Here is a 112,454-nt window from a genome sequence, read left to right on the forward strand (position 1 = left end):
CTTGATCCACCAGACCGCGTAGGTGGAAAACCGCACCCCCCGGTCGGGGTCGAATTTGTCTGCCGCCTTCATCAGCCCGACACCGGCCTCTTGGATGAGATCATTCATCGGCGCGCCGTAGCGTTTGAATTTCGCGGCCATCGAGATCGCCAGCCGCATATAGGCGTGGATCAGCCGGTGCAGTGCTTCTTCGTCACGGTCGTCGCGCCAGGCATAAGCCAGGCGCAGCTCCGTTTCAGCGTCCAGAAGCTCGGCCTTCATGGCCTGCTTTGGCAGCGGGTTTTCACTGGTCGTGTCAAGTGCCATGATACTCCCCTCCAAACTGATTAATAATGTTACGCAGTGGCGCCGGGATCGGATCACTTTGGCTGTATTTTTTCTCCGATCAGGCCCAGTTTTCAGCGCCTTACCCCGGTGCATCAGGCCGTTTAAGGCCATCGGGGGCGCCGCTTTGCTCCCCATCTTGGAACCTGTCCGCCCTTGGTCGTGTCCCTGCTGCAGATCCCGGTCCGCATCTGCGGGGCGTCATCGGACATGGCAGGTTCAGGCTTGTTTCAGGCCAGATCAGCAGATACCCAAACTTCTGCAACCATCACCGAACTCAGGGTAGAAGACGTGTCCGCAGCTGTCACATTCATTCTTGGCGGGGCCGCATCGGGAAAGTCAGCCTTTGCTGAAAGTCTATGCTTTTCCTCAGGCAAGCCAAAAGCTTACTGGGCGACTTCACAGATATTTGATGTTGAAATGCGCGAAAAAGTTGCAAAACACCTGGCCCAGCGCGGCGCGGACTGGACCACACATGAAGAACCATTCGATGCCGCAAAGGCCCTTGGCGCCCTTGGGGAAGGACAGATCTGCCTGATCGATTGCGCCACCATGTGGCTGACCAATCACCTGCTGGCGGACCATGATCTGGAGGCCGAAACCGAGACCCTGTTGCAGGCCATTGATGCCTGCCGCGCAGAAATCGTGATCGTGTCGAACGAAACCGGACTTGGCATCGTGCCCGAGAACGCCCTGGCCCGGAGGTTCCGCGAGGCGCAGGGGCGGCTCAACATCGCAATCGCCGCCCGCGCGCAGACGGTGGTGCAGGTCACCGCAGGCCTGCCGCTGGTGCTGAAAGGAAGCCTTTCATGACCCGCCTATTCCTTGTCCGCCACGGCCCGACCCACGCCAAATCCATGGTCGGCTGGTCTGATCTTCCGGCGGACCTGTCCGACAGCGCCGCAATTCGCCGCCTGTCAGCTGCCCTGCCCGAAGATGCCTTGGTGGTGTCGTCGGATCTGTCCCGCGCAGCAGATACCGCAAGCGCCATCCAAGGCGACCGTGCGCGCCTGGCCCACCTGCCCGACCTCAGAGAAATCCATTTCGGTGAATGGGAGCTGCGCACCTGGAAAGACATCGACGCCGAAGATCCCGAACGCATCCGCGCCTATTGGGAAACCCCCGGCGATGTGCGGCCCCCCGGCGGAGAAAGCTGGAATGAAGTCTGCGCCCGCGTGGACCGGGCCATCGACGATCTGATCGAAGCCCACCGAGGCCGCAATCTGATCGTGGTCGGCCATTTCGGCCAGATCCTGACCCAGGTCCAGCGCGCCGAACGGCTGACGGCGGAAGAGGCGTTTTCGCACCGGATCGACAACCTGTCGGTCACCGAAATCCACCACCTTCCTGGGGAAGGGACCGATGATTGGCGCACCGGAAAGATCAATCACCTTCCGTGATGGCACCGCGCACAAATCAGCGATTTGGCAACCCGTGAAGCTGCGCTAGCCTGCTTTCCATGACATATGATCTTTTTATCGGTGACCGCATGTATTCCAGCTGGTCCCTGCGCGGCTGGCTCATGCTTGAAAAATTCTCGCTCCCCCATGTGGTGCATATGGTGGGGCTTTATTCCGGAACCATGGCGGCGGATCTGGCAGATCTGGCGCCTGCCCGGCTGGTACCCACACTTCGCACGCCCGAAGGCACGGTGATCGGCGAAAGCCTGGCTATGGCCGAAACCCTTGCGGAACGGCACCCGGAGGCAGGCCTGTGGCCCAGCGATCCGGCGGCGCGGGCGACTGCGCGCTGGCTGGTGGCTGAAATGGCCTGCGGTTTTTCTGCCCTGCGCGGTGATTGCCCCATGCAACTGAGCCATATCTGGCAGGGATTTACCCCCTCCGAAGGGGTGCAACAGGATCTTGCCCGGATCGAGACCCTGTTTGCGCATGCCCGCAAGGTTTCTGGCGCTGCGGAGGGCTGGCTTTTTGGCGACTACTGCCTTGCCGATGTGTTCTACACACCGGTTGCAGCCCGCATCATCGGATATGACCTGCCGGTGTCACCTGAAACCCGCGCCTATTGCCGCGCGCTCCTGTCCGATCCGGCGGTGCTGCGCTGGCAGAAACAGGCGCGTGAGGTGACTTACGACCCCGAGCCTTATGCGATGGATCTGGAGCGCCGCCCCTGGAGCCTTGACTGACGTGCCGCGTCGTCGGCCCGCAAAGCCAACGACAAAAATACACGCATAACGTGCTTTAAGGGCGACTCTGGTCCACCGTTCGCTATGATTTTCTCTGGTATCTTCAGAGGGATAGCCCAGCATGATTTCACGGGCCTACACGGTGGCCTTTCAAGGGGTGGAGGCCCGCCCGGTCGAGGTGCAATGCGCCGTGGCGCCGGGCCTTCCGGCCTTTTCAATCGTCGGCCTGCCGGACAAGGCGGTGAGCGAAGCGCGCGAGAGGGTGCGCTCGGCCTTTGCCGCCATGTCGATTGCGCTGCCGTCAAAACGGATCACGGTGAACCTGTCACCCGCGGATCTGCCCAAGGAAGGCAGCCATTTCGACCTGCCCATCGCGCTGGCGCTTCTCGCTGCGATCGAGGTAATCCCAAGCGAGGCCGCAAGCGAGACCATCGCGCTGGGAGAATTGTCGCTCGACGGGACGTTGATCCCGGTGGTGGGCGCCCTGCCCGCTGCGATGACCGCGGCCAGCGAGGACCGGTTGCTGATCTGCCCCAAGGCATCGGGGGCAGAGGCCGCCTGGGTCGATGCGGCTCGGGTAATCGGCGCCGCCAGCCTGATCGACGTGGTGCGCCATTTCACCGGCAAGATGCCTCTGGCGCAGGCCATCGCGGGGGAAGTCCATGACGACATCGGCACACGCGATCTGCGCGACGTGAAGGGGCAGGAACGGGCCAAACGCGCATTGGAGATCGCTGCCGCCGGACGGCATCACATCCTGATGGTCGGCCCGCCCGGTTCCGGCAAATCCATGCTGGCGGCGCGGCTGCCGACGATCCTGCCGCCCCTGACGGCGGCTGAGGCGCTGGAGACCTCGATGATCCAGTCCCTGTGCGGCTTGATCGAGGATGGTGGCATCAACCGCAGCCGCCCCTTTCGCGAACCGCATCACACCGCATCCATGGCCGCCATCGTCGGCGGCGGGCGGCGGGCACAGCCAGGCGAGATCAGCCTCGCGCACAATGGCGTGTTGTTTCTGGACGAGCTGCCCGAATTTGCCCGCCCGGTGCTGGAAACCCTGCGCCAGCCCCTTGAAACCGGCGAGGTCATGGTCGCCCGCGCCAATGCCCATGTGAAATACCCCAGCCGCTTCATGCTGGTGGCTGCGGCCAACCCGTGCAAATGCGGCCATCTGGCGGATCCGGCCCGCGCGTGCTCCCGTGCGCCGCTCTGCGCCGAGGATTACATGGGGCGCATTTCCGGCCCGCTGATGGATCGCTTCGATCTGCGCATCGACGTGCCGCCAGTGTCTTATGACGATCTTACCCTACCCGCTGCCGCCGAAGGGTCTGCCGAAATCCTACAAAGGGTTGAGACCGCGCGGGAGCGGCAGGAACGACGGTTTTCAGACCATCCCGGTGCGCAGCAGAACGCCGATGCCGAAGGGGCGCTGCTGGAAGATATTGCCGTATTGGATGCGGAAAGCCGCGAGATGATGCAGCGCGCCGCCGATCGTTTCGCCCTGACCGCGCGCGGCTATCATCGGGTGCTGCGGGTGGCGCGCACGATTGCCGATCTGGAAGGGGAGCCGGAAATCCTGCGTCCCCATGTGGCTGAGGCGCTGGGGTTCCGGCTGGCAGGCTGAAGTGCCGCCAGCCGGAAGTGTCTTACAGTTTGGATTCGATCGCCTGCCAGACCTTTTCGGCGATATTCACGTCATCAAATCGTTCCAGTTCCTGTATGCCGGTGGGCGAGGTCACGTTTATCTCTGTCAGGTAATCACCGATCACGTCGATGCCGACAAAGATCTGTCCCTTTTCCTTCAGAAGCGGGCCAATGGCGGCGCAGATCTCACGGTCACGCTCGGTCAGGCCGATCTTTTCCGGGCGTCCGCCCACATGCATGTTAGACCGGGTTTCACCGGCGGCGGGCACGCGGTTGATGGCGCCGACGGGTTCGCCGTCCACCAGAATGACGCGTTTGTCGCCATTGCTGACATCGGGCAGGAATTTCTGCACGATCAGCGGCTCGCGGCTGAATCCGGTGAACAGCTCGTGCAGCGAGGTCAGGTTGCGATCATTGGCGTCCAGACGGAACACCCCGGCGCCGCCATTGCCGTAAAGCGGCTTCAGGATGATGTCGCCATGCTTGGCCTTGAACGCCTTGATCGTGTCCAGATCGCGGGCAATCGCAGTGGGCGGCGTCAGATCAGGGAAATCCAGCACCAGCAGTTTTTCCGGGTAGTTGCGCACCCAGAAGGGATCATTCACCACCAGCGTCTGCCCCTTGAGCCGGTCCAGCAGATGCGTCGAGGTGATGTAATGCATGTCGAACGGCGGGTCCTGCCGCAGCCAGACCACGTCGAAATCCGCAAGATCCACTTCGCGCTCTTCGCCCAGCACCGCCGGGGTTCCGGCGACGCGTTGCACGGTCATGTCATGACCGCGGGCGGTGATGCGCCCTTCCTGATAGGCAAGGTGATCGGGGCTGTAGTAAAACAGTTCGTGCCCGCGCGCCTGCGCCTCTTCAGCAAGGCGGAAGCTGCTGTCGGCATCGACGTCGACGCCCATGACCGGGTCCATCTGGAAGGCGATTTTCATGAAGTGCATCCCTCTTGTTTCGGCAAATAGATGGCCCAGCGGGCACAAAGGTTCAATAGAGCAGAGCCCGCCTAACCCTGACCAAAGGCATTTTCGAGGATCTCGACCTGCCCTTCGCCGTTCACAAACACGGCATCAAGCCGCGCCTCGGTCAATTGCCCCCCTGGTTCTCCCTCAAGGAAATGCGCCGCACTGGCCTGGATCCGCTGCATCTGTGCGGGCGTGATACGGGCCGCGGCGGATGCGAATGTGGCGCTGTGCTTGACCTCGGCAAAGACCAGCATGTCTCCCTTGCGCAGGATCAGATCGATTTCGCCGCCGGGGCCGCGCCAGCGCCGGGCTTCCACGTGGTAGCCCCGTGCCTCATAGGCGCGCGCGGCTGCGTCTTCGGCAGCCTTTCCAGCCAGATGGGCGCGCTGACCTTGGTCGTGTCGCCCCGCCATCCGCTCAGCCTGCGTCCTTGGCCAGTTGCAAGGCCAGTTGGTAGACCTTGCGGCGCGGCAATTCGTGGGTTTCCGCAACGATGGATGCGGCGTCCTTCACCGAATTGTCCTTCAGTGCAGCACGCAGGTCCTCTTCGAGGCTGGCTTCGCTCACCTCTTCGCCATGGGCGCGGTCCACCAGCATGACAATCTCGCCCTTCACCGGCTTTTCCTCCAGCCCGGCCGCCAGTTCACTCAGGCTGCCGCGCCGGATTTCTTCGAACTTCTTGGTCAGCTCCCGGCAGAGGGCAGCAGGCCGGTCTCCAAGCACCGACGCCATATCCGCCACCGAGGCCGAGATGCGTTTTGGTGATTCGTAGAAAATCAGCGTTCCGGGCACGTTTCGCAGCTCTTCCAGCCGCTTGCGTCGGGCACCGCTGGCATTCGGCAGAAACCCGGCAAAAAAGAACGCATCGGTCGGCAAGCCCGCCAGTGTCAGCGCTGCCAGCGCCGCCGAGGCACCCGGCGCTACGGTAACCTTATGCCCGGCTTCAGCTGCCGCGCGGCTCAGATCATAGCCCGGATCGGCGATCAGCGGCATGCCGGCCTCAGACGCATAGGCAACCGACTGCCCCGCCTCCATCGCCTGCATCAGCCTTGCCCGGGCGCCTGCGCCGCTGTGATCATGGTAGGCGATGATCTGGCGTCCGTTCAGCGGCACACCGTGAATTTCCATCAGCTTGCGCAGCGACCGGGTGTCCTCGGCGGCGATCACATCAGCCGACGCCAGCACATCCAGCGCCCTGAGGGTGATATCGCGCGCGGTGCCGATGGGCGTGGCCACAAAGTGCAGCCCCGGCAACAATTTGACGATCTGATGATTCACGCTGGACCCGCCTTTTTGGTCGTTTATGATCCCCTTAAACCAATACGGCCACCAACACGGCGCCTAGCGCCGGAAAAGGGGAGTTTCAGGTCCATCATGTTCGCCGTTTTCAAACAGGCCCGCAAGGCGGCATTCGCCGCGATTACCGCAATTTCCGCCTTTGCTCTGAGCGCCTGCAACCCGACCAGCATCGGAAGCGGCCCGAGCATCAACACCTCGAAACCAGTTCCCGTGGCGCTATTGGTGCCGCGCGGATCGGCCAAATCCGGCGACAGCGTTCTGGCGCAAAGCCTTGAAAACGCAGCGCGTCTGGCGATCGGCGATCTGAAGGGTGTGCAGGTGGACCTCAAGGTCTATGACACAGCAGGCGATCCGGCGACAGCAGCCAATGCGGCCACCCAGGCCATAAACGACGGCGCGCGAATTATCCTTGGTCCGGTCTATGCCGAGGCCGCAAATGCTGCAGGCGTCGCCGCGGCCAAGCGCAACGTCAACGTGCTGGCCTTTTCCAACAACACCGCAATCGCCGGCGGCAATGTCTTTATCCTGGGGGCGACCTTTGCCAATACCGCCCAGCGCCTGACCGAATACGCTGTACGCCAGGGACGCGGCAATATCGTGATCGTCAGCGGCAATGACGCCGCGGGCCGTGCAGGAAGCGCTGCCATTCAGGCCGCAGCCGGGCGCACTGGTGCAACCATTGCCGGGTCGGTCGGATATGAGCTGTCCCAGAAAGGCGTGATCGACGCCGTCGGCCCGATCCGCGACACCGCGCGTGCCAACAATGCCAACGCCGTCTTCATGACCGCGACCACCGCAGGCGCCCTGCCGCTGCTGACCCAGCTTCTGCCCGAAGCGGGCCTGGATAAGGAAAGCACCCAGTACATCGGTCTGACTCGCTGGGACATCCCCTCGCCAACCCTGTCCCTGCCCGGTGTGCAGGGCGGCTGGTTTGCCCTGCCCGACCCGAGCAAATCGCAGCAGTTCATTACCCGCTACAGCTCTGCCTACGGGGGCGCTCCGCATTCCATCGGCGGGCTTGCCTATGACGGTATCGCCGCGATCGGGGCTCTGGTCAGTGCCGGGAAATCCGACGCCCTAACCGGCGCCGCCCTGACCCAGGGCGCAGGCTTCCAGGGCACCGGCGGTATCTTCCGCCTGCGCGCCGATGGAACCAATGAACGCGGCCTTGCGGTCGCAACAATCCAAGAACAGAAGGTGGTCGTCATTGACCCAGCTCCCAGCAGCTTCTCCGGCACAGGTTTCTGATCCGGCCCATCAAGGCACCCCGCCCCTCGCCCCGGTCAAAGGCCCGCTGATCTGCGCCGCAGACAAGATTTTTGACGCTGCGGCGATACACGAGCAGATTGCTGCCGCAGCCAAGGACATGGAGGCGGCAGCGCTGCGCGCAGAAGTGGTCCGTCTGCTGCGTGAGGCCAACAAGGAAGGCCGCGCGGCGATTGCCGAAGCCTTTACCGCGGCGCCCTTTGCCGCCCGTGCGCTGACCCAGTCCTACAGCCACCTGACCGACGGGCTGGTCACCACCGCCTTTCGGGCCGCCACCCAGTTCCTGCATCCGCTGGCCAACCCGACCCAGGGCGAACGTATCGCCGTAATGGCCGTGGGCGGTTACGGCCGGGCCGAAATGGCGCCGTTTTCGGACGTAGACCTGCTGTTTCTGACCCCCTACAAGATCACCGCCTGGGCCGAGAGCGTCATTGAATCGATGCTTTATATGCTGTGGGACCTGCGGCTGAAGGTCGGCCACTCCAGCCGCACGATCAAGGATTGCATCCGCCTTGGCGCCGAGGATTACACCATCCGCACCGCCATGCTGGAACACCGTTTCCTGTCCGGTGACGCCGACCTTGCCCAAGAGCTGGACAACCGGCTGCGCAGCGATCTCTTTTCCAAGGATGCCCGCGAATTCGTCGAGGCCAAGCTGGCCGAACGGGACGAACGCCACCTGAAACAGGGTGAGCGTTACATGGTCGAACCCAATGTAAAGGAAGGCAAAGGTGGCCTTCGCGACCTGCAATCGCTGTTCTGGATCTCCAAGTATCTTTATCAGGTGCAGGACGTCGCCGAACTGGTGCCGCTGGGCCTGTTCAGCCGGGAAGAGTTCGAATTCTTCGCCGAGGCAGAGAATTTTCTCTGGGCGGTGCGCTCGCACATGCATCTGGCAACCGGGCGCGCGACCGAACAGCTGACATTCGACTTGCAGGTCGAGGTCGCCGAGCGCATGGGCTATCAGGACCGCGCCGGGCGGCGCGGCGTCGAAGTCTTCATGCAGGACTATTTCCGCAAGGCCACCCAGGTCGGGGATATCACCCGCATTTTCCTGACCAAGCTTGAGGCAAGCCAGCAAAAGGGCGAACCGCTGCTGGAACGGATTTTCCGCCGCCGCCCAAAAATCAAACCCGGCTACAAGGTGGTGCACAACCGGCTGGATATCGTCGATCCCGAAGAGTTTCTGGCGGACAAGCTGAACCTGCTCAGGATCTTCGAAGAAGGTCTGCGCACAGGCATGCTGATCCACCCTGATGCGATGCGTCTGGTCACGGCCAATCTGGACCTGATCGATGATGAAATGCGCGCCAACAAGGAAGCCTGCCGCATCTTTCTGGATCTGCTGCTGAAACACGGCAATCCCGAACGCGCGCTGCGCCGCATGAACGAGCTTGGCGTTCTCTCTGCCTTCCTGCCGGAATTCGAACCGATCGTGGCGATGATGCAGTTCAACATGTATCATTCCTACACGGTGGACGAGCATACCATTCAGGTGATCTCGAACTTTGCATCCATTGAACGTGGCGAGCTGGAAGACGAACTGCCGGTTTCCTCCGAAGTGCTGCGCAAAGGGGTCAACCGCAAGGTTCTGATGGTGGCCATGCTGCTGCACGACATCGGCAAGGGGCGCGAACAGGACCATTCGATCCTTGGCGCCCAGATCGCCCGCAAGGTGGCGCCGCGGCTGGGGCTCAACAAATCCGACAGCGAGACCGTAGAATGGCTGGTGCGCTACCACCTTCTGATGTCGGACATGGCGCAGAAACGCGATATTGCTGATCCGCGCACCGTGCGCGGATTTGCCAAGGCGGTGCAATCGGTGAAACGGCTGGATCTGCTTCTGTTGCTGACCGTCTGCGATATCCGTGGCGTCGGACCGCACACCTGGAACAACTGGAAAGCCGCCCTGCTGCGCTCGCTTTACAACCAGACCCGCCGCGCGCTGGAAGACGGCATGGAGGCGCTGAACCGCGAGCACCGAGGCACAGCCGCCAAGAAGCGCCTGCGCGCGGCGCTGCCAGACTGGACCAAATCCGATCTCAAACGCGAAACCTCGCGCCATTATCCGCCTTATTGGCAAGGCCTGCATGTGACCGCGCATGTGGATTTTGCCGAGATGCTGCGCGAGCTGGAAGAGATCGGTGATCCGGGTGAAGTCATCATCCGCATGCATCCCGATGAAGACCGCGATGCCACCCGCGCCTGTTTTGCCATGGCCGACCACCCCGGCATCTTTGCCCGTATGGTGGGCGCCCTGGCACTGGTCGGGGCCAATGTCGTCGATGCACGCTCTTATACGACCAAGGACGGCTATGTGACCGATGCCTTCTGGATTCAGGACGCCGAAGGCCACCCCTATGAGGCCTCGCGCCTGCCCCGCCTGACCCAGATGATCCTGAAAACCCTGAAGGGCGAGGTCATCGCCCGCGAGGCGCTGGTGTCGCGCGACAAGATCAAGAAGCGTGAAAAGGCCTTCAACGTGCCGACCCACATCACCTTTGATAACGAAGGGTCAGAGATCTACACCATCATCGAGGTGGATACCCGTGACCGGGCTGGCCTGCTGTATGATCTGGCGCGCACCCTTGCAGATGCCAATGTCTATATCGCCAATGCAGTGATCGCGACCTACGGCGAACAGGTGGTCGATTCCTTCTATGTCAAAGACATGTTCGGCCTGAAATACCACTCGGAATCCAAGCAGAAGACCCTTGAGCGCAAGCTGCGCGAGGCCATTTCCGCCGGGGCCAAGCGAGCCGGTTCATGAAGCCGATCAAACTGCTGTCCGGCTTTGTCACGGTTGGTTTCTGGACTCTGGCCAGCCGCATCCTCGGCTTTGTGCGTGAAATCCTGATCGCCGCCTATATCGGCCCCGGTCCGGTGCTTGATGCCTTTGTCGCCGCCTTCCGCCTGCCCAACCTGTTCCGCCGCTTCTTTGCCGAAGGTGCCTTCAACGCAGCCTTTGTGCCCCAGTTCGCCGACCGGCTGGAGGCCGATGAAGACGCAGAAGGCTTCGCCCAACAGGCGTTCAACCTACTCGCCGCTGCGGTACTGGCCCTGACCGGCCTTGGCATGGTCTTCATGCCCGCCCTTGTCTGGGCAACGGCCGAAGGTTTTGTCGGGGATGCGCGTTTTGATCTGGCTGTAGGATATGGCCATATCGTCTTTCCCTACATCCTGTTCATGTCGCTGGCGGCGCTGTTTTCCGGTGTCTTGAACGCTACGGGGCGGTTTGCTGCTGCTGCGGCGGCGCCCGTGCTGCTGAACATCTTTGCCTGCAGCGCGATGATCACTGGGGCAGCGCTTGGCCATGAGGTCATCACCTGGCTGGTCTGGACCATCCCGGTTGCTGGCGTTGCGCAACTGGCGCTGGTCTGGCGCGCGACCGAGCGTGCGGGCATCCGCCTGCGCCCCGGCCTGCCGCGCGTCACCCCCGCCATGCGCCGCCTCGTGCGGGTGGCGGTTCCGGCCGCGCTGGCCATGGGCGTCACCCAGGTCAATCTGGTGGTGGGGCAGCTGGTCGCCTCGGATATTGAGAACGCGGTCAGCTGGCTGTTCATTGCCGACCGTCTGTATCAACTGCCGCTTGGCGTGGTCGGGATTGCTGTTGGCATCGTGCTGCTGCCGGATCTGACCCGGCGCCTGCGGGCAGGTGATGATACGGGCGCGCGCGAGGGGCTTTCGCGCGCCGGGGAGTTCTCATTGCTGCTGACGCTGCCCTCGGCCGCCGCTTTCATCGCGGTGCCGCTGCCGCTGGTTTCGGTGCTCTACAAACGCGGCGCAACAGGCCCCGAGGACGTGGCGGCCATTGCCCTGGCTGTGGCGATCTACGGCGCCGGGCTGCCTGCCTTCGTGCTGCAAAAGGTCCTGCAACCGCTCTATTTTGCCCGCCAGGACACCCGCACGCCGTTCTACTACGCGCTGGTGGCGATGGTCCTCAACGCGGTGCTGGCCATCGGATTGAAGCCAATTGTGGGCTGGGTATCTCCCGCCATCGCCGCATCGACGGCGGGCTGGGCGATGGTCGCTCTGCTGTGGATGGGGGCCGGGCGCCGCATGGGGGATGTCGCCCGCTTTGATGCGCGTTTCTTCCGACGCGGCTGGCGCATTCTTGCGGTCTCGCTGCTGATGGGCGCGGTGCTTCATATCGGCACTCAGCAGCTGGCCTGGTTCTTCTACCTGCCAAGCTGGCGCTATCTGGCCCTTCTGGGACTGATCCTGACCGGGGCGGTGATCTACTTTGGCGTCGGACAGGCCGTTGGCGCCTTCCGGCTCGCAGAATTCAAAAAGGCACTCCGCCGTAACCGTGGCTGACCGCGCCGCGCCCTGGCGCGGCGCCCGGCCCAACGGGATCAGGCATGGTGTCCTGCCGCAATCCGGGCGGGAGCCCCCTGCCCGCGTTCAGTCGTGACGGATCTTGTTGCGGAACCGCGCCCAGCCGCCGGGCGCCAGGAAAAACGACAGGAAGAACCCGGTGGCAAAGCCAGTCAGATCCGCGATCCAGTCGGGTTGGCCGCCAAACAGCAGCGCAAACAGCAGCTGGATCCCCATCAGAAAGGCAATCAGCGAAAACGCCCGGCTCTGCTGCGCGCCCACCAGCGACAATTGGCGCCACAGGATATAGGTAAAGGCCCCGATCAACCCGTAAACCGCCGGAAATCCGCCGATCAGGGGCACCGGACTGCCGGAGAAGATCGCATAGCCCAGGGCGCCACCGATGGCAGAAAGGACAAAGATCAGGATCATGGCAATATCGCCAAAGACCTCTCCGACCATCTTGCCCATGGCCAGCACGAAGACGCAGACAAACAGCGCATGGGTGAAACTGCCGTGCACAAAGGCAAAGTAGACAAACCGCAGCAGATGCTGCGCGGGCCATTGCCCCGTCTCCCACATCCACCAGAAGATCTCGGCTGAAAACGCGTAAGACTGGAACGCCTCCAGCCGCCAGCCCACGGCGGACGGGCCGCCGACGATGCCGCGCGCGCCAAGCGAAAACGCCGCCTCGATCCCCATGATCACCAGCACCAGCGCCACCACCACGGGCGGCAGCGGGTTCACGGGTGATGGGTTTTCACTGCTGCTCATATCTTTCCTGCCCTTCTTGCCTGTCCCGGCCTTTTGACGCGCCCTTGTGGACCCGCCACTTGGACGGGCTGTTGACGACCGTTGCGCCCATGGTTAAGCCACCGCAGGCCCTATTTCCAGACGGGAGTTTCTCGATGACCGAGACCACTTTCACGCCGCGTGTCTTTTCCGGCATCCAGCCCTCGGGCAACCTGCACCTTGGCAACTACCTTGGCGCTCTCAAACGGTTTGTCGACTGGCAGGACAAGGACATGGAGACCATCTATTGCATGGTCGACCTGCACGCGATCACCGTCTGGCAGGATCCCAACGATCTGAAGAAAGCCACCCGCGAACTGTGCGCCGGGTTCATTGCCGCCGGGCTTGATCCGGAGAAATCCATTCTCATCAACCAGAGCCAGGTGCCTGAACATGCGCAACTGGCCTGGGTTTTCAACTGTGTCGCCCGCATGGGCTGGATGCAGCGGATGACCCAGTGGAAAGACAAGGCAGGCAAGAACCAGCAGAACGCCTCGCTGGGTCTTCTGGCCTATCCGTCGCTGATGGCGGCAGACATCCTGATCTACCACGCCACGCATGTGCCGGTGGGCGAGGACCAGAAACAGCACCTTGAACTCACGCGCGACATCGCGGCCAAGTTCAACCACGACTATGGCGTTGATTTCTTCCCGCTGACCGAGCCGGTGATCGAGGGTGCCGCCACGCGGGTGATGAGCCTGCGCGATGGGTCCAAGAAAATGTCGAAATCAGATCCTTCGGATGCAAGCCGTATCAACCTGACTGACGATGCCGACACAATCGCCAAGAAGATCCGCAAGGCCAAGACCGACCCCGAGGCCCTGCCGTCGGAAGCCAAGGGCTTGGAAGAGCGCCCCGAAGCGCGCAATCTGGTAAACATCTACGCGGCCCTCGCCGAACAGACCGTGGACCAGGTGCTGGCTGATGTTGGCGGGCGGCAGTTCTCGGAGTTCAAGCCGATGCTGGCAGATCTGGCCGTGTCCAAGATGGCGCCGATCTCGACCGAAATGGCCCGGCTGATGGGTGAGCAGGACGAAATCGACCGCATCCTGTCGCGCGGCTCTGAACGTGCCCGCGAAATCACAGCCCCGATCCTGCGCAAGACCTATGACATTATTGGCATGGTCGGACCGGTCAGCCTGTGATAGGCGTTTGAATACCTTCGCACGTTGCGGAGGAAGTCTATACTGGAGATATCGGATGGCCAATGGCACCGTAAAATGGTTCAACGCAACTAAAGGCTACGGCTTTATCGAGCCCGAAGCTGGCGGAAAAGATGTGTTCGTGCACATCTCGGCGGTTGAACGCTCGGGCCTCAACGGTTTGAACGACAACCAAAAAGTTTCCTATGAACTGGAAACCGGCCGTGACGGCAAGCAGTCCGCAGGTTCGCTGGAACTGCTCTAAGGTTGTTGGCAGAGTAACCCTCTGCGCAAACCACATTAAAAATGATGACGGTGCTTTTGCTTCCCGAATCACCAAAGGCCGCCCTTTCGGGCGGCTTTTTCGCTGTCTCGCGTAATGTTATGACCGCTGGAGACACATGCAGTACCCTACAGATCAGAAGGGTTCCGAAAAATACCAGGTGGATCTTCACAAGAAAAGCTCCTGTTTCAGAATGGCGGAAAGATCAAAAAGTATCAGAGTGACCAAATTGTTTAATCAACGACCGCGAGCCATCATCGCGCTCATTGTGCTCCTGTTGGTTGCGCTTCTGGCCACAAGATGCGTTCCGGAAAAGGAAGTCGACCTCGCCACCAAGATAACCCCCATCAATTGGCTGTCGGAAGATGAGCTTCTTGTACGGCAGGGTAATGCGTACTTCATACGCACTTCGGATGGTCAGCTGACCCCGTCAGAGTTTCAGCCCGCCTATCCGCCCAAGTACTGGGTTCCGGACATCACCATTAGCCCGACCGTTCCTGGCGCGATCTGGTCGGAAAAGGTCTATTCGGGCGATACTCATCTTCGTTCCGACAAATACATGATGATCGAAGGCGAGAAACACCGGATTACACAGGTGGATTTCCTCAGCCGACAGCGCGGCATGAACCAGGGATTTCCCCGCATGCCCTACATCAATTTCTACTATTTCAGACACCTTGGGAAGATCGGGCTCCTGACGTTCAATGACGGTGCTGTTCAGAAAATCGAGCTGCCCGTTAAAGATCCCGGAAACAAGTCACTTCCCCTGGTCATCAAGGACAGCACCGCCAAGATGTTCTTTGCCTTTCAAACGCACTGCAAATCCAAGGAGCCAAAGGGAACCTGCCTGCGAACAGCCTGGTGGCTTTCGGAAGACCTGGAGGTTCTTTCCAGTTTCCTGCTGCCGACTGACGATCCACTCTATGTGAGGGAAAAATCTGCCTGTTTCTCTTGCGGTTGCAGTTGTTACACGCAAGAGGATGCATATGCGGTCAACGGCCAAGCCTATTTCCAAATCTCTGGCTGGCCTATAGCCCCCTCAACAAGGGGTCTTTATCGCGTCGTGGAGGACAAGCAGGGCCAAAGCGACTGGATTCACGAAGTCCAGGGGCGCATAGAACCTCCCCTGGCGTTTTCCCCATCCGGCTGCAAAGTCGCTTATTTTGAGGTTTCTCGCCTTGGTGACGAACTCAAAGTGCATGATTTATGCCCTTGATCGAGCATGAATAACGACGTGGAGGCAGCGGCTTTCAAAGCCCCTTCACGCCGTTCAGCGTCAGCGTTGCCACCATATCGGCATAGTCTTCGCGGGCCTCGGACCCGGCGCCGGAATTCCACATGTAATACCAGTTCAACATGCCAAAGACCGACATGGTCGCCGCGCGCAGCTTGGCCGGGTTCCCGGCAAAGACATCCGGCGCGACGGCGCTGATCGCGTCGCTCATGAAGGTCACCAGCTCGCGCTGATAGCCACGCAGCAATGTCTGCTGTTCTTCGGGGAGGGCTGACATGGCGCTGATCTGCACCTGATGCTCGTCATCGGCCCCCTGATAGGCGAGCAATATCTCCGCCACGATGCGGCGCAGGCGGGCCTCTGCCTCAAGCCCCGTCAGGTCCAGCTCGCAGACCCGATCCCGCAAATCGCTCAGATAGGTTTCAAGGAGGCCGAAGAGAACGGCATCCTTGCTGTCATAATAATGATAGATATTGGCCTTGGAGATCCCGCACTCCCGCGCCAGCTGGGTCATCGACGCGCGGTCATAACCGGCGTCAGCGAAGACCTTGGCCGCAGATTTGAGGATCTGCGCCCGTTTCAGGTCATGGTCTTTTGCGATCGTGCGGGCCACTGCTCTGGTTATCCTTTGTCGCGGTTGTCGACGACGCGCTTGGCCTTGCCCTGGCTGCGCTCCACCTCGCCCGGCTCGCCAACGATGATCTCGGTCGAGACCCCGACCATATCCTTGATCCGTTTGGTCAGCATCCGCGCTGCAGCGGTTTTCGACATTTCGTCGGTGGCATCCGGGTTGGCTTCGACAAAGACGCGCATCGCATCCATGCGGCCGGATTTATAAAGCTCGATCTGGTAATGCGGCGCCAGACCACCGGTGGCCATCAGTTGCTCTTCGATCTGGCTGGGGAAAACGTTGACCCCACGCAGGATGATCATGTCGTCGCTGCGGCCAGTGATTTTCTCCATCCGCCGCATGGTGCGGGCGGTGCCCGGCAGCAGGCGGGTCAGATCGCGGGTGCGATAGCGCACCATCGGCAGGCCTTCCTTGGTGAGCGTGGTAAAGACCAGCTCGCCCATTTCGCCATCGGGCAGCACTTCACCAGTCACCGGATCGATGATTTCGGGCAGGAAGTGATCCTCCCAGATGACCGGGCCGTCCTTGGTTTCCACGCATTCGCTGGCCACACCCGGCCCCATGATTTCCGACAGGCCGTAGATATCCACCGCGTGCATGTCAAAGGCGTCTTCGACCTCCTTGCGCATGGCATCTGTCCAGGGCTCGGCGCCAAAGACACCCACCTGCAGCGAGCTGTCGCGCGGATCCAGTCCCACCTTGTGGAACTGCTCAAGGATATTCAGCATGTAGGAAGGCGTCACCATGATCCCATCAGGCTGGAAATCGGTGATCAGGCCCACCTGTTTCTCGGTCTGGCCGCCGGACATCGGCACCACCGTGGCGCCAAGGCGTTCGATCCCGTAATGCGCGCCCAGACCGCCGGTGAAGAGCCCATAGCCATAGGCGTTATGCACCATGTTGCCCTTGCGCAGACCGGCGGCGCGCAAGCTCCGCGCGACCAGATCGGCCCAGTTGTCGATGTCACCCTTGGTATAGCCCACGACGGTCGGCTTGCCCGTGGTGCCCGAGGACGCGTGCAGGCGGATGATTTCCTCGCGCGGCACGGCAAAGAGACCGAACGGGTAGTTGTCGCGCAGGTCATTCTTGTAGGTGAAGGGGAACTTCGAAAGATCCGAAAGCTGCTGCAGATCGTCAGGATGCACGCCCGCCTCATCGAACCGCTGCTTGTACATCGGCACGTTGTCATAGGCATGGCGCAGCGACCATTTCAGGCGCTCCAGCTGCAGGCTGCGGATTTCGTCGATGGAGGCGATTTCGATCGGGTCGAGCTCAGCCTTGTTGGGGGTCAGGTCTTTCATGGCGTCCTCCTCACCTATTCTTCGAAAAGATGGCCTTTGATCGCACGGGACAGGCCCCGGAACTCTGCGATCACCAGATCATCCTGATTTTTGACGGTCACGTCGTAGATGCCGCTGCGCCCGGTCAAGGAGACCTCTCGCGCATCGGCGGTCAGCCGGTCGCCAAGGCGTCCCGGCGCGGTATAGGTAATGCTGTTGCTTTGCGCCACGGTGGCCTGATTGCGGCTGTTGCAGGCAAAGGCAAAGGCGCTGTCGGCCAGCATAAAGGTCACGCCGCCATGGCAGATACCGTGGCCGTTGCAATGGTGCGCTTCGACCGTCAGCTGCAGTACCGCGCGCCCGGCGTCGACCTCGGCGATCTCCATTCCGGCCCATTTCGACGCATTGTCGCTGGACCACATGGCGGCGCTGGATTTTTCCGCGCGTTCTTTCGGGGTCATGGTCATTTGCCTTTGAACTCCGGGCTGCGCTTTTCCAGGAAAGAGGCAACGCCTTCGGCATAGTCGGCGCTTTCACCGCAGGTTTTCATGGCGTCCGCTTCCATCTCCAGATGGTCGGTCAGCGTGTCGACGGCGGCAGCTTGAATACATTGTTTGGTCAGCCCCAGACCCAGCGTCGGACCATTTCCGAATTTCTCGGCCATGGCGCGGGCTTCGGTCATAAGCTCTTCATCCGGCAACGCCTTCCAGATCAGCCCCCAGTCCTCGGCCTTTTTGGCGGGCAGCGGCTCGGCGGTGAAGGCCAGCCCCTTGGCGCGGGCTTCGCCCAGCAGGCGCGGCAGATGCCAGCTGCCGCCAGTATCGGGGATCAGACCGACTTTGGAGAAGGATTGGATGAACTTGGCGCTTTCGGCCGCCAGAACCACATCACAGGCGAGTGCGATATTTGCCCCAGCCCCGGCAGCAACGCCATTGACGGCGCAGATCACCGGGAAGTTCAGCGAGCGGATCAACCGTACCAGCGGCGCATAGAAGGTCCGCACGGTATTCCCAAGATCCGGCGGGCCGTCCATCTTGCGCGGATCGCGATCGCCCAGATCCTGCCCGGCGCAAAAGCCCCGGCCAGCACCGGTCAGCAGAACCGCCCGGGCGCCACCATCGCGGGCAGCCTCCAGCGCGGCGCGCAAGGCATTGTGCATCTCATCGTTGAAGCTGTTCAGCCGGTCCGGGCGATTCAGGGTAATTTCCACCCACTGCCCGTGATCCGCGACCAGAATCGAATCTGTCATTCCCCTCACCCCCAATATCACTTGATCCGCCAGAAGGCTGTTTTCTTTCCGAAATCACCAGCTCGGGCGGCGTCTGGACAATTTTCTTGCATAAACCGACCGGACGGTCAATATATATCGCAAATCAATCCTGCCCGGCATGCGGCATCTGATCCTGCCCCGTTTCCGGGGCGAACAAAGCTGGCGCGGGCAACCTAGGGAGACAGCAATGAGCCTTCTTGAGATTTCCAGCTACGCCGCCGGAGACTGGGTGAAACCCGGCGCAGGCGCCCGCAACATCGCCAGTGCGGTGACCGGCGCCACTATCGCCAGCGCCGGCAATGATGACCTTGATGTGCAGGCAATGCTGGATCATGCCCGCAAGGTGGGTGGCCCTGCCTTGCGCAAACTGACCTTCCACGACCGCGCACGCATGCTGAAGGCGCTGGCCACCGAACTCGGCAAGCACAAGGACGCGCTCTACGATCTGTCCTTCCACACTGGTGCCACGCAATCGGATCACATGATCGACATCGACGGCGGCATCGGCACCATGTTCGTCTTTGCCTCCAAGGGGCGCCGCGAAATGCCCGATGGCCATGTCTATCTGGACGGCGATGTCGAACAGCTTTCCCGCACAGGCAGCTTCCTCGGCCAGCATATCTGCACCCCACTGCAAGGGGTTGCGGTGCATATCAACGCCTTCAACTTCCCGGTCTGGGGCATGCTGGAAAAACTGGCGCCCACCCTGCTGGCGGGTGTTCCTGCCATCGTGAAACCAGCGACCGCGACCTGCTATGTCACTGAACTGGCGGTAAAGATCATGCTCGATAGCGGCATCTTGCCCGAGGGCGCGCTGCAGCTTGTCTCGGGCGGCATCGGCGACATGCTGGACCGTCTGGATTGCCAGGACGTGGTCAGCTTCACCGGCTCTGCCAACACCGCGCTGAAACTGCGCAACACCCCGGCGATTGTTGAGAACTCAGTGCGGTTCGTGGCCGAACAGGACAGCCTCAACGCCTCGATCCTGGGGCCTGACGCAGCGCCTGGCACGCCGGAATTTGACCTGTTCATCAAGGAAGTCAGTCGCGAGATGACCGCCAAGGCAGGTCAGAAATGTACCGCCGTGCGCCGCATCATCGCCCCCGAGGCGCAGGTTCAGGTGGTGATCGAGGCCCTGTCCGCACGCCTCGCGAAAGTGGTGATCGGCGATCCGCGCCTGGAAACCACCCGCATGGGCGCGCTGGTGTCTGGCAGTCAGAAACGCGACGTGCTGGAAAAAGCGGCCCTGATCGGCACCGAAGCCAAACGCGTCTTTGGTGACCCCGAAAATTTTGCCGTCGAAGGCGCCGACGCCGAACAGGGCGCCTTTGTGCCGCCGATGCTGTTCCACTGCGAAGACCCTGACACAGCTGTGCATGTGCATGACACCGAAGCCTTCGGCCCGGTCTCGACCGTCATGGGCTACCGCGATCTGGACCATGCCATCGCGCTGGCCAATCGCGGCCAGGGCTCGCTTGTTGCCTCGGTCATCACCCATGATCCGGCAGTCGCGCGCGCTGTCGCGCTTGGCTCCGGCGCCTTCCACGGGCGCCTCTATTTCAACAACCGCGACTCGATGAAGGAATCCACCGGCCACGGCTCTCCGCTGCCTCATATGGTTCACGGCGGCCCGGGTCGCGCCGGCGGCGGCGAGGAGCTGGGCGGCGTGCGCGGCGTCAAACATTACATGCAGCGCACCGCCATCCAGGGCAGCCCCGATATCCTCTCCGCCATCGGTGACAAATGGGTGCCGGGCGGCACGGAAATCGCGGCTCCGGCGCATCCCTTCACCCGGAAGTATGGTGAATTGTCAATTGGAGAGACCCTCCACACAGCCCCCCGCACCGTCACACTTGAGGATATCGAACATTTCGCTCATTTCACCGGCGATACCTTCTATGCCCATATGGATGACGCCGCAGCGAAGCGGAATCCCTTCTTCCCGGGCCGTGTCGCGCATGGCTATCTGCTCCTGTCCTTTGCCGCGGGTCTCTTTGTGCAGCCAGACGAAGGCCCGGTGCTGGCCAACACCGGCCTTGATGGTCTGCGCTTCATGAAACCGGTGTCAGCCGGCGACAGCATCAAGGTGCGCCTGACCGTCAAGAAGAAGACTCCCCGCAACGAAGAATACGGCGAGGTACGCTGGCACGTGACCCTGACCAATCAGGACGACGAACTGGTCGCGGAATACGAACTGCTGACCATGAACGCCTTCTGATAGCAGGCGGCAATCAAAGAGAAATTTTGCCCGGGCTAGCGCAAGCGGCCCGGGCATTATATTCTGTGAAAATGAGCACAGAACAAAACCAGTGGTTTGAAGCCAGCGTCGCGCAGCTGAACGATCCGCAGAACCTGCGGGTCTGGTCGATCATCGTCTCCCTTTTCGGTGATCTTGCGCAGAAGGAAGGCGCCCAGATCAGCGGCAGCGCCCTGACGCGGATTATCACGCCCATGGGCATCAAACCCGAAGCCATCCGCGTAGCGCTGCACCGCCTGCGCAAGGACGGCTGGGTCGAAAGCTCCCGTTCCGGGCGCGCTTCTGTGCATTTCCTGACGAAATTTGGCCGCAGCCAATCCGCTGCGGTGACCCCGCGCATCTACGAGCGCCACCCGCCCGCACCCACCGACTGGCACCTGCTGATCAGTGAGGAAGGCGCAGGACAGGCCACGCTGGATGACGTTCTGCTGCTCCCGCAATATGTGGCGGTTAACCGGCACACCGCCCTTGGCCATGGCAAGATACCGGGGAACCTTGATGACCTGCTGGCCATCGAGTTTTCAAAGATCTCGGTGCCCGTCTGGCTGAAAGACCGCCTCTTTCCCGAGGACCTGCAAGAGGCCTGCGATAGGCTCAACACGGCCCTGCAGGGGATCAAGACCCCGCCGACGGATCTGGATCCGGCCCAGATCGCCACGCTGCGCACCCTGATCGTGCACCGCTGGCGCCGGATCGTGCTGCGCCACCCCGGCCTGCCGCCGATATTTCATCCCGTATCCTGGAGCGGTGAAGCCTGCCGGAACCGGGTGTTTCAATTGCTGGACGCCCTCCCCTCCCCGGATCTTTCAGAGCTTGGCGCGCCGCAGGAGCGTTAACCCCACCCGGAGTTTTCAATGTCTGTTTTGAGTACCTTTTCCATTGCAGCGCTCGCCGCGCCCGCCGCGCTATTGGGGGCGGCGCATGTCAGTACACGCAAACAGGCCCGCGCGGCAGAGCGACTGGTGCCTCCGGCCGGACAGTTCCACCAGACCGCCCACGGGCGGCTGCATTACGTGGAAATGGGACCGCAGAAAGCGCAGACACTGGTGCTGATCCACGGCCTATCGGGGCAATTGCAACATTTTACTTATGCGCTGGCCGGACGTCTGGCGCAGGATTTTCATATCATTGCATTGGACCGGCCCGGTTGCGGATACTCCACCCGCAACAGCGACACACTTGCCCGCCTGCCCGCGCAAGCCGCGATGATCCAGGAGCTTCTGGATGCCAAAGGGGTGAAAAACCCGGTTCTGGTGGGGCACTCGCTAGGCGGCGCGGTATCGCTGGCAATGGCACTGGCCGCGGCGGACAGGATCCGGGGGCTGGCGCTGCTGGCGCCCCTGACCCATCCTTCGGCGGGCGGGGCAGATGCCTTCAAGGGGCTGATCGTACATTCCCCCATGGTCCGGCGCCTGATGGCCCATACGGTTGCCATCCCCGCTGCCAAACGCACCGCCGAGGCGGTTCTGACGCAGATCTTTGCTCCTGAAACCTGCCCTCCGGACTTCCTCGACCGGGCCGGGGGCATTCTGGGCCTGCGCCCGCAAAGCTTTATCGCCGCCTCGGCCGATGCCACGCTGCTCTATCCGACGATTGCAGAGCAAGCCGACCGGTACCTGCGCGAGCTGCGCACGCCCGGCGCGGTGCTGTTCGGAGCGGATGACGCAGTGCTGAATGCCGAAGAACAGGGCCGCGCGATGGAGGCCTTTGGCCTCAAATGCCGGATCGAACCGGGCTTTGGCCATATGCTGCCCATCACCCAGCCCGCGCTTTGCGAGGACTTCATCCGGGCGACGGTAGCCAGCCTGCCGACATGATCCCCGGCAGGCCGGTGTTGCTATCTGGTCAGAGCACCTGATCCAGAACCGATGTCAGGCGCTTCAGCGTGCCTTCCACGTCATACAGCTTATCAAGACCGAACAGACCCAGACGGAAGGTGCGGAAATCATCGGGCTCGTCGCATTGCAGCGGAACGCCAGCGGCGATCTGCATGCCCAGCGCCAGAAATTTCTTGCCGTTCTGAATCTCAGGATCGCTGGTATAGCTGACCACGACGCCCGGCGCACCGAACCCTTCGGCGGCGACCGAGACCACGCCCTTGCCCTTCAGATAGGCGCGCACACCGTTGCCCAGCTGCCATTGCGCGCCCCGCAGGCGCTCAAAGCCGTACTCGCGGGTTTCCAGCATGGTATCGCGGAAGGCGCGCAGCGCATCGGTGGGCATGGTGGCGTGATAGGCGTGACCGCCGTCCTCATAGGCCTTCATGATGGCGCGCCACTGCTTCAGGTTGATGGCGAAACTGTCCGATGTGGTCTCCTCCAGACGTTTCAGCGCCGCCTCGGAGAACATCACAAGCCCCGCCGAGGGAGACGCGCTCCAGCCCTTTTGCGGGGCCGAGATCAGCACATCAACGCCAGTAGCCTTCATATCGACCCAGGCACAGCCCGACGCGATGCAATCCAGCACCATCAGCGCGCCGACCTCATGCGCGGCAGCGGCCATGGCGGTCACATAATCATCCGGCAGGATCACCCCGGCCGATGTTTCCACATGCGGCGCAAAGACGATATCGGGCTTTTGTTCGCGGATCGCCTGCACCACCTCTTCGATCGGCGCGGGGGTAAAGGGCGACGGGGTGCTGTTGCCGGTCTGGCGCGCCTTCATCACCGTGCTTGAGGCGGTGAAGCCGCCGCTTTCAAAGATCTGGCTCCAGCGGTAGGAGAACCAGCCGTTGCGCACCACCAGAGCATTGGCGCCGCGGGCAAACTGGCGCGCGACAGCCTCCATCGCGAAGGTACCGCCACCGGGCACCAAGGCCACGGCCTCGGCGCAGTAAACCTCTTTCAGCATGTCGCTGATATCCAGCATCACCTGCTGGAAGGCCTTCGACATATGGTTGAGCGAGCGGTCGGTGAAGACCACCGAAAATTCATCCAGCCCCTTCGGGTCCACGGTATCAAGCAATGCCATCGGTGATCCTCCTTCTTTTGCTGTCTATCGCTAGCGCTGTCGCCCTGCTTTGGCAAAGTCTACTTTGGCATACGGGGGCGCGATGCTGGCCTTGGTATGTGCGGGGCAGGTGAAAAAGCATAGATCAAAGCGAAGCCCCGCCGCATGGAAAATGGAAATCGGGTTTCCGATCATCGACAAAGCGCAGCCTATCCCAGCGGCCCCGGCCTGCGTTCTTCGGAGAGCAGCACGTTTGCGTCCACGTTTCCGACACCAGGTAAGGTCATGATCCGGCGCCGCAGGACCCGTTCGAAATCGGCGATATCCCGGGCGGTGACGCGCAGGCGGTAGTCATACATGCCAAGGATATGCTCCACTGTTTCCACCTCAGGGATGGCAGAGACCGCGCGTTCGAAGTCCTCAAGGCTGACACGCCCCTTGGTCGCCAGCTTGATGCCCAGAAACACTGTCACGCCAAAGCCAAGCTTCTTGCGATCCAGATCCAGACGACGCCCCAGCAGGATCCCCGCCTGCTGCAGACGACGGATGCGGCGCCATGTGGCGGGCTGGCTGAGGCCAAGTTCCCGCCCCAGCGCCCCGGCAGTGCGCGTGGCATCCCGCGACAGCGCCCGCAAGATGGCAAAATCGATATCGTCGAGATCGCTGCGGCTCATAGTGGCAGGCTTTCGTTCGATTTGATCCGCGCCACATGCATCAACGCCTCGATATCGGTGATATGCGGCAGGGTCAGGATCTGGGCCCGGTAGATCTCCTGATAATGCGGCATATCGCGGGCAATCACCGAAAGGCGCACATCGACCTGCCCCAGAAAGGTCTGGATCTCCAGCACCTCGGGGATCAGCCGCGCGGCCTCCAGGAATTCGTCAAAGGCCCGCGGGTTGGTCTTGTCCAGTGTCACCCGCAAGGAGACCTCTACCGCATAACCCAGCGCGCGCCAGTCGATCACCGCGTGCTGGCCCAGAATGACGCCTGTCTCGCGCAGCTTTTCCAGCCGCCGCGACAGGCGCGATGGCGTGAGGCCCAGCCGTTCAGCAAGATCCGGAATCGATTGCTCCGGTTCGCTTTGCATGTGGCGCAGAATGCGTCGATCCAAATCATCAAGCATGATCTAGTCAATATAGCTCAAATCAACGAATGACTATTGCAAAATAAGCGGGATTTATGCGCGCAGGTCCATCGCAATCGCCCCCTCACTGTCTATGATCACCCTCAAACGTCAACCGGAGGATTTTGACATGCGCGTTTACTATGACCGCGATTGCGATGTGAACCTGATCAAGGACAAGAAAGTGGCCATCCTGGGCTACGGTTCGCAAGGCCACGCCCACGCCCTGAACCTGCGCGACAGCGGCGCAAAGAACCTTGTCGTCGCCCTGCGCGAAGGCTCTGCCTCGGCCAAGAAAGCCGAAGCCGAAGGCCTGCAGGTCATGGGCATCGCCGAAGCGGCAGCCTGGTGTGACGTGATCATGTTCACCATGCCCGATGAACTTCAGGCAGAGACCTACAAGAAATACGTCCACGACAACATCAAGCCCGGCGCAGCCATCGCATTCGCCCACGGCCTGAACGTGCACTTCGGCCTGATCGAGCCGAAAGAAGGCGTCGACGTCATCATGATGGCGCCCAAAGGCCCCGGCCACACCGTGCGCGGCGAATACACCAAAGGCGGCGGCGTGCCCTGCCTGGTGGCCGTGGACAATGACGCCACCGGCAAGGCGCTGGAAATCGGCCTGTCCTACTGCTCTGCCATCGGTGGCGGCCGCTCGGGCATCATCGAAACCAACTTCCGCGAAGAATGCGAAACCGACCTCTTTGGTGAGCAGGCCGTTCTCTGCGGTGGTCTCGTTGAACTGATCCGCATGGGCTTTGAAACCCTGGTCGAAGCCGGTTACGCGCCGGAAATGGCCTATTTCGAGTGCCTGCACGAAGTGAAGCTGATCGTGGACCTGATCTACGAAGGCGGCATCGCGAACATGAACTACTCGATCTCGAACACCGCCGAATACGGCGAGTATGTCTCGGGTCCGCGCATCCTGCCCTACGACGAAACCAAAGCCCGGATGAAAGCGGTTCTGACCGACATCCAGACCGGCAAATTCGTGCGTGACTTCATGCAGGAAAACGCCGTTGGCCAGCCGTTCTTCAAAGGCACCCGCCGCCTGAACGACGAACACCAGATCGAGCAGGTCGGTGAGAAACTGCGCGGCATGATGCCCTGGATCTCGGCCGGCAAGATGGTCGACAAAGAAAAGAACTAAGGCGCCTTTTCGGCTTGGCGGGCCTGTCCCGCCGCCTTATTCCTCTGCAGGGCGCTTCGGGCAACCGGAGCGCCTCTTTTGTTTTCGGAGTATTCCCATGCACGACGGCCCCGGCACCCTCAACTGGATCAAGCTTCTGTTTCTCGGCATGATTTGGGGCGCCTCCTTCATGGCGGTTTCGGTCGCTTTGGATGGTCTTGGGCCGGTCACGATCGCAGCCGCGCGGATCACGGTTGGCGCCCTGTGCCTGCTCGGCATCATCCGCGCCATGGGGATCTCACTGCCGCCAATAGCCAACCGCGCCGGGCGGCTGATCTGGGCCTGCGCCTTTGGTATGGGCTTCTTCAGCAACGCACTGCCCTTTACCCTGCTCAGCTGGGGGCAGACCCATGTGGCCAGCGGTTTTGCCGGGGTCTGCATGGCAGTGGTGCCGCTCTTCGTGCTGCCGCTGTCGCATTTTCTGGTACCGGGCGAGCATATGACCCTGCGGCGCAGCATCGGGTTTCTGACCGGTTTTGCAGGCGTCGTTGTGCTGATCGGGCTTGAAGCCTTCAGCAGCGCGGGCACGGATTTTGAATCGCTTGCGCGCCTTGCCTGTCTTGGCGCTGCGCTCTGTTATGCGGTCGGCTCCATCATCACCCGGCTCTGCCCCTCTGTGAACATGCTGTCGCTCTCGGCGGCGGCGCTCAGCTGTGCTGCCATGATGATTGTGCCCGCCGCGCTCTGGGCCGAGGGCGTCCCGCAGTTGCCGGAGACAACGCCGCTGGCAGCGGTTCTGTACCTTGGGCTGCTGCCCACCGCGCTGGCGCAGGTTTTGCTGGTGCAAATCGCCCGCAGCGCCGGGCCTTCCTTCCTGTCGACGGTGAATTATCAGGTGCCAGTCTGGTCGGTGCTGTTCGGCGCCACCCTGCTGAACGAGACCCTGCCACCACAGCTCTTTGCAGCTTTGGTGCTCATCCTTGGCGGGCTGCTGCTGAGCCGCACGCCCCGCCGCCGCGCCCCTGCCCATTCCTGAGACAACCGACAAGCCCTTCGCAATCCTGGACGCCCTCCTGAACCAAAGACTAATTGGTTGACCTCGGCGCAGCGCTCGGGTCTTGTCGCGCGGCTGATGCAAGAGGGGTGTCAGTCAGGTTGACTGCCCCACCTTGGGGCAATCACTTGCAGGCGAACTAGGGACAGCGAAAAGATGCCAGAGCGGATGGGAAAATACTGGGCCATGATCGCCACCCTCGGGCTGGTCTGGGGCGGTACTTTTCCCCTGATTAAAGTGGCTCTGGAAGGGATCACGCCCTTCTGGCTGGCAGCCGGACGCATTGGCTTTGCCGCCGTTTTACTCTGTGCAATCTGGGGCTTGCGAGGCGGTGGTTTATTCAAGGCGCAGACCAGTTGGACGCCTCTTCTGATCATCGGCTTTGCCAGCACGGCTCTGCCATTCATGCTGATCAATTGGGGACAGCAGCATGTCTCGGCCGGCTTCACGGGGCTTAGCATGGCAGCAATCCCGCTCTTTGTGCTCCCCTTGGCGCATTTTTTTGTACCCGGCGAGCGCATGATTCTGCGGCGTGTGATCGGCTTTGTGATCGGTTTTGTCGGTGTTGCCCTGCTGATCGGCGGCAAGGCCTTTGAAAGCAGCAATTCAGAGCTGGAACTTCTGGGCCGTATCGCCTGCCTCTCTGCCGCAGGATGCTACGCGGTCAGCTCGATCCTGACCCGCCGCCTGCCGCCCGTCGATCCGGTGGGTCTTGCCGCGATCCTGCTGGTCATTGGCAGCGTCATCATCCTGCCCACAGCCTGGGCCATCGAAGGCCCTCCGGTCATGCCGGACAGTCACACGCTTGCGATTATCGCCTTCCTGGGGCTGATCCCAACCGCTGCAGCCAATTTCCTGCGGGTGATCGTGGTGCGCGAGGCAGGCCCCACATTCATGACCCTGACCAACTACCAGGTGCCCGTCTGGGCCGTGGTCATCGGCGCGGTCTTTCTGGGTGAAGCCCTGCCTGCCTCGATGCTCCTGGCGATGGCCCTGATCCTGAGCGGCCTCTGCATCAGCCAGTGGGGCGCCTTGCGGCGCCTTTTTTCACGCGCCTAAGCCTGCTTCAGCGCACCGCCTGCCACAGACGCACGGCCTGCGCGGTCTCTGCCACGTCATGCACGCGCAGGATCTGAACGCCCTGCGCCAGACCAGCCAGCCCGACGGCGATTGATCCCGGCGCGCGGGCATCTGGTGAAGGTGCCTGACCGATCTTGCCGATGAAGCCCTTGCGCGACACGCCCAGAAGGATCGGACAGCCAAGACCGTGAAACAGGCTAAGGTTACGCAGCAGGGTCAGGTTATGCTCCTGCGTCTTGCCAAAGCCGATGCCGGGATCGATGACGATCCGGTCCCGCAGAACCCCAGTCGCCTCCAGCCGGTCCACCTGCGCCGCCAGAAAGTCATAGACGTCCAGCAGCACGTTTTCATAAACCGGGTTTTCCTGCATGGTGGCGGGATCGCCCTGCGCATGCATCACGCAGACCGGCACCCCGGCCTGCGCCGCCAGCGGCGCCAATGCGGCATCAAAGGTAAATCCCGACACATCGTTGATCAGCCCGGCCCCGGCCTCCAGCGTTTCCGCGGCGACCTCGGCCTTGCGGGTGTCAATGGATATGGCCACCTGCGACGCCTCGCGGATGGCGGCAATCACCGGCGCGGTGCGGGCGATTTCCTCGTCTTCGGGGATGAAATCCGCGCCGGGGCGGGTCGATTCGCCGCCCACATCGATGATCGAAGCGCCTTCCTCGACCATCCGCAGGGCGGCAGCGCAGCCTGCCTCTACCCCGCTGTGGCGGCCGCCGTCTGAAAAACTGTCCGGGGTGACGTTCAGAATCCCCATGACCTGTGGCTGGGTCATATCAAGACCGGCAATCGCAGCGCGGCGGCCACTCAGCCGGTGACAGATGTCTTCCGGGATAAGCCCTGCTGGAATAAGGCGCGGCGGCGCATCGCGGCTCAGCACCTCTGCCTCGGAAAACCACAGTGAAGATCCGCCCGCCAGGGGCACCGCCCCTTCGGGGCGGAGGTCTCCGTGCTGCACCAGCGGGCGGTAATACATCACAGTGTGGTTTGCTCCATATCGACGGCGCGCAAGGGCACCTGCGGATCGGCCGGCAGGTCCGCACCGATCACGATCATCTCTCCTGCTTCGAATGTTGCCGCAAACCAGGAGGCAAGCGCAACCGCTTCGGCAGGGGCCGCGGAAGGACCATCGACGGCATCCAGAACGATCTTGGACGGGGCCCAGACGCAGATCTGGCCGTTTTTCATCGCCCAGTCCAATTCAGTCCGGGTCGCCACCACAACGCAGCGGTGGTCCTTGGCTGCCAGACGCCAGGCGTTCTGTTCGATCGCCAGCAGGTCGATCCGGCGCTGGGTCATCTTGTGGCCGGTCTGCGGCACCGCAAGAGGATGCGCGCCGACACAAAGGATCAGCGGCCGTTGGCGGCACTCCATCTGATCGATCCAGCCGGTCAGATTGTCGCTGTCGATGGCCTCATTGGACAGGTACATCAGGCGCGGATGCGGGACTTCGCCTTCGTCCACCGTGTGCGTGACCTGATCCTTGGAGCGGACGATTTCCACCCCCAGCGCCCCCGGTCCACGGTCCAGTTTCTCCACCCGTACGAAACAGCGGATCGCCTGCGGTTCCAGCAGGACCCGTTCGGCCACGCGTTCGGCCAGAGTTTCAAGGAGGTTCAGCCGCTCGGCGGCCAGCTCATAGGCGATTGCCTCAGTCACCTTGTCATAGGACAGGATGCGGTCGACATCATCATCCAGATCCGCAGGCAGCGGCGCCACTTCGACCACCACATTGAAACAGATTCTCTGTGTAGTGCCGCGCTCGGCCTGAAAGGCGCCGATTTCCACTTCGACCAGGTGATCCCGCAGCGAGATCCGGTCCAGAGGACCACCGCTGGCGGTCGCAATCGACCGTTCCGAAGGGTGTTCAAATGCGAGACGGATTTCTGAGGGCATGGCTGCGGGCCTTTGTCTGGCGGTATCAAAACGTACGGTGTCCACCGTACATCTGTCTCCCCGTCCATAGCAGGCCCGCATGCGCCGTACCAGCGACCGAAACCGCCTTTACGGCGATCCGGCCGGTGCAATCACCCTTGCGGCCCGATCACTCGCTGGAAGCGGTGCGGAACCGGTCGTCACGGTAGAACTGGTGTACGCCAATCCGTGCGGTTTTGGTGAAATGGCTGCTCCAGCGCGGGCGCACTGCGGTGGTGTGGTAATAGGTGGCGCCCTTGGTCAGGCCGGTATCAACACCGTCAAGCACGAGACGGGCCACCTTGGCCACGCGTTCAAAGGCGCGTTTTTCGCGAATGACCTCTTTGTGGCCATCGCAGGTATAGGTGAACTGGCACTGGTAGCGGCGGCCGGTTCCCTGATTGATCACGCCGCAGAAACTGCCGGGGAATTGGCTGCTTTCGACCCGGTTGCGGATCACCTCGGCGACAGCGAACTGGCCTTTGACGGTTTCACCGCGCGCCTCGAAATAGAGCGCCTCTGCGAGGCAAGCAAAGTTTTCGCCGCCAGTCGCCTTGGGTTGTTCGTCGAGCCATGCACGGGTGAACCGCAGGTCCTTTACATCCGGCTTGGATGGGGTACGTTTGAACCCGAAAAATCCGTTCAGGCGGCGTGTGGGCACGGCGTTCAGGGTGGACTGTTCGCGTTCGAACAGAGACTTCAGGCCAGTCTCGGCATGGGCCATGGGTGACGTGACCGTCAGGGCCGCCAGAGTGGCAGCCAGCGTCAGGAGTTTCATCTACAGATCCTCGTTTGTCAGCTCGCGCACGGCCTCCCCAGGTTGCGCGGTGGCAGGCTCTAAACGAATATCCGCAGATCGTCCACCTATACGAATGGTCAGGTCCCTGTGCGCCCAGTAGGGAACCGCCCAGATGGACCCAGCCAAAGCTGTCTGAAATCGAATTTTATTAAGTCTTTACGTAGGTTGGGGCGGCCTTGCCGATCTTCTCTCCAATCGCCAGCTGCGCCGCAGCCAGACGCACCACCGGAACGCGGAACGGAGAGCAAGACACGTAATCAAAGCCCGCCTCACGGCAAAAGGCAATCGATTCGGGGTTGCCGCCGTGCTCGCCACAGATTGACAGGGTGATATCTGCGCGCCCCGTGCGCCCCCGCTGCGCGCCAAGTTTCAGCAATTCTCCGACCCCGTCCACGTCCAGAACGTGGAACGGATCCTCTGGGAAGACGCCCTGCTGCACGTAGTTCGACATGAAACGGCCCGCATCATCGCGCGACAGACCATAGGCCATCTGCGTCAGGTCGTTGGTTCCGAAGCTGAGAAACGCCGTATGCGGCGCGATCTCTTCAGCGCGCAAGGCAGCGCGCGGCGTTTCGACCATGACGCCCAGACGGTAATCGAACTTCTGACCGCGCTCGGCGCTGACGGCCGAGGCCACCGCATCGATGCGCGCCTTGACCAGTTCCACCTCGCGTTTGGCCGAGACCAGCGGGATCATGATTTCCGGCACCACGGGCGCCCCGTCCTTGGAAGCCTCAAGCGTGGCCTCAAAAATGGCGCGGGCCTGCATATCGTAGATTTCCGGCACTGTGACCCCCAGCCGTACACCGCGCAGACCCAGCATCGGATTGTACTCGTGCAGTTCCTCCACCCGCCGGGTAACATCGCTGACGGGAATGCCCAGCGCCTCGGACAGCTCACGCTGACCGGACAGCGATGTGGGCAGGAATTCGTGCAAGGGCGGATCGAACAGCCGGATACAGACCGGCAGGCCCTCCATAATCCGGAACAGCTCGCGGAAATCGTCCCGCTGCATCGGCAGCAGTCGGGCCAGAACCGCCGCCCGTCCGGACGAAGTTTCGGCAAAGATCATCTCGCGCATCACGGTCAGCCGACCGGGATCAAAGAACATATGCTCGGTCCGGCACAGCCCGATGCCTTCGGCCTTGAAGTTGCGCGCTGTCTGGGCGTCGGCAGGCGTATCCGCATTTGCGCGAATTCCCATGTCGCGCGCCTCGTCCGCCCAGGTCAGAAGGGTCTGGAAGGCATCGTCCTGCGCCGCTTCCAGCATTTCCGGCTCACCGGCCAAAACCTGACCGTTGCTGCCATCGATGGTGACGGTGTCACCGGCCTTGAAGACCCGGCCGTCCGTGGCCACCAGCTGTTTTTGCTTGGTCAGGAACTTCATGTTCGAGGCGCCAACGATACACGGCACCCCCAGCCCCCGGCCGATCACCGCTGCGTGGCTGGTCATGCCGCCCCGCTCGGTCAGCACTGCGACGGCCGCATGCATGCCGCGAACATCTTCTGGCGAGGTTTCCCGCCGCACCAGAATACATGGCTCACCGCGGGCGGCGCTGGCCTGTGCTTCGGCCGCCGTGAACACGAGCCTGCCTGTCGCAGCGCCTGGGCTGGCCGCGATCCCGGCACCAATCACATCCCGTTCGGCCGTTGGCAGCACCTGCCGGTGCAAAAGCTCGTTCAGGGCATGGGCGTCGACCCGCATCACCGCCTCGTGCGGGGGAATAATACCATCCTGCGCCAGCGCTACGGCGATCCGTACTGCCGCCTGCGCTGAGCGTGCCACCCGCACCCCGTCCAGAATATGCACGTCGTCGTCCTGAATGACGAATTCCACCTGCATTTCTTCGCGCAGCCGACGCCGCATCAATCCGGCATAGGATTTCAGATCGGCAAAGGCCGTGGGCGCCAGTTCCTCAAGCGAGGGACCCCGGGCGTCCTTTTCCAGAAACAGCGCGCGCGCCCCGGCGCCCAGCGCCTCGCGGCCCTGCGACTGGCTCAGGTAACGGCCGGTGAGCTGCGGCTTACCGGTGCGGCTGTCGACCAGCTGCAACACGCCAGAGCCGCATTCCCCCTGCCCCAGCCCCGGAATCATCTCCTGCACCACAAGGCCCAGTCCGGCATCCGCCGGAGCGCCCTTGGCCTGGCGCAACAGCCGTGCCGAGGTGCCTTCCCAGGCGCGCGCCATCGAGCGCAAAACGGCCGCCAGTTGCTCAGCCGGATCCTGCGGGAAGGGCTCATCCGTCTCCGCCTCATAGGCCATCAGCGTTTCGCGCAGCGCATCCGGGCCGCCATCCTCGACATCGTCAAAGGCGTCCGGGTCCAGCCGCGCCACATGCACCGCATAGGATTGCACGAACCGCAAATACAGACCCGCGGCTGCCTCTTCTCCAAGCCGATTGCACAGCCCTTTGCAGCGGTCCTCGTTCATACCGATGTTGAGGATCGCCCCCGGCCCACCCCAATCCGGATCTTCGGATGAGGGCCGTACGCAGAGCAGCGCATCGGTTGGAAACTCCGACAGGATGGCGCTGATATCCGGCATATCTCCCGCGGCGATTTCGTGCACCGCATCAAAAGACAGGGCAACGGTGCGCGGCACCGGCAGATCCAGCCGGACCAAGCGCTGCAGACATTTGGCGCGCCCGCCATGACTGGAGGTCGCAATTGGGGCTGTCTGGGTGATCAGCGTGGCCAGGGGCGCATCGGGCATTGTCTATCCTGAACTTTCTGCACTGCGGCACTCACAGTTTCCTAGCAGCATAAGCCGCCTTTGCGCTCCTGCAAGAGGAGAACAGAAGAGAAGCCCATGCAACACCATATTTTCCTGACGTTATCCAGACCGAGCCGGGTGCCCTGCGAAGACCCTGCCGCGTCCTACGAATAACGCCGCGCAATCAGCGCGGCGTTTACTATAGTTTCATCCGGGCCTGATGCTCAGGATGCCGTTCAGCCTTCCAGACGGGTCAGGTCAGCCACCTGGCCACAGACCGCGCGGATCTGGTGCAGCAGGTTCAGCCGGTTACGGCGCACGATTTCCTTGTCCGAATTGACCTGCACCGCCTCGAAGAAGGCGTCGATCGGTGCCCGCAGCGCCGCCATGCCGCCCATGGCGGCCGCGAAATCTTCGGCCTCGATGGCCGAGGAGATCGCCCCCTCGCCCAGTTCAAGCGCATCAAACAAGGCAATCTCGCTGTCGTCCTCGGCGAATTTCTTGTCAGCGCCAAAGGAGTATTCGACCCCGTCCTTCTCTTCGGCCTGGGACAGGATGTTATTGGCGCGTTTGAAGCCCTGCAGCAGGTTCTCACCATCCTCGGTCTTGAGGAAGGCTTCCAGCGCCCGGGCGCGTTTCACCAGCAGTGTCAGATCGTCGTTGCCGTCCATGGCAATACAGGCATCGATCACATCGTGGCGGATACCCTGATCGCGCAGGAACACCTTCAGCCGGTCATGGAAGAAGGTCAGCAGATCGCGCGACACATCCGGAAGGCTGTCCTTCAGCTCTTCCATATGCTTGGGCAGATCGCCGTCAAAGGCATCCAGAACCGTGCGCACCGCGGAGCCCAAGACGCCGTGTTCGGCGATTTCCTTGATCATGTCGCGCATCAGCCCGGCCGATACAGCGTCATCGCCGTTCTGTTCCAGCTCGTGGCGCAGCAGATGGGTGTCGATATGTTGGTCCAGCGGCGTGCGGATGTCATTTTCCAGCACCAGCCGGATGACGCCCAGCGCCGCGCGGCGCAAAGCGAAGGGGTCTTTTGACCCGGTAGGTTTTTCATCGATCGCCCAGAAACCGGTCAGCGTGTCCAGCTTGTCCGCCAGCGCGACCGCGACCGAGATCTTCTCACTCGGCACATCATCCGACGGGCCTAGCGGCGAGTAGTGCTGTTCGCAGGCATTGGCCACTTCTTGTGGCAGACCCGCGGCCTCGGCGTAATAGCGGCCCATCAGGCCCTGAAGCTCAGGGAATTCATAGACCATTTCCGACGACAGATCCGCCTTGGCCACGCGGGCCGCCTGTTCGGCCAGATCCGCATCGGCGCCCAGCACCGGTGCCAGCTCGCGGGCAAGCGCGGCAATCCGCTCGATCCGCTCGGCCTGGGTGCCCAGCTTGTTGTGGAAGGTCACGTTCGACAGCGCCTCGGTCCAGGAGGACATACCCTCTTTGGCCACGCGCAGATCGTTCTCCCAGAAGAATTTCGCATCGGCCAGACGCGCCGACAGAACCTTCTGATTGCCCGCCAGAATAGTAGCGCCGTGATCGGCGGTTTCGCGGTTGGCTACGGTAACAAAGCCTTCGATCCGGCCCGTCTTTGGATTGCGGACCGAGAAGAACTTCTGGTGCTCCTTCATCGAGGTCTGCAGCACCTCGGGCGGCAACTCCAGAAAATCGTCGTCGATCTTGCCCATCAGGACCACTGGCCATTCCACAAGGCCCGCGACTTCGGTCAACAGCCCCTTGTCCTCGACCACCTCAAGACCACCAGCGAAGGCTTGGTTGGTGGCATCGTGCCAGATCGCGGCCTCGCGTTCTGCCGGGTGCAAGATCACGTAAGCGCGCTTGAGCTTGGCGGAATAGTCCTCAAAACCGGTGACGGTAAAGCTGTCCGGCGCCATGAAGCGGTGGCCCCGGGTGCTGTCGCTCGCCTTCAGGCCTTCGATTTCAAACGGCACCACCTCGGCGCCGCCCTCATCCGACAGGATGCAGAGGATCGATTGCAGCGGACGCACCCAGCGCAAGGAACCAGCGCCCCAGCGCATGGATTTCGGCCAGGGGAAGTTGCGGATCGTCGTCTCCAACACCTCGGCGATGATCTCTGCCGCCGGGCGGCCCGGCTTTTCGATGGTGGCGAAATAGACGGCGCCCTTTGGCGTCTCGCGCTCTTCCAGCTGATCACGGGAAATTCCGGCGCCGCGCAGGAAGCCTTCGACTGCCTTGTCCGGCGCGCCGACCTTGGGGCCCTTGCGCTCTTCGCGCAGGGTGGGGCTTTCGGCCAGCAGACCATCGACAGCAAGGGTCAGACGGCGCGGTGTCGACAGGGCATGGGCGGCGGCATAGGTCAGACCGGCCTCGACCAGACCGTCGGTCATCCGTTTTTTCAGATCCGCCGCCGCACGCGCCTGCATACGGGCCGGGATTTCTTCGGAAAACAGTTCAATCAGCAGATCGGGCATTCCAGGTCCTCGGGGGTAGATGCGCCGGTGGCGCGAAAAATCTTCAGTCAGTGCAGCAGCCCCGGATGGGCTGACAGATGGTTTACTCGTCCCGCTCCGGGCAGGCGCCCTCCACCACAGAGGTGCCATCATAGGTCTGTTTGCCGCAATCGTTCATATCGTGCCAGACAAAGCCCTGTCCCTGATCAGTGATCGCCATGATGCGATCGACACCATAGGAAATGTTCTTCACTGAAACGAAAGCGGTGGCAGTACCTTCTTCAAGCGCCGTGCCCAGCGCTTCGGCGTCGAAACAGTCGAACCAGCCCGGCGCATTGCGCGGCACGGTCTGCTTGGAAGGGGTGAATTCCGCTGCCAGATCCTGCCGCGTCAAATCGGTCGTGAAGCAGGCCCGGTAGCGGATCGGAGAGCTGTCCGCGTCGATGGCCTGGAAATCATCATAGGCGATCGGGCGCGGCTCGCTGCCATCAAGTGGCAACAGCACCACGTCGCGGCCCGGTTGCGGCGCCACCTCTTCGTAGAAGCCATAGACCTGAAGATAGTACATGGCGCCGCCCGCGACGAGCGCGGACAATCCAAGAATGATCGCAAGAACCTTGCCTAGCATGGCGTCTGTCCCCTTCAGGCGGCCTGTCCGCCAGCGGCTGTCTGCACAAAGGCATCGGCGCATTGCTTGGCCAGCGCCCGAACCCGGCCGATATAGGCCTGACGTTCGGTGACCGAAATCACCCCGCGCGCATCCAGCAGGTTAAAGATATGGCTCGCCTTGATGCATTGATCATAGGCCGGATGCGCCATGATGATGCGCTTGCCGGTCTTGGGGTCGTCATGCGCCTGCGACAGGATCGTGTTGCACTCCGCCTCGGCCTCTTCGAAATGGCGCAGCAGAACCTCGGTGTTGGCCACGTCGAAGTTCCAGCGGGCGTATTCCTCTTCGGTCTGCTTGAACACATCGCCATAGGTCAGCGGGATCGGCGCATTCGGATCATTGAAAGGCATGTCCATCACGTGGTCGATACCCAGAACATACATCGCCAGACGCTCCAGGCCGTATGTCAGCTCACCCGACACCGGCGCGCAGTCATGACCGCCGACCTGCTGGAAATAGGTGAACTGGCTGACTTCCATGCCATCGCACCAAACTTCCCAGCCCAGCCCCCAGGCACCCAGGGTCGGGCTTTCCCAGTCGTCCTCGACGAACCGGATGTCGTGCAACTCCATGTCGATGCCGATCGCCTCAAGGCTGCCGAGATAAAGCTCCTGCAGGTTCGGCGGGCTGGGTTTGATCAGCACCTGATACTGGTAGTAATGCTGCAGACGGTTGGGGTTCTCACCATAGCGGCCATCGGTGGGACGACGTGAAGGCTGCACATAGGCCGCAGCCCAGGGCGCCGAGCCTAGCGAGCGCAGCGTCGTGGCCGGATGGAAGGTGCCGGCGCCGACCTCCATGTCATAGGGCTGCATGATGGCGCAGCCCTTGGATGCCCAGTAGGCCTGCAGCCGCAGGATGATTTCCTGAAACGAGCGCGGCGCGTCGGTGGAGGCAGTGGTGGCGGCGGCGCCGCTGGTGGTCTGGGTCATATCAGATCCCTCTCTGGGACATCTCAATAGGGCAGCAAATGCGGGGTTCTTCCTATGCAAGCCCCCGCCGGGGGTCAACGGCTAGTCGCCTTTGAACGGCAAGGTAAGGGATGCTTTGCGCCTCTGGCTGCGGCAAAGGTGATGGTTTGCTGCATCAAGGCACGAATTCCCCCTTCTGCAGGAGTTTTCTTTACCCCATCAAAATGCTTATCTGCGCAACAACAAATTGCCCCATCGGGATAGAGGTCCTGTAATGAAAAGAATAGTCACCGCCCTGCTGCTGGCGCTCAATATGTTTGCATTTGCTCTGGCTGGCCCAGCACAGGCGCAACAAGCCGGACAGGAGACCGTCTGGATCCAGATCGCGGCCCGCCCGTCGCTGGCTGATGCCCAGCAGGAAGCGCAGAGCTATGCCGCGCGACTGCCCGATGTGGCCGGTTTCACCCTTGGCGCAGGTTGGTACGGCATCGTTCTTGGCCCCTATACCCGCCAGGATGCCGAACGGGTCCTGCAGGTCTACCGCAGCGAGGGGCAAATCCCCCGCGACAGCTTCATCGCCTTCCAGGCCAACCTACGCAATCAGTTCTATCCGGTCGGCGCACAGGATCAGGCCACCGCGACGGCTCCGGCCGTGCCGCAGGTGTCCGAACCTGTTGTTGAATCGCAGCCGCAATTCACCCTGCCCGATGAAACCCCGGCCGAGGCCCGCCGCAGCGAACGCCTTCTGACCCGAGAAGAGCGCGAGGAGCTTCAGATCGCCCTGAAAGCCGCCGGTTTCTATGGTGCTGCGATCGATGGCGCCTTTGGTCGCGGCACGCGCCGGTCCATGTCGGACTGGCAGTCCTTCAAGGGCTTTGAGCCCACCGGCGTTCTGACCACCGCACAGCGTCAGGTTCTGCTGGATGATTACAACGCGCCGCTGATTTCCGTCGGCATGGCCAATGTCATCGATACCGGCGCCGGGATCTCGATGGATATTCCCGCTGGTGAAGTCGCCTTCTCCCGCTATGAATCGCCCTTTGCCCATTACGACAGCCGCGGCTCTTTGGGCGTGCGCGTGCTGATGATCAGCCAGCGCGGCGACAAGAACACGCTGTTCGGTCTTTATGACATCATGCAGACGCTTGAGATCGTTCCTCTGGACGGCCCCCGGCAGCGCGGCAACGACAGTTTCACCATCGAAGGCAGCAACGGGCAGATCGTCTCTCATACCGAGGCCAGCCTGCAGAATGGTGAGATCAAGGGCTTCACCCTGATCTGGCCGACCGGGGATGAGGACCGCCGTGCCCGGGTGCTGGCCGCCATGCAGAACAGTTTCCAGCGGCTTGACGGGGTGCTGGACGCCGCCGCAGGCAGCGATGTGCGCCAGAGCGTCGATCTGGTGTCCGGTCTGGAAGTGCGCAAGCCCCGCCTGTCCCGGACCGGTTTCTTTGTCGACCAGAACGGCGCCGTGGTGACGACCTCGGATGTGGTTGCAGGCTGCAGCCGGATCACGCTGGACCATGGCTATCAGGCAACCGTCGCCGCAAACAATGCCGAGGATGGCCTCGCGATCCTGCAGCCTGTCCAGAACCTGGCCCCGATGGCCGTTGCTGGGTTCACCACCCAGACGCCGCGCCTGCAATCCGAGATCGCCGTATCGGGTTTCTCCTACGAGGGCATTCTGGGCGCCCCCAGCCTGACCTTCGGCACCCTGGCCGATATCAAAAGCCTTGATGGCAACAACGGCGTGATCCGCTTGGATCTCGCAGCCCAGCCCGGCGATGCTGGTGGTCCGGTGCTGGATGCCTCTGGTGCGGTTCTGGGCATGCTGCTGCCGCGCGAAATCAAGGGCCGCCAACTGCCCGAAGGCGTCAGCTTTGGCATCAATGCCACCGCGCTGCGCAATGCAATCACGGCTGCAGGGATCGCCAGTGCCGATCAATCCGTCGGCGCCGCGCCCCTGTCGAACGAGGCACTGGTACGCCACGCCAGCGGCATGACCGTTCTGGTCAGCTGCTGGGAGTAACGACGTAGAAAAGACCTGCACATAAAGCAAAACGCCAGAGCCTGACCGCTCTGGCGTTTTCATTTGGCGGCACGCGTTGGTTCGGCTCAGAAGGCGTGGATACGGCCATCCCAGGTGTGAAAGCAGCCCGTCGTCTGCAGTGTCAGCACGTCGAATTCATGCATCAACCCAGCCGCCGATTCCTGGACCGAGATATCCCCTTCGCTGCCGCCCATATCGGTGCGCACCCAGCCGGGATGATAGATCCCGACCGAAATACCTTCAGGTTTCAAATCCGTCGCCAGATTGCGCCCGATGTTCAGCGCCGCCGCCTTTGAGGCGCGATAGGCATAGCTGCCCCCCGGGGCGCGGGCATGGCTGGCCATCTGGGAAGAAATGATCGCGATTTTCGGGTTATCCGACAGGCGCAGGTTCGGCAGCAACGCCTGCACAGTCAGGAACACGCCGGTGACATTCACCGCCAGGGACTTGCTCCAGACCTCAGTGGTGTAATCCTCCAGCGCCATGCCCTTGTCGATATAGACACCAGCGTTGCAGACCAGAAGATCAACCGGTTTGTCGCCCAGGTGGGCGGCAAATCGCGCCTGCTGGCCGGAATCGCAGACATCAAGCCGCACCCCCGAGGAATGGTCCCGCGAGGTGCCTGTTACCTCGTGCCCGGCCTCTGTGAGCTGCTTTACCAGCTCCCGGCCAATGCCCCGGCTCGCCCCGGTCACAACTGCGTGCATATGCCTGTCCCTTTAATTCGTTTTTCGCGTCGGACCGAAAGGCAGCGGCAAAACCGGCACCCCGTCCTCGATCAATGCCTTTGCCTCGTCCAGCCGCGCCTCGCCGTGAATGGCCCGTTCGGGCGCATCGCCCAAATGCATGGCACGCGCTTCCGAGACGAAATCCTTTCCGACGTAGTCCGAGTTCTCCTCGACCTGGCGCCGCAGCTCGCGGAGGGCCTTTTCCTGCTCGCTGGCAGGAGCACTGAGGGCACCTGGCGCCCCCTCCGGCACCTGGGCAGGGACAGAAGCCTGCGGCGAAGCTCCGCCTGCCTGCGCGGACGCGGCGGCGGCATCGGGGTCAGTTGAGGGGGAAACAGACTTGCGACCGGGACGCACATGCGGCGCCATAATGGCCTTCTCCACCTTTTGCGAACCGCAGATGGCGCAGGACACCATCCCGGCGGCGGCCAGTTTGTCAAAGGCAGCAGCCGACTGGAACCAGCTGTCAAAGCTGTGACCCTCGGCGCATTTCAGACTATACTGTATCATCTCGTTTCTCGCAGCGGATACTGCCCATTACGCGTTCCCCTCACCTCACTTCAAGAGTTGAAAAGTTCAGAGCCGATCCCATCAGGATCAAACCGGGTAAGAATTTTCTTCAGCGCCTTTTCCTGCACCAGCCCAGCAGCCTTGCGCGGGGATGTCCACGCCCGCTGGCGCTGATGCCGTTCGGGGAACTCATCCTGCAGGGCCGTCACGATGACGGGATAGACCCGCACGACACAGGGCACAGGTGATAATTCGCTGCGCCATTTGTCATAGGTAAACTCGCCCAGGCAGCTGTCCACCGGAACGCCCCGCACGCCCGCTTCCTCCCAGGCTTCAATAGCTGCGGATTCGGCCAGGCTGCGCCCCGGGATCGGCCAGCCTTTCGGCAGGATCCAGCGCCCGGTTCCTCGCGACGTGATCATCAGAATCCGCGGCTTGCCGGTCTTAGTGATGCGAAAACACAGCGCCGCGACCTGGGTTGCGGTCCCCGTCCCCGACTTTGAAATGGCAGACAGAGCGGATCTGTTCAATGTGGCACCACCTGGGCTTGCAGGGTTTCTGTGGATACAGCCCCTATCCTCCTTTTACGATAGCAGAGAAAAGGCCCCCAGTTGAAGCGGGATCAACCGCTTAATCCTGCGTGCGGGTCCAGCGGGTCACATCTCCGTCAACACCGTCCCAGGCATCCGCGATCAGCGCCAGTCCCAGCACCCGGTCGGGGTTGGTGGGCGGCGGCATCAACACGCCCTCAAGCTTCTCGAAGCCAAACCTGCGGTAATAGGGCGCATCGCCCACCAGCATGACGCGCGCCCAGCCTGAATCGGCGGCCCGCGCAAGGCTGTCCCGGATCAGGGACCCGCCCAGCCCCTCCCCCTGGTGGGTCGGGTGTACCGCCACCGGCCCCAGCAACAGCGCATCCGCCGTGCCCACATGCACTGGCCAGAACCGGATCGCACCGGCCAGAATGCCCTGTTCATCCCGCGCCACAAGGCTGAGGCCCGAAACCGGCGGAATCCCGTCGCGCAACCGATAGGACGACAGCGCCTCACGCCCCGGCGCAAAGCACAGATCATAAAGCGCCTCCACTTCCCAGCGGTCGTCCGGCTGCTCCGGTTTCAGTTCGATCACGCCACTCACGCCTCCGCGAAATCACCCGTAAAGGGGTGGAATTCGCCCTAGCACGGGCCTAAGCATTGAGCAAACAATTGGAGATGCGCATGTTCTACCGCCCCGAAGACGGCCACGGCCTGCCCCATAACCCGTTCAACGCCGTAATCACGCCGCGCCCGATCGGCTGGATCTCGTCCCGCTCGGCTGACGGTGTCAACAACCTGGCGCCCTATTCCTTTTTCAACGGCGTCGCCTATACGCCGCCGCAGGTGATGTTTGCCTCCACCGGCAGCAAGGAAGACCAGGACAACACCAAGGACAGCATGGCCAATATCGAGGAGACCGGCGTCTTCTGCGTCAATATCGTCTCCTACGCCATGCGCGATGCGATGAATGCCAGCTCGCAGACCTTGGGCAAAGAGGTCGATGAATTCGCCCATGCGGGTCTTACCGCCGAGGACTGCCAGACCATCAATTGCGCCCGCATTGCCGGTGCCCCCGCCGCGCTGGAGTGCAAGCTGACCAAGATCGTGACGCTGCCCGGAGTCTCCAACCGCGTCGCCTTTGGCGAAGTGACCGGCGTGCACCTGCGCGATGACTGCATGAAGGACGGCATGTTCGACGTCACCACATTTGAACCGCTGGCCCGCCTTGGTTACCGCGATTATTCCCGCGTGACCGAGGTCTTCTCGCTGGCCCGCCCCGACGACTGAGCCCCATCATGCCCCTTCCCGATCCCGGCCTGCGCCACCCGATCATCCTGCCAGACGGCACGCCCCATGCGGGCACCGTGATGCTGTCGCGCGCGGTGGACCATCCAAATTTCCAGGTTGGCGACTACAGCTATGCCTCGGATTTCGATCCGCCAAAGGACTGGGCGTCGCATCTGGCGCCCTACCTGTTCCCCGGTGCCCGCGAAAGGCTGGTGATCGGACGCTTTTGCCAGATCGCCCATGGCGCGCGTTTCATCACCGCCTCGGCCAACCACGGGCAGGACGGGCTCAGCTGCTACCCCTTCCCGGTCTTCGACCCCGCGCAGATGACAGGTTTTCAGCCCGACACCCGCGATACCGTGATCGGTAATGACGTCTGGATCGGCTATGGCGCGATAATCCTGCCCGGCGCCCGCATCGGCGATGGCGCCATTATCGGCGCAGGCGCTGTGGTGCGCGGCTCGGTTCCGGCCTATGGCATCGTCACCGGCAATCCCGGACGCGCCGAGCGCTTTCGCTTTTCAAAACCCCAGATCGCGCGGCTTCTGGCCCTCAAATGGTGGGACTGGCCTGTCGATCTGATCCTGCGCGCCGAGCCTGCGCTGCTGTCCGGCGATCTCGACATGCTAGAAAGCCTCGCGCCCGACTGACACTTGGCTAAGCTGCTGCTTCGGAGCCGCCCTCGACGCAAGCCTGCGGGCACGATGCCGGACCAAGTGCAAGCCAAATTGCCGAGGTTCCGCGCCCCTGAGAGGGGCGTGGATACGGCCATTTTGCTTGTCGCGCGGGACAGGGTTCGTGACAGATAGGCCGCGCGTGGGCGAATCCGGGGCTGCTGCTTAGGTGAGCCCTAGACCTCTTTATCCCAGACCCTCCACACATCAAAAAGGGGCCTCCGCATCCGGAGGCCCCATTCTATTTTCCAGACTTGACCTAGACGGTCAGTGGCCGCCCAGGACCCCGGTCTTGACCGAGTAATCCACCGCCAGCGCGTATTCCGGGTCATCGTCGCTGTCGACCATCAAGTGGCCGGCCTTGGACAGGAGCTGGTGGCAATCACGGCTGAGGTGACGCAGCACGATGGTCTTGCCCTCCTCCTCGTACTTTCCGGCCAGCGCCTCGATCGCCTGCAGAGCAGACTGGTCCACCACCCGGCTGTTCGCAAAATCGACGATCACACGCTCGGGATCGCCTGCCACGTCGAAGAGCTCGATGAAACCATCGGTGGAGCCAAAGAACAGCGGACCTTCGATTTCATAGACCTTGGCCCCCTTGTCGCTGGCGGATTCGCGGGTGCGGGCGTGAATGCGGCGCGCGTTGTTCCAGGCATAGGCCAGCGCCGAGACGATCACCCCCACCACCACGGCGATGGCAAGGTCGGTCATCACCGTCACCACGGTCACCAGCACGATCACAAAGGCATCCATCAGCGGCACCTTGGTCATGATCTTGAGACTGTTCCAGGCGAAGGTGCCGATCACCACCATGAACATCACGCCCACCAGCGCCGCCAGCGGGATCTGTTCGATCAGCGGCGAGGCAACGACGATAAAAGTCAACAGGAACAGCGCCGCCGCGATGCCCGCAATCCGGGTGCGGCCACCCGATTTCACGTTAATCATCGACTGGCCGATCATGGCGCAGCCGCCCATGCCGCCAAAGAAACCGGTGACGATATTCGAGGTGCCCTGCGCGATGCACTCCTGGCTGGCACCGCCGCGCTTGCCGGTGATTTCGCCCACCAGGTTCAGCGTCAGCAGGCTTTCGATCAGACCAATGGCGGCCAGGATCACCGCATAGGGCAGGATGATCTCAAGGGTTTCCAGATTGAACGGCGCCAGTGCAGTCCCATAAAGGCCAATGCCATCACCAAAGGGATTGTGAAAGGCCGGAAAGCCGCCTTCGATCGAGGCCAGATCGCCGACCCGCGGCACATCAAGGCCCAGTGCGATCACGAGGATTGCCACGATGCCAATGCCCGCCAGCGGCGCCGGGATCACCGAGGTAATCTTGGGCGTGCCCCAGATAATCGCCATGGTCAGGGCCACCAGCCCCAGCATCATATAAAGCGACAGACCGGACAACCACTCGGTGCCACCGCTGCCGGGGACCTTGAACTGGGTGAGCTGCGCCAGGAAGATCACGATGGCCAGACCGTTCACAAAGCCCAGCATCACCGGATGCGGCACCAGTCGGATGAATTTACCCCAATGCATCACCCCGGCGATCACCTGCAGGATGCCCATCAGCACCACGGTTGCAAAAAGATACTCGACGCCGTGTTCCGCCACCAGCGCCACCATGACCACCGCAAGCGCCCCCGTCGCCCCCGAGATCATGCCGGGCCGTCCGCCGATCAGCGCCGTGATCAACCCCACCATAAAGGCCGCGTAAAGACCCACCAGCGGGTGCACCCCGGCGACAAAGGCAAAAGCCACCGCCTCTGGGACCAGCGCCAACGCTACGGTCAGCCCCGACAGCAGCTCGGTGCGCACGCGGCCCACGGACCAGCCCTCGTCCTGCATGATGGATAGGTTCGGCGGGGAAATACGATTGGCCAAAAGGGCCATGGCGGCGCGTTTCATCAAGAATACCTGCGGTTGGAGGAGGTCACGTTGTGGCCCGCCCCTAGCTGAAACTGGCCTTGGGGGCAAGGCTCGTGATCCGATCTGACCTCCTCTCGCCCTTTGGTTAGTGGGCTGAAATCACCTGCAATAGCGCACTGCCCAAAAACAGACCAAACCCAAAAAGACCATGCGTGATCAGACTGTTCAATCGAGCGCGCCACGGAAAGGCTGTCTTGCGGGCGGCAAATCCCAAACCCATTGCGGGCTGCAACAGGCAAAAGGGCAAGACCACCGTCAATACTCCGTAGCCGAGCGACAGACCAAGGGCCGGTGCCTGAAGCCATCCTGCGCCAACTATGCCCCACAGGCCGAAGGCTAGCGCGCCCCCCACCGCATAGTGAAACATCCAACCCAGCGCGGTTTCAAAACCCCTTGGGGGCATCTTCTTTCCCCCTGCGCCCAGCATCAGGCGTCCTTGGAAAAGACCCAACACCCAGCGTGCGACAAGTCCCCAGTTCGGCCCCGGCACGCCCATCCAGCGGCCTCGCGCCCATGCTGCGACATCAATCAGCGCAGTTGCAACGCTTCCAACGAAAGTGACCTGCCAGATCAGGCTCCAATGTATCTCCATAATTTGCTCCTGTTTCATAACTCAAACTGCTAGAGATCTGAGGTGTGCAAATTCAAGCCAGCTTGAGGTCAAGATGAAATCCCTGGATATCGCCGAGGTTGCCCGGTGCAGCGGCGTCAAACCCTCTGCCCTGCGATACTACGAAGATATCGGCCTGATCCGCGCCGACAGCCGGAAGGGCTTGCGACGTCAGTATGACGACAGCGTTCTGGACCGGCTCGCGCTCATTACCATGGGACGGACCGCCGGGTTCAGCCTGCAAGAGATAGGCGCCATGCTGGGCAATGCAGACGGGTTCGATCTGGACCGCCAAAAACTGCACGCGCGCGCAGATGAGGTCGAGCAGCGCATCCGAGAGCTCCGTGTCCTGTCCCGTGCGCTGCGCCACGTGGCAGATTGCACTGCTCCGGACCACAGTCAGTGCCCCACCTTCCGGCGCATGATGGATAGCGCCTTGATCCGCGCATCGACACCAAAGCGCTGACCTCTCGCACGGGGTCACCTGCGTGCCCAGCCCATCCGGTTTCGGCATCGTGAGACAGCGGGGCTTGCCAAAAGGGCGCCGTCTTGCGCATACCCAAGAAGCAACATCAGCAGGAGAATAGGACGTGACCAAGGACACCATGATCGCCGTCATCGGCGGCTCCGGCATCTACGATATCGACGGGCTGGACGGGGCCGAGTGGGTCAGCGTTGAAACCCCCTGGGGTACGCCCTCGGACCAGATCCTGACCGGCACGCTGGACGGCGTGAAAATGGCCTTCCTGCCGCGGCACGGGCGCGGCCACGTGCATTCCCCGACCGAAGTGCCCTACCGCGCCAATATCGACGCGCTGAAACGGCTGGGCGTTACAGATGTGTTTTCCGTCTCTGCCTGCGGGTCTTTTCGCGAAAACATGGCGCCGGGCGATTTCGTCATCGTCGATCAGTTCATCGACCGCACCTTTGCACGGGAAAAATCCTTCTTCGGGACCGGCTGCGTCGCCCATGTCAGCGTCGCCCACCCCACTTGCGAGCGGCTCAGCGATGCGGCCGAGGCGGCAGCGCGCGATGCCGGGATCACCGTGCACCGCGGCGGCACCTATCTTTGCATGGAGGGGCCGCAGTTCTCCTCGGTGGCGGAATCGAAAATGTACCGCGAAAGCTGGGGCTGCGACGTGATCGGCATGACCAACATGCCCGAGGCCAAACTCGCCCGCGAAGCAGAGCTGTGCTACGCCTCCATCGCGATGGTGACCGATTATGACAGCTGGCACCCCGACCACGGCGCCGTGGACATCACCGAGATCCTGGCCACGCTACAGGGCAACTCCAGCAACGGGCGTGAACTCGTGCGTCGCCTGCCAGGCATTCTGGGCGCCGAGCGCTCGCCCTGTCCGCATGGCTGCGACCGGGCGCTTGAATACGCCATCATGACCGCTCCCGAGAAACGCGACCCTGCGGTTCTGGCCAAACTGGATGCGGTGGCAGGCCGCGTGCTCAGCGCCTGATCGCCCTCCAATCGTCTTGGGCCCGCTCACCGCCGCTCTGCGGCACCGGGCGGCCCAGGATCGCAAGGTTTTCCTTGCATGGGCGGCGCGCTTCGGCCAAACCCCGTGGCGGCTCCGGTGCCCCTTTACCGGTCCGGGCCGCACCCATCCGCGCCATCCGTTCCCGCAAGCAGGAGCCTTCCATGCCCAAGAAAACCGCCGTCAAAGACTACATCCGCACCATCGTCGATTTCCCGCACGAAGGGATCATGTTCCGCGATGTCACCACCCTGTTCGCCGATCCGCGCGGGTTCCGTATGGCCATCGACCAGATGCTGCACCCCTACGCCGGTGAGCGGATCGACAAGGTCGTGGGTCTTGAGGCGCGCGGTTTCATCCTGGGTGGCGCCATCGCTCACCAGCTGAGCGTCGGCTTTGTGCCGATCCGCAAGAAAGGCAAGTTGCCCGGCACCACCATCAGCGAAGAATACCAATTGGAATACGGCGAAGCGATTGTCGAGATCCACGACGATGCCATCCAGCCCGGAGAAAAGGTGCTGGTGGTCGATGATCTGCTGGCCACCGGCGGAACCGCAGGCGCCGGGATCAAGCTGATCGAGCGGCTGGGGGGCGAGATCATCTCCTGTTCCTTCATTGTCGACCTGCCCGATCTGGGCGGCCGCAAGAAGCTTGAGGATCTCGGAATGGACGTCCACGTCCTGTGCGAATTCGAAGGCGACTGAACCGGCCCGCGCCGAAACAGGGTCACGGATTACTCACATCCTGATCACGTTTTGTTGATTGGAAATCATGACGCCGCCGGGCTTAGCTCCGGCGGTTTTCTTGTCAAATCCCTCCCGGCGAAAACCCGCTTCATCCGGACCGCCCCCTCTGCCGTAGGTCTCACGATGCCTGACGAAAGGTGTCGCACAACCGAAACACATGAGGAGACCAAGATGTTCCGCAAGATGATGACGACCACCGCAGCCACGCTGTTTATGGCCGGAGCGGCCTTCGCAGGCGGTCATTCCAAGGATATCGTCGACACCGCTGTCGGCGCCGGAGACTTCAACACCCTGGTCGCTGCCGTCAAAGCCGCCGGTCTGGTGGACACCCTGAAGGGCGAAGGCCCCTTCACCGTCTTCGCCCCCACCGATGCCGCCTTTGCTGCCCTGCCCGAAGGCACGGTCGAAGACCTGCTGAAACCCGAGAACAAGGAAAAGCTGGTGTCGATCCTGACCTACCACGTGGTGCCGGGCAAGGTGATGTCCGGTGACCTTACCGACGACATGAGCGCCGCAACCGTGCAGGGCAGCGCGGTGATGATTGATCTCGACAAGGGTGTGATGGTCAACGATGCCAGCGTGGTCACCGCCGATATCGAGGCCGAGAACGGCGTGATCCACGTGATCGACAAGGTCATCCTCCCGAAGTAACCGCAGACGCGAATTCGTGATGGCGAATTCAGTTGCAGCCCGCCGGCACGCGCCCTAGCGTGCCGGCATGAACACTGCCGCGATCCTGGACAGCCGCTATTCCTGGCTTCGACTTCTTATCACCCTGGCCATTGCAACCGTGGCCAATGTGGGCATGTGGGCGATCATCGTCATCATGCCCGCCGTCGAAGCCGAATTCGGCTCCGGGCGCGCCGCCTCTTCCATGCCCTATACGCTTACCATGGTGGGTTTTGCCCTTGGCAACCTGCTGATCGGGCGGCTGGTGGACAGGTTTGGCATTACCCTCGCGCTGATTGGCGCCGTTGCTGCGACGGCTTCGGGTTATGTGCTCTCCACCTTTGCGCCGACGATGGCGGTTCTGTCTCTCACGCACCTGCTTCTGGGTCTCGGCACAGCAGCAGGTTTCGGCCCTCTGATCGCAGATATCTCGCACTGGTTCCTGCGCCGGCGCGGTATCGCCGTGGCGCTGGTGGCCAGCGGCAATTACCTCTCTGGTGCGATCTGGCCGACGCTGCTTGCCGGGCTGCTGGAGACTGGCGGCTGGCGCATGGTCTATTTCGCCCTGGCCGCGATCACCGTTGCCGTGGTGATCCCGCTTGCACTGCTGCTGCGCCGCCGAGTCCCGGCAGAGGCCTATGCCGCCTCTGATGCCGCCTCGGCGCTCAATGCGCGCAGCACCGGCATGTCCGCGCGCACCCTGCAATGGCTGCTGGGACTTGCCGGGATCGGCTGCTGCGTCGCCATGTCGATGCCCCAGGTGCATATCGTCGCCTATTGCGTCGGCCTTGGCTACGGGCCTGCGGTGGGGGCGGAAATGCTGTCGCTGATGCTGCTGGGCGGTGTGGTTAGCCGGATCCTTTCAGGCCTCGCGGCCGACCGGCTTGGCGGCGTGGCGATCCTGCTGATCGGCTCGGTCCTGCAATGCATCGCACTGTTCTTCTACCTGCCCTTTGACGGCATGGTGCCGCTATATCTGGTGAGCGCGCTGTTCGGCCTCGCGCAAGGCGGCATCGTGCCCAGCTATGCGCTGGTGGTGCGCGAATACATGCCCCCGAAAGAGGCCGGTGCGCGGGTCGGATTCGTGATGATGATGACCATCCTCGGCATGGCTCTGGGTGGCTGGATGTCTGGCTGGATCTACGACGTGACCGGCAACTACCAGATGGCCTTTATCAACGGCATTGCCTGGAACGGGCTGAATATCCTGATCATCGGTTACCTGCTGATGCGCAGCCGCCCGCAGAAACCGTCGGCCACTCCCAGCATCGCCTGACCCTTCACCCGCGCCCTGCCGAACGGTGCGCCCTGCGCACAGCGGGCTTTGCCCGCTGCCGGACCCAAAGCTGTGAGCGTTCTGGCAAAACCAGATCCTTCGGGCGCGGGAGAGCTACGTTGTCAGGTGCCCTGCCGCAACACCGCGCCGGGATTCATGATGCCTTGGGGATCGAGCGCCGCCTTAATGGCGCGCATCGCTGCCAGTTTTACCGGATCGCCATAGCGCTCCAGATCGCCGGTTTTCATACGCCCGATGCCGTGCTCAGCGCTCATCGACCCGTCGAATTCGGCCACCAGATCATGCACCGTGCGTTTCACATCCTCGCGCAGGTGTTCGTACTCCTTGCGCGTCTTTCCCGCCGCCGGGAAGACGTTGTAATGCAGGTTGCCATCGCCCAGGTGGCCAAAGCAGTTGATCCGCATATCGCCCGATCCCAGTCGGGCGATGGCCTCTCCGCCGCGCGTGATGAAATCCGGGATTTCCGAGATCGGCACCGAGATATCGTGGCTGGAAATCGCGCCGATCAGGCGGTTGGCTTCGGGGATCGTCTCGCGCACCGTCCACAGCGCCTCGCGCTGCGCTGCCGACTGGGCAATCACTCCGTCCTGCGCCAGATCGGCCTCCAGCGCCGCCTCGAACAGGTCCGCAAGCGCCTCTTCCGGGTCCAGCCCGCGCGCCAGCCCCAGCTCGATCAGCACGCACCATTCCGGTGCCTCGGCAAAGGGTTGGCGTACCTGCGGCATGGTTTCTGCCAGAAACGCCAGCCCCTGCCGGTGCATCAGTTCAAAGGCGCTGATCCCTTCGCCCAACTGGTCACGCGCCAGCGACAGCAGCGCAATTGCCGCCTGCGGCGATGGCACCACAAAGACCGCCGTGCCCTGCGCCGCCGGGATCGGTGACAGTTTCAACGATGCCGCAGTGATGACGCCCAAAGAGCCTTCGGAGCCGACAAGAAGATTGCGCAGATCATAGCCGGTGTTGTCCTTCCTGAGGCGCGACAGCCCGTGCCAGATCTCTCCATTGGGCAGCACTGCCTCCAGCCCCAGGCACAGATCGCGGGCATTGCCATAGCGCAGCACATTGACCCCGCCTGCATTGGTCGCAAGGTTGCCGCCAATCCGGGCCGAGCCTTCGGCGGCCAGCGACAGTGGGAACAAGCGTCCGGCCTCAGTCGCGGCCGCCTGCACATCGGCAAGGATCGCGCCCGCTTCGGCAATCAGCACGTTTTCCGCGGGGTAGACGCCGCGGATCGCGGTCATCTTTTCCAGCGACAGCAGGAGGGGCGCCGGGCCTTCCGGCATTACCTGACCGCCTACCAGACCGGTACCGCCGCCATAGGGGACCACCGGCACCCGCGCCTCATGCGCAGCGCGCACCAGCGTTGCGACCTGTTCGGTGGAGTGCGGCAGGGCCAGCAACCCCGCCTGCCCCTGATACCTTCCACGCGGCTCTTCCAGATAGCGTGGATCGGCGGGGCGCAAAACGCCCTCAGGCAACTGATCGGCAAGGCGGGCGACAAAGGCGGAATCGGCAGAATTCAGTGTCATGAAACCTGCATGTCCAATTGCGCCTCCCAAGGCAAGACTGCTTACTCGTCTTTGCGCAGATAAGAGGGGCGCAGCACATGGATCGTCGGCCTGTCCGGCAGGCTGCGCAGCGACACAGTGATATCTGCCGCGCCATCCTGCACCACGTCGAACTCCGGCCCGATCTGCGACAGGAAACGCTCCAGCGAGTAGTCGGTGAACCAATGCATCGGCAGGATTACCGAGGACCGCAGCCGGTTCAACACCTCGACCATTTCAGGCAGCGCCAGGGTCATGCCGCCATCCACGGCGGCCATCACCACATCAAGTCGCCCCAGCGCCGCGAACTGCTCTGGTGTCGGCACGTGGTGCAGATGGCCTAGGTGCCCGATGCACAGCCCGGCGACCTCAAACACGAAAATCGAATTCCCGGCCACCTCGACCCCATCGCTGTAGGCAGAGCGGATATCGGTGGGCACGTTGCGGATCAGCATTTCACTCAGGTCCAGATGGTGGCTGATCCCCTCACCAAAGGCACCCCAGCCTTCCAGCACATGCGGGATGGCCGGATCGGGGTGGGCGGTCCAATGGGTTTCATGAGCGTGGTTCATGGTGACCACATCCGGGATGAAATCGGCCGATCCGGTAAAGCCGGTGAAGTCGGTCACCACGTTCAGTCCACCTTCGGTCTGGATCAGGAAACTGGCGTGCGACAGATACCGGATCCGCACCGAATGTTCCGACACCGGGTCCTGCCAGCTGGCCTTGTGCAGATAGGCGATCCCCGGGGCCGCCTCAGCGAGAGCAATGCAATGGCTGGCCCGGCGTTCCTGCGCGGCCAGCGGAGCGGCGAAGATTGCCAAGACTACGAGCGAAACCAGATACTGAACAAAAACACGCATGGCAGAAGTGTAGCGCACTCGCCCTTTCTGTCAGCCTGTTTTCCGCAAAATCAGCATAAGTGAGCCTCTGCCGCCCAGACACTGCCCCGAGTTATGCGCCGCTGCGCTCTGATCTTGTCGGCAAACACTCCCGCCCGGCCCGCGGCATTCACAGAATGCCCCTGCCCCGTTGGGCCGGGCGCCGCACAGGGTGCGGCGCTGCACCGTGCAACGCGCGGCGCCATGCCCAAGGCCGCTAGCGCGCATCGGCGCAGCCGGTGCACCTACGGGCGTGGGAGGGCTCGCCCTCATACTTCGAATAGGTATTTCTAAGCCTGACCAACCAGGGTCTTGCCGCGCCTATCGTGGCGCAACGAGGCGTAGAGCACATGCGTGCGCCAGCGGCCATTGATCTGCAGATAGGATTGCGCCACGCCTTCGTATTTGAAGCCTGAGCGTTCCAGCAAACCGCGCGAAGCCACGTTTTCCGGCAAGCAGGCTGCCTCGATTCGGCTGAGGTCCAGCTTGCCAAAGGCATGATGCACCACCGCGCCAATCGCCTCGGCCATGTAACCACGCCGCGCAAAGGGCTGCCCGGTCCAGTATCCAAGGGTACCCGCCTGCGCTGGACCGCGGCGGATATTATCCAGCGTGATCGCCCCCACCAGCGTCTGATCCGAGCGCCGGACCAGGAACAGCGGCAGCGCCGAGCCGGAGGACACCGCCCGCTGCGCCCAGTAGACCCGGTTGGTAAAGGCCTTGCGGCTGAGGTGATCCGGCGCCCAGACCGGCTCCCAAGGGACAAGGTAGTCCTGGCTTTGCAGCCGCAACGCCGCCCAGCCGTGAAAATCGCCGTGCACCGGCGGTCTGAGCGTCAGACGTTCTGTTTCAAGCCGGACTTTACGGCGGGACAGCAGCATCAGGCAGCGCGCCTCTCCTGCAGCCGCGCCAGACTGGGCGCATCAGCGACCGGACCATAAAGCGCCAACGCCGCCGGTGCCGCGACCGCAAGGCGTTCGGCCAAAGCCCGCACCCCGGCGACGGTTACCGCGTCAATGCGGGCGACTGTATCCTCCAGCGGTGGCACCCGGTCCCAGATCTGCACCAGACGGGCCAGACGTTCGGCCCGGTTCGACGGGCTTTCCAGCCCCATCAGCATGCCGGCCTTCATCTGGGCGCGCGCGCGCGCAACTTCGTCTTCGCGCATATCTTCGGCGGCGCGCTTCATTTCGTCGATGGTGATATGCGCCAGATCGGCAAGCTGATCGCCCGAAGTTCCTGCATAAATCGTCGTCGAACCGGTATCCGCATAGGCGCCTGCCTGCGCAAAGATAGTATAGCAAAGACCCCGCTTTTCCCGGATTTCCTGGAACAGGCGCGAGGACATGCCGCCGCCAAGGGCGCTGGCATAGATCTGCGCGGTGTAGATCTCATCATCGCGGTAGCCGGGGCTTTCAAGAGCCAGCGCAAAATGAGCCTGCTCCAGCTGCTTATCCCGCCGCGCCTCGCCGCCACCGGTAAAGCGCGCGGCATCCGGTTCCGGTACTGGCCGTGGCGCCATATGGCCGAACTGCGCCTCGGCCAGCCGCACCAGCGCGTCGTGATCCACCGCACCGGCCGCAGCCAGAATCATCTGTCCCGGTCCGTAGTGCTGATCGACAAAGCCTTGCAGGTCATTACGGGAAAAGCTGCGAATGCGTTCTGCCGGGCCAAGAATGGTGCGCCCCAGCGCCTGATCGCGATAGCTTTCTTCCTGCAACCAATCAAAGATCACATCGTCCGGCGTATCCAGCGCCTGACCGATCTCCTGCAGGATCACTCCGCGCTCGACCTCAATCTCACGCGGGTCGAACACCGGATTGAGCAGAATATCCCCGATCACATCCATCGCCAGCGGCACGTCATCCTTCAGAACCCGCGCGTAATAGGCTGTAACCTCGCGGCTGGTATAGGCGTTGATATAGCCTCCCACATCCTCGATCGCCTCGGCAATCTGCAGCGCCGACCGGGTCTTAGTCCCCTTGAAGGCCATATGCTCAAGAAAATGGGCGATCCCGTTCTGTTCAGGCCGCTCGTGGCGGCCGCCTGCTGTCACCCAGATCCCGATAGAGGCGGATTCCAGCCCCGGCATGTTCTCCGAAACGATGCGGAACCCGTTGGCGAGTGTGTGTTGCTGGACTGTCAATTCGCGATGTTCTTTCTGATATGCGCCTCAAGGGCGGCCAGATCGTTGTCGATGCGGGTGACGCGCTCGTCGCGCTCATAAAGATCCGCCATGCGGGCGGGCAGCGGCGGGTGGATACCACTCGCCTCTTCCACCGCGGCTGGAAATTTCGCCGGGTGGGCCGTCGCCAGCGTCACCATGGGGATATCGGCAACGCGCAGCTGGTTTGCAACCTTCACACCAACGGCGCCGTGGGGGCACAGCAGTTCGCCCGAGGCGGCCCATTCGGCTTTGATCGTCGCCATGGTTTCTTCTTCCGAGGCGCGGCCCGAAACATAGGTCTCCTGCAGCGCCTGCATGGCGCCCTGGCTGACCTCAAAGCCGCCCGTCTTCAGCTCATCCATCAGTTGACCCACGGCAGCGCCATCCTGCCCGTAGGCGTAGAACAGTGCACGTTCAAAGTTGGAAGAGACCTGAATGTCCATCGACGGGCTGATCGAGGGGATGGTGTCACCCTTGAAATAGCCCTGCCCCGAGAGGCAGCGGTGCAGAATGTCGTTCTGGTTGGTGGCGACCACCAGCTGGTCGATGGGCAGGCCCATCTGTTTGGCGATATAGCCCGCGAAGATGTCACCAAAGTTGCCCGTGGGCACGGTGTAGCTGATCTTGCGATGCGGCGCGCCAAGGCTGACAGCAGAGGAGAAGTAATAGACCACCTGCGCCAGCACGCGGGCAAAGTTGATCGAGTTCACCCCGGCAAGGCGTACGCTGTCGCGGAACTCAAAATCGTTGAACATGTCCTTGACCGCCGCCTGACAGTCGTCGAAGTCGCCTTCGACCGCAAGCGCGTGCACGTTGCTGTCCGCAGGGGTTGTCATCTGGCGGCGCTGCACCTCGCTGACGCGGCCATGGGGGTAAAGGATGAAGACATTGACCGCATCCAGCCCCCGGAAAGCTTCAATCGCGGCAGAGCCGGTATCGCCAGAGGTGGCGCCGACGATGGTCACGCTTTCGCCGCGGCGTTTCAGGGCGACTTCGAAGAGCTGACCGATCAGCTGCATCGCGAAGTCTTTGAACGCGAGGGTCGGGCCGTGGAACAGCTCCAACAAGAAATGATTGGGCGCCAGCTGTTTCAGCGGCGCGCGGGCAGCGTGACCAAACCCGGCATAGGCCTTGGCGATGATCTCGCGGAATTCGTCATCGGTGAAGCAATCGCCGAGGAAGGGACGCATCACCCGGAAGGCGGTTTCCTCGTAAGACAGGCCCGACAGGGCCGCGATCTCATCATGGCTCATCTGCGGGATCTCGGCGGGCACATAAAGGCCGCCGTCGCGGGCCAGCCCGGTCAGCATCGCCTCTTCGAACGTCAGCTCGGGCGCCTGCCCGCGGGTGGAGATGTATTTCATCGCTTCAGCCTTCGGATTTGGCGCGGTTGCGCCACAGGAAATAGGCGGTCATCGCGGCCCAGATAAAGGCCAGCGAAAACCAGGTGAGTGCATATTGCAAGTGGTCATTGGCAATGCCCGATATGGTGACGGGCTGCGGCAGGGTCGCGCCGGGATCCACTACGTCCGAGCGCAGCTCGCGCAAGATCACCATCGCCGGTTCGGTGCCCAGCTCTGCCGCCATCGGCGCAACGTCGCGGGCATACCAGATGTTCTTTTCCGTGTCCGGCTCCGGTGTGAACCCGTCCACCTCGACCGGCCAGTGCAGGTTGCCGATCACGGTCGCGAGGCCGGTGGTGCGGGTCTCATCCTTGCGGCTGGCGATGATGAAGCCACGGTCCAGCAGCAGGCGACGACCGCCGTCGGTCACGAAAGGCGCGATAACGCGATAGCCCGCGCCGGTGCCCTGGATCGAGGTCAGAACGTGCAATTCACCCGGCAGGATCTCGCCCTCAAGACGCACAGGCAAGTATTTGTCACGCTCCGGGTCCAGCACCTCGGGCAAGGGGCCGGGGGCATCCGCAATGCGCGCTTCGATGGTGGCCAGGATATCTTCCTTCCAGGCCAGGCGCTGCATCTGCCAGATCCCAAGCGATAGCAGCGCCAATAGGCCCAGCCCGCCAACAAGGGATAGAAAGATAAACCGCCGCATCGCGTCCTCATCGCCAATGAAAAGCGCGCGGAGGAAGCCCCCGCGCGCTGCGTTTCTTACGGGCTGTCTGCGGATTTTGGAACCACAAACCTGTACCCGCTACAATTTCCGGTGTCGCCCGGGTCGGCTTAGTGCGCCAGACCTGCGGTGCCCCAGACGTAGACCGCTACGAAGAGGAACAGCCAGACAACGTCAACGAAGTGCCAGTACCAGGCAGCGGCCTCGAAACCGACGTGCTGCTCGGGGGTGAAGTCACCTTTCAGCGCACGGATAAGGCAAACCGTCAGGAAGATGGTGCCGATGATCACGTGGAAACCGTGGAAACCGGTGGCCATGAAGAAGTTCGAGTAGAACTCATCAGCGCCGAATTCCCAGCCTTCGTGCAGCAGGTGCGCGTATTCATAGCCCTGCAGGAAAGTGAAGAAGAGGCCCAGAACGATACCGATGGACAGGCCCTGAACCAGCGCCTTGCGGTCATTGTTGTGCACCAGTGCGTGGTGCGCCCAGGTCACGGCACAGCCGGACAGCAGCAGGACCAGGGTGTTGATCAGCGGCAGGTGGAAGGCATCGACCGGATAGATGTCGGGCTGCACATAGGAGGTGCCGACATAGGTTTCCATCGGGTAGATGGCGTGTTTGAAGAACGACCAGAACCAGGCGAAGAAGAACATCACCTCGGACATCACGAAGAGGATGAAGCCATAACGCAGGCCGATGCGGACCACCGGGGTGTGATCGCCCTGACGGCTTTCGGCCACCACTTCGGACCACCAGGCGAACATGACATAGAGCACCATCGCCAGGCCGCCCCAGAACAGCCATGCCGTGATGCCATGCATCCACAGCACTGCGCCGAACAGCATTGCAAACCCGCCTACGGAGCCCAGAAACGGCCAGATCGACGGCGGCAGAATATGAAAGTCGTGATTTTTAGCATGCGCCATTTAAGTGTCCCTCACCTAGCGGCCTAGTTCGTGGTTATGCCTGCCCCGGCTTTATCACCGGTGTCGAGAGCGGCATAGCCCTCGGGCAGATCGATTTCATAGAACGTGTACGAAAGCGTGATCGTATGCACGTATTTTGCGTCCCGGTCGTTGACGATTTCCGGATCCACAAAGAAGGTCACGGGCATCTGCACCCGCTCCCCCGGTTGCAGCACCTGCTCTGTGAAGCAGAAACAGGCGATTTTCTCAAAGTAGCCACCGGCCGAATAAGGCGTCACGTTATACGCTGCCTGCCCCGCGACAGGGCGGTCGGTGGGATTGTATGCTTCGTAGAACGCCAGACCGGTCTCGCCGATCTTCAGCTCCATCTCGCGCTGCACCGGTTTGAACTCCCAGGGCATGTCGCGTTCCTTGGAACCGTCAAAGCGCACCGTGATGGTCTGATCCAGCACAGTATCCGCGCCTTGCTCGGCCACGCCGGTGACGCCGCCAAATCCGGTGACCCGGCAGAACCAGTCGTAGAAGGGCACCGACGCCCAGGACAGCCCGCCCATCAGCGCGACCACGCCGACCAGTTGCAGAACCGTTTTCTGAGGTCCTTTGATCGCCATCAGCCCTGCCCCGCCTGTGATTGGGTCTGCGGGAATTTGAAGCCGTTCGAGGTGACCTTGACCATGGTCAGAGCCAGCACCAGCACCACAAAGGCGCCCAGCAGCAGACCAACGCCCATGTTGCGCCCGAGGCGCCGTTTGTGCAGTTCATGTTCCTTGCGCAAAGCCATATTACCAGCCTCCCAGACCATAGGGTTTCAACAGGGCTTCGACGAGAATCGCGCCGAAGTGCAAAAAGAGGTAGAGCAGTGACAGCTTGAAGAAACTGCGCTCAGCCTTGAAATTGTCGGCCTCGCTGTCGTCCTCATCGCGGCGGAAGATCTTCCAGGCGCCGTGCAGGAACAGCGCGTTCAGCACCACGGCCACGGCCAGATAGACCGGACCACCGATGCCCGAGAACGCGGTGCCCACAGCCAGAATCGCCAGCAGGATGGTGTAGACGAGGATATGAACGCGGGTGGCGCGGCGACCGTGGGTCACGGTCAGCATCGGAACGCCCGCATCATCGTAATCCGAGCGCATGAACAGCGCCAGCGCCCAGAAGTGCGGCGGCGTCCACATGAAGGTCAGCGCGAACATCAGCCAGGGTTCAACCGACATGGTGCCGGTGGCGGCGATCCAGCCGATCACCGGCGGGAAGGCCCCGGCGGCACCGCCGATGACGATGTTCTGCGGCGTCGCCCGCTTCAGCCACATGGTGTAGATGACGACGTAAAAGAAGATAGTGAAGGCCAGAAACGCACCGGCAAAGAGGTTCGTCGCCAGTCCCAGCATGATGCAGGAAAGGCCCGAAAGCGCCAGACCAAGGCTCAGCGCCTCGCCCTTGTCGACCTTGCCTGCGGGAATCGGGCGCGACTTGGTACGTTTCATCACCTGATCGATATCCGCATCCCACCACATGTTGAGCGCGCCAGAGGCGCCACCACCGATGGCAATGAACAGAATCGCGGCAAATCCGATGACCGGATGCACACCAACCGGAGCAGCCAGCAGGCCGACGAGGGCCGTAAACACGACCAGTGACATCACGCGCGGCTTCAGCAGGGCGAAATAATCGCCAAAGCTGGGCTCGTCTTCGCGGATGGTGCTGGCATTGATGCTTGCGTCGCTCATGTCAGTCTCTTCGGCCACTGAAGGATGGCCGCGCGGGCGCATCCTCGTTGCATTTAAGATGGTGCTATGGGCGCTACCATCGCGGCGCGCCCATGTTCGGGGCCGGACGTTCCGGCCCCTGCTTTAGTCAGTTGGAGGCAACCTGATAGGACTGCGGCAGACCCGCATATTCCTCGATCGCGCCGTCCAGCCATGCGTCATAGGCTTCCTGGCTGACCACTTTTACAGTGATCGGCATATAGGCGTGGTCCTTGCCGCAGAGTTCAGAGCACTGACCGAAGTAGATGCCTTCTTTGGTGGGCTTGAACCACAGTTCAGCCAGACGGCCGGGAACCGCGTCCTGCTTCACGCCGAAGGCAGGCATCGCCCAGGAGTGGATCACGTCGGCGCCGGTCACCTGCATCACGATGGTCTTGCCAACGGGGACAACAACAGCGGTGTCGGTTGCCAGCAGGTACTCGTCCTCGGCATAGCCGTAATCGGCCAGTTCGTCCTTGGCGAGGAGGAAGCTTTCATAGCCAAACTCGTGGTCGACGTATTCATAGCCCCAGTACCACTGGTAGCCGGTTACTTTGATGGTGACGTCGGCTTCGGGAATTTCCTGCTGGCGGAACAGTTCCGGCAGCGAGAAGGAGCCGATGAAAACCAGGATCAGGATCGGGATCACGGTCCATGCGATTTCGATCGGAGTGTGGTGGGTGAACTGCGCCGCGTTGGGGTTCGCGCGCTTGTTGAAGCGAACGATTGCGAACAGCAGCAAACCAGCCACAAAAACGCAGATGGCGGTGATGATCACCAGGATCAGCCCGTCCAGCATGTGAATGCCTTCCGCCAGTTCAGTTGCGGCCGGCTGGAAACCCAGACCGCCGTTGGTCGGCTTACCAATGGATTCAAGACCTTCTTGCGCTGTGGCTGGAAGGCTTGAGAGGCCAGCGAAAAGGCCCGAAAGCATCAAAGCATTCTTCATATCGTGTCCTGATCGTTTGATCGCGTTATTAGCTGCTACCGGTAACGTCGCTGGAAAGCTTGATTCCATAAAACGCACCGAACCCGTTGTCTTTGACGCTGCTTAAAATCATATTCCAACGTGCAGATAAAGAGGCAGGCGAGCGGCAAAGCGTCGCTTTCTTGATTTAGATCAAAAAAAACCGCCGTCGCGAAGAGGATTTGAGACATGGAAACCACGGCCTACCGCCCGTTTGAGACCAGCCTCCCCGAGGATGAGGCGCTTGGCGTGCTGCGCAGCGCCACTCAAGGGGCCGACGATGGCGAGATTTTTGCCGAGCGGCGCAAATCGGAGGCGCTGGTGTTTGATGACGGGCGGCTGCGCAGCGCCAGTTACGATGCCTCCGAAGGCTTTGGCTTGCGGGCGGTCAATGGCGATGTGGCGGGCTACGCCCATTCCACCGACGTGTCGATCAGCGCTCTGACCCGCGCCGCGGAAACGGCGCGCCTTGCGGTGGGCGATGGCGGCGGCACCTATGCCGAACCACCTGCGGCCACCAACAGACATCTTTACGCCGACACCGATCCGATCAGCGCGCTGCCCTTCCCGGTGAAGGTCGAGACCCTGCGCGAGATCGACGCGTTCGCCCGCGATCTGGATCCTCGGGTGGTTCAGGTCTCGGCGACGCTGGCGGCCTCCTTGCAGGAAGTAGAGATCCTGCGCGCCGACGGGGTACGGGTGCGCGACGTGCGCCCGATGACCCGGCTCAATGTCTCGGTGATCGTGGAACAGGACGGCCGCCGCGAAAGTGGCTCGGCCGGAGGCGGTGGTCGGGTTGGTCTGGACGGGTTGATTGATCCCGTTAGTTGGCAGGCCAAAGCCCGCGAAGCGCTGCGAATCGCGCTGGTCAATCTTAAAGCAGTGCCTGCACCCGCCGGGGAGATGGAAGTCGTGCTTGGGCCGGGCTGGCCGGGTATCCTCTTGCACGAGGCCATCGGTCACGGTCTTGAGGGCGATTTCAACCGCAAGGGCAGTTCGGCCTTTGCCGGGCTGATGGGGCAGCGGATTGCCTCGCCGGGGGTCACAGTGCTTGACGATGGCACCATCCCGGATCGGCGCGGCTCGATTACGGTCGACGATGAAGGTACCCCTAGCCAGAAAACCACTCTGATCGAGGACGGCATTCTGGTTGGCTTTATGCAGGACCGCCAGAACGCCCGCCTGATGGGGGTTGAGGCCACCGGCAACGGACGCAGGCAAAGCTATGCCCACGCCCCCATGCCGCGGATGACCAACACCTATATGATGGGCGGCGATGCCGATCCGGCAGACCTGGTGGCCGGAATCAAGGACGGGATCTGGGCCGTGGGATTCGGCGGTGGCCAGGTAGACATCACCAACGGCAAGTTCGTGTTTTCCTGCACCGAGGCCTACCGCGTGCAGAACGGCAAGGTCGGCGCACCGGTGAAGGGCGCCACCCTGATCGGCGATGGCGCCACCGCGCTGCAGCAGATTCGCGCTCTCGGCAATGACATGGAACTGGATCCCGGCATGGGCAATTGCGGCAAGGCAGGCCAATGGGTACCCGTCGGAGTCGGCCAACCCTCTGTTCTAATGGGGGGACTCACCGTTGGCGGGGCAGCAATCTAAGTAAAGATTCCCCGACCAAACCCTTCGGAGTTGAGCACAAAACGGACCCAACGGTCCGTTTTCTTGCGTGACTGTATCAGAAACTGAATCAGTCTTGCCGCCGGGAAGAGGGCGCCATTCGCGATCGCGCCAACTTTTTTCATTTAAAAACAAATAGCTATTCAAAGAATTCGAAAATCTTCGGAAAATTAAGGGTCATTCACCACCTGTTAACCCGTCAAGGTTAATTCTAATTGTGCAAACAGGCGGAGCAACGGATGACCGAAGAAGCATATTCTTCCACTCACCCCCCACTCCCACCCACCACGGAAGATCTCCGGCGTTCGTGGCTTCGCCTTTTGCGCTCCAGACGGGTAGGTCCGGCTACATTTTACCGGCTGCTGTCTGAACACGGTTCAGCGCAGAATGCGCTGGAAGCGTTGCCTAAAATGGCACGTTCCGCTGGGCTCAAAGGGTATGAAATATGCCCTTCCGATGCGGTAGACGCCGAAATAAATGTCGCAAAAGCCGCCAAAGCGCGGCTTTTGTGCTTTTCGGATCCTGAATATCCCGCTCCGCTTGCGCACCTGAAAGACGCACCGCCCGCGCTTTGGGCCATTGGCAACCTGTCCTTGCTGCAACGTCCCATGATTGCCATCGTCGGGGCCCGCAATGCCTCCTCCCTCGGGACGCGAATGGCGCGGGCACTGGCGCATGATCTCAGTGCCGCAGGATATGTGGTCGTCTCCGGGCTGGCGCGCGGCGTGGACACCGCCGCGCATCTTGCCGCCCTGCCCTCCGGTACCATTGCCGTCATGGCAGGCGGCGCTGATGTAATTTATCCTTCGGAAAACAACCGTCTGGGCAAGAGCATCGGCGAGCAGGGTCTGATCCTGTCCGAACAACCCATGGGCCTGGCACCGCAAGCCCGCCATTTCCCGAAACGCAACAGAATCATTGCGGGGCTGGCCCAGGCCGTTGTGGTGGTCGAGGCCGCAGCCAAATCCGGCAGCCTGATTACCGCCCGCGACGCGTTAGATCTGGGCCGCGAGGTGCTGGCGGTTCCTGGCCATCCCTTCGATGCCCGCGCTTCGGGCTGCAACATGCTGATCCGCGACGGGGCGCAATTGGTGCGCAATGCCGCAGACGTGATCGCCGCGCTGCCGCCGGTGGAACAGCCTGCCCCTCTTTCAGGCTCTACCGATCAGCCTGACGCGCCACCTGCCAACGCAGGCCTCGCGGATCTGCCGCCGCCGCCTCCCGAACGGCGAAGCCTGCGCGAAACAGCCGCGCTGCATCAACAGGTTCTGGCCCGGCTCGGTCCCTCTCCCACGCCGGAGGATCAATTGCTGCAGGACCTATCTGTCGCGCCAAAGGAGCTGTCCTCGGTCCTGACCGAACTGGAACTGGATGGCGCAGTCGACCGCCATCCCGGGGGCATGCTGTCCCGCCCGCCCGGAAGGGACGAAGGATGACGTGGGCCAGCCGATCCGGGCAAGCAACCCGGTCCTCACAGCTTGCCCTACATGGCGCAAAACATGGTGCAAAGGCAGCGCAACGCATGCGTCCAAAGCCCACGGATTGACAATCTCCCCTTGCGCGCCACATGTTGCCCCGCCATAGAACGCGCAGTATCCGCCCCTCAAGAGGTCCTGAATTTACATGCCAGTTGTTGTCGTCGAATCCCCGGCCAAGGCCAAAACAATCAATAAATACCTGGGCTCTGACTACACTGTGCTGGCGTCTTACGGACACGTCCGTGACCTGCCGCCAAAGGATGGGTCGGTCGATACCGAGCATGAGTTTGACATGAAATGGGAGGTCGGAAACGACAGCCGCAAACACGTCAAGGCCATCGCCGACGCTCTGAAAGAAGACAACGCCCTGATTCTCGCGACTGACCCTGATCGCGAAGGAGAAGCGATCAGCTGGCACCTGCAGGAAGCGCTGACCAAGCGCCGGTCGATCAAGAAGGACACACCGGTGAGCCGCGTGACCTTCAACGCGATCACCAAGGAAGCTGTCGCCGAAGCGATGAAAAACCCGCGTCAGGTGGATATGCCGCTGGTCGAGGCCTATCTGGCCCGCCGCGCGCTGGATTACCTCGTGGGCTTCAACCTGTCGCCGGTGCTGTGGCGCAAACTGCCCGGCGCACGGTCTGCGGGCCGTGTGCAATCGGTCTGCCTGCGTCTGATCGTTGAACGCGAGATGGAGATCGAAGCCTTCAATCCGCGCGAATACTGGTCGGTGAAGGCGCAACTTTCGACCCCGCGCGGGCAGGAATTCGAAGCGCGCCTGACGGTCCTGGGCGGCGACAAGCTGGATAAATACAGCCTCGCCAACTCCACTGCCGCAGACCTGGCAGTCAAAGCAGTTTCCAGCCGCGACCTGAAGGTGCAATCGGTGGAGGCAAAGCCTGCCTCCCGCAACCCTTCTGCACCCTTCATGACCTCCACCCTGCAGCAGGAAGCCAGCCGCAAGTTCGGCATGGGCGCGCGCCAGTGTATGAACGCGGCCCAGCGCCTTTATGAGGCAGGCTATATCACCTATATGCGGACCGACGGTATCGACATGGCGCCCGAGGCGGTACAGGCCGCCCGCGCCGAGATCGAAACCCGCTATGGCGCCGACTACGTGCCGTCCTCGCCACGCATCTACAAGAACAAGGCCAAGAACGCCCAGGAAGCGCACGAATGTATCCGCCCCACGGATATGAGCCGCGATGCCAAAAGCCTGAAGGTCAGCGAAGAAGAGCAGCGCAAGCTTTATGATCTGATTTGGAAGCGCACGATCGCCTGCCAGATGGAAGGCGCCCGGATGGAGCGCACCACCGTCGATATCGGATCAGGCGACGGTCAGGTGGTGCTGCGCGCAACTGGTCAGGTGGTGCTGTTCGACGGTTTCATGCGCGTCTACGAAGAAGGCCGCGACGATGTGGTGGACGAGGACGACAAGCGCCTGCCGCAAATCATGAACGGCGAAAACGTCAACTTTGCCTCCTCGCTGGCAGCGCAGGCGGAAAAAGCGGGCAAGGACGCCGCGATCCTGTCGGAGAACGCCGCCGTTCTGGGCCTGCAGCACCACACCCAGCCGCCACCGCGTTATACCGAGGCGACGCTGGTCAAGAAGATGGAAGAACTGGGCATCGGCCGTCCGTCGACCTATGCCAGCGTGATCACCACGATCCAGGACCGCGAATACGTCCGCAAGGAAAAGAACCGCCTGTTCCCCGAGGACAAGGGCCGGATCGTCACCATCTTCCTACTGAACTTCTTCAAACGCTACGTGGAATACGATTTCACCGCCGCGCTGGAGGAACAGCTGGATGACGTCAGCGCCGGTGAGGCCGATTACAAGGACATCCTGAGCAATTTCTGGCGCGACTTTTCCGCTGCGATTGCCGAGACATCGGATCTGCGGATCTCCGAGGTGCTGGATGTGCTGGACGATGCGCTGGCGCCGCAGCTCTACCCGCCGCGCGAAGATGGCACCGACCCGCGCATCTGCCCCAAATGCGGCGCGGGCCAGCTGCACCTGAAGACTTCGCGCACCGGCGGTTTTGTTGGCTGCGGCAACTACCCGGAATGCAACTACACCCGCCCGATCTCTGGCGAAGGCGCCGAAGGCTATGAGCGGGTCCTTGGCGAGGATGACGGTGACGAGATCCACCTGAAATCCGGCCGCTTTGGCCCCTATGTCCAGCGCGGCGAGACCACGCCGGAAAACAAGAAGCCGCCACGCTCATCCCTGCCAAAACAGGGCCGTGATTATCTGCCGGGCTGGGGCCCGAACGAGATCACTCTGGAGCAAGCCGTAACGCTGCTGACCCTGCCGCGCCAGATCGGGGAACACCCCGATGGCGGCATGATCGCCTCGAACCTTGGCCGGTTCGGTCCTTACATCATGCACCAGCGCCCGGATGAAGAAAAACCGGTTTACGTGAACCTGAAAGAGACGCTGGATGTCTTTGAAATCGGGATGAACCGGGCGGTGGAAATGCTGGCCGAGAAACGCGCCAACCCGGGCCGTGGCCGCCGCGCTGCTGCCAAGCCGCTGAAAGAACTGGGCGAACACCCCGAAAGCGGCGGCGCTATTAGCATCATGGACGGTCGTTATGGGCCTTACGTCAAATGGGAGAAGGTGAACGCCACCCTGCCCAAGGACGTAGAGCCCAAGGATGTTACCGTGGAAATGGCGGTGCAGCTGATCGCCGACAAAGCGGGCAAGACCAAGAAGAAAGCCCCGGCGAAAAAGGCCGCGCCCAAGAAGGCCGCTGCAAAGAAAACCACCGCCAAGAAACCTGCGGCGAAAAAGACAGCCAGCAAGAAGACCGCAGCCAAAGACGCAGGCGACAGCTAGGCTCGACCTTCGCCACACATGACTACCCTTGCCCGGCCAGAAACCGGGTGGCTCCCGCCGGACCGGGTCACAGTAAAGAACTGTGACCGTTCCGTTGGGCCCGGCGCCGCTGACGCGGCGTGGTCCGGGCTGGCCATCTTTGCACAACCCAAATTCAAGCTCGTCCAGGCGGCATTCTAGGTTCAGCGCCTAGGCGCGATCCCACAGCATGCCTGACGAAGCCTCCCAAGCGGCTGGGTTCGCCAGAGGCGGCCGTTTGTTACGCCGGTGACGCCGGACGAGGTTCGCAGCCGCAGCGCCGGAAATGCAGGGTCTGGCGGCACTTGGCGCGGGCTGTCCCTGCATCAGAAACGGCAGGCGTTTTCGCAGGCTGGCGCGGTTTTCCGGCGACAGGCCTGCCAGTGCGATGGGGCCCGGTAGAAAACTCTCGACCGGCGCGCCTTCGGCGAAGAGGATTTCGTGCCGTTTGAGCATCAGGTGCCAGTAGTGATGCCTCGCTTGCACCACCGGCTGGGTGACGCCCGGCAGATCGATCATCTTCGTTGCCGGGACAAAGACCTGATCCGTTCCAAACATCCGGCCTGCAATGGGCGAGTCGAACAAAACCCGGTGCTGCGGCGACAGATAGAGATCGCGTTCCGGAAATCCCGCACCCAGCGCCTTTTCCCGAAGCCGGATCGGGGAGGTCCGCCGCCCCGCTGACACGGTTTCCTGCCCCAGCCAGATCAGGGGTTGAAACCCATGATCCAGCGTTTCCACGAGATCGCCGACCGACAGGCGCTCCACCGGGACCTCCCCGGCCGCTGCGCGTATCCGCGTTCCTTCAAGGAAGCAGACAACAAAAGCATCGGCTTCGCGGTCGACATAGGCATGGGTGCCCGCGTCATTAACGATGCCGGTGAACGTCATCGAGCGAATGCCGCCATCATTCAGCACATCGTTTTTGGCCGACCCCACCAGGAAGGGCGCCAGAAAGGTGCGCCCGGACATATCCTGCAGCAACAGAATCTCGGCCGCGGCTGTGGAGCCGTCATTGAAGACGAGATCGACTTGGTAATCGATGACACTGTCGAGCCCCGACGCGATGCCATCAAAGATCACATCTTCGGGAGACCAGCCGTAATCATTGCTGGAAACCGCACCGTCACCGCTTGGATCATCGAGAGTGAGATAGTCCAACTGCTGATACAAGGGAGATCCAGCAGAGCCGAAGGTCATGCCCACCAGCGCGGCCGCATTCTCGGCCACCGCATCCTGTTCGTCAGGATCCAGATCGGCCATAGCCCCCAGATTGATAACTTCGATTGTTTTCTGAGCCAATACAGGGCTCCTACACGCAACATATTCAACTATTCCAACATTAGCCCAACAACTCTTAACATTCCCCTTTCCGGAAACCCGTTTCGCTGAGCATCATTGACAGTAGGTCCTGGCACGGCCATGCCACGGGACACCGGTGGTCACGGCGTCGGTCATGGGAACCTGGCTCCGTAGAAATACGCGTTTTTCTCCGTATTATTGACTCTGCCGACGCCGAGGCGCAGAACCCTCTCCAATAGGCAGTTTAGGGAGAACTCCGTGAAAAAAGTCTACTCCAACGCCGCCGAAGCGCTTGACGGGCTGCTTCATGACGGCATGTTCATCGCCGCCGGGGGCTTTGGCCTCTGCGGTATTCCAGAGCTTCTGCTGGACGCGATCAAAGACGCCGGCACCAAGGATCTGACCTTCGCCTCCAACAACGCGGGCGTTGATGATTTTGGCATCGGCATCCTGCTGCAGACCAAGCAGGTGAAAAAGATGATCTCCTCCTACGTGGGTGAGAACGCCGAATTCATGCGTCAGTACCTGTCCGGAGAGCTGGAGCTGGAATTCAACCCGCAGGGCACCCTGGCCGAGCGCATGCGCGCAGGCGGCGCGGGCATCCCCGGCTTCTTCACCAAGACCGGCGTGGGCACCGTGATTGCCGAAGGCAAGTTCGAAAAGCAGTTCCCGACCGGACCGGATGGCGCCATGCAGGACTACATCATGGAAGAGGGCATCTTTGCCGATCTCGCCATCGTGAAAGCCTGGAAAGCAGACGAAACCGGCAACCTGGTGTTCCGCAAGACCGCGCGTAACTTCAACGTGCCCGCCGCCACCTGCGGCAAGGTCTGCGTTGTCGAGGTCGAGGAAATCGTGCCCACTGGCAGCCTTGACCCTGATCACATCCACCTGCCCGGTATCTATGTGCACCGCATCATCCAGGGCGAGCACGAAAAGCGCATCGAACAGCGCACCGTTCGTCAGAAGGAGACCGCATAATGGCTTGGGATCGCAATCAGATGGCCGCACGCGCGGCACAGGAACTGCAGGACGGCTGGTATGTGAACCTCGGCATTGGTATCCCGACGCTGGTGTCGAACTACATCCCCGAAGGCGTCGAGGTGACGCTGCAATCCGAGAATGGCATGCTGGGCATGGGCCCCTTCCCCTACGAGGGTGACGAGGATCCCGACCTGATCAACGCCGGCAAGCAAACCATCACCGAACTGCCGCAGACCGCGTTCTTCGACTCGGCACAGTCCTTTGCCATGATCCGTGGCGGCAAGATCGCCATGGCGATCCTAGGCGCCATGGAAGTGGCGGAAAACGGCGATCTGGCCAACTGGATGATCCCCGGCAAGCTGGTCAAAGGCATGGGCGGCGCGATGGATCTGGTCGCAGGCGTTGGCCGCGTGGTCGTGGTCATGGACCACACCAACAAGCACGGCGACAGCAAGGTTCTGAAGGCCTGCACCCTGCCGCTGACCGGCAAGGGCGTCGTGGACCGCATCATCACCGGTCTGGGCGTTCTGGACGTGGTCGAAGGTGGCCTGAAGATCGTTGAGCTGGCCGAAGGCGTCACCGAAGAAGAACTGCGCGCCGCAACTGAGGCGACCATCGTCAACTGATTGCTTAGCGACAGAAGAAACAAAAAAGGCCCGCCTGATACATTAGGCGGGCCTTCTTTTTGGCCGAAGCGGGTGCAGGACCTCGAAATCATCCGCGCCGTGCCAGAGGCGTACATACTTGCGCTGTGCCCACAGGAGATGACGGCCTGCAGCAGCGATGTAGCGCCCATGTCCTCGCCCTGAACAATGTCGATGGCAAAGGCATTACGGCAGTTAAACAGGCGGGGGCGGATATCATCCCGGCCCCCACCCTGTCAGTTGTTGATACGATCGAGAAAGCTCAGCATCTTCCCGGCGATTTCCGGCCCCTTTTCCTGCAGGGCGAAATGGCCGGTGTTCAGCAAGTGAAACTCCAGATCGGTAAGATCGCGTTTATAGGGGTGCGCCCCTTCCTCGGGGCAGATCTGATCATTGGCGCCCCAGACCAACAGCGCGGGGGGCTGGTGTTCGCGAAATAGTGCCTGCCACTTGGGGTACTCGCTCAGGTTCGAGCCATAATCGAGGAACATTTCCAGCTGCACCTCCTGGTTGCCCGGGCGGTCCAGCAGATACTGGGCGTGCCAGAAATGGTCCGGGCTGACGCTGGCGGGGTTCTCTGCCCCATGGGTGAACTGCCATTTGGTGGCATCAAGGGTCAGAAAGCCGCGCAGCGCATCGCCGTTCTCCGGGCTGGGATCGGCCCAATAGGCGCGCATCGGCCCCCAGAACTCCCTTAGCCCCTCTTCATAGGCATTGGCGTTCTGGATGATGAAACCCGAGACCCGCGCCGGATCCTCGGCGAACATGCGAAACCCAACCGGTGCGCCATAATCGGTCATATAGACCGCGTAATTCTTCACGCCCTTCTGGTCCAGAAGCTGCGTCACCAGATCCGCCGTATTGGCAAAGCTGTAGTCATAATCGGCAGCAAGCGGCATGTCCGAGGCGCCAAACCCGGGATAATCCGGCGCGATCACATGATACTCCTCCGCCAGCACCGGGATCAGGTCACGGAACATATAGGAAGAACTGGGGAACCCGTGCAGCAGCAGCACCGTCGGGTTCCTGGGATCACCTGCCTCACGATAGGCAATCGTGAGGCCCTCGATCATTTGCGAGGAAAAGGCGGTCTCGGGCATCGTGGATGCCTGAGCCGACGGCGCCACCGCAGGAGAGAGCGTCAGCGCCGCCGTAACAAGGGCTGAATTCAGCATGTTCATCGGGTCGAATGTCATATCAATTTACCTCGTAACAGAACGTACTGCAGCCAACAGAAACGGAATGGCTGCCTTCAGACCTTCTGGCCTGCTTTCAGTCTTTCATTCTCCGCTTTGAGCTGGGCCAGCTGGCTGCGCAGGGGCGCCAGGTGAGGCTCCAGCTCCTCCAGCGTCAGACGCTCGGGGATGTGGCTGGGGCAATTCCAGTCAAAGGCTTCCAGATGGATCAGGATGGCCCGCTCAGGCGCAGCGCGCGCGCCGGTCGGGAACAGGCCATCCGTGGCCTCTGCACCTTCGATGATTTCAACCGTGCCCCAGATCTTCAGCCGCCGCCGGTTCGGGTAATCCATCAGGATCATCGCGAGACGGGCGTTGTCGGTCAGATTGCCAAGCGAGATATACTGCTTGTTGCCGCTGAAATCGGCATAGGCGATGGTCTTTTCGTCCACCACTTTCAGGAAACCGCGCGGTCCGCCCCGGAACTGGACGTAGGGCCAGCCGGTTTCCGAAACGGTTGCCTGATAGAAGCCGTCGCGCTCGGCGATAAAGGCGGCTTCGGCGACGCCGATCCGATCGCCGGAGCGTTCCGGGGTTTCCAGCAGGCGCCCATAGGCACGGGCAGACCCCTGCCGCTTCTGATGCTCACGCACGGATTCGGTAAAGGCAATTTCTGCAAAGGCACGGGGCATGGTTGCTCTCGCTTTCTTAGGACTGAACGGACAGATCAGAGACCGAGGTCAGAGAGACCGGGGTGATCATCGGGGCGACGGCCCAGCGGCCAGTGGAACAGACGCTCGTCTTCGCTGATCGGCTTGTCATTGATCGAGGCAATGCGGCGCTGCATGCGGCCGTCTTCGGCGAATTCCCAGTTTTCGTTGCCATAGGCCCGGTACCACTGGCCGCTATCATCGCGCCATTCATAGGCAAACCGCACGGCAATGCGGTTGTCGGTATAGGCCCAGAGTTCCTTGATCAGGCGGTATTCCAGCTCACGCGACCACTTGCGGGTCAGCAGGGCGCGAATTTCATCGTGGCCGGTGACGAATTCGGCGCGGTTCCGCCAGGGGCAGTTATCGGTATAGGCCGGTGCAACGATCTGAGGATCGCGGGTGTTCCAGCCATCTTCGGCAAGGCGCACCTTCTTTTTGGCGCTGGCTTCGTCGAAAGGCGGCAAGGGGGGACGGGTCATTCGGCGTGTCCTTTGGTATTCATTTGGTTCGGAGGAGGAGAAGGTAAGGAAACCCCGGCCAGGGGGAGGCTTGGCCGGGGTTTATTGAGGGCGGCACCAATCAGTCGGCGGCCACCTTCAAGGCGAAAGCCGGGGTGTTGGCCTTCGCCACATGGGCAGCCACCGGGGCAGCCACATGAACGGTAAAAAGGGATGCGAGAGCGGCAGCGCGGCTCGGCGCCATGACGCCATTGGCGGAGTCAGACGGAAGGGAAAGAACGGTAGCTTCCGGCGGTGGGGGCGCCAGCATCGCCACGGCAATACCTGCGGTCAGAACAACGGGAGCCAAAGGGGATCGCATGGGGCTGAATAGTCGTTTCATCTGCGCCTCCACTGCTGCGCTTGCTTAACTGTACTGATCGGTAAATCCTGAACTCAAAGTGTACTGATCGGTACCCTTTTGCAATTCATTTTTTGTGATGTCCATTGAACGAATTCGTGAACACGATCTCAATCCTATGAAATTGTTCACTTTAATGTGTCGCAGTTGCCAACGCTGCACCTGCAAACTATGTACAGATCGGTACACAAAGAGACGAATCATGCGCCCAAACAAGCGAGACGAGCTGGTCCGAAAGGCCCTTGATGTATTTTACCGGAACGGGTTTCACGCCACCGGCATGGACAAGCTGGTGAGCGAAACCGGTGTGTCGAAGACATCGATGTACAAACACTTCCGCACCAAGGAGGATCTGATCCTCGCGGTGCTGCGCCTTCGGGATGAAAACTTCCGCCACTGGCTTTATCGCCGCATCGAAGAGCTAAGCGACACGCCGAAAGGACAGATGCTGGCGTTGTTCGACGCGCTTTCGGAATGGTTCACCAAGCCCGAGTTTCGTGGCTGCATGTTCATCAAGGCCAGCGCCGAGTTCCAGGAGATCAACCACCCGATCCACGCCCAGTCGGCCGCGCACAAGCAGATCCTGCAGGACCATTTTTCCGAAATCGCAGAGGCCGCAGGCGCCAATGATCCGCGGCTGCTGGCCCGTCAACTGCTGCTGCTGAAAGAAGGCGCAATCGTCTCGGCAGTGCTGGCGCGCGGCGGCGGGCTGGCCGGAGACCCCGCTGCGGACGCCAAAGAGGCCGCGCGCGGGCTGATTGATTTGCAGATCCCCTCAACCTGACACCTGCCCGGTTGTTCAACCGGTCATTCAAACCGGCGGAAAACGCAGCCGTCGGTGATCAACTCGGGCGGCGTCATGCACAGGCTGCGGGCCACCTGATAGGCCGCCAGCACCTTTGGCACGTAATCCCGCGTTTCCGGAAAGGGCGGCACGCCCTGATGGCTGCGCACCGCGCCCTCACCCGCGTTATATCCGGCCAGGGCCAGAACCGCGTCGTTTTCAAATTCCTGCATCAACCAATCGAGGTATTTGACGCCCCCCGCGATATTCTGCGGCGCCTCGAAGGCATCGGTGACCCCAAATCGGATGGCGGTGTCCGGCATCAACTGCATCAGCCCCTGCGCCCCGGCCGAGCTTTGCGCATCTACCCGCCCCTCGCTTTCCACCGCGATCACCGCCAGAGCCAGCGCCGGAGAGACCCGTGTGCCCACACTGGACAAAAGGATCGGCGTGCCTTGCGCTGCAACGATGTCCTGCAGCAGCTGCAGCCGCGGCGCAGCAACGCCACCTGTGCCCCCGGGTGAGGAAAGCGCGGCGATGGCAAGCTCCAGACGTGCAGCGCCGGTTGTCGCCCCCAGTTCCGGCGCAACCTGCTCCCAGAACCACTCATAGCGCCCCGGCTGGACCTCTTCGTCAGCTTCGCCCGCTGCCACCGCTTGCGCTGGGGGCGCCTCTGCATTTGGTTCGATTTGCACGGTGATGCGCGGCCCTGCCCCGGGTTGCGGCGGCTTAACCCGCTTTGCCTCGAAGTCGGGAAAAGGTTTAGGCGCCTGTTCCGCGCTTACGGGAAAGGCAAGCCAAAGGGAAAACCACACCGCAACAGCGGCACGAAAACGACGAATGGTCATGGGACTATTCAAAATCCTGTGAAGCGCTCAGCTTTTGGTTCTCAAGACTCGGTGAAATCCCTACCCGAATCCAGTCCACAGGTTCAGAATCTGGCATATTCGCCATATTTACAGGGGCCTGCCGCGCAAAAGCCACGCAGGTTTACATCTCATAAAGACTTAAGTCCTTTAGTTTCAGAGCTTTGCTAAATTTCTTTAAAAATCATTAAATTTTGACTGCCTTTCCGGTTTTCGGCCCAAATGCTGCCACGCTCACCCGGCTATATGTATTCATCCAAGCCGGACAGGGTCGGTGAGAGAGAGAGACAGACCCACACAACGGACGGCGGGATAGTGCAAATTCAGTGATCCTTTGGAGGGACATAACCATGATCAAGTTCATCAAAAACTTCCGTAAAGACGACTCTGGCGCCGTGACCGTTGACTGGGTTGTTCTGACCGCAGCCGTTGCCGCCCTGGCAGGCGCTGTCTACACCGCAATCGAAACCGGCGCAGGCAACCTGACCACCTCGACCGGCTCCTACATCGCAGGCAAGACCCCGACCGACTCGACCGGCGGCTAATAGCCTCACCTAGGCAAGACTATCGGGGCCGCGTCTTTCACGTCAAAGGCGTGGCCCTTTTCCTTTCCCGGAATTCCCGTTTTAAAAGGTAGCCCGACATGAAAAAGATCTGGTCTTTCCTAGCCAGGGATGAGGGCGCAGTGACTGTTGACTGGGTCGTTCTGGCCGCTGCTATCGTGGGGCTTGCCGTATTGATCTCTTCTGCCATGCAGGATGGGGCGATGGGGCTGGCCAATGCGATGCTCGCTTACATGTCTAACTGGTCGTTCGGCTGAAGCCAGCCACACAACAGACTGTTTGCATGACAGGACGGCAGCGTCCTGATCGATCCATGCACCGGTGTCGCATGCCGCGGAACCGGTTAACGTGAATGAGAGGTACCACAATGCGTGCGGTTTTCGGACTCGTGCTGATTGTCGGTGTCGCCCTGGCCGGTGGCGCCGTTATGATGGCGAAGAACTACATCTCGGCCTATCAGAACGAACTGGCCCGCGAGCGGGCAAACCGGGCCGAAGTCGTCCCGGTCACAGATGTATACGTTGCAGACAAGGCGCTGAAATATGGCGAACGGCTGTCCGAGGATGCCGTCCGCAAGGTACGCTGGCCGGAAAATGCCGTTCCGGAAGGTGCATTTACCAGCCTTGAGGCGCTGTTTCCTCCCGAACGCGCCGATGAGCCGCGCGTCGTTCTGCGCACCATGGAAAAGGGCGAACCGCTGCTTGCGGTCAAGGTCACCGCGCCGGGCGAAGATGCAGGTATTACCTCGCGCCTCGCCCGCGGCATGCGTGCCTTTGCCATCAAGGTTGATGTGGCATCCGGTGTGTCCGGCTTCCTGCGCCCCAGTGACCGCGTCGATGTCTACTGGACCGGCACCGTGCGGGGCACCAATTCCAATGTCCAAGGGGAAGTCACCCGGCTGATCGAAACCAACGTCGAGTTGATCGCCGTCGATCAGAGCGCAGGCGGAGACATCAGCGGCGCCGTGATCGCCCGCACCGTCACCGTTGCCGCCCGGCCCGAGCAGGTCGCCGCCCTCGCCCAGGCCCAAAGCACCGGCAAACTGTCCCTCGCCCTTGTTGGCGCTCAGGACGATACCGTGGCTGCGCTTGTCGAAGTGGACCAGCGCAAACTGCTGGGGCTCAGCGCGGTGGAAGCACCGGTTATCGCCAAGGAAGAGCGGGTTTGCACAATCCGCACCCGCCGCGGAGCCGAGGTGGTCGAGATCCCGATCCCCTGCTCCGACTGAAGCAAAAACCGGCGCCATATGCCGAAAAATAAAATAGTCCCAAAACCTTGGACCACGCGCCAGTTGCCCAGAATGGGTCGCTGGCGCGCTTTTTTGTTGCCCCGACCCCACACAGCCGCGCCGCCACAACAGCCCGTTTTCCTTTGATTCTTGCAATAAATCGGGAACTGCCGCACAGTGACCTGAAATATCGGGCAAAAAGACCCGGAGTTGAGGCGTGATCGGAAAGGCAGGTCACATGGCATTTCGTAGGTTTGTAGCGGCAGCCCTGACCGGGCTATCGTTGGTGTGTATGGCCGTCCCGGACGGGGCTTTGGCCAATGGATTGCGCGTGGTGAAGAAAGGGACTTCGGCATCGCTGAATGTGCCTATGAACCGCGCCGTCGTGGTCGAAAGCGACGAACCCTTTGCCGAACTCAGCATCGCCAATCCCAGCATCGCCGACATCTCTTCTCTTTCCGATCGCACGATCTATGTGCTTGGCAAATCGCCCGGCTTGACCACTCTGACGCTGCTGGATGCCTCGGGGCGACTGATCACCAATGTGGATGTGCGCGTCGCCGCCGATGTGACCGAGTTCAAGGAACGTCTGCGGCAGATCCTGCCCGGCGAGAAGATCGAAGTGCGCACTGCCAATGACGGCATTGTGCTCTCCGGCACCGCCTCCAGCTCGGCCCGCCTGCAGCGGGCGCTGGATCTTGCCGAACGCTATGCGCCTGACCGTGTCAGCAACCTGATGTCCGTCGGCGGCGTACAGCAGGTCATGCTGAAAGTCCGCTTTGCCGAAATGCAGCGTTCCGTTTCCAAATCTCTCAGCTCTTCGCTGGGAATCAGCGGCGGCAGCAGCTTTGGCGTCAACGGTGGCACCAACACCTTGAACAACCAGCCCGGCCTGACCAATTCGCTGACCGGCAACATTCCCGCCGCCAATAGCAATACCGGCGCCGTCTTGTTTGGCTTTAACGCCGGATCGGTTCAGGTCGGACTGCTGTTGGAGGCACTTGAACAGAAGGGTGTCGTGCGCACGCTGGCCGAACCCAACCTTTCCGCCCTCTCTGGGCAAGAGGCAAAATTCCTGGCAGGCGGTGAATACCCCGTCCCGGTCGCGCAGGAAGATGGGCTGATCACCGTCGAATTCAAACCCTTCGGGATCGAGCTGAACTTCATTCCCCGCGTGGTGGATGAGGATATCGTGAATCTGGAACTGAAAGCCGCCGTATCGGCCATCGACCCGACCAATTCGCTGGAACTGAACGGGCTGTCGATCAACGCGTTTTCACGCCGCGAAACCTCGACCACGGTCGAAATGCGTGATGGCGAAAGCTTTGCCATCGCCGGGCTGATCAAGGATGAATTCCTTGATAATTCATCGCAATTGCCCTGGCTTGGGGATGTACCGGTGCTGGGCGCCCTGTTCCGCAGCGCCGATTACCAACGCGCCCAGACCGAACTGGTCATCATCGTCAGCGCCCATCTGGTCACCCCGACCCGTGGCGAGGCCTTGACGCTTCCGACCGACCGCATCAAGCCGCCGAGCGAAGCGGACCTGTTCCTGTTCGGCCGCACCGCACGCAGCAGCTCCGGCCCCGCCAGTGAAGTGGCGAAACAGGACTTCAACGGCTCTTATGGCTATGTAATGGACTGACCACAGGAAAGATGGGGCCGATGATCAAGAAATCCGCTGTTCTGGCACTGCTTCTTGCCACTTCCGCCTGCGCAACGCGGGAAGCGGGCAAACCGCTGTCAGGTGACCTGTTTGGCCAATCCAATGCCAATAATACTGCCGTGATGAGCGGCGAGCGCGATTTCGCAATCCAGCTCGCGGGCCGGTTCGCCGAGGAAGTTCCGACCACCATCAACTTCGAATTCGACAGCGCCCAGCTTGACGGTGCCGCCCGCGCGACGCTGGACCAGCAGGCACACTGGATCAAACAGTTCCCCGAGGTCCGCTTCCGCGTTTACGGCCATACCGATGCCGTCGGTAGCAACAGCTATAACAAACGCCTTGGTCGGCGCCGCGCACAGGCCGCCGTTAACTACCTGGTTTCACGCGGGATTAGCCGGGCCCGGCTGGAGGCAATGGTATCCTATGGCGAGACCCAGCCGCTCATCGTCACGCAGGACCGTGAACGGCGCAACCGCCGCACCGTGACCGAGGTCAGCGGCTTCCTGAAACGACATCCCACGGTGCTGGATGGCAAGTATGCGCAGATCATCTACCGCGAGTATGTTGCCAGTGCCGTTCCCGCCTCGACGCTGACGGCTGAGCAATCGCTGCAGAGCAATCTGGAATAAAATTCCGACTCAAAACCCCTTAACTTTTCCCTACAATTGGGGCTTTTTCGTCCAATTGTGGTCAAGATCTTAACGGACATTCTCTACAAGAGGTGAGGTGCGCCCCGCTCCGGGGCCCGGCTTCTTTTGACTATGAGGATGTTGGCGATGAGCAGCGGACTGCCGCAAACTGATACACCTGCAATTGTTGCCTGTACGATCAGTCGCGATGTTCAGAATTTCGACCTCTTGATCGAAGACATGGAGGCAGCTCTGGGTGAAGCCTGGGGCGATCTCGGGTTTTCCGAGGCGCTGGCGTTCTTCGCCCAGCCCGAGGCAGAAACCCTGCAATTCGTTGCCATGGCGATGGATGCCCAGGACGAGGATGATCTGACCCTGATGGGGGAAATCATCGCACAGGCCCATGCCAAGGAGATCAAGGTCATCCTCATCGCCGAAGACGTGACCCCGGCAGCGCTGCATTCGCTGCTGCGCCAGGGCGCCGATGAGTTCATCCCCTACCCCTTGCCAGAACAGGAGTTGCAGGCGGCCATCGACCGGCTCAACGCCGAGGACAAGCCGCCGGAACCCGACACCAATCCGCACCAGCTGAAAAGCGGCAGTCGACGCGAAGGGGCCTTGATCGCCTGCCACGGCCTGGCCGGTGGCACCGGATCGACCACGCTGGCGGTGAACCTCGCCTGGGAGCTGGCCGAGCTCAGCAAGAGCAAGGAACCACGCGTCTGCCTGTTGGATTTCGACATGCAATATGGCGCGGTCTCGACCTATCTGGACCTGCCCCGCCGCGAAGTCGTGATGGAAATGCTGAGCGAAACCGAAAGCCTGGACGAAGAGGTGTTTGGACAAGCGCTGCTCCCCTTCCAGGATAAGCTTCAGGTGCTGACCGCCCCGTCGGACATGATTCCGCTGGAAATCATCACCCCTGAGGACGTGGAACGGGTGATCGAAATGGCGCGCAGCCATTTTGATTTCGTGGTGGTAGATCTGCCACATACGCTGGTGCAATGGTCCGAAACCATCCTGCACATGGCGCATGTCTATTTCGCGATGATCGAGCTTGATATGCGCTCGGCCCAGAACACCCTGCGGCTGAAACGGGCGCTGCAATCCGAAGGCTTGCCGTTTGACAAGCTGCGCTTTGCGCTGAACCGGGCGCCGAAATTCACCGACCTCAGCGGCAAAAGTCGCGTCAAACGCATGGCAGACAGTCTCGGGATCTCGATTGAACTCTTGCTACCGGACGGCGGCAAACCTGTACTGCAAAGCTGCGACCACGGTCTGCCGCTGGCGCTGTCCAATCCAAAAAATCCACTGCGTAAGGAAATCGCGAAGCTCGCGCAATCCCTGCACGAGCTGGGCCAGGCGGAAGCCGACGCAGCCGCTTAGGCTGCGGCAAAACCGGGGGATAGAAGTTGTTTTCGAAATACAAAAAACCAGCCGCCAAGAAACGTCCGGCACCGGTTCAGGCATCGGCTGCGCCGGTTGCAGCTGCCCCGGCCGCCGCCGACGCCGCGCCCAAACCGTCGGCTTCTCTGCGCCGCCCCATGACGCGTGCCAAAGCCGAAGCGCCACAAGCGGACCGGGACCGCAAGCGCAAGGAACGGCTGGGTGAAATCAAGGTGCAGCTGCACCGTGAACTTCTGGAAAACCTGAACCTCGCAGCCCTTGAGAAGGCCAGCGAAAAAGAATTGCGCACCGAAATCTCGCAGATCTCGGGCGAAATTCTTGAAGAAAAGGGCATTGCACTCAACCGCGAAGACCGCATGACGCTCAATAAGGAGCTTTATGACGAGGTCACCGGACTGGGGCCGCTTGAGACTCTGCTTCAAGATGAAACCGTCAGCGATATCCTGGTCAACGGGCCACAGCAGATCTTTGTCGAACGGGAGGGCAAGCTGCAGCTGTCGGACGTGACCTTCAAAGATGAAAAGCACCTGATGCGGATCATCGACAAGATCGTCTCGGCGGTGGGGCGGCGGGTCGATGAATCCAACCCTTACGTGGACGCCCGGCTTGCCGATGGCTCCCGTTTCAACGCCATGGTGCCGCCGGTTGCCGTCGATGGATCGCTGGTGTCGATCCGAAAATTCAAGAAAGACAAGCTCGGCATCGACGATCTGGTGAACTTCGGCGCCTTCACCGAAGAGATGGCTGCCTATCTGCAAGCCGCCGTGTCGACCCGGCTGAACGTGATCGTCTCGGGCGGTACCGGTTCGGGCAAGACCACCACGCTCAACGCGCTGTCCAGCTTTATCGACGATTCGGAACGCATCCTCACCATTGAGGATACCGCCGAACTCCAGCTGCAGCAGACCCACGTGGGCCGCATGGAGAGCCGCCCGCCAAACGTCGAAGGCAAAGGCGAAGTTTCCCCGCGCGACTGTTTGAAAAACGCCCTCCGGATGCGCCCGGACCGGATTATAGTCGGCGAAACACGCGGCGAAGAGGTCATCGACATGCTGCAGGCGATGAACACCGGCCACGACGGATCGATGACCACGATCCACGCCAACTCGGCCCGCGACGGGATTTCGCGGCTTGAGAACATGATCGCCATGGCCGGGATTGAAATGCCGATCAAGGCGGTGCGCAGCCAGATCGCCAGCGCGGTGAACGTGATCGTTCAGGCCTCACGCCTGCAGGATGGTTCGCGCCGGATGACCTCGATCACCGAAATCACCGGCATGGAAGGCGATGTGATTTCAATGCAGGAGATCTTCCGCTTTCAACGCGTCGGGCTGACCCCGGAAAACAAGATCATCGGCCATTTCACCGGCACCGGCGTACGCAGCCACTATTCTGAACGCTTCCGCCTATGGGGCTATGACCTGCCGCCGTCGATCTATGAGCCCACGCGGATGGAGGTGATCTGATGCAAATCCCTATCGAACCGCTGATCTATGGACTGATTTTTGTCGGCGTCATCGTGCTGGTTGAAGGCATCTATCTGGTCGTCTTTGGCAAGTCCATCCGGCTCAACAGCCGGGTCAGCCGTCGTCTGGAAATGATGGAGAAGGGCAATACCCGCGAACAGGTACTGGAACAGCTGCGTAAAGAGCTGAAACAGCACGGCAAATCGCAAACCATCCCACTTTATTCTTTGCTGGCGGAACGGGCTCAGAAGGCAGCGATCGCCTTTACCCCCAAGCAGTTGATCATGATCATGGGCGGGGTTGCCATCATCGCCTTTATCGGGCTCAGCGTGGGCACCGCTGCACCGTTCCCCGTGCGCATTTTGGGCTCCATCGTGATCGGCGTCGGCGGCGTCTTCTTCTGGGTCAACAAGAAGGCCACCAAACGTATGGCGATGATCGAGGAACAGCTGCCGGACGCGGTCGAACTGATGGTGCGTTCGCTGCGGGTCGGCCATCCTTTCACCTCGGCCATTCAGATCGTCTCGAACGAAATCGAAGACCCGCTTGCCTCAGAGTTCGGCATGATTGCCGATGAAGCCGCCTATGGCCGCGACGTGGGTGAATCGCTGAAAGAAATGGCCGAACGGCTGGACATGCAAGACATGCGTTTCTTGGCAGTCGCCGTCACCATCCAGCAGCAATCGGGCGGCAACCTGGCCGAGGTTCTAGCCGGGCTGGCCAAAGTGATCCGCGCCCGCTTCCGCCTGTTCCGCAAGGTGAAGGCGATCACCGCCGAAGCGCAATGGTCGGGCAAGTTCCTCTCGGCCTTCCCGCTTCTGGCACTGGGGGGCATCCTTCTAAAGGATCCGAACTATTACGACAATGTTCTGGATCACCCGTGGTTCATACCTGCCTGTTTCCTTGTCGGGATCATGCTGACCGTGAACCTGTTCGTGATGAAAATGCTGACCAATATCGAGGTCTGAGGAGCGCGCAATGTCCATTCTGTCCGACATCAACGGCTTTCTGACCGATCAGTTCGGCGCCTTCGGTCCGCTGCTGGCGCTGGGTCTTCTGGGTCTGTTCATGATCCTGCTGGCGATCCCGCTGATCCTCAATCAGCCTGAGGATCCGCTGAAGAAGCTGCAAAAGAACATGGCGCCGGAAACGCAGGCAAAACCGCAAAAAGAACGCCTGCGCCAGGCCAACCGCAACGAACAGCTGCAGAAATTCGCCTCCTTCCTGGAGCCGCAGAACGCCGAGGAACTTTCGGCGATGGAGCTGAAGCTGCGTCAGGCCGGCTATGCCTCAAAGGACTCAGTGCGCCTGTTCCATTTTGCCCAGTTTGCCCTGGGTCTTCTGGGGCTTGGCGCGGGGCTGTTCTATGTCTTCGTGCTGAAGGCCGGCACTGAATTTGACAGCCAGCAGTTGGCACTGCGCATCATCGGCCCCGGCGGCGCGGGCTATATGCTGCCCAAATACTGGGTCACCCGCCGTATCGAAGAGCGCAAGAAACAGATCACCCAAGGCTTTCCCGATGCGCTCGACATGATGCTGGTCTGCGTGGAGGCAGGTCAGTCGCTGGACCAGTCCATCGTGCGCGTCGCCAAGGAACTGCACGCCTCTTACCCGGCGTTGGCCGAGGAGTTCGAAGTGGTGGCCTATGAGATGAAAGCGGGCAAGGAACGGGAAAAGGTGCTGCGCGACATGGGCACCCGCTGCGGGGTTCAGGATGTTTCCTCCTTCACCACCGTGATGATCCAGTCGCAGGCCTTCGGCACCTCGATCGCCGATGCACTGCGGGTCTATGCCGACGAAATGCGGGACAAACGCGTGATGCGCGCCGAAGAGGCTGCAAACAAGTTGCCAGTGAAAATGACTCTTGCCACAATGGGCCTCACGGTGCCGCCACTGCTGATCATTCTGGTCGGACCATCGGTGCAGGGCATCCTGAATATGGGCAACATGGGTAACTGATCATGGCCAATTCGCGGAGGGCAGTGCCCCACCGCCCATACGTTTCTGAAACCGCCATCCGTGCCGCCGCGCTGATGGCGGTGTTTGCTGTTGGGGCCTGCGATACGCAGATTATGCATCAGGATCCCGCCAGCCCCTGGGCACCCGGCGTGGATACCCGCAAACAGGCCGAGGACGGGCTGGTGGTCGGCCACCGGCTGATGGATGCCGGAGAGTACGAGCTGGCCCTTGACGCCTTTACCCGCGCCGGGCTGGAGCACGGGCTGACCGCCGAGGTGCTGTCCAGCATGGGATCGGCCAATCTGGGACTTGGCCGTCTGGGTCAGGCAGAAACCCTGCTGCGCCGCGCAACAAAGGCCGCGCCGGACTGGCCCGAGGCCCTGAACAACCTTGGCGTCGTGCTGATGGAGCGTGGGAAAACCCCGGAAGCCACGCAGATTCTACGCCGTGCCTATGCGCTGGATAATGGCGAAAGTGACGCAATTCGCGATAATTTGCGCCGGGCTCTCGAAAATCTTGAAAAATCTGCGCATAGTGATCCGCAAAACGAAAGTCGAAACGACTACACTTTGATGCGGCAAGGCGGCGGCAGCTACCGGATTGGCAAGGTGCCCTGACCCCAAGACCGCAAAGGCAGAGCAGCAAAAGGACGCATAAAATGCGCCAGTCAATTCTTGTGACACCATGCCTGATCGGCGCACTGGCCCTGTCGGCCTGCGTGAAACCCGATGGCAAGGAAACCGTCGAACGGGCGTTTCAGGACGTGAACGTCGTCGATGAACACAACCTCAACGATGTGATGCTGACCGTGGCGGACCCGAATGAGGCGGTGAGCTACTTCCAGAAATCCCTGAAATCCGCTCCGGACCGGATCGATTTCCAGCGCGGGCTGGCCACTTCGATGATCCGCGCCAAACGCAATACCGAGGCCGCAAGCGCCTGGAAAAAAGTCGCTGCCCACCCCGAGGCGACCGTGGAAGACAAGGTCTCGCTGGCAGACGCCCTGATCCGCACCGGCGACTGGAAAGGCGCAAAGGCCGCGCTGGATTCAGTGCCACCAACCTATGAAACCTATCGCCGTTATCGGCTTGAGGCGATGGTGGCGGATGCCAACAAGGAATGGAAACGCGCCGACAGTTTCTATGAAATCGCAACCGGCCTCACCACGCAGCCTGCCAAGGTGATGAACAACTGGGGTTACTCAAAACTCTCGCGCGGCAGCTATGCCCAGGCCGAGCGCCTGTTCAGCGACGCCATCCGTCAGGATCCCTCGCTGTTCACCGCCAAGAACAACCTGGTTCTGGCCCGCGGTGCCCAGCGCAATTACACCCTGCCGGTGATCCCGCTAGATCAGACAGAGCGCGCCCAACTGCTGCACACGTTGGCGCTGTCGGCGGTGAAGCAGGGCGACGTCAAGACAGGTGAAAACCTGCTGCGCGAAGCCATCTCCACCCATCCCCAGCATTTTGAGGCCGCAGCCCGTTCGCTGGCAGCCCTCGAAAACGGCTGATCCATGGTCCATCTGGCCATCCCGGCCCAGGCCGCGCTGTGGTTCCTGCCCTTCGTGCTGCCGCTGTGCTATGCGGCAGCGCTGACGGATCTGCGCGGCATGCGCATTCCCAACTGGATCAATGACACGCTGGGTGCAGTCTATGTGGTGGTTGGGCTTTTCGTGATGCCGTCCTGGGCCGATTATGGCTGGCAGCTGCTGCATCTTCCCGTCGGGATCGGCCTTGGCTTTCTGTTCTATTCTGCCGGCATGATCGGCGCCGGGGATGCCAAATTCGCCGGGGCTGCCGCGCCGCTGGTGGCGCTGGGTGATCTGCCTGCCGTGATGATGATCTTTTCCGCCAATCTCCTTGCGGGCTTTGTCACCCATAGGCTGGTGAAATACACGCCCCTGCGCAGGCTCGCCCCCGATTGGCGCAGCTGGAACGTCGGCAGCAAGTTTCCCATGGGCCTATGCCTTGGCGGCACATTGGCCATCTACCTGATCCTTGGCGCCCTGTTTGGCAGCCTGCCTGCAGCCGCCTGATACCAAAGCCGAGACCTCCTGTCGGTCACTAAAATCCAGCTCAAATTGCAACGCCTTTCCCGGAAATGCACCAGCATTGCCGTTGTCTTGCCACAGTGGTGAATAGACTGTGAGGTCAGCAACGCAGCTCTTGTCCCCTGCCCCGCCAGGCAGAGGCGTAGCAGGGGCACAGGATGAACAGACAGGCCGTGACATGAACATGCAGACCAGCGCCGTGGTGGCGCCGCCCGCGCCCAAGGGGCTTGCCCAGATGCAGCTGCCCATCGTGATGATGCGCGATATCCTTCTAAAAACCATGTTCCGCAAGAACGCGGATATGGTCAGCGATATCGCCGCCGCGCTGTGCCTGCCGATCCCGGTGACGCAGGAACTGGTCGACATGGCACGCGAACAGAAACTGCTGGAGGCGACCGGCACGCTCAACGCCAACAGCGGTAATGAAATGGGCTATCAGCTGACCGATGCGGGGCGCGCGCGCGCGCTCGATGCGCTCAGCCAGTCCGAATACTACGGCGCCATGCCTGTGCCGCTGGATGTCTACCGCGAACAGGTCGAACGCCAGTCGATCCGCAACATCATGGTCACCCGGCAGCAACTAACCGATGCGATGGGGCACCTAATCCTGCCCGACAGCCTGCTGGACCACCTCGGCCCTGCCGTCAGCGCTGGCCGGTCGATCCTGATGTATGGCCCACCCGGCAACGGGAAATCCTCGATCTCGAACGGGATCCGCGATGCCCTGGGCGATTGTGTCTACGTGCCGCGCGCCATCGAATACGCCGGTCAGGTTATCACTGTCTATGACCCCATCGTGCACACCGCGGCCCCCGAAGAAGCCGAAGACCCCAATGCCCTGCGCCGCCCGCGCCGGTTCGACACGCGCTATGTGAAATGCGAACGGCCCACCGTGGTCACAGGCGGCGAATTGTCCCTGTCGATGCTGGATCTGGTCTACAACCCGACCGCGCGCACCTACCAGGCGCCGCTGCAGCTGAAATCCACCGGCGGCATCTTCATCGTCGACGACCTTGGCCGTCAGGCAGAACCGCCGCAGGCTCTGGTCAACCGCTGGATCGTGCCGCTGGAAGAGGGGCGTGACATCCTGGCGCTGCAATCGGGGGAAAAGTTCGAAGTGCCCTTCGACACGCTGGTAATCTTCTCGACCAACTTCCACCCGAACGAGATTTTCGACCAGGCCGCACTGCGCCGGATCTTCTTCAAGATCAAGATCGACGGCCCGGATCAGGAAAACTTCCTCAAGATCTTTGCCCTCGTGGCGCGCAAGAAGGGGATGCGTCTGGACGAGGCCACATTAGTGCATCTCCTGAAGACGAAATATCCCACCATCGACAACGTATACGCCAACTACCAGCCGGTGTTCCTGATCGACCAGATGATGGCGATCTGCGATTTCGAAGGCATCCCCTACGAGATGAGCCCCGATCTGATCGACCGGGCCTGGGCGAACATGTTTGTCGAGGACGAGGAGATCGTGAAGTAAGACGCGGCAAACAGCGCCCCCAGGCTAGGGAACTCGGCGCATTTCTTTTGGCGTTGCCTAGTCCGCTTCTGCCGTCCGGCTCATGCTGCGATCCTCCAGCGGGATTTCCGCCAGGAACAGCGACATCAGGCAGGCAAGGCAAGCCAGCACCGTAGCTGCCCAGAACACCGGGTGCAGCGCATCGGCGATACCCGTCACTACCGCCTCGCGCAGGCCCGGTTCCATCGCCATGATGGCATCCTTGCTGAGGCTGCGCGGGTTCATACCGCCAAGGGCACCGCCCAGTTCCCGCGTCAGCCCCGCAGCAAACACCGCGCCAAAGACCGCCGTGCCGACCGAGCCGCCGATCATCCGGAACATATTGGCGCTAGCGGTGCCGACACCGACCATGGTCAGCGGTACCGCGTTCTGGATCGAGGTCACGCCAACCGCCATCACCGGCCCGATCCCCAGCCCGGTCAGCACCATCGACACCGCGATCCACCATTCGGGTGTGCTGGTGCCCATCTGCGCAAGGGAGGCCATCGCCCCGGCCAGGATCAGCGTGGATACGGTCGGCATCCACCGATACCGCCCGGTCCGCACCATGATCCGCCCCGAAATGGACGAACCAAGGATGATCCCGAGCATCATCGGGAAGGTGAACATGCCCGACAGCGCCGGCGACATACCCCGCACCACCTGCATAAAAAAGGGCACAAACACGATGGTACCGAACATCGCCGAACCGACGATCAGCCCAACTGCGTTGGACACCAGGAAATTGTTGATCCGGAACAGGCGCAGCGGCAGGATCGGCTCCTTGGCGCGGCTTTCGCTCATCACAAAGACGGCCAGCGCCGCCAGTGTCGCGATCAGCAGCCCCTGCATCTCTACGCTGCTCCAGGGAAGGGTAGAGCCGCCAAGGCTCGCTGAGATCACCGCCAGTGAAAGCAGCAGCGACAGGCTCAACCCGCCGGCATAGTCAATCGACGGTCGCCGCCCGGTCGGCACCGTGGCCAGCGAACGGGCCAACACCACAAAAGCCGCCAGCCCCAGCGGCAGGTTCAGCAGGAACAGCCACTCCCACGCGAAATGCTGCACGATAAAGCCACCCGCCAGCGGGCCGACCACGGTCGAGGCAGCAAAGACGCTGCCCAGCATCCCCTGATAGCGGCCCCGCTCGCGGGCGGGGACAGCATCGGCGACAGTGGCCATAGAGACGACGATCAGCCCGCCGCCGCCAACGCCCTGCACAAACCGACCCGCCACCAGCACCCAGAGGTTCGGCGCCAGCGCACAGATAAGTGAGCCAACAAGAAACACCACGATGCCGCCCTGCATCACCGGCTTGCGCCCGAACAGGTCGCCCAGCTTGCCACAGACCGGCGCCCCGACGGTCGCCGCCATCAGATAGGCGGTAATGACCCAGGTGATCTGCGACAATCCGCCCAGCTCGCTCAGAATCGTAGGCAGCGCCGTCGTCACCACCGTCTGACCCAGCGAGGCAATGAACAAAACAGAGGCCACCGCGCCGATCATCAGCTTCAGCTCTCTGTCGTCCAGGGCTCCGGGGGTGCTTGGGATCGGTCCGCTCACGTGATAATCCTTGCTCTGGCTTGATTTGAAAGGGGGCCGCTCCGCAGTTGCATTGCGTTCGGCCCTGAAACAGGTCATCTGATAATAGCACATGTATGACGACGTCATTTACATGTCAACAGCATGTAATTTTGTCAGCCCCCCGGGCCGACGACCTCCTGGAGGATGGAACCATAGCCGGGCGCAACACCGAACTGACGAATTTCCTGGAACAGGCCGGGATTGACAGCCGCACCAGCACGGCTGCGCTGGAGATTGACGACGTGCTGCAACAGTGGCGGCGCCGGGTGAACAAGCGCGAGCTTGGCTCGGCGGCGCTGGCGGCCTTTGGGCTGGCCGAGGAGGTCGATCTGGCCCAGCTTGACGTGATGATGGCGATCTGGGCCCCGGCGAGCACCTTTGGCAGCGACGATGCCGAGGAAGAGGTCATGGTCTCCACCGTTGCCGCGCGCCTGCGCATCGACCCGTCGCGGGCCTCACGGCTGACCAGCGACCTGATCGCCCGAGGGCTGGCCCGGCGCACCGTCAGCCAGCGCGACGCCCGCCGCACTCTGGTCGAGCTGACGGAACGGGGCACCGCCATCATCGAAGCCGTGCGCCAGTTCAAGTTCCTTGTTCTTGGCGAATTCCTGTCGGGCTGGAGCGAAAAGGAACTCGCCCTATTTGTCCCCCTGTTCGAACGGTTCGTCACCTGGACCGAAGAAGCCGGAGATATCGGCAACAACCGTTTCCCGGACGAGATCAACGCCATCAGCGCACGGCTGGCGCAGGTCCCCGGCGCCTCCTGACGCCCTGCCCGCCGCCGCCCCAAACGGAACCTTTATGGATAGCACCGCCGCCTTGCCGCCCCGGATCCTGGACTGGTTCAGCGCCCGGGGCTGGTCCATCCATCCGCATCAGCAGGACATGCTGGACCGTGCCACCGATCCCGCCACGCTGCTGATCGCCCCCACCGGCGGCGGCAAGACGATGGCCGGTTTCCTACCGACGCTGGCCGAGCTGGCGGACGGCAGCCACGAAGGTCTGCACACGCTCTATGTCTCACCACTCAAGGCGCTGGCGGCGGATATCAAACGCAACCTGCGCACGCCGGTCGAGGAAATGGGACTGCCGATCCGGATTGACGACCGCACCGGCGACACCCCGCAATCACGCCGCAAACGCCAGCGCGCCGACCCGCCGCATATCCTGCTGACCACCCCCGAAAGCCTGGCGCTGATGGTCTCTTACGAGGATGCCGCCCGCACCTTTGGCGGGCTGCGGCGCATCGTCATCGACGAAATCCACGCTCTCGCCGAAAGCAAACGCGGCGATCAGCTGATGCTGGCACTGGCGCGGCTACAAAGCCTTTGCCCAGATCTGCGCCGGGTGGGGCTCTCGGCCACGGTGGATGATCCCGCCGCCATCGCCCGCTATCTGGCGCGCCATCCGGACCCCTGCGATATCGTGCTGGCTGATCCCGGCCCCGCCCCCGATATCGCCATGTTGCACACGGCCGAGGCACCGCCCTGGGCCGGGGGCGGCGCGGCCTATGCGATCCCCGCCGTGCTGGAGCAGATCCGCGCCCATCAGACCACGCTGATCTTTCACAACACCCGGGCGCAGGCGGAAATCTTCTTTCACAATCTGTGGCTTGCCAATGAGGATGCGCTGCCCATCGCCATTCATCACGGCTCGCTTGACCGGGCGCAGCGCGAGCGGGTCGAGGCCGCGATGGTCGCCGGAGAGCTGCGCGCCGTGGTCTGTACCGGCTCGCTGGATCTGGGCATCCACTGGGGCAACGTGGATCTGGTGATCCAGATCGGCGCCCCAAAGAACGTCAAACGGCTGGTGCAGCGCATCGGGCGCGCCAACCACCGCTACAACGCCCCGTCCAAAGCGCTTCTGGTGCCCGCCAACCGGTTTGAAGTGATCGAATGCCACGCCGCCCTGGAGGCGGTGCAGGCAGGCAGGCTTGATGGCGATCCACGCCCACCGGGACCGCGCGACGTGCTGTGCCAGCATATCCTGATCACCGCCTGCGCGGGGCCGTTTGATGCCGATGCGCTCTATGCCGAGGTCATCAGCACAGGCGCCTATGCTGCCCTCAGCCGCGCGGAATTCGATGCCTGTCTCGATTTCTGCGCCACCGGCGGTTACGCCTTGCGCGCCTATGACCAATGGCAGCGCCTACTGCAGCGCCCGGACGGCCTGTGGCAGCTGCGCGATCCGCGCGCGGCGGCCCGCATCCGCATGAATATCGGTACCATTCAGGACGCCGACCTTCTGAAGGTGCGCATGAAACACAGCCGCGGCGGCAAGCCGCTGGGCGAGATCGAAGAGGCCTTTGCTGCCACATTGACCCCCGGCGATACCTTCCTGATCGGTGGCCAGATCGTGCGCTATGAAACCTTGCGCGAAATGACGGTGGAAGTCAGCCGCGACAGGGGCCGCAAACCCAAGATCGCCGTTTTCTCGGGCACCAAATTCGCCACCTCTACCCAGCTAAGCCAGGGCATTCTTGACCTTCTGGCTCGCGGTGACTGGCCCGATCTGCCCGCCCACACCGCTGACTGGCTTGACCTGCAGCGCCAGGTGTCCGAATTGCCGCGCGCCGGGCAGATGCTGATCGAAAGCTTTCCGCATCAGGGCCGGGAACATACCTGTCTCTATGGCTTTGCCGGGCGCAACGCGCAGCAGACGCTGGGGCTGCTGGTGACCAAACGGATGGAGGAGCTGGGCCTTGATCCGCTGGGCTTTGTCGCCACAGATTACGCCACGCTGATCTGGGGCCTTGCGGAGCTGACCGACCCCGCGCCCTTGCTGGAGCCCGACGCCCTGCGCGACGGGCTGGAGCGCTGGCTGGCGGAAAACGCGGTGATGAAACGCGCCTTTCGCGGCGCGGCCACCATCGCCGGGCTGATCGAACGCAACAGCCCCGGCGCCCGCAAATCCGGACGGCAGGCGACGTTTTCGTCCGATATCCTTTATGACACGCTGCGCAAATACGATCCCGATCACCTGCTGCTGGATATCACCCGCGACGAAGCGCTGAGCGGGCTGGTAGATTTTGCCCGTGTCGAGGAAATGGCCGACCGCATCCGCGGCCGCGTGACCCTGCGGCGGCTGAAACGGATCAGCCCGCTGGCCGCGCCCCTACTATTGGAAATGGGGAAGGTGCCAGTTCAGGGCGCTGGGGCACAGAAACTTCTGGAGCGCGAAGCCGAAGAACTGATGCGCACCTCGGGCCTCGCGGAGCTGGATCCATGAACGATCCGGCAGGATTTCAGGGCGCCTTGGTCGGCTATGATTTCACACTGGCAGGCGCACGGCTCACCGCGCTTGGCAGCGGCGCGCTCTGGTGGGCAGAGCAGCGACTGCTTTGTGTCTCGGATCTGCATATGGGCAAATCCGAACGTCACCTGCGGCGCGGCGGCGCTCCCCTGCCTCCGTATGAGACCCGCGATACACTGGCGCGGCTGGCGGCGCTGATCCGGCAGCTGCAGCCCGAGACAGTGCTGTGCCTTGGCGACAGTTTCGACGATCTGGCCGCCGCCCAGGCGCTGCCTCCAGAGGACGTTCAGGACCTGCGCAGCCTGATCGCCGCACAGGACTGGATCTGGGTAGAGGGCAACCACGATCCGGGTCCTGCGGGATTTGGCGGTCGCTCCTGCACCGAGATGCGCATTGGCCCGCTCACCTTTCGCCACATCGCAGAGGGAGATGCCGAAGCAGGAGAGATCTCAGGCCATTACCACCCCAAGGCGCGGCTGCGCCGGGGCAGTGCCCGCCCCGCCTTTCTGCTGGATCGCACCCGGCTGATCCTGCCCGCCTTTGGCACCTATACCGGTGGGCTGCGCAGCAGTGATCCGGCCCTTGCGGGACTGATGGCGCCAGAAGCGATTGCGATCCTGACAGGACCAAAACCCCTGCCCTGCCCAATGCCTCGCTAGGTTGGCCCCGCTAACGCAACGTCTTGTTCCCACCGGTCCCTGCAGGCCGTATGATCGCGGCATGAGCACAGATCGCATATCAGACAGTTTCGCCCGCCAAAGCATGATGCAAACCCTTGGCGCCACGCTGGATTCCGTAGCGCCGGGCAAGGTGGTGGTCTCCGCCCCCATCCTGCCCAGCAGCCTGCAACAGCATGGCGTCGCCCACGCGGCGTTGACCTTTGCCATCGGCGATACCGCAGCAGGATACGCGGCGCTGTCCCTGATGCCCGAGGATCAGGAAGTGATGACCGCAGAGATCAAGATCAACCTGCTGGCGCCCGGCGCTGGGGATCGCCTGCGGGCCACCGGCACCGTGGTGAAACCCGGGCGACGGCTGGTCGTGGCCACCTGCGAAGTCCATGCCATCACCGGTGAGGAAGAAAAGCTGGTGGCGATCCTGCAAGGCACCATGGTGCCGGTCGCCAAGTAAAATCCTGCCCCACCAGAGACCAAACAGCAAAACACCCGCCGAAACAGTCCGGCGGGCGCAGCTGACAAAAGCGTCAGAGTATCAAAGCAATCAGGCGGTCAGACCTTCCGGCTCTGCCAGACCGTTGGCCCGGCAGCAGGCGGTGACCGTGTTGGCCAACAAGCAGGCGATGGTCATCGGACCGACACCGCCAGGCACCGGGGTGATGGCACCGGCGCGGGCCGCGGCGCTTTCGAAATGCACGTCACCCACAAGGCGGGTCTTGCCTTCGCCCTTTTCCGGGGCGTCGATGCGGTTGATACCAACGTCGATCACAGTGGCGCCTTCCTTGATCCAGTCGCCCGGCACCATTTCCGGGCGCCCGACGGCGGCCACCACGATATCGGCGCGGCGCACCACATCGGGCAGATCCTTGGTGCGGCTGTGCGCGATGGTCACGGTGCAGCTGTCACCCAGCAGCAGCTGCGCCATCGGTTTGCCCACGATATTGGAGCGGCCAATCACCACCGCGTCCATGCCCGACAGGCTGCCGTGATAATCACGCAGCATCATCAGACAGCCCAGCGGCGTGCAGGGCACCATGGATTTCTGGCCGGTGCCCAGAAGGCCGACGTTGGAGATATGGAAGCCGTCCACGTCCTTGGCCGGGTCGATGGCGTTGATCACCAGATCCTCGTCCAGATGGCCGGGCAACGGCAGCTGCACCAGAATACCATGCACGGCAGGATCATTGTTCAGCTGGTCGATCAGCGCCAGCAGGTCGGCCTCAGAGGTATCCGCCTCCAGCTTGTGCTCGTAGGAGTTCATGCCGACCTCAACGGTCTGCTTGCCCTTGGAGCGGACATAGACCTGGCTCGCCGGATCCTCGCCCACCAGCACAACCGCCAGACCGGGGGTGATACCGTGCTCTTCCTTCAGGCGCGCCACATGTTCGCCGACCTGACCGCGGACCTTGGCCGCAAAGGCCTTGCCGTCAATGATATTTGCTGCCATCGCTTCGTTCCTTCTTAGGGCTGCAAGACCGGATGCGGCCTCGCGCTCATGTCTCGGGGATCTCTCGCGCCTCGCGCGAAATCGACCAATCCACCATATCGCGCCAGATACCTTCGACCAGAGCAGGATCGAGCCCCTCGGCCTCGGCGGTGCGGCAGGCGTTGACCACAACCTCCTCAACACGGGCCGGGATCCGTGCGGGCCAGCCATTCACCTGCTTCAGCTCTACCGCCCGGTCAATATAATCCGCCCGCGCCCGCAGCATCCTGACCAGTGCCACATCGAGCGTATCAATCGCGGCGCGCAACTCTCCCATATCGGCGCAGTCCTGCGGTGGTTTCGGATTGGTCATCGTCACAAAAACTCCTACGGCCCGGGAATAGGTCCCCGGGCCGCAGATTGCGCAATTTGCGCCTTAGAACAAGCCTTCGATCTGCCCTTCGGCATTCAGATGGATGTTTTCCGCCGCAGGGGTGCGGGGCAGGCCCGGCATGGTCATGATCTCACCGCAGACAACCACGACAAACCCGGCGCCCGCAGAGAGGCGGACCTCACGTACCGGGACCGAGTGGCCGGTGGGCGCGCCGCGCAGGTTGGGATCGGTCGAGAAGCTGTACTGGGTCTTCGCCATGCAGACCGGCAGATTGCCATAACCCTGATCTTCCCAGAGTTTCAGCTGATCGCGGATCTTTTTGTCGGCCAGCACTTCGTCGGCGCGGTAGATGCCCTTGGCGATGCGCTCGATCTTCTCAAAAAGGGTCAGCTCATCGTTGTAGAGCGGTGCGAACTGGCTGACGCCGCTGTCGGCGATTTCCGCGACGCGGCGGGCCAGATCGGCAGAACCTTCCGAACCCAGCTCCCAGTGACGCGACAGGATCGCTTCGGAGCCCTGGGTTTCCACGTAGTCCTTGACCGCCTGGATTTCCGCATCGGTGTCGGTGACGAAGTGGTTGATCGCGACGACAACCGGCACACCAAAGGATTTCAGGTTGCCGATGTGACGGCCGAGGTTGGCGCAGCCTTCCATCACCGCTTCGACGTTTTCGGCGCCAAGATCTGCCTTGGCCACGCCGCCGTTCATCTTCATCGCGCGCACAGTGGCCACCAGCACAACGCAGTCGGGTGCGATACCAGCCTTGCGGCACTTGATGTTCATGAACTTCTCGGCGCCAAGGTCCGCACCAAATCCCGCTTCGGTCACCACGTAATCAGCAACTTTCATGGCGGTCTTTGTCGCGATGACAGAGTTACAGCCGTGCGCGATGTTCGCGAAGGGACCGCCGTGGACAAAGGCCGGGTTGTTTTCCAGCGTCTGCACCAGGTTCGGCTGCATTGCGTCCTTCAGCAGCACCGCCATGGCGCCTTCTGCCTTGATATCACGGCAATAAACCGGGCTGCGGTCGCGGCGGTAGGCCACGATCATGTCGCCCAGACGCTTTTCCAGATCCTGCAGGTCGTTGGCCAGGCACAGGATCGCCATCACTTCGGAGGCCACGGTGATGTCGAAACCACCTTCGCGCGGGAACCCGTTGGCAACACCGCCGAGCGACACGTTGATCTGGCGCAGGGCGCGGTCGTTCATGTCGACAACGCGGCGCCACTGGACGCGGCGGATGTCGATTTCCTGCTCGTTGCCCCAGTAGATGTGGTTGTCGATCATCGCGCTCAGCAGCGAGTGTGCCGAGGTGATCGCGTGGAAGTCACCGGTGAAGTGGAGGTTCATGTCCTCCATCGGCACGACCTGCGCGTAGCCACCACCAGCGGCGCCGCCCTTCATACCGAAGTTCGGGCCAAGCGAGGCTTCGCGGATACAGACCATGGCGTTCTTGCCGATCTTGTTCAGACCATCGCCCAGCCCCACGGTGGTGGTGGTCTTGCCTTCGCCCGCCGGGGTCGGGTTGATCGCGGTCACCAGGATCAGCTTGCCATCGGGTTTGTCCTGCACCGAGTTGATGAAGGACTGGCTCACCTTGGCCTTGTCGTGGCCGTAGGGCAGCAGATCGTCATGCGACATGCCCAGCTTGCTGCCGATGTCCTGAATGGGGAGCTTCTTCGCTTCGCGCGCGATTTCGATGTCACTCTTGTAGCTCATGGCCTGGTTCCTGACCTGTTTCTGTCCGTTGACCGGCTCGCGGGCCGGAGTTGACCAAGACTTAGCCAGACTGCGGCAAATGGCGCGCGTGATTTCCGACATTATCGTGTCTTGAAGCGGCGTAGGGCGAATTCGATCGGAACTTCGGGTGTCCGAAAGGAACGCATTGTTCCTTTCGGGCGCGGCTTCAGGGCGCCCAGGCGCGCTGATCCGGCACAAAAACCGTCAGAGCATCCCCGATTGAGAGCCGCCCCGGACGTTCTACCCAGGCGGTGATTCCCCGTCGGTTTTTCGCCGCAGGTTTGAATTTCGCGCCGTAACCGCCATGATCCTTTTCGATCTCGCGCCCCGGCAGCACGCAGGGGCGGTTCTCCATATCCACGGTCAGGGTGGTGCCATCCGGCCCCTGCAGCCGGGAACTAGGCGGGATGAAGGTGAAATCGGGAATACCGCGCAGCACCAGGCTGGCACCCAGCCAGGCCGGGTCGATCTGCTCCAGCCCCATATCCGCGGCAATCAGGGCCAGTTCTTCCTCAGAGAGAATGGTCAGTTGGCGCACGTTGCGGATTTCGGTGCCGGTGGGATAGAGGTTCTTCACCCGCACGCAGGAGGGACGCAAACTGCCCTCGTGACGCTCCCCCGCAATGCCGTCAAAGCCGAGGTCCAGCGTCTGCTGTGGAATCGCTGCAAGCCCCTCTCCTGCCGGAACCTGTCCCATCCAGACAATCTCTCCGGTGAATTCGGTTTCGCGCAAGACTGGCATGTGAGGACTCCCCTGTACTTCATCCGCTTTGCACTACCGCTTTCGCAGGGCACAGCGCTTTTGCCGAACCATACACGCTAAGCCCCGAACCGCCAGAGAGAACCATGGGCTTCATCGAGGTAGGCGGTCGGATCGCAACGCGATCCGATCCGAGCGCTGGGGCGCCGGGCAGCACGGCTGTCCGGCGCCCCAGCGCCACCCCCAACCCAACCGGCCCAGTCCAAACAAATGCCCACTGCTGCAAAGTAAAAGACCCGGTCAAAGACCGGGCCTTCTAAATTCAGGAAGCGCCTCAGGAGGACGGTTCCGGCTCCATGCCGCCCTCGGGCGGGGTTTTCTTCGGCTTGGCCTTGGGCACTGCGGTGACCGAGGCACTACCCTGATCGGTGTCGTCGCCTTCGTCCTCGCCTGAATGCGGCGGCTCGCCACCCATGACGCGCTTGATCTCATCGCCGGTCAGGGTTTCGTACTCGAGCAGACCCTGCGCCAGACGTTCCCATTCGTCGTGATGATCGGTCAGGATCTTGAAGGCGCGGTCATAGCCCATCTGGATGAACTCGCGTACCTCTTCCTCGATCAGTTCCTTGGTATGGGCGGAAACCGAGAAGCCGGTGGTGTTGCCACTGTAACCTTCGTGCGCCTCGGCATAATCGATATTGCCGACCTTTTCCGACATACCCCAGCGCATCACCATGGCGCGGGCCAGCTGGCTGGCCTGCTGGATATCGCCGGCCGGGCCGTTCGAGACGTGGCCTTCACCGTATTTGATGATTTCGGCGGCCTTACCGGCCATGGTCATCGCCAGCTTCTGCTCGCACTCGTCCTTGTGCCAGTTGAGCCGGTCCATCTCGGGCAGGCTCACTACCATGCCCAGGGCACCGCCGCGCGGAATGATCGTCGCCTTATAGACCGGATCACACTCGGGCAGCTTCAGGCCGACAACAGCGTGGCCCGCCTCGTGATAGGCGGTCTTTTCCTTCTGATCCGCCGTCAGCACCATCGAGCGACGCTCGGCGCCCATCATCACCTTGTCCTTGGCGTTCTCAAAGTCCTCCATGGTGACAAAGCGGCGGCCGACGCGAGCAGCCATCAGCGCAGCCTCGTTCACGAGGTTCGCCAGATCCGCACCGGAGAAGCCCGGGGTGCCGCGCGCAATGATGCGCATATCCACATCGGGGCCCAGCGAGGTCTTGCGTGCGTGCACGCCGAGGATCTTTTCGCGGCCCTTGATGTCGGGGTTACCGACGGTGACGTTACGGTCAAAGCGGCCCGGACGCAGCAGCGCGGGGTCAAGAACGTCCTTACGGTTGGTCGCCGCCAAGATGATCACGCCTTCGTTGGCTTCAAAACCGTCCATCTCGACCAGCAGTTGGTTCAGCGTCTGTTCGCGCTCGTCGTTACCGCCGCCATAGCCGGCGCCACGATGGCGGCCCACGGCGTCAATTTCGTCGATGAACACGATGCAAGGCGCGTTCTTTTTCGCCTGTTCGAACATGTCGCGCACACGGGATGCACCGACACCGACGAACATTTCAACAAAGTCCGAACCGGAGATGGTGAAGAAGGGCACGCCTGCCTCGCCCGCAATCGCGCGGGCCAGCAGCGTCTTACCAGTACCCGGAGGGCCCACCAGCAGCGCACCCTTGGGGATCTTGCCACCAAGACGCGAGAATTTCTGCGGGTTGCGCAGGAATTCCACGATCTCTTCCAGCTCTTCCTTGGCTTCATCGATACCGGCAACATCGTCAAAGGTGACGCGGCCGTGTTTCTCGGTCAGCATCTTCGCCTTGGACTTGCCAAAGCCCATGGCGCCGCCTTTGCCTCCGCCCTGCATCCGGTTCATGAAATAGACCCAGACACCGATCAGCAGCAGGAAGGGCAGCAATGTGATCAGAAACGACTGGAAACCCGACTGTTGCTGTTTTTCAGCCCGCACCGGGATGTTGTTCTCGATCAGCATCGAGGTGACTTCCGCGTCCCCCGGCTTGATGGTGACATAGCTCTGGCCATCGGATGTGGTGAAACGAACCTGCTCCCCGTCAAGGGTGACGGTGCTGACCTGTCCGCCTTCGACGGCGGCAACAAAGTCGGAATAGGTGCGCTCACGGCTCTGCATGGTGCTGCCCGACCCGCTGAACAAATTGAACAGCGCGAGGATCAGCAGAAACAGAACGACCCAGAAGGCGATATTGCGTGCATTACCCAAGGAAAATCTCCCAATATTCGAGGCGACGCGTAGATCGCCCACGTTGCGCTTAAAATAGGGAACATTCGGTCAGGTTCAATGCGATAAAAAGGATGCAAAGAACTCTTCTTCGCTGCAGGTCAGCTCTGCCGTACATCCCGGCGCCGGTCTCACCAGCGGTGCGGCAACCAGATCGGCCCCGCGCCACAAAGCAGGGGTGACCTCCAGCACTGGTCCGGGCAGACCGGTTTCCCGCCAATCCGGACAGAGCTGAAGCCCCTCTGCCCCGAGGGCGCGCACCTTGCAAACTTTTGATTTTAAACAATTAATTTCCCAGCGCCCATCCCAGACCTCACCGGGTTCCGCGATCTGGCCACGTACGGCCTGCGCTTCGCGGCAGATCCAGACACGGCCCCGGCGGCACAGGATGCGCCCACCAGCAAGGGTGGCCGAACCGCCGGTACGGGCGGTTTCCAGCGCTGCCATCATCGGCGCGCGCCGCGGCGGATAGGTGCCGCCAGAAACCCATTGCAGCGCCGCCCGCAGCAACCGGTGGGCAATTTCATCCGGCAGTCCCGCAAAATACGCCCGCTCTACCGCCACAGCGCCCGCCTGAAACGAAAATCCCTCCTGCGCCGCCGATAGTGCATAGTGATCAAGCGTTTGCCGCGCCTGTTGCATATTTTTTGCAACAAGCGACAGCGCCTCGACGCTCAGCCCCAGCTCTTCCAGCATAGGCAGGGCCTGACGCAGCCGCACCCGGTCGAATCGCCTATCCTCATTTGAGGGGTCGTCGACCCAAGGCACACCTTCGGCGCGCAGGTAATCACGCAGTTCGTCCCGACGGAGCGACAAGAGCGGACGCAGCAGCGTCAGATCCTCCACCTGCCGCACGGCGGACATTGCTGATAATCCATCCACGCCGGAGGCCCGCGTCAGCCGCATCAGCACGGTTTCCGCCTGATCGTCTGCCGTATGACCCAGCGCCAGTGCGGCGATACCCTTGTCACGTGCCCAATCGCGCAGCAGACCATAGCGAGCCTGCCGGGCCTGATCCTGCAGATTGCCCGCGCCGGGTCCCTCGGCCCAGTGCAGAATATCGTGTGAAAGTCCAAGGCCCGTGGCCAGCGCCGCAACGCCCTCCGCCTCTGCGGCCGAGGCTGCGCGCAATCCGTGGTCCACCGTGACCGCGTAAAGCTGCACCCCTTCGGGCGTTAAAGCGCGGTGTAGGATGTGAAGAAGCGCAACCGAGTCGCTCCCCCCGGAAACAGCAACCCCCAGCCGCTCTGGCAGGGGGTGTGGAATCTGGGCGCGAACGCCTGCAATGATATCCGCCGCGTCTTGCGTCAAGAACAGCCCAGCGTGGCCATCTCCGCCTCGGCGCGGGCCACGGTTTCATTGCCGGGAAACCGTGCGTTGACCTCGGACAGGGTGATACAGGCCTGATCCAACTGGCCCAACCGGCCAAGTGCGGCGCCCAGTTCAAACAGCGCCTCGGGCGCCATCGGGCCAACCGCATCGCCGGTAAAAGACGCCAGATAGGCCCGCGCCGCCTCACGCGTGTCGCCCAGACCATCCATCGCCTTTCCACGGTGGAAATCAGCCTTTGCCGCCAGCGGGCTGCCCGGGTAGGCAGCATTGAAGGCTGCGAATTTCTCGGCGGCGTCCTGATAGCTGCCTTCCTCCAGCGCCTGTTTCGCGGCGTCGAAATCCGCGCGCTCACCCACAGCCAATTCGCTGGCATCACCCGGCACAGGAACCGGTACAGAGGTCTCGGTGGCGGCGGCCTCGGTATCCCCGCCCAGCGTCGTGGTTTCACCCAAGGCACTGATGTCGCCGCCTTCCAGTTCGACCAGACGGAACTCCAGATCGCCGATCCGGTTGGTGCCATCGGCGACAATCCGGTTGATGCGGTATTCCAGCTGTTCGGTCTGGGCGGTCAGGCGCTGCAGCTCGGTCTCGATCGCTTCGACCCGGTCCAGCACGGAACTGCCTGCCAGATTGGTGGCAGGCGCGCCGGTGGTGGACAATTCGCGCGTCAGACGCTGGATTTCCACGTGCAGGACGGTCAGCTCCTGCCGAATATCGGCAAGGGTCTGCTGGTCCTGCGCTGCTGCGGGCAGCGGCCCGAACAGCGCGGCAACGGCAGCCGAGGCAATCAGGGTGGCGCGGATCCGGCGGGGCAGCTGCATCGCCTTACCCCGTCAGGCCGCTGGCCAGAACGGTCACGGCGCGGCGGTTCTTGGCATAGCAGCTTTCGGCCGAACAGATCTCAAGCGGGCGTTCCTTGCCATAGCTGACCACCTGGATCCGGTTGCCCGCAACCCCTTGGGAAATCAGGAATTCCCGCGCCGAATTGGCCCGGCGCGCCCCAAGCGCAAGGTTGTATTCCCGGGTGCCCTGCTCATCCGCGTGCCCCTGGATCGTGACGTTGTAATCGGTATTGGTCAGCAGCCAACCCGCCTGCCCGCGCAGGACCTCTTCGGCGGCAGGCGACAGGCTGGACTGATCCACCGCGAACAGCACCCGGTCACCGATGGCCTGCTGGAAATAAGCCGGGCTGGTGGGATCTGAAACCGATCCCGCTGCACCGGCGCCCGCGCCGCTGCCATCCCCGAACCTGGTGTCGTCCCAGGAGGCGTTGCTACAGCCTGCAACCCCAAGGGCTGCGACCACCAGAAGTGCCTTTTTGAAACCGCTCATGCTCATTCCCTACCCCTTTACGTTTCTTGCTGGCAGCCTACCACATGTCGGATCAGGCAGCCATGCCGGTATTTTTACCCCGTTGACCATTGCGTTACGGTCCGGGCCTCAGTTCTGCAGCGGCGACCAGGCCGGATCCGATGCCCCGTCGGGGGTGCGGACCGGCTTCAGGTTGCGCCCGGTGATATCCACCGAATAGAGCAGCGCCCGGCCGCTCGCCCCCTGGGTTTCGCGGGTGAACATGATCACCCGGCCATTCGGCGACCAGGTCGGCCCCTCGTCCAGGAAGGACGCCGTCAGCAGGCGCTCCTCGCTGCCATCGGTGCGCATGACGCCGATATGGAAACGGCCCTTGCTTTGCTTGGTAAAGGCGATCAGATCGCCGCGCGGCGACCAGACCGGGGTGCCATAGCGCCCGGTGCCAAAACTGATCCGCCGCGCCGCGCCGCCCGCTGCGGGCATCACGTAGAGCTGCGGCGCGCCAGAGCGGTCGCTTTCGAACACGATCTGGCTGCCATCCGGCGAATAGGAAGGCGCCGTTTCGATCGACGGTGCGTTGGTCAGGCGGGTGCGTTTTCCGCTGGCGATATCCATCGTGTAAATGTCGGTATTGCCGCCCTGGGACTGTGAATAGACCACCGTGCGCCCATCGGGGGCGAAACGGGGAGCAAAGCTCATGATGCCATCGTCCGCCGACAGGATGCGGCGCTGCACCTTACCCACGTCCAGCACGTGGATCTGCGGAAATCCGGTCTCGTAGCTGGTATAAAGCACCCGGTCGCCGGTAGGCGAAAACCGCGGCGCCAGCACGATGGCATCGCTGTTGGTCAGATACTGCACGTTGGCGCCATCATAATCCATGATCGCCAGCCGTTTGCGGCGGTCGTTCTTGGGGCCGGTTTCAGACACAAATACCACCCGGCTGTCGAAATAGCCGCCTTCGCCCGTGATCCGGCTGTAGACGGCATCGGCCACCTTATGCGCCATGCGCCGCCAGCCATCGGTGGTGCCGGAAAACTGCAACCCTCCGCCAAGCTCGCCTTCGGAAAACACATCATAGGCGCGGAAACGCACGGTCAGACGCTTGCCCTTGACGCTGACTGCACCGGTGATCAGCGCCTGCGCATTGACGGCCTTCCAATCAGCAAATTTCACAGCGTCGTCAAAGGCGGCAACCTTGGAAATATGCGCCGAGGCCGGAACCTCGCGGAACAGGCCAGTGCCGCTCAGATCCGCAGCCACCACCCGGGCGATCTGCGCCGCGTATTCGCGCGCTGCCGGGTCGTCAGGAATGAAATCGGGCACCGCATAAGGCAAGGGCTCGATCACGCCCTGATCGATCTCGATCCGCAACGGCCCGTTTTGCGCCAAGGCAGACCCGTTCAGCGCCAGAACGGCGCCGCAGAATGTCAGGCCAATCAGAGCCAAGCGTGCCAGATAGGTCTTCATTTGATCCGCATCCTTTCGGGATTGAATGTCATCTCAATATCACGCCATTGCGCATATTTTTCAGGGGGAAGTTGAAATCCTCGTGAACCGCAGCGGATAATTGCCCGCCGGGCGACCTCAAAGGCGGTTTTCGCAGCAGCAGTCGAGCCGCCGGTGCTCGACAGCATTTGGATGGAGCCGATATCCGGTTTGCCATCCTGTGAGAGGCTGACCCCAACAACCACGGTTGTTCGCTGGGCCTCGGTTGAAAGCGCTCCAAAGTTCCAGCACTGCGACACCGCCACCCGCAAAGCGTCCCTTTCGCCCGAGGTTAGCGGCGGGCCAGAGGGTACCGGCGCCTCCACATCCGCGCCGCCGGACAGCGCAGCGGCAAGCGCATCCTCCACAGCAGAAGGGTCCACCTGCGGCTGGGTATCTTCGATCTCAACCGGCGTCGGCGCCGCTTCGGGCTCCGGCTCCGGCGCCGCCGCGCGGCGTATCGGGCGCCCACGGGGCCGCAGGGACTGCTCGGGCGCGGTCACGGTCTGCTCGTCGCTTTCGTTCTCTTCGGTCACGATACGGTCGCTGGCGGCCTCCGGGGCGGTGGCCTCCTGGACTTCCTGCTCTGTCTCGGCACCGACGTCGGGGGCGACTTCGGGCTGTTCGATCTCATCCACTGCCGTGTCCGGCTCGGGCGGGGCCACCGGCACCGGGGCGACCCGGTCCACCGGGCGCTGCTGCTGCACGTCGGGCTGCGGCGCCACCAGCGCCGTTGTCTCCGGCGGCTCAGGCACGCCGGGCGCCGTGTCCGGCACCTCGGGTTCGGCAGGTTCCGGGGGCTGTTCGGGCGTTTCTGCCACCACCGGGTCGGGGATTGGCGGGGACAGCGGTTCGGGTGTGGGGGGCTCCGGCTCTGGCCGCTGCTGTGGCGGCAAGGACACCTCCGGCGCGGCACTTTCCTGCGGCGGCTGCAGCGTGCTGGCCTCGGGCGCCACCTGCGGCGCCTGCCGCGTCTGGCTGAGGCGCTCGAATTCCTCGGCACTGATCAGAGAGACCTCCTGCACCTCGAACGGCAATGGCTCGGACGGGAACCAGGCGCCAAATGCGACCCAGCTCAGCAGCAGCCCATGCCCCGCAAGAGAGATCTTGGTTCCGGTCTGCACGCGTCGTGCCCCCGCCTATTGATCCGGGCCGCTGCCCGACCCGCCATCTGCCACACCCGCAGGTGCACCATCCAGCGCCGGACCACCCACGTCGGTCACCAGACCCACGTTGGAAAAGCCGCCCGCATTAAGCGCGCCCATGATCTGCATGACATCGCTATAGGCAATCGCCCCATCGGCGCGCAGATAGACCCGGTCAGAGCTGCGCTCCGCCGCGATGGCGCGCAGTTTCACCACCAGGTCATCCCGCGCAACCGAGGTGGTCTGGATCTGGATATCGCCGCCTGCGGTCATGGTGACGGTCAGCGGCTCTTCCTCATCGCCGGGCAAGGCGCCGGCAGCGGTTTTCGGCAGATCCACCGGCACACCCACCGTCATCAGCGGCGCGGCCACCATGAAGATGATCAAGAGCACCAGCATCACATCGACAAAGGGCGTGACGTTGATTTCGGCCATCGGCTGCACCCGGCCGCGACGGCGGCCCCGGCGGCGCCCGCCCGATCCCGAAGACGACTGTTGAACAGCGGCGCCCATGGCTCAGGAATCCAGCTGACGGCTGAGAATGGTAGCGAATTCATCGGCAAAGGCTTCATAGCCGCCAAGGATCCGGTCACTGTCCGCGCTCAGCTTGTTGTAGAAGATCACCGCCGGGATTGCGGCCAGAAGGCCAAGGCCCGTTGCCATCAGCGCCTCGGCAATACCCGGCGCGACAACGGCAAGGTTGGTGTTCTGCTGTTCGGCGATTTCGATAAAGGCAGTCATGATACCCCAGACGGTGCCGAAAAGACCGATAAAGGGCGCCGTAGAGCCGACGGTGGCCAGCACTGGCAACCCGCTTTGCAGGGTTTCTGCCTCCTTGGCGATGGCCACATCCATCGACCGGTCAATGCGCGCCTGCGCCCCGGGGATCAGCCCGCCATCGCTACGGTGGCTGCGGCGCCATTCCGCCATGCCAGCGGCAAAGATCCGCCCCGATGGCCCGGCCGGATCCGGCCCCAGCTGATCGAACAGCCCGTCCAGAGGCTCACCCGACCAAAAGGCAGCTTCAAAATCCGCCGCTTCGGCCCGTGCCTTGCGATAGTTGATGATCTTCTGGATGATGATGCCCCAGGACCATACCGAGGCGGCGATCAGCATCAGCATCACCAGTTTCACGGTGATCGTGGCCCGCGCGAATAGGCCCCACATAGAGAAATCAATCTCCTGCGCCAGCGCCAGAGTTTCTGCTTCCATTTGCCTGCTCTATCGTTTCCGGCCATCTGCCTGCGGCCTTGATTGAGGCAACGCTAGCGCAGTTCACACGGAAAAGCCAATGAAACAGGCGTGACAGAGGCTCCAGCCTAGAGCAATGCGCGAATCTCTGCCGGCAGGCGTGTGGGACGCCCATCCGCCGCGGTAACGCAGACCGCCGTGACCACCGCCTTGAACAGGGGCGTGTCGCCGCGCCGCACCAGCTGCCGCATCGTAAGCCGCGCCCCGGTCAGTTTTTCCACCTCGGTTTCCACCATCAGCTCATCCTCGAACTTGGCAGGCGCCAGGTAATCGGCTTCGATCCGCTGCACCACCCAGATGAGACCGGCATCGCGCATGGCATTCTGGTCATTGCCAAGCTTGCGCACCCAGTCGCTGCGCGCCCGCTCGATATAGCGCAGGTAGTTGGCGTGATAGACGATCCCGCCCATGTCGGTGTCTTCATAGTAGACCTGTACCGGGAATTCATGCGTCATGATCTGCCCTTTCTCGCTCTTGCCCGCACCCTAGGGCGCCCCCCTCAGGCCAGCAAGCCCCAGGCCTTTATGACGGTGCGGGATCTTCCAAGGGGTAGTCCGCCAGCACCTCATAGCGCGCACCATCCGGCGTCAGGGTCGAACGGAACAGCGCCATCCGGTCGATCTGCATCTCTGGCAGCGAGAAATCCCCCTGCGCCTGCAGGAAGGCGCCAAGGCGCTGCGCCCTGTGCTCCGGCATCAGGCGGGGAAACCGCGCAAGGGTGATATGCGGGCGGAACCTTTCGCGCGGCAGGTCGATCTCCGCCCGCTCTGCTGCCCGCCGCACCTGATCGCGCAACCGGGACAGGTCGGGATCCGGTGCAACCGCAGCAAAAAGAATACGCGGCATACGACCGCCAAACAGATCCAGCCCAGTGATCCGCAACCTCAAGGGCACCGCCGCAATCCGCGTCAGCTCTTCATGCAGCATCTGCAGTGCGAAATCGGGCTGATCGTCCAGAAAGGCCAGCGTCAGATGCAGATTGTCCCCAGGCACCACGCGCCCCACCGGGATCTCCTCTTGCAGGGTCTCCAGCGCCAGAATGGCCTCCTCTGGCAGTGACAGCCCGACAAAGGCCCGCATGGCGCTGACCTCCCCTCTCTATTGCACAGGTGTGTCCGGCGGCGGCGCCTGAAGACGCGCAAACAGGCGCAGCGCGTGCGAGGCATCATCCGCAGCCACCGGCATCATCCGGTCATAGGCGGCGGCGATCACCCCGGCGATCTCCGGGCGCAGGATGGTCGCGCCGGTTTCCGGCAGCACCGCCAGCGGGGACCTATCGGCAAAGGCGCCCTCGCCCCACATCAGCATCACCTGCACCGCCTGCGTCAACGCCAGGGTTTCCGCAGGCATCCGCGCCAGTTCGCCTTTCATCCGCAGGAAGACGAACCCGGCCTGGATGGCCCCCTGATCGTCAAACCGAAAGGCGCGGTACTGGCTGGCATCCGCCGCCTTGAGCCGCGCCACCAGAGGATCCAGATCCGGGATCAGACGGCCCAGATCCGGAACTTCCAAAAGCTCATCCCACTCGCGGAAGAAAAAGAACATCAGATTGGCGCCCAGTTCCGGGTCGGTTTCGGCCATCTGGTGCCCTGCCAGCGTCACCACAGCTTCGAGCGCGCCCTTGATTGTCTTCAGCGTCTCCTCTTCGACGCCAAAGACGATAGGTGCAATCGGTCGGCCCCAGCGGGCAAAGGCATAGCCGCCGCCGGGGCGGGAAAACAGCGCTTCGATCTGCTCCGGTGTCAGGTCCAGTGTCATGATGGCGGCTCCGTCGGTCGTCCCAGTCTCGCATCGGGGCCGTCTATGCCTGCAAGAAAGCTGAACGGCAAGGGGCAGCTCCCGCGCCCGCAGGATCCCGGCTGCGCCGATGATCCTGACCGGCCTTGGGCCCGGCGCCGCTGTCGCGGCGCGGTTGCGCCATCCGCGCACGCCCCCTTTTTCGGGTCAAGGGACGCGCCAGCGGCCACGCGGTACGCGTGGTTCACCCTTGAGGCGAAAAAGGGGAACACACAATAGAAAAGGTTCCTGAGGGACAGATCTGTCCTTCAGGAACCTCTCAGCAAGTTATTGCGCCGCGGCAGCGGCGCCCCGCCCGTTCAGGAAAACAGATCGCTTTGCGATTTCGGCGGTGCAATCCCCAGATGCGTCCAGGCCTTCTGCGCCAGCATCCGGCCACGCGGCGTGCGCTGGATCAGCCCCTGCTGCAACAGGAAGGGCTCGATCACCTCTTCCAGCGCATCGCGGCTTTCGCTCAGCGCCGCCGACAGGGTTTCGATGCCCACCGGACCGCCCGAATAATTCTCGGCGATCAACCGCAAATAACGGCGATCGGCACCATCTAGGCCCAGATTATCGACACCAAGCCGGGTCAGCGCGCCATCGGCCAGCTCCCGGGTGATCGTGCCATCGCCCTCGACCACCGCAAAGTCCACCACGCGGCGCAAGAGCCGCCCGGCGATCCTGGGGGTGCCGCGGGCGCGCCGCGCGATTTCCCGCGCGCCGGCCTCATCCGCCGGGGCGCCCAGTTTGCGGGCATTACGGGTGACGATCTCGTGCAACTCCTCGACGGTGTAGAATTGCAGCCGGGTGGGAATGCCAAACCGGTCACGCAGCGGTGTGGTCAGCAGGCCCATCCGGGTGGTGGCCCCAACCAGGGTAAAGGGCTGCAGCTCGATCCGCACGGTGCGGGCCGCCGGCCCTTCACCGATGACGAGATCCAGCTCGAAATCCTCCATCGCCGGGTAAAGCACCTCCTCCACCGCCGGGTTCAGCCGGTGGATCTCGTCAATAAACAGAACGTCCCGCGCTTCCAGATTGGTCAGGATCGCGGCCAGATCGCCCGCCTTGGCCAGCACCGGGCCAGAGGTCATGCGGAAATTGACGCCCAGCTCGCGCGCGACGATCTGCGCCAGCGTCGTCTTACCTAGGCCGGGAGGCCCGTGAAACAGCGTGTGGTCCATCGCTTCACCGCGGCGGCGGGCGCTTTCGATAAAGACGCGCAGGTTGGCACGCGCTTCGGCCTGACCGATAAACTCGCCCAGCCCCTGCGGGCGCAGGGCACGGTCGCCATCGCCTGCACCGTCTTCGGGCAATGGATCGGGGCGCAGAGTCGGATCGGCGTCAATCATTTCGGCCTCGCAGGCTATTATTCGCACGCTCCCGTCCGGCCGACAGGCCAGACAGGGCCCGGCCGCCCCCCCGGGCGGGCACCTGGTTTTCACCCGTGGCCGGGCACTGCCCTTTGTGCTTCACTGCCATTCTTCGTTCACCCTTTCGGCGCCAGCAGGCGCAGCGCGGCGCGGATCAGCTCCGCCTCTCCGGCTTCCGGCTCTGCTGCTGCGGCCTCGGCCACGGCAGCGGCGGCATCCGACGGCCCATAGCCAAGGTTCCCCAGCGCAGACAGCGCCCCGGCCGAGGCCGCAGCAGCTCCGCTGGGTTGTTTCTGCTGTTTCTTGTTCTTGCGCGCGGGTTTTGCCGCGGGTGCGGGTTCGCCCGTTTCCACCACCGCGTCCAGCTCAGGCCCGTCCATTGCCTCGGTGACGGTCCCGCCCATGGCCATCACGCCGGGCGCCTTGTCCTTCAGATCGAGCACGATGCGCTGCGCGGTTTTGGGACCGACCCCCTTGGCCGCCTTGACCGCTGCCCAATCGCCAAGCGCAATGGCGCGGCTGACCCCATCTGGCCCGAGCGCGCTGAGGATGGCCAGCGAGACCTTCGCCCCGACCCCCTGCACCGAGGTCAGCAGCCGATGCCATTCCTTTTCCAGCAGCGAAGTAAACCCGAACAGCTGCATCAGGTCCTCGCGCACCAGGAGTTCGGTATAAAGCGCCACCGCCTCTCCGACGCCGGGCAGCGCTGCCATGGTGCGTTCCGAACAATAGACGATATAGCCAACACCGCGCACGTCGATCAGCACGTGGTCCTGAGCGCGGTATTCCAGCCGCCCGGTGAGTTTTCCAATCATGCCCGCACCTCCTTCAGGACCCGCTGCTGCGTGCCCCCGTAATAGGCGTGACAGATGGCAATCGCCAGCGCATCCGCAGCATCGGCGCCCTTGGGCGCGCAGCCGGGCAGTTGCAGTTTGACCATATGCAGGATCTGCCCCTTGTCCGCATGTCCGACGCCAACCACCGTCTTCTTCACCCGGTTGGGCGCATATTCCCCCACCGGCAGACCGGCCTTAGCCAGGGTCAACAGCGCAACGCCGCGCGCCTGCCCCAGTTTCAGCGTCCCTGCACCGTCCTTGTTCACGAAGGTCTGTTCGATGGCCGCCTGATCTGGACGGTAGGCCGCGATCACCTCGCTGACCTGATTGTGGAGCGACAAGAGCCGCTCTCCCAGATCATCCCCATCTGACTGGCACAGCCCGTTCGCCACATGCGACAGGCGCGTGCCCTGCGATTCGATAACGCCCCAACCGAGGGTCCGCAGCCCCGGGTCGATTCCCAAAATCCGCATGCTGTGACCGGTCCCTGCTCATTGGTTCGAATTGTTTTGAAGATCCACTAGCACAAAAGGCGAACATATCCAAACGCTTTCGCCTCGGGCCGCCCAGGGGCGCGAACACCGGAGACGGCGCAAATCGGTAAATTCGGGTTCGAAAACGCCCTCTCGATGTCGGGCTGCGACATCCGCTGGCGTAAACACTGCAAAACGGAGGAGAGCCCTTATTTACAAGGCCAAAAGCCATGCAAAATTTGCATGGGGCCATGCAAAAATCGACCTTGCTGCCGACGGATTTCGCCTCTACCTGCCGATTAACGTCACACGGCGCATCACAGTAACACATACCCAAGAGGACAAGGATATGGCTGCATTCGACACCACCCGCACCACCTATGGCTCCGTCGGCCTGTTTGGCCGTATCGGCGGCCTTCTGACCACCACTCTGGCCTCTGTCGTGGCCTGGAATGACGCGCGTGTAACCCGCAAGGCGCTGTCCGGTCTCAGCGACCGCGAACTGGCCGACATCGGCATGTGCCGCGGCGACATCGACGACATTGCAGAGGGCAAGCCGGTCTTCTGATCGCCTCCCTTGACCTGACTGACGCTCTTTTTCCCTCAGGGCGCACAGTAAGACGCCGCGGACCACCCTGGTCTGCGGCGTTTTTCGTCTGAATTCAGGAATGTGTCGGCACCCGCCGCCGCAACCGATACAGGCGGGCAGGAAAAATGCGCAACAATGCAGTTCAGTGCAGATAGGGACGGAGTTTTTCGCCGATCAACATGGACACAGGCTCGGCCTGCATCAGAAAGGCACCGGCCCGCTCGACCGCAACGCCCTTGGACAGTTCCGCAACCCGTGCGTCGTAGCTGGCGAACCCCAGCGCCGCCATCAGGAAACCCTTGAACAGGAAAAAGGCACAGAGGAAAAACACCACCGCGCGCGGTGTGATCCGCGAGCGTATCTGGCGCGGCGCCACCACGATCAGACCGTCCGAGCGCACCCGGGCGGAATAGCCAGCAGACATGTCGTTGTGCTTGCCTTCAAGGCGCCGCAGACGCGCCTGGAATTCTTGATGTTGCTTGCCCATAACACGAGCCCCCAAAACCTACTGGCCCCCACCAGCGATTGAGGCAGTATGCGCGCGAAATGTGGCAAGTTTTGGGCGGATACTTAAAATAAGAGGTAAACTTAGCTCAATCAGCTCTCTTTCTGCAACAAGAGCGTCGTCCATTCACCGATTTCATCCCGCCGCCGCAGGATCAGACCGTTCTCTGCGTAGACCGCGATCACATCGTCCGCCTGCTCGTTGAGGATGCCCGACAGGATGGCAAAGCCGTCCTTGCGCAGGTTCGCGGCGATATCCGGGGAAAGCGCCACAAGCGGGCCTTTCAGGATATTGGCAAAGATCAGATCATAGGGCGCCACCGCCTTCAGATCCGGGTGATCAAAGCCTGCGGCCTCAAGACAGGTCACCTGCCCGCCCATGTCATTGGCCTTGAGGTTCGCCTCGGCGACCTCGACAGCGACCTGATCGATATCGCTGGCCATGAACTGCCCATCCCAGACCCGCGCCGCTGCCATGGCCAGAACTGCGGTGCCGCAGCCGATGTCGGCTACCTTGGCGCCGGCAAACCCTGTGTCGATCAGATGATCCAGCGCCCGAAGACAGCCCAACGTGGTGCCGTGGTGGCCGGTGCCGAATGCCATTGCCGCCTCAATCAGGAGCGGGATCTTGTCCCCCGGCACCTTATCCGCATCGTGGCTGCCGTAGACGAAGAACCGCCCGGCCTCGACCGGAGCGAGTTCCCGGCGCACATGGGCGACCCAGTCGGTTTCCGGCAGTTCAGAGACGGCAAAGGGTTTCGCCTCATGCATCGCTGCCAGCAGCGCAAGACCGGCCTCATCCGGGGCTTCGGTGAAATAGCCGCCAACCTCCCACAGGCCCGATCCATCCTCGACCTCGAAGACACCGACACCGGTGGGTTCCGGGGTCAGACGTTCCATCGCATCGCCCAGCGCCTCGGCTTTGGCTTTTCCGGTGAGGGTGGTTAGGGCGGTGAAAGTGGGCATGGCGGGTCTCCAGGATGTGCTGTACAGCGCCTAGGCCCCGCAGACGGTCCCGTCAAGCGTAAGGCGCGCAGGCCGACCAGCCCGACCACACACTGCGCACGGCCTTCCCCTCCAATGTCTCGCCTTTACTCGGCCGGGGCGGCAGCGGTGAACTTGCTGAACACCGTCTCGTTGCCCGGTTCGGGATGGCGCGGGATCAGGCAGGCCAGCGTCAGCGAGATCAACGCCATCGCCGCCGCCAGACCAAAGACCGCCGCCGGAGAGATCACCCACAAAAGACCCAGCAGGACCGGCAGGAAGACGGCCGCGATATGGTTGATGGTAAAGGCAACCGCTGCGGTGGGGGCGATATCGCCGGGATCGGCGATCTTCTGGAAATAGGTCTTCAGCGCCAGCGCCAGCGCAAACAGCACGTGATCGATGACATAAAGCGTCGCCGCCAGAACGACGCCCCAACCGAACCAGTAGATGCCGCCATACATGGCAAAGACCACGGCCAGCCCGGCGTATTCAAAGATCAGGGTTCGCCGTTCACCGAATTTAGCGACAAACCGGCCCAGCAGCGGCGCCACGGTCATGTTGATCACCAGGTTGATCAGGAACAGGGCGGTGACTTCATGCACCTCGAACCCGAATTTCTCGACCATCATAAAGCCGGCAAAGACGACAAAGATCTGCCGCCGCGCCCCGGCCATGAATTGCAGCGCATAATAGAGCCAGTAGCGGCGGCGCAGGATCAACTTTTTGACCTGCGGGTGCGGTGCCTCGAATTGCGGATAGACCATGAGGCAAACCAGCGCCAGCAGCGTCGTCACCCCGCCTGCGCTCATGAAAACGACGTTGTAGCTGAGGTTCAGCGGCTCCCACAGCAGGACAATCAGCCCGTAGACCACCAGCGTCGCCGCCGATCCAGCGGCCAGAAGCCAGCCCAGGATCTGCGGCGCCCGTGCCTTTGGCAGCCATTGCAACTGCAACGACTGGTTCACCGTCTCATAGTAGTGAAACCCGATCGAGGACAGCATGGTGATGGTCAGGATCCCGCCCAGCGAGGGGAACCAGGCGGTCACCGCTGTCGCCGCACCGAGGAGCATCAGCGACACCAGTCCCAACACCTGTTCACGCACCAGCAGGATCA

At 62.2% G+C, this 112,454-nt stretch carries 112 protein-coding genes (2 of these 112 cut by a window edge); 48 read left to right on the forward strand and 64 right to left on the reverse strand.

The genetic code is table 11. The annotated features are described in order from the left end of the window. Window positions 1-306, reverse strand: the 5' end (the start) of a protein-coding gene (locus C6W91_RS05285) for an RNA polymerase factor sigma-32 (protein ID WP_065272752.1). The gene continues 573 nt to the left of window position 1, outside the view; 306 of the gene's 879 nt are visible here — the first part of the coding sequence; it begins with the start codon at window positions 304-306; the stop codon falls past the left edge of the window. A gap of 228 nt (window positions 307-534) precedes the next feature. Between C6W91_RS05285 and cobU the strand changes: the two genes are divergently transcribed. From cobU to C6W91_RS05305, 4 genes are all read left to right on the forward strand, one after another. After that, on the forward strand, window positions 535-1,137 hold the full coding sequence (cobU, locus tag C6W91_RS05290) for a bifunctional adenosylcobinamide kinase/adenosylcobinamide-phosphate guanylyltransferase (RefSeq protein WP_370570493.1): 603 nt from the start codon (window positions 535-537) through the stop codon (window positions 1,135-1,137). Beyond that, a complete protein-coding gene (locus C6W91_RS05295) occupies window positions 1,134-1,724 on the forward strand; it encodes a histidine phosphatase family protein (protein WP_370570494.1) in 591 nt (196 codons plus the stop codon). The genes cobU and C6W91_RS05295 overlap by 4 nt, the downstream gene beginning before the upstream one ends. Window positions 1,725-1,783: 59 nt before the next feature. Beyond that, on the forward strand, window positions 1,784-2,467 hold the full coding sequence (locus C6W91_RS05300; protein WP_370570495.1) for a glutathione S-transferase: 684 nt from the start codon (window positions 1,784-1,786) through the stop codon (window positions 2,465-2,467). A gap of 121 nt (window positions 2,468-2,588) precedes the next feature. Further along, a complete protein-coding gene (locus C6W91_RS05305) occupies window positions 2,589-4,091 on the forward strand; it encodes a YifB family Mg chelatase-like AAA ATPase (protein WP_370570496.1) in 1,503 nt (500 codons plus the stop codon). A 22-nt stretch (window positions 4,092-4,113) separates the two neighbouring features. On the opposite strand, the gene gshB is transcribed toward C6W91_RS05305, so the two are convergent. The 3 genes from gshB to rsmI all read right to left on the reverse strand — a co-directional run bounded on the left by gshB (window position 4,114) and on the right by rsmI (window position 6,354). Beyond that, complete coding sequence (gene gshB / locus C6W91_RS05310; protein WP_274831263.1) at window positions 4,114-5,046, reverse strand: glutathione synthase; 933 nt, start codon at window positions 5,044-5,046, stop codon at window positions 4,114-4,116. A 71-nt stretch (window positions 5,047-5,117) separates the two neighbouring features. After that, a complete protein-coding gene (locus C6W91_RS05315; RefSeq protein ID WP_274831264.1) occupies window positions 5,118-5,489 on the reverse strand; it encodes a YraN family protein in 372 nt (123 codons plus the stop codon). Window positions 5,490-5,493: 4 nt separating this feature from the next. Further along, entirely contained in the window at window positions 5,494-6,354 is an 861-nt protein-coding gene (gene rsmI / locus C6W91_RS05320; RefSeq protein WP_274831265.1) for a 16S rRNA (cytidine(1402)-2'-O)-methyltransferase, read from the reverse strand. A gap of 96 nt (window positions 6,355-6,450) precedes the next feature. Between rsmI and C6W91_RS05325 the strand changes: the two genes are divergently transcribed. The 3 genes from C6W91_RS05325 to murJ are packed head-to-tail and all read left to right on the forward strand — an operon-like array spanning window position 6,451 to window position 11,958. Continuing rightward, entirely contained in the window at window positions 6,451-7,623 is a 1,173-nt protein-coding gene (locus tag C6W91_RS05325) for a penicillin-binding protein activator (RefSeq protein ID WP_065272746.1), read from the forward strand. Continuing rightward, window positions 7,583-10,411 carry a [protein-PII] uridylyltransferase gene (locus C6W91_RS05330; protein WP_370570497.1) on the forward strand — a complete coding sequence of 943 codons (2,829 nt, stop codon included), beginning with the start codon at window positions 7,583-7,585 and terminating at the stop codon, window positions 10,409-10,411. The genes C6W91_RS05325 and C6W91_RS05330 overlap by 41 nt, the downstream gene beginning before the upstream one ends. After that, window positions 10,408-11,958 carry a murein biosynthesis integral membrane protein MurJ gene (gene murJ, locus C6W91_RS05335; RefSeq protein WP_370570498.1) on the forward strand — a complete coding sequence of 517 codons (1,551 nt, stop codon included), beginning with the start codon at window positions 10,408-10,410 and terminating at the stop codon, window positions 11,956-11,958. The genes C6W91_RS05330 and murJ overlap by 4 nt, the downstream gene beginning before the upstream one ends. A gap of 87 nt (window positions 11,959-12,045) precedes the next feature. Here murJ and C6W91_RS05340 read toward each other — a convergent pair whose 3' ends face one another. Next, window positions 12,046-12,732, reverse strand: coding sequence for a rhomboid family intramembrane serine protease (locus tag C6W91_RS05340; RefSeq protein WP_370570499.1), 687 nt, complete (start codon window positions 12,730-12,732; stop codon window positions 12,046-12,048). Between the two features lie 134 nt (window positions 12,733-12,866). On the opposite strand from C6W91_RS05340, the gene trpS reads away from it, so the two are divergent. From trpS to C6W91_RS05355, 3 genes are all read left to right on the forward strand, one after another. Next, a complete protein-coding gene (gene trpS / locus C6W91_RS05345) occupies window positions 12,867-13,895 on the forward strand; it encodes a tryptophan--tRNA ligase (protein ID WP_065272742.1) in 1,029 nt (342 codons plus the stop codon). A gap of 55 nt (window positions 13,896-13,950) precedes the next feature. Next, window positions 13,951-14,157: a cold-shock protein gene (locus tag C6W91_RS05350; protein ID WP_065272741.1), complete on the forward strand. Its 207-nt coding sequence runs from the start codon at window positions 13,951-13,953 to the stop codon at window positions 14,155-14,157. Between the two features lie 136 nt (window positions 14,158-14,293). Then, entirely contained in the window at window positions 14,294-15,391 is a 1,098-nt protein-coding gene (locus C6W91_RS05355) for a hypothetical protein (protein WP_370570500.1), read from the forward strand. A gap of 34 nt (window positions 15,392-15,425) precedes the next feature. Here C6W91_RS05355 and C6W91_RS05360 read toward each other — a convergent pair whose 3' ends face one another. From C6W91_RS05360 to paaG, 4 genes are read right to left on the reverse strand one after another with little or no spacing between them, the layout of a single operon-like run. Next, window positions 15,426-16,022 (reverse strand): TetR/AcrR family transcriptional regulator, encoded by a 597-nt coding sequence (locus C6W91_RS05360; RefSeq protein WP_370570501.1) that lies wholly within the window; start codon window positions 16,020-16,022, stop codon window positions 15,426-15,428. Window positions 16,023-16,030: 8 nt separating this feature from the next. Continuing rightward, window positions 16,031-17,341, reverse strand: a complete 1,311-nt coding sequence (gene paaK, locus C6W91_RS05365) for a phenylacetate--CoA ligase PaaK (RefSeq protein ID WP_065272739.1) — start codon at window positions 17,339-17,341, stop codon at window positions 16,031-16,033. Between the two features lie 14 nt (window positions 17,342-17,355). Then, the gene (gene paaI, locus C6W91_RS05370; RefSeq protein ID WP_065273739.1) at window positions 17,356-17,781 is read right to left on the reverse strand and encodes a hydroxyphenylacetyl-CoA thioesterase PaaI; all 426 of its coding nucleotides are present in this window, start codon (window positions 17,779-17,781) and stop codon (window positions 17,356-17,358) included. A 2-nt stretch (window positions 17,782-17,783) separates the two neighbouring features. After that, window positions 17,784-18,569 carry a 2-(1,2-epoxy-1,2-dihydrophenyl)acetyl-CoA isomerase PaaG gene (gene paaG, locus C6W91_RS05375; RefSeq protein WP_065272738.1) on the reverse strand — a complete coding sequence of 262 codons (786 nt, stop codon included), beginning with the start codon at window positions 18,567-18,569 and terminating at the stop codon, window positions 17,784-17,786. A gap of 208 nt (window positions 18,570-18,777) precedes the next feature. On the opposite strand from paaG, the gene paaZ reads away from it, so the two are divergent. From paaZ to C6W91_RS05390, 3 genes are all read left to right on the forward strand, one after another. Continuing rightward, the gene (gene paaZ / locus C6W91_RS05380) at window positions 18,778-20,808 is read left to right on the forward strand and encodes a phenylacetic acid degradation bifunctional protein PaaZ (protein WP_370570502.1); all 2,031 of its coding nucleotides are present in this window, start codon (window positions 18,778-18,780) and stop codon (window positions 20,806-20,808) included. 71 nt (window positions 20,809-20,879) lie between these two features. Continuing rightward, window positions 20,880-21,683, forward strand: a complete 804-nt coding sequence (locus C6W91_RS05385; protein WP_370570503.1) for a PaaX family transcriptional regulator C-terminal domain-containing protein — start codon at window positions 20,880-20,882, stop codon at window positions 21,681-21,683. Window positions 21,684-21,701: 18 nt separating this feature from the next. Continuing rightward, entirely contained in the window at window positions 21,702-22,664 is a 963-nt protein-coding gene (locus tag C6W91_RS05390) for an alpha/beta fold hydrolase (RefSeq protein WP_370570504.1), read from the forward strand. Between the two features lie 28 nt (window positions 22,665-22,692). Here C6W91_RS05390 and C6W91_RS05395 read toward each other — a convergent pair whose 3' ends face one another. From C6W91_RS05395 to C6W91_RS05405, 3 genes are all read right to left on the reverse strand, one after another. Beyond that, on the reverse strand, window positions 22,693-23,817 hold the full coding sequence (locus C6W91_RS05395) for an aminotransferase class V-fold PLP-dependent enzyme (protein ID WP_370570505.1): 1,125 nt from the start codon (window positions 23,815-23,817) through the stop codon (window positions 22,693-22,695). Between the two features lie 188 nt (window positions 23,818-24,005). Then, window positions 24,006-24,470, reverse strand: coding sequence for an Lrp/AsnC family transcriptional regulator (locus C6W91_RS05400; protein ID WP_065272733.1), 465 nt, complete (start codon window positions 24,468-24,470; stop codon window positions 24,006-24,008). Then, the gene (locus C6W91_RS05405; RefSeq protein ID WP_065272732.1) at window positions 24,467-24,922 is read right to left on the reverse strand and encodes an Lrp/AsnC family transcriptional regulator; all 456 of its coding nucleotides are present in this window, start codon (window positions 24,920-24,922) and stop codon (window positions 24,467-24,469) included. Before C6W91_RS05405 ends, C6W91_RS05400 begins: the two co-directional genes overlap by 4 nt. 130 nt (window positions 24,923-25,052) lie before the next feature. Here C6W91_RS05405 and ilvC point away from each other — a divergent pair, with 130 nt between their 5' ends. The 3 genes from ilvC to C6W91_RS05420 all read left to right on the forward strand — a co-directional run bounded on the left by ilvC (window position 25,053) and on the right by C6W91_RS05420 (window position 28,167). Beyond that, window positions 25,053-26,075 carry a ketol-acid reductoisomerase gene (gene ilvC, locus C6W91_RS05410; protein WP_370570506.1) on the forward strand — a complete coding sequence of 341 codons (1,023 nt, stop codon included), beginning with the start codon at window positions 25,053-25,055 and terminating at the stop codon, window positions 26,073-26,075. Window positions 26,076-26,172: 97 nt separating this feature from the next. Next, window positions 26,173-27,090, forward strand: coding sequence for a DMT family transporter (locus C6W91_RS05415; protein ID WP_065272731.1), 918 nt, complete (start codon window positions 26,173-26,175; stop codon window positions 27,088-27,090). 174 nt (window positions 27,091-27,264) lie between these two features. Beyond that, window positions 27,265-28,167, forward strand: coding sequence for a DMT family transporter (locus C6W91_RS05420; RefSeq protein WP_370570507.1), 903 nt, complete (start codon window positions 27,265-27,267; stop codon window positions 28,165-28,167). Window positions 28,168-28,174: 7 nt separating this feature from the next. On the opposite strand, the gene folP is transcribed toward C6W91_RS05420, so the two are convergent. The 7 genes from folP to C6W91_RS05455 form a co-directional block, all read right to left on the reverse strand. Further along, window positions 28,175-29,173 carry a dihydropteroate synthase gene (gene folP / locus C6W91_RS05425; protein ID WP_370570508.1) on the reverse strand — a complete coding sequence of 333 codons (999 nt, stop codon included), beginning with the start codon at window positions 29,171-29,173 and terminating at the stop codon, window positions 28,175-28,177. Continuing rightward, window positions 29,170-30,090 (reverse strand): dihydroneopterin aldolase, encoded by a 921-nt coding sequence (locus C6W91_RS05430; protein WP_065272728.1) that lies wholly within the window; start codon window positions 30,088-30,090, stop codon window positions 29,170-29,172. Before C6W91_RS05430 ends, folP begins: the two co-directional genes overlap by 4 nt. Before the next feature lie 148 nt (window positions 30,091-30,238). Next, the gene (locus C6W91_RS05435) at window positions 30,239-30,886 is read right to left on the reverse strand and encodes a cell wall hydrolase (protein WP_065272727.1); all 648 of its coding nucleotides are present in this window, start codon (window positions 30,884-30,886) and stop codon (window positions 30,239-30,241) included. 169 nt (window positions 30,887-31,055) lie between these two features. Then, window positions 31,056-33,620: a putative PEP-binding protein gene (locus C6W91_RS05440; RefSeq protein ID WP_065272726.1), complete on the reverse strand. Its 2,565-nt coding sequence runs from the start codon at window positions 33,618-33,620 to the stop codon at window positions 31,056-31,058. Window positions 33,621-33,856: 236 nt separating this feature from the next. Continuing rightward, complete coding sequence (gene glyS, locus C6W91_RS05445; protein WP_274831277.1) at window positions 33,857-36,082, reverse strand: glycine--tRNA ligase subunit beta; 2,226 nt, start codon at window positions 36,080-36,082, stop codon at window positions 33,857-33,859. A gap of 82 nt (window positions 36,083-36,164) precedes the next feature. Then, window positions 36,165-36,689, reverse strand: coding sequence for a DUF6446 family protein (locus C6W91_RS05450; protein ID WP_370570509.1), 525 nt, complete (start codon window positions 36,687-36,689; stop codon window positions 36,165-36,167). Between the two features lie 14 nt (window positions 36,690-36,703). Further along, window positions 36,704-37,663 (reverse strand): glycine--tRNA ligase subunit alpha, encoded by a 960-nt coding sequence (locus C6W91_RS05455; RefSeq protein ID WP_065272723.1) that lies wholly within the window; start codon window positions 37,661-37,663, stop codon window positions 36,704-36,706. 253 nt (window positions 37,664-37,916) lie between these two features. On the opposite strand from C6W91_RS05455, the gene C6W91_RS05460 reads away from it, so the two are divergent. Beyond that, window positions 37,917-39,671, forward strand: coding sequence for a trypsin-like peptidase domain-containing protein (locus tag C6W91_RS05460; protein ID WP_370570510.1), 1,755 nt, complete (start codon window positions 37,917-37,919; stop codon window positions 39,669-39,671). Between the two features lie 86 nt (window positions 39,672-39,757). Here C6W91_RS05460 and C6W91_RS05465 read toward each other — a convergent pair whose 3' ends face one another. The 4 genes from C6W91_RS05465 to C6W91_RS05480 all read right to left on the reverse strand — a co-directional run bounded on the left by C6W91_RS05465 (window position 39,758) and on the right by C6W91_RS05480 (window position 42,058). Next, the gene (locus C6W91_RS05465; protein ID WP_274827773.1) at window positions 39,758-40,399 is read right to left on the reverse strand and encodes an SDR family oxidoreductase; all 642 of its coding nucleotides are present in this window, start codon (window positions 40,397-40,399) and stop codon (window positions 39,758-39,760) included. A gap of 12 nt (window positions 40,400-40,411) precedes the next feature. After that, complete coding sequence (locus C6W91_RS05470) at window positions 40,412-40,930, reverse strand: DUF1178 family protein (protein WP_274831279.1); 519 nt, start codon at window positions 40,928-40,930, stop codon at window positions 40,412-40,414. 50 nt (window positions 40,931-40,980) lie between these two features. After that, complete coding sequence (locus C6W91_RS05475) at window positions 40,981-41,460, reverse strand: NUDIX hydrolase (RefSeq protein WP_274827771.1); 480 nt, start codon at window positions 41,458-41,460, stop codon at window positions 40,981-40,983. Between the two features lie 100 nt (window positions 41,461-41,560). Next, a complete protein-coding gene (locus tag C6W91_RS05480) occupies window positions 41,561-42,058 on the reverse strand; it encodes a GNAT family N-acetyltransferase (RefSeq protein ID WP_274831280.1) in 498 nt (165 codons plus the stop codon). 89 nt (window positions 42,059-42,147) lie between these two features. Here C6W91_RS05480 and C6W91_RS05485 point away from each other — a divergent pair, with 89 nt between their 5' ends. Next, on the forward strand, window positions 42,148-42,753 hold the full coding sequence (locus tag C6W91_RS05485; protein ID WP_065273736.1) for a flavin reductase family protein: 606 nt from the start codon (window positions 42,148-42,150) through the stop codon (window positions 42,751-42,753). 8 nt (window positions 42,754-42,761) lie between these two features. Next, window positions 42,762-43,403 (forward strand): CatB-related O-acetyltransferase, encoded by a 642-nt coding sequence (locus C6W91_RS05490; RefSeq protein WP_370570511.1) that lies wholly within the window; start codon window positions 42,762-42,764, stop codon window positions 43,401-43,403. Window positions 43,404-43,694: 291 nt separating this feature from the next. Here the strand turns inward: C6W91_RS05490 and C6W91_RS05495 are convergent, their stop codons facing one another. Next, complete coding sequence (locus tag C6W91_RS05495) at window positions 43,695-45,338, reverse strand: SulP family inorganic anion transporter (RefSeq protein WP_274827768.1); 1,644 nt, start codon at window positions 45,336-45,338, stop codon at window positions 43,695-43,697. A 106-nt stretch (window positions 45,339-45,444) separates the two neighbouring features. Then, the gene (locus tag C6W91_RS05500) at window positions 45,445-45,969 is read right to left on the reverse strand and encodes a DUF2938 family protein (protein ID WP_370570512.1); all 525 of its coding nucleotides are present in this window, start codon (window positions 45,967-45,969) and stop codon (window positions 45,445-45,447) included. Window positions 45,970-46,024: 55 nt separating this feature from the next. Here C6W91_RS05500 and C6W91_RS05505 point away from each other — a divergent pair, with 55 nt between their 5' ends. The 5 genes from C6W91_RS05505 to C6W91_RS05525 all read left to right on the forward strand — a co-directional run bounded on the left by C6W91_RS05505 (window position 46,025) and on the right by C6W91_RS05525 (window position 50,150). Further along, window positions 46,025-46,435 carry a helix-turn-helix domain-containing protein gene (locus C6W91_RS05505; RefSeq protein WP_370570513.1) on the forward strand — a complete coding sequence of 137 codons (411 nt, stop codon included), beginning with the start codon at window positions 46,025-46,027 and terminating at the stop codon, window positions 46,433-46,435. Between the two features lie 139 nt (window positions 46,436-46,574). Next, on the forward strand, window positions 46,575-47,441 hold the full coding sequence (locus C6W91_RS05510) for an S-methyl-5'-thioadenosine phosphorylase (protein ID WP_274831738.1): 867 nt from the start codon (window positions 46,575-46,577) through the stop codon (window positions 47,439-47,441). 182 nt (window positions 47,442-47,623) lie between these two features. Beyond that, complete coding sequence (locus tag C6W91_RS05515) at window positions 47,624-48,163, forward strand: adenine phosphoribosyltransferase (protein WP_065272715.1); 540 nt, start codon at window positions 47,624-47,626, stop codon at window positions 48,161-48,163. A gap of 213 nt (window positions 48,164-48,376) precedes the next feature. Then, on the forward strand, window positions 48,377-48,856 hold the full coding sequence (locus C6W91_RS05520; protein ID WP_274827765.1) for a fasciclin domain-containing protein: 480 nt from the start codon (window positions 48,377-48,379) through the stop codon (window positions 48,854-48,856). Between the two features lie 67 nt (window positions 48,857-48,923). After that, complete coding sequence (locus C6W91_RS05525; protein WP_274831285.1) at window positions 48,924-50,150, forward strand: MFS transporter; 1,227 nt, start codon at window positions 48,924-48,926, stop codon at window positions 50,148-50,150. Between the two features lie 122 nt (window positions 50,151-50,272). Here the strand turns inward: C6W91_RS05525 and C6W91_RS05530 are convergent, their stop codons facing one another. The 11 genes from C6W91_RS05530 to coxB form a co-directional block, all read right to left on the reverse strand. Continuing rightward, window positions 50,273-51,700: an FAD-binding oxidoreductase gene (locus tag C6W91_RS05530; RefSeq protein WP_370570514.1), complete on the reverse strand. Its 1,428-nt coding sequence runs from the start codon at window positions 51,698-51,700 to the stop codon at window positions 50,273-50,275. A gap of 41 nt (window positions 51,701-51,741) precedes the next feature. Further along, window positions 51,742-52,581, reverse strand: coding sequence for an MBL fold metallo-hydrolase (locus C6W91_RS05535; RefSeq protein ID WP_370570540.1), 840 nt, complete (start codon window positions 52,579-52,581; stop codon window positions 51,742-51,744). 308 nt (window positions 52,582-52,889) lie between these two features. Then, window positions 52,890-53,480, reverse strand: coding sequence for a GNAT family N-acetyltransferase (locus C6W91_RS05540; RefSeq protein WP_065272710.1), 591 nt, complete (start codon window positions 53,478-53,480; stop codon window positions 52,890-52,892). Beyond that, a complete protein-coding gene (locus C6W91_RS05545) occupies window positions 53,480-54,745 on the reverse strand; it encodes a pitrilysin family protein (protein ID WP_065272709.1) in 1,266 nt (421 codons plus the stop codon). Before C6W91_RS05545 ends, C6W91_RS05540 begins: the two co-directional genes overlap by 1 nt. Continuing rightward, window positions 54,742-56,130, reverse strand: a complete 1,389-nt coding sequence (thrC, locus tag C6W91_RS05550) for a threonine synthase (protein WP_370570515.1) — start codon at window positions 56,128-56,130, stop codon at window positions 54,742-54,744. Before thrC ends, C6W91_RS05545 begins: the two co-directional genes overlap by 4 nt. 4 nt (window positions 56,131-56,134) lie before the next feature. Next, window positions 56,135-56,821, reverse strand: a complete 687-nt coding sequence (locus C6W91_RS05555; protein ID WP_370570516.1) for an SURF1 family protein — start codon at window positions 56,819-56,821, stop codon at window positions 56,135-56,137. A gap of 128 nt (window positions 56,822-56,949) precedes the next feature. Beyond that, window positions 56,950-57,765, reverse strand: a complete 816-nt coding sequence (locus C6W91_RS05560) for a cytochrome c oxidase subunit 3 (RefSeq protein WP_065272707.1) — start codon at window positions 57,763-57,765, stop codon at window positions 56,950-56,952. A gap of 23 nt (window positions 57,766-57,788) precedes the next feature. Continuing rightward, a complete protein-coding gene (locus C6W91_RS05565; RefSeq protein WP_347508392.1) occupies window positions 57,789-58,376 on the reverse strand; it encodes a cytochrome c oxidase assembly protein in 588 nt (195 codons plus the stop codon). Next, on the reverse strand, window positions 58,376-58,546 hold the full coding sequence (locus C6W91_RS05570; protein WP_065272705.1) for a cytochrome C oxidase assembly protein: 171 nt from the start codon (window positions 58,544-58,546) through the stop codon (window positions 58,376-58,378). The genes C6W91_RS05565 and C6W91_RS05570 overlap by 1 nt, the downstream gene beginning before the upstream one ends. 1 nt (window position 58,547) lies before the next feature. Beyond that, window positions 58,548-59,489, reverse strand: coding sequence for a heme o synthase (gene cyoE, locus C6W91_RS05575; RefSeq protein ID WP_370570517.1), 942 nt, complete (start codon window positions 59,487-59,489; stop codon window positions 58,548-58,550). A gap of 127 nt (window positions 59,490-59,616) precedes the next feature. Next, a complete protein-coding gene (coxB, locus tag C6W91_RS05580) occupies window positions 59,617-60,456 on the reverse strand; it encodes a cytochrome c oxidase subunit II (RefSeq protein WP_065272704.1) in 840 nt (279 codons plus the stop codon). 207 nt (window positions 60,457-60,663) lie between these two features. Between coxB and tldD the strand changes: the two genes are divergently transcribed. From tldD to topA, 3 genes are all read left to right on the forward strand, one after another. Beyond that, the gene (tldD, locus tag C6W91_RS05585; RefSeq protein ID WP_065272703.1) at window positions 60,664-62,085 is read left to right on the forward strand and encodes a metalloprotease TldD; all 1,422 of its coding nucleotides are present in this window, start codon (window positions 60,664-60,666) and stop codon (window positions 62,083-62,085) included. Window positions 62,086-62,342: 257 nt separating this feature from the next. Then, a complete protein-coding gene (gene dprA, locus C6W91_RS05590) occupies window positions 62,343-63,539 on the forward strand; it encodes a DNA-processing protein DprA (protein ID WP_274867049.1) in 1,197 nt (398 codons plus the stop codon). Between the two features lie 187 nt (window positions 63,540-63,726). After that, window positions 63,727-66,423 carry a type I DNA topoisomerase gene (gene topA, locus C6W91_RS05595; protein WP_370570518.1) on the forward strand — a complete coding sequence of 899 codons (2,697 nt, stop codon included), beginning with the start codon at window positions 63,727-63,729 and terminating at the stop codon, window positions 66,421-66,423. A 189-nt stretch (window positions 66,424-66,612) separates the two neighbouring features. Here the strand turns inward: topA and C6W91_RS05600 are convergent, their stop codons facing one another. Then, window positions 66,613-67,743 carry a Hint domain-containing protein gene (locus tag C6W91_RS05600; protein WP_370570519.1) on the reverse strand — a complete coding sequence of 377 codons (1,131 nt, stop codon included), beginning with the start codon at window positions 67,741-67,743 and terminating at the stop codon, window positions 66,613-66,615. Window positions 67,744-68,001: 258 nt separating this feature from the next. Here C6W91_RS05600 and C6W91_RS05605 point away from each other — a divergent pair, with 258 nt between their 5' ends. Next, window positions 68,002-68,724, forward strand: a complete 723-nt coding sequence (locus tag C6W91_RS05605) for a CoA transferase subunit A (RefSeq protein ID WP_065272699.1) — start codon at window positions 68,002-68,004, stop codon at window positions 68,722-68,724. Next, a complete protein-coding gene (locus C6W91_RS05610) occupies window positions 68,724-69,353 on the forward strand; it encodes a 3-oxoacid CoA-transferase subunit B (RefSeq protein ID WP_065272698.1) in 630 nt (209 codons plus the stop codon). The genes C6W91_RS05605 and C6W91_RS05610 overlap by 1 nt, the downstream gene beginning before the upstream one ends. Window positions 69,354-69,607: 254 nt before the next feature. Here the strand turns inward: C6W91_RS05610 and C6W91_RS05615 are convergent, their stop codons facing one another. The 4 genes from C6W91_RS05615 to C6W91_RS05630 form a co-directional block, all read right to left on the reverse strand. Further along, window positions 69,608-70,567, reverse strand: a complete 960-nt coding sequence (locus C6W91_RS05615) for an alpha/beta fold hydrolase (RefSeq protein WP_370570520.1) — start codon at window positions 70,565-70,567, stop codon at window positions 69,608-69,610. A gap of 56 nt (window positions 70,568-70,623) precedes the next feature. Further along, window positions 70,624-71,238, reverse strand: coding sequence for a pyridoxamine 5'-phosphate oxidase family protein (locus tag C6W91_RS05620; RefSeq protein WP_065272697.1), 615 nt, complete (start codon window positions 71,236-71,238; stop codon window positions 70,624-70,626). Between the two features lie 35 nt (window positions 71,239-71,273). After that, window positions 71,274-71,738, reverse strand: coding sequence for a nuclear transport factor 2 family protein (locus tag C6W91_RS05625; RefSeq protein ID WP_065272696.1), 465 nt, complete (start codon window positions 71,736-71,738; stop codon window positions 71,274-71,276). Window positions 71,739-71,838: 100 nt separating this feature from the next. Next, the gene (locus tag C6W91_RS05630) at window positions 71,839-72,099 is read right to left on the reverse strand and encodes a hypothetical protein (protein WP_274831296.1); all 261 of its coding nucleotides are present in this window, start codon (window positions 72,097-72,099) and stop codon (window positions 71,839-71,841) included. 220 nt (window positions 72,100-72,319) lie between these two features. On the opposite strand from C6W91_RS05630, the gene C6W91_RS05635 reads away from it, so the two are divergent. Further along, on the forward strand, window positions 72,320-72,901 hold the full coding sequence (locus C6W91_RS05635) for a TetR/AcrR family transcriptional regulator (RefSeq protein WP_274831297.1): 582 nt from the start codon (window positions 72,320-72,322) through the stop codon (window positions 72,899-72,901). A gap of 23 nt (window positions 72,902-72,924) precedes the next feature. Here the strand turns inward: C6W91_RS05635 and C6W91_RS05640 are convergent, their stop codons facing one another. Beyond that, the gene (locus C6W91_RS05640; protein ID WP_370570521.1) at window positions 72,925-73,749 is read right to left on the reverse strand and encodes a lytic transglycosylase domain-containing protein; all 825 of its coding nucleotides are present in this window, start codon (window positions 73,747-73,749) and stop codon (window positions 72,925-72,927) included. Window positions 73,750-74,117: 368 nt separating this feature from the next. Between C6W91_RS05640 and C6W91_RS05645 the strand changes: the two genes are divergently transcribed. From C6W91_RS05645 to C6W91_RS05705, 13 genes are all read left to right on the forward strand, one after another. Then, complete coding sequence (locus tag C6W91_RS05645) at window positions 74,118-74,312, forward strand: hypothetical protein (RefSeq protein WP_065272693.1); 195 nt, start codon at window positions 74,118-74,120, stop codon at window positions 74,310-74,312. Window positions 74,313-74,452: 140 nt separating this feature from the next. Beyond that, on the forward strand, window positions 74,453-74,587 hold the full coding sequence (locus C6W91_RS05650) for a hypothetical protein (RefSeq protein WP_257784236.1): 135 nt from the start codon (window positions 74,453-74,455) through the stop codon (window positions 74,585-74,587). A 110-nt stretch (window positions 74,588-74,697) separates the two neighbouring features. Further along, complete coding sequence (gene cpaB / locus C6W91_RS05655) at window positions 74,698-75,558, forward strand: Flp pilus assembly protein CpaB (RefSeq protein ID WP_065272692.1); 861 nt, start codon at window positions 74,698-74,700, stop codon at window positions 75,556-75,558. Window positions 75,559-75,796: 238 nt separating this feature from the next. Next, entirely contained in the window at window positions 75,797-77,203 is a 1,407-nt protein-coding gene (locus C6W91_RS05660; protein WP_274831298.1) for a type II and III secretion system protein family protein, read from the forward strand. A 20-nt stretch (window positions 77,204-77,223) separates the two neighbouring features. Next, window positions 77,224-77,853: an OmpA family protein gene (locus C6W91_RS05665; RefSeq protein ID WP_274831299.1), complete on the forward strand. Its 630-nt coding sequence runs from the start codon at window positions 77,224-77,226 to the stop codon at window positions 77,851-77,853. A 147-nt stretch (window positions 77,854-78,000) separates the two neighbouring features. Next, a complete protein-coding gene (locus C6W91_RS05670; protein WP_274831300.1) occupies window positions 78,001-79,239 on the forward strand; it encodes an AAA family ATPase in 1,239 nt (412 codons plus the stop codon). 26 nt (window positions 79,240-79,265) lie between these two features. Then, the gene (locus tag C6W91_RS05675) at window positions 79,266-80,726 is read left to right on the forward strand and encodes a CpaF family protein (RefSeq protein ID WP_274831301.1); all 1,461 of its coding nucleotides are present in this window, start codon (window positions 79,266-79,268) and stop codon (window positions 80,724-80,726) included. Continuing rightward, window positions 80,726-81,694, forward strand: a complete 969-nt coding sequence (locus C6W91_RS05680; protein ID WP_065272688.1) for a type II secretion system F family protein — start codon at window positions 80,726-80,728, stop codon at window positions 81,692-81,694. The genes C6W91_RS05675 and C6W91_RS05680 overlap by 1 nt, the downstream gene beginning before the upstream one ends. Window positions 81,695-81,704: 10 nt before the next feature. Then, window positions 81,705-82,685, forward strand: coding sequence for a type II secretion system F family protein (locus C6W91_RS05685; RefSeq protein WP_065272687.1), 981 nt, complete (start codon window positions 81,705-81,707; stop codon window positions 82,683-82,685). A gap of 2 nt (window positions 82,686-82,687) precedes the next feature. Then, window positions 82,688-83,302 carry a tetratricopeptide repeat protein gene (locus C6W91_RS05690; RefSeq protein WP_370570522.1) on the forward strand — a complete coding sequence of 205 codons (615 nt, stop codon included), beginning with the start codon at window positions 82,688-82,690 and terminating at the stop codon, window positions 83,300-83,302. A 41-nt stretch (window positions 83,303-83,343) separates the two neighbouring features. Continuing rightward, window positions 83,344-84,195, forward strand: coding sequence for a tetratricopeptide repeat protein (locus C6W91_RS05695; RefSeq protein WP_370570523.1), 852 nt, complete (start codon window positions 83,344-83,346; stop codon window positions 84,193-84,195). A 3-nt stretch (window positions 84,196-84,198) separates the two neighbouring features. Continuing rightward, on the forward strand, window positions 84,199-84,720 hold the full coding sequence (locus C6W91_RS05700; RefSeq protein ID WP_370570524.1) for a prepilin peptidase: 522 nt from the start codon (window positions 84,199-84,201) through the stop codon (window positions 84,718-84,720). 193 nt (window positions 84,721-84,913) lie between these two features. After that, window positions 84,914-86,221, forward strand: coding sequence for an ATP-binding protein (locus C6W91_RS05705; RefSeq protein ID WP_065272685.1), 1,308 nt, complete (start codon window positions 84,914-84,916; stop codon window positions 86,219-86,221). A 57-nt stretch (window positions 86,222-86,278) separates the two neighbouring features. On the opposite strand, the gene C6W91_RS05710 is transcribed toward C6W91_RS05705, so the two are convergent. Further along, entirely contained in the window at window positions 86,279-87,799 is a 1,521-nt protein-coding gene (locus C6W91_RS05710; protein WP_370570525.1) for an MFS transporter, read from the reverse strand. A 131-nt stretch (window positions 87,800-87,930) separates the two neighbouring features. Between C6W91_RS05710 and C6W91_RS05715 the strand changes: the two genes are divergently transcribed. The 4 genes from C6W91_RS05715 to C6W91_RS05730 all read left to right on the forward strand — a co-directional run bounded on the left by C6W91_RS05715 (window position 87,931) and on the right by C6W91_RS05730 (window position 92,203). Then, window positions 87,931-88,587, forward strand: a complete 657-nt coding sequence (locus C6W91_RS05715; RefSeq protein ID WP_274867036.1) for a MarR family winged helix-turn-helix transcriptional regulator — start codon at window positions 87,931-87,933, stop codon at window positions 88,585-88,587. A gap of 34 nt (window positions 88,588-88,621) precedes the next feature. Continuing rightward, complete coding sequence (locus C6W91_RS05720; RefSeq protein ID WP_370570526.1) at window positions 88,622-91,048, forward strand: ligase-associated DNA damage response DEXH box helicase; 2,427 nt, start codon at window positions 88,622-88,624, stop codon at window positions 91,046-91,048. Between the two features lie 26 nt (window positions 91,049-91,074). Continuing rightward, entirely contained in the window at window positions 91,075-91,731 is a 657-nt protein-coding gene (gene pdeM, locus C6W91_RS05725) for a ligase-associated DNA damage response endonuclease PdeM (protein WP_370570541.1), read from the forward strand. Between the two features lie 61 nt (window positions 91,732-91,792). After that, the gene (locus tag C6W91_RS05730) at window positions 91,793-92,203 is read left to right on the forward strand and encodes a PaaI family thioesterase (RefSeq protein ID WP_274831308.1); all 411 of its coding nucleotides are present in this window, start codon (window positions 91,793-91,795) and stop codon (window positions 92,201-92,203) included. Between the two features lie 90 nt (window positions 92,204-92,293). Here the strand turns inward: C6W91_RS05730 and folD are convergent, their stop codons facing one another. From folD to ruvC, 18 genes are all read right to left on the reverse strand, one after another. Then, window positions 92,294-93,196 (reverse strand): bifunctional methylenetetrahydrofolate dehydrogenase/methenyltetrahydrofolate cyclohydrolase FolD, encoded by a 903-nt coding sequence (folD, locus tag C6W91_RS05735; protein WP_274827737.1) that lies wholly within the window; start codon window positions 93,194-93,196, stop codon window positions 92,294-92,296. Between the two features lie 46 nt (window positions 93,197-93,242). Continuing rightward, entirely contained in the window at window positions 93,243-93,548 is a 306-nt protein-coding gene (locus C6W91_RS05740) for a chorismate mutase (protein WP_274834509.1), read from the reverse strand. Between the two features lie 63 nt (window positions 93,549-93,611). After that, a complete protein-coding gene (locus C6W91_RS05745; RefSeq protein WP_065273725.1) occupies window positions 93,612-95,288 on the reverse strand; it encodes a formate--tetrahydrofolate ligase in 1,677 nt (558 codons plus the stop codon). 187 nt (window positions 95,289-95,475) lie between these two features. Further along, window positions 95,476-96,051, reverse strand: coding sequence for a sulfurase (locus C6W91_RS05750; RefSeq protein WP_065272679.1), 576 nt, complete (start codon window positions 96,049-96,051; stop codon window positions 95,476-95,478). 292 nt (window positions 96,052-96,343) lie between these two features. Continuing rightward, entirely contained in the window at window positions 96,344-98,257 is a 1,914-nt protein-coding gene (gene ftsH, locus C6W91_RS05755; RefSeq protein ID WP_065272678.1) for an ATP-dependent zinc metalloprotease FtsH, read from the reverse strand. 75 nt (window positions 98,258-98,332) lie between these two features. Continuing rightward, window positions 98,333-99,586, reverse strand: a complete 1,254-nt coding sequence (gene tilS, locus C6W91_RS05760; RefSeq protein WP_370570527.1) for a tRNA lysidine(34) synthetase TilS — start codon at window positions 99,584-99,586, stop codon at window positions 98,333-98,335. Next, complete coding sequence (gene ybgF, locus C6W91_RS05765) at window positions 99,583-100,428, reverse strand: tol-pal system protein YbgF (protein WP_370570528.1); 846 nt, start codon at window positions 100,426-100,428, stop codon at window positions 99,583-99,585. Before ybgF ends, tilS begins: the two co-directional genes overlap by 4 nt. 4 nt (window positions 100,429-100,432) lie before the next feature. Next, window positions 100,433-100,939 carry a peptidoglycan-associated lipoprotein Pal gene (pal, locus tag C6W91_RS05770; protein ID WP_065272677.1) on the reverse strand — a complete coding sequence of 169 codons (507 nt, stop codon included), beginning with the start codon at window positions 100,937-100,939 and terminating at the stop codon, window positions 100,433-100,435. Window positions 100,940-101,047: 108 nt separating this feature from the next. Then, a complete protein-coding gene (tolB, locus tag C6W91_RS05775; RefSeq protein WP_274827732.1) occupies window positions 101,048-102,388 on the reverse strand; it encodes a Tol-Pal system beta propeller repeat protein TolB in 1,341 nt (446 codons plus the stop codon). After that, the gene (locus C6W91_RS05780; RefSeq protein WP_274831312.1) at window positions 102,385-103,530 is read right to left on the reverse strand and encodes an energy transducer TonB; all 1,146 of its coding nucleotides are present in this window, start codon (window positions 103,528-103,530) and stop codon (window positions 102,385-102,387) included. Before C6W91_RS05780 ends, tolB begins: the two co-directional genes overlap by 4 nt. Window positions 103,531-103,545: 15 nt before the next feature. Then, on the reverse strand, window positions 103,546-104,064 hold the full coding sequence (gene tolR, locus C6W91_RS05785; protein ID WP_274831313.1) for a protein TolR: 519 nt from the start codon (window positions 104,062-104,064) through the stop codon (window positions 103,546-103,548). 3 nt (window positions 104,065-104,067) lie between these two features. Continuing rightward, window positions 104,068-104,763, reverse strand: a complete 696-nt coding sequence (gene tolQ, locus C6W91_RS05790; protein ID WP_065272673.1) for a protein TolQ — start codon at window positions 104,761-104,763, stop codon at window positions 104,068-104,070. A 107-nt stretch (window positions 104,764-104,870) separates the two neighbouring features. Further along, window positions 104,871-105,257 carry a tol-pal system-associated acyl-CoA thioesterase gene (gene ybgC, locus C6W91_RS05795; protein ID WP_274867032.1) on the reverse strand — a complete coding sequence of 129 codons (387 nt, stop codon included), beginning with the start codon at window positions 105,255-105,257 and terminating at the stop codon, window positions 104,871-104,873. Window positions 105,258-105,324: 67 nt separating this feature from the next. After that, entirely contained in the window at window positions 105,325-105,882 is a 558-nt protein-coding gene (gene thpR, locus C6W91_RS05800; RefSeq protein WP_370570529.1) for an RNA 2',3'-cyclic phosphodiesterase, read from the reverse strand. Window positions 105,883-105,900: 18 nt separating this feature from the next. After that, entirely contained in the window at window positions 105,901-106,560 is a 660-nt protein-coding gene (locus C6W91_RS05805; RefSeq protein ID WP_370570530.1) for a hypothetical protein, read from the reverse strand. A 338-nt stretch (window positions 106,561-106,898) separates the two neighbouring features. Next, the gene (gene ruvB / locus C6W91_RS05810) at window positions 106,899-107,930 is read right to left on the reverse strand and encodes a Holliday junction branch migration DNA helicase RuvB (protein WP_274827841.1); all 1,032 of its coding nucleotides are present in this window, start codon (window positions 107,928-107,930) and stop codon (window positions 106,899-106,901) included. Between the two features lie 137 nt (window positions 107,931-108,067). After that, window positions 108,068-108,766 carry a Holliday junction branch migration protein RuvA gene (gene ruvA, locus C6W91_RS05815; RefSeq protein ID WP_370570531.1) on the reverse strand — a complete coding sequence of 233 codons (699 nt, stop codon included), beginning with the start codon at window positions 108,764-108,766 and terminating at the stop codon, window positions 108,068-108,070. After that, window positions 108,763-109,260: a crossover junction endodeoxyribonuclease RuvC gene (gene ruvC, locus C6W91_RS05820; RefSeq protein WP_065272667.1), complete on the reverse strand. Its 498-nt coding sequence runs from the start codon at window positions 109,258-109,260 to the stop codon at window positions 108,763-108,765. Before ruvC ends, ruvA begins: the two co-directional genes overlap by 4 nt. Window positions 109,261-109,609: 349 nt before the next feature. Here ruvC and C6W91_RS05825 point away from each other — a divergent pair, with 349 nt between their 5' ends. Beyond that, window positions 109,610-109,828, forward strand: coding sequence for a DUF1127 domain-containing protein (locus C6W91_RS05825; protein ID WP_065272666.1), 219 nt, complete (start codon window positions 109,610-109,612; stop codon window positions 109,826-109,828). 163 nt (window positions 109,829-109,991) lie between these two features. Here the strand turns inward: C6W91_RS05825 and C6W91_RS05830 are convergent, their stop codons facing one another. The 3 genes from C6W91_RS05830 to C6W91_RS05840 all read right to left on the reverse strand — a co-directional run. Continuing rightward, a complete protein-coding gene (locus C6W91_RS05830) occupies window positions 109,992-110,336 on the reverse strand; it encodes a hypothetical protein (protein WP_370570532.1) in 345 nt (114 codons plus the stop codon). 110 nt (window positions 110,337-110,446) lie between these two features. After that, a complete protein-coding gene (locus C6W91_RS05835) occupies window positions 110,447-111,319 on the reverse strand; it encodes a 50S ribosomal protein L11 methyltransferase (protein WP_370570533.1) in 873 nt (290 codons plus the stop codon). Window positions 111,320-111,444: 125 nt separating this feature from the next. After that, a protein-coding gene (locus C6W91_RS05840; RefSeq protein WP_274834521.1) for an MFS transporter crosses the window boundary here: on the reverse strand, window positions 111,445-112,454 show its 3' portion. 226 nt of this gene lie beyond the right edge of the window; the window shows 1,010 of its 1,236 coding nt (coding positions 227-1,236); the start codon falls outside the window, past its right edge — the gene reads right to left on this strand; the stop codon is at window positions 111,445-111,447.

Source organism: Phaeobacter sp. SYSU ZJ3003, assembly GCF_041300735.1.
Lineage (GTDB): Bacteria > Pseudomonadota > Alphaproteobacteria > Rhodobacterales > Rhodobacteraceae > Phycobacter > Phycobacter gallaeciensis_A.

What these genes read in the sequence shown, in the direction of transcription:
- thpR (WP_370570529.1), bottom strand. Translation starts at nt 105,882, where the DNA reads ATGCGGGCCTTTGTCGGGCTGTCACTGCCAGAGGAGGCCATTCTGGCG.
- C6W91_RS05405 (WP_065272732.1), bottom strand. Translation starts at nt 24,922, where the DNA reads ATGCTTGATGATTTGGATCGACGCATTCTGCGCCACATGCAAAGCGAA.
- dprA (WP_274867049.1), top strand. Translation starts at nt 62,343, where the DNA reads ATGACCGAAGAAGCATATTCTTCCACTCACCCCCCACTCCCACCCACC.
- C6W91_RS05435 (WP_065272727.1), bottom strand. Translation starts at nt 30,886, where the DNA reads ATGAAACTCCTGACGCTGGCTGCCACTCTGGCGGCCCTGACGGTCACG.
- topA (WP_370570518.1), top strand. Translation starts at nt 63,727, where the DNA reads ATGCCAGTTGTTGTCGTCGAATCCCCGGCCAAGGCCAAAACAATCAAT.
- C6W91_RS05490 (WP_370570511.1), top strand. Translation starts at nt 42,762, where the DNA reads ATGCCCCTTCCCGATCCCGGCCTGCGCCACCCGATCATCCTGCCAGAC.
- C6W91_RS05540 (WP_065272710.1), bottom strand. Translation starts at nt 53,480, where the DNA reads ATGCTGCTGTCCCGCCGTAAAGTCCGGCTTGAAACAGAACGTCTGACG.
- C6W91_RS05700 (WP_370570524.1), top strand. Translation starts at nt 84,199, where the DNA reads ATGGTCCATCTGGCCATCCCGGCCCAGGCCGCGCTGTGGTTCCTGCCC.
- C6W91_RS05450 (WP_370570509.1), bottom strand. Translation starts at nt 36,689, where the DNA reads ATGCTAGGCAAGGTTCTTGCGATCATTCTTGGATTGTCCGCGCTCGTC.
- C6W91_RS05610 (WP_065272698.1), top strand. Translation starts at nt 68,724, where the DNA reads ATGGCTTGGGATCGCAATCAGATGGCCGCACGCGCGGCACAGGAACTG.
- C6W91_RS05625 (WP_065272696.1), bottom strand. Translation starts at nt 71,738, where the DNA reads ATGACCCGTCCCCCCTTGCCGCCTTTCGACGAAGCCAGCGCCAAAAAG.
- C6W91_RS05300 (WP_370570495.1), top strand. Translation starts at nt 1,784, where the DNA reads ATGACATATGATCTTTTTATCGGTGACCGCATGTATTCCAGCTGGTCC.
- tldD (WP_065272703.1), top strand. Translation starts at nt 60,664, where the DNA reads ATGGAAACCACGGCCTACCGCCCGTTTGAGACCAGCCTCCCCGAGGAT.
- C6W91_RS05615 (WP_370570520.1), bottom strand. Translation starts at nt 70,567, where the DNA reads ATGACATTCGACCCGATGAACATGCTGAATTCAGCCCTTGTTACGGCG.
- C6W91_RS05485 (WP_065273736.1), top strand. Translation starts at nt 42,148, where the DNA reads ATGTTCTACCGCCCCGAAGACGGCCACGGCCTGCCCCATAACCCGTTC.
- paaI (WP_065273739.1), bottom strand. Translation starts at nt 17,781, where the DNA reads ATGACCCCGAAAGAACGCGCGGAAAAATCCAGCGCCGCCATGTGGTCC.
- C6W91_RS05680 (WP_065272688.1), top strand. Translation starts at nt 80,726, where the DNA reads ATGCAAATCCCTATCGAACCGCTGATCTATGGACTGATTTTTGTCGGC.
- C6W91_RS05325 (WP_065272746.1), top strand. Translation starts at nt 6,451, where the DNA reads ATGTTCGCCGTTTTCAAACAGGCCCGCAAGGCGGCATTCGCCGCGATT.
- cpaB (WP_065272692.1), top strand. Translation starts at nt 74,698, where the DNA reads ATGCGTGCGGTTTTCGGACTCGTGCTGATTGTCGGTGTCGCCCTGGCC.
- C6W91_RS05565 (WP_347508392.1), bottom strand. Translation starts at nt 58,376, where the DNA reads ATGGCGATCAAAGGACCTCAGAAAACGGTTCTGCAACTGGTCGGCGTG.
- C6W91_RS05520 (WP_274827765.1), top strand. Translation starts at nt 48,377, where the DNA reads ATGTTCCGCAAGATGATGACGACCACCGCAGCCACGCTGTTTATGGCC.
- C6W91_RS05830 (WP_370570532.1), bottom strand. Translation starts at nt 110,336, where the DNA reads ATGGGCAAGCAACATCAAGAATTCCAGGCGCGTCTGCGGCGCCTTGAA.
- C6W91_RS05415 (WP_065272731.1), top strand. Translation starts at nt 26,173, where the DNA reads ATGCACGACGGCCCCGGCACCCTCAACTGGATCAAGCTTCTGTTTCTC.
- C6W91_RS05390 (WP_370570504.1), top strand. Translation starts at nt 21,702, where the DNA reads ATGTCTGTTTTGAGTACCTTTTCCATTGCAGCGCTCGCCGCGCCCGCC.
- C6W91_RS05835 (WP_370570533.1), bottom strand. Translation starts at nt 111,319, where the DNA reads ATGCCCACTTTCACCGCCCTAACCACCCTCACCGGAAAAGCCAAAGCC.
- C6W91_RS05665 (WP_274831299.1), top strand. Translation starts at nt 77,224, where the DNA reads ATGATCAAGAAATCCGCTGTTCTGGCACTGCTTCTTGCCACTTCCGCC.
- C6W91_RS05430 (WP_065272728.1), bottom strand. Translation starts at nt 30,090, where the DNA reads ATGCCCTCAGAAATCCGTCTCGCATTTGAACACCCTTCGGAACGGTCG.
- trpS (WP_065272742.1), top strand. Translation starts at nt 12,867, where the DNA reads ATGACCGAGACCACTTTCACGCCGCGTGTCTTTTCCGGCATCCAGCCC.
- C6W91_RS05690 (WP_370570522.1), top strand. Translation starts at nt 82,688, where the DNA reads ATGGCCAATTCGCGGAGGGCAGTGCCCCACCGCCCATACGTTTCTGAA.
- C6W91_RS05750 (WP_065272679.1), bottom strand. Translation starts at nt 96,051, where the DNA reads ATGCCAGTCTTGCGCGAAACCGAATTCACCGGAGAGATTGTCTGGATG.
- paaZ (WP_370570502.1), top strand. Translation starts at nt 18,778, where the DNA reads ATGAGCCTTCTTGAGATTTCCAGCTACGCCGCCGGAGACTGGGTGAAA.
- C6W91_RS05510 (WP_274831738.1), top strand. Translation starts at nt 46,575, where the DNA reads ATGATCGCCGTCATCGGCGGCTCCGGCATCTACGATATCGACGGGCTG.
- paaG (WP_065272738.1), bottom strand. Translation starts at nt 18,569, where the DNA reads ATGACAGATTCGATTCTGGTCGCGGATCACGGGCAGTGGGTGGAAATT.
- C6W91_RS05295 (WP_370570494.1), top strand. Translation starts at nt 1,134, where the DNA reads ATGACCCGCCTATTCCTTGTCCGCCACGGCCCGACCCACGCCAAATCC.
- C6W91_RS05640 (WP_370570521.1), bottom strand. Translation starts at nt 73,749, where the DNA reads ATGACCATTCGTCGTTTTCGTGCCGCTGTTGCGGTGTGGTTTTCCCTT.
- C6W91_RS05620 (WP_065272697.1), bottom strand. Translation starts at nt 71,238, where the DNA reads ATGCCCCGTGCCTTTGCAGAAATTGCCTTTACCGAATCCGTGCGTGAG.
- C6W91_RS05560 (WP_065272707.1), bottom strand. Translation starts at nt 57,765, where the DNA reads ATGGCGCATGCTAAAAATCACGACTTTCATATTCTGCCGCCGTCGATC.
- tolQ (WP_065272673.1), bottom strand. Translation starts at nt 104,763, where the DNA reads ATGGAAGCAGAAACTCTGGCGCTGGCGCAGGAGATTGATTTCTCTATG.
- C6W91_RS05420 (WP_370570507.1), top strand. Translation starts at nt 27,265, where the DNA reads ATGCCAGAGCGGATGGGAAAATACTGGGCCATGATCGCCACCCTCGGG.
- C6W91_RS05635 (WP_274831297.1), top strand. Translation starts at nt 72,320, where the DNA reads ATGCGCCCAAACAAGCGAGACGAGCTGGTCCGAAAGGCCCTTGATGTA.
- C6W91_RS05535 (WP_370570540.1), bottom strand. Translation starts at nt 52,581, where the DNA reads ATGCGTGTTTTTGTTCAGTATCTGGTTTCGCTCGTAGTCTTGGCAATC.
- C6W91_RS05355 (WP_370570500.1), top strand. Translation starts at nt 14,294, where the DNA reads ATGCAGTACCCTACAGATCAGAAGGGTTCCGAAAAATACCAGGTGGAT.
- C6W91_RS05385 (WP_370570503.1), top strand. Translation starts at nt 20,880, where the DNA reads ATGAGCACAGAACAAAACCAGTGGTTTGAAGCCAGCGTCGCGCAGCTG.
- ybgC (WP_274867032.1), bottom strand. Translation starts at nt 105,257, where the DNA reads ATGACGCATGAATTCCCGGTACAGGTCTACTATGAAGACACCGACATG.
- coxB (WP_065272704.1), bottom strand. Translation starts at nt 60,456, where the DNA reads ATGAAGAATGCTTTGATGCTTTCGGGCCTTTTCGCTGGCCTCTCAAGC.
- C6W91_RS05730 (WP_274831308.1), top strand. Translation starts at nt 91,793, where the DNA reads ATGAGCACAGATCGCATATCAGACAGTTTCGCCCGCCAAAGCATGATG.
- C6W91_RS05440 (WP_065272726.1), bottom strand. Translation starts at nt 33,620, where the DNA reads ATGCCCGATGCGCCCCTGGCCACGCTGATCACCCAGACAGCCCCAATT.
- C6W91_RS05350 (WP_065272741.1), top strand. Translation starts at nt 13,951, where the DNA reads ATGGCCAATGGCACCGTAAAATGGTTCAACGCAACTAAAGGCTACGGC.
- C6W91_RS05315 (WP_274831264.1), bottom strand. Translation starts at nt 5,489, where the DNA reads ATGGCGGGGCGACACGACCAAGGTCAGCGCGCCCATCTGGCTGGAAAG.
- ruvA (WP_370570531.1), bottom strand. Translation starts at nt 108,766, where the DNA reads ATGATTGGAAAACTCACCGGGCGGCTGGAATACCGCGCTCAGGACCAC.
- ybgF (WP_370570528.1), bottom strand. Translation starts at nt 100,428, where the DNA reads ATGCAGCTGCCCCGCCGGATCCGCGCCACCCTGATTGCCTCGGCTGCC.
- C6W91_RS05525 (WP_274831285.1), top strand. Translation starts at nt 48,924, where the DNA reads ATGAACACTGCCGCGATCCTGGACAGCCGCTATTCCTGGCTTCGACTT.
- folD (WP_274827737.1), bottom strand. Translation starts at nt 93,196, where the DNA reads ATGGCAGCAAATATCATTGACGGCAAGGCCTTTGCGGCCAAGGTCCGC.
- C6W91_RS05660 (WP_274831298.1), top strand. Translation starts at nt 75,797, where the DNA reads ATGGCATTTCGTAGGTTTGTAGCGGCAGCCCTGACCGGGCTATCGTTG.
- C6W91_RS05495 (WP_274827768.1), bottom strand. Translation starts at nt 45,338, where the DNA reads ATGAAACGCGCCGCCATGGCCCTTTTGGCCAATCGTATTTCCCCGCCG.
- C6W91_RS05740 (WP_274834509.1), bottom strand. Translation starts at nt 93,548, where the DNA reads ATGACCAATCCGAAACCACCGCAGGACTGCGCCGATATGGGAGAGTTG.
- C6W91_RS05340 (WP_370570499.1), bottom strand. Translation starts at nt 12,732, where the DNA reads ATGAGCAGCAGTGAAAACCCATCACCCGTGAACCCGCTGCCGCCCGTG.
- C6W91_RS05695 (WP_370570523.1), top strand. Translation starts at nt 83,344, where the DNA reads ATGCGCCAGTCAATTCTTGTGACACCATGCCTGATCGGCGCACTGGCC.
- C6W91_RS05470 (WP_274831279.1), bottom strand. Translation starts at nt 40,930, where the DNA reads ATGATACAGTATAGTCTGAAATGCGCCGAGGGTCACAGCTTTGACAGC.
- C6W91_RS05395 (WP_370570505.1), bottom strand. Translation starts at nt 23,817, where the DNA reads ATGGCATTGCTTGATACCGTGGACCCGAAGGGGCTGGATGAATTTTCG.
- C6W91_RS05305 (WP_370570496.1), top strand. Translation starts at nt 2,589, where the DNA reads ATGATTTCACGGGCCTACACGGTGGCCTTTCAAGGGGTGGAGGCCCGC.
- thrC (WP_370570515.1), bottom strand. Translation starts at nt 56,130, where the DNA reads ATGAAATACATCTCCACCCGCGGGCAGGCGCCCGAGCTGACGTTCGAA.
- cyoE (WP_370570517.1), bottom strand. Translation starts at nt 59,489, where the DNA reads ATGAGCGACGCAAGCATCAATGCCAGCACCATCCGCGAAGACGAGCCC.
- tolR (WP_274831313.1), bottom strand. Translation starts at nt 104,064, where the DNA reads ATGGGCGCCGCTGTTCAACAGTCGTCTTCGGGATCGGGCGGGCGCCGC.
- C6W91_RS05720 (WP_370570526.1), top strand. Translation starts at nt 88,622, where the DNA reads ATGGATAGCACCGCCGCCTTGCCGCCCCGGATCCTGGACTGGTTCAGC.
- C6W91_RS05500 (WP_370570512.1), bottom strand. Translation starts at nt 45,969, where the DNA reads ATGAAACAGGAGCAAATTATGGAGATACATTGGAGCCTGATCTGGCAG.
- C6W91_RS05400 (WP_065272733.1), bottom strand. Translation starts at nt 24,470, where the DNA reads ATGAGCCGCAGCGATCTCGACGATATCGATTTTGCCATCTTGCGGGCG.
- C6W91_RS05630 (WP_274831296.1), bottom strand. Translation starts at nt 72,099, where the DNA reads ATGAAACGACTATTCAGCCCCATGCGATCCCCTTTGGCTCCCGTTGTT.
- murJ (WP_370570498.1), top strand. Translation starts at nt 10,408, where the DNA reads ATGAAGCCGATCAAACTGCTGTCCGGCTTTGTCACGGTTGGTTTCTGG.
- C6W91_RS05505 (WP_370570513.1), top strand. Translation starts at nt 46,025, where the DNA reads ATGAAATCCCTGGATATCGCCGAGGTTGCCCGGTGCAGCGGCGTCAAA.
- C6W91_RS05530 (WP_370570514.1), bottom strand. Translation starts at nt 51,700, where the DNA reads ATGACACTGAATTCTGCCGATTCCGCCTTTGTCGCCCGCCTTGCCGAT.
- ruvC (WP_065272667.1), bottom strand. Translation starts at nt 109,260, where the DNA reads ATGCGGATTTTGGGAATCGACCCGGGGCTGCGGACCCTCGGTTGGGGC.
- ruvB (WP_274827841.1), bottom strand. Translation starts at nt 107,930, where the DNA reads ATGATTGACGCCGATCCGACTCTGCGCCCCGATCCATTGCCCGAAGAC.
- C6W91_RS05685 (WP_065272687.1), top strand. Translation starts at nt 81,705, where the DNA reads ATGTCCATTCTGTCCGACATCAACGGCTTTCTGACCGATCAGTTCGGC.
- C6W91_RS05670 (WP_274831300.1), top strand. Translation starts at nt 78,001, where the DNA reads ATGAGCAGCGGACTGCCGCAAACTGATACACCTGCAATTGTTGCCTGT.
- C6W91_RS05570 (WP_065272705.1), bottom strand. Translation starts at nt 58,546, where the DNA reads ATGGCTTTGCGCAAGGAACATGAACTGCACAAACGGCGCCTCGGGCGC.
- gshB (WP_274831263.1), bottom strand. Translation starts at nt 5,046, where the DNA reads ATGAAAATCGCCTTCCAGATGGACCCGGTCATGGGCGTCGACGTCGAT.
- C6W91_RS05705 (WP_065272685.1), top strand. Translation starts at nt 84,914, where the DNA reads ATGAACATGCAGACCAGCGCCGTGGTGGCGCCGCCCGCGCCCAAGGGG.
- C6W91_RS05460 (WP_370570510.1), top strand. Translation starts at nt 37,917, where the DNA reads ATGAAAAGAATAGTCACCGCCCTGCTGCTGGCGCTCAATATGTTTGCA.
- C6W91_RS05465 (WP_274827773.1), bottom strand. Translation starts at nt 40,399, where the DNA reads ATGCACGCAGTTGTGACCGGGGCGAGCCGGGGCATTGGCCGGGAGCTG.
- C6W91_RS05825 (WP_065272666.1), top strand. Translation starts at nt 109,610, where the DNA reads ATGGCTGCATTCGACACCACCCGCACCACCTATGGCTCCGTCGGCCTG.
- paaK (WP_065272739.1), bottom strand. Translation starts at nt 17,341, where the DNA reads ATGAAAGACCTGACCCCCAACAAGGCTGAGCTCGACCCGATCGAAATC.
- C6W91_RS05805 (WP_370570530.1), bottom strand. Translation starts at nt 106,560, where the DNA reads ATGACACTGGACCTGACACCGGAGCAGATCGAAGCGCTGTTTTCCCGC.
- C6W91_RS05745 (WP_065273725.1), bottom strand. Translation starts at nt 95,288, where the DNA reads ATGAGCTACAAGAGTGACATCGAAATCGCGCGCGAAGCGAAGAAGCTC.
- C6W91_RS05515 (WP_065272715.1), top strand. Translation starts at nt 47,624, where the DNA reads ATGCCCAAGAAAACCGCCGTCAAAGACTACATCCGCACCATCGTCGAT.
- glyS (WP_274831277.1), bottom strand. Translation starts at nt 36,082, where the DNA reads ATGCCCGATCTGCTGATTGAACTGTTTTCCGAAGAAATCCCGGCCCGT.
- pal (WP_065272677.1), bottom strand. Translation starts at nt 100,939, where the DNA reads ATGAGCGGTTTCAAAAAGGCACTTCTGGTGGTCGCAGCCCTTGGGGTT.
- cobU (WP_370570493.1), top strand. Translation starts at nt 535, where the DNA reads ATGGCAGGTTCAGGCTTGTTTCAGGCCAGATCAGCAGATACCCAAACT.
- ilvC (WP_370570506.1), top strand. Translation starts at nt 25,053, where the DNA reads ATGCGCGTTTACTATGACCGCGATTGCGATGTGAACCTGATCAAGGAC.
- tolB (WP_274827732.1), bottom strand. Translation starts at nt 102,388, where the DNA reads ATGAAGACCTATCTGGCACGCTTGGCTCTGATTGGCCTGACATTCTGC.
- C6W91_RS05555 (WP_370570516.1), bottom strand. Translation starts at nt 56,821, where the DNA reads ATGCGGCGGTTTATCTTTCTATCCCTTGTTGGCGGGCTGGGCCTATTG.
- C6W91_RS05645 (WP_065272693.1), top strand. Translation starts at nt 74,118, where the DNA reads ATGATCAAGTTCATCAAAAACTTCCGTAAAGACGACTCTGGCGCCGTG.
- C6W91_RS05455 (WP_065272723.1), bottom strand. Translation starts at nt 37,663, where the DNA reads ATGACCCAGACCACCAGCGGCGCCGCCGCCACCACTGCCTCCACCGAC.